An 86,776-nucleotide genomic window follows, 5' to 3' on the forward strand; every position below is an offset into this window, starting at 1 on the left:
GCGGACGTGCCGGACGCGGTGCTGCTGATCGTCGGCGGCGGACCGTACCGGGCCGACCTGGAGAAGCTCGTGGACGCCACCGGTGTGCGCGGGTCGGTGGTGTTCACCGGCGCGGTGCCGTGGGAGGAGCTGCCCGCCCACTACGGCGCGGGCGACGTGTTCGCGATGCCCTGCCGCACCCGCCGCGGCGGACTGGACGTGGAGGGCCTCGGCATCGTCTACCTGGAGGCGTCCGCCACCGGCCTGCCGGTGGTCGCCGGCGACTCCGGCGGTGCGCCGGACGCCGTCCTGGAGGGCGAGACCGGCTTCGTGGTGCCCGGCCGCTCCCACGACGCCACCGCCGAACGGATCGTCCGGCTGCTCCGCGACGAGGCACTGCGCCGCCGGATGGGCGAGGCCGGTCGCCGCTGGGCCCACCGCTCCTGGCGCTGGGACATGCTCGCCGAACGCCTCACCGGCCTGCTCGCGGGCGCCTGACGCACCCTAGGGCAGGTTGGGGACGAGGAACCGGGCCGACTCCCACAGGGGGATTGCCCCTGCGGCGGCCAGGACCAGGGTCCGTACGACGAAGCCGGGAGTGAGAGCCCGGCTGGCCCTGGTCGGACGCTCGGGGTCGTAGCTGAGCTCCACCGGCCGGCCGGTCACGGCCGCGTCCGAGAGGCCCCAGACGGTCACCACCGAGTGGACGTCCTTCATCCGCCGGCCGTCGATGGTGGTGAAGGACATCTTGGAGAACTCCCAGAGGTGCCCGCCCTTGGTCCAGATCTTCACGTAGCCGGTCACCTCGCCGACCACGCCGATGCCCCGGCGGCGCAGCAGCCACATCGAGCGCAGGCGCCGCCCGACGCGCCAGAGCACGATGCCGCCGCCGAGCGCGAGCGGGCCGCCGCTGACCATGTCGTTCTGCGCCGTCGCCGGGTCGAGCGGGCTCACCTTCGCGAGCAGGTAGAGCAGCGTGCCGTACGCCAGCAGCAGGAAGCCGATCACCACCGCCCGCTGGACGAGCGGGTTGGCCTCCGCGGGCGGGAGCGCCTGCTCGCGCTCGACCCGGACCAGGGCGTGCCCGTCCTCCGCCGGCCGGACGCCCGCCAGGGCTGCGGTGAGCCGCTCCAGGAACGCCCGGGCGGCCCGCTCGTTGGCGGCGGCCAGCTCGAACGCCTCGCCCAGCCCGTGGACGGCGCCCGAGAGGTGGCCGGTCAGCTCGACCCGGACGCCCCCGTCCGAGGTGGCCGCTGCCGAGCGGACGGCCTGCACGGGGACCGTCCAGGTGGTGCGGCCGCGGACGATCCGCAGCCGGGAGCCGTCGAACCGGGTGGTCGCCCCCCGGCCGCTGATCACCAGTTCGGGTCTGTTCGTCGTACCGTCGGCCATGCGACGGGATGATATGGCGTCAGCTCCTGCGGCCGGGCCGGAATTTCGGCGCGGAGCGACCGGTGTCAGCGCTGGTAGATGGCCTCGACCTCGGTGGCGAAGTCCTTGAGGACGACGTTGCGCTTGAGCTTGAGCGAGGGCGTCAGGTGGCCGCTGGCCTCGGAGAAGACGGTGTCCAGCAGGCGGAACTTCTTCACCGCCTCGGCGTGCGAGACCGCCTGGTTGCCGTCGTCGACGGCGGACTGCAGGGCGGCCAGCAGGTCCGGGTCCTGGGCGAGCTCGGCGACGGTCGCGGTGGCGGGCTTGCCGTTGAGCTCCTTCCAGTGCGGGAAGAACTCCGGGTCGATGGTGATCAGGCAGCCGATGAACGGGCGGGCGTCGCCGACCACCATGACCTCGCCGACCAGGGCGTGGGCCCGGATCCGGTCCTCGATCACCGCGGGGGCGACGTTCTTGCCGCCTGCGGTGACGATGATCTCCTTCTTGCGGCCGGTGATGGTGAGGTAGCCCTCGTCGTCGAGCGTGCCGATGTCGCCGGTGGCGAACCAGCCGTCGCGCAGCGCCTCGGCGGTGGCGGCCGGGTTGTTCCAGTAGCCGGTGAAGATCTGCGGGCCCTTGAGCAGGACCTCGCCGTCCTCGGCGATTCTGATCGCGGAGCCGGGCACCGGCTGGCCGACGCTGCCGATCTTCGGCTTGTCGTTCGGGTTGAAGGCGGTGGCCGCGCAGGACTCGGTCAGGCCGTAGCCCTCCAGGACCTTGAAGCCGATGCCGCGGTAGAAGTGGCCGAGCCGCTCGCCGAGCGGGGCGCCGCCGGAGATGGCGGCCGAGCAGCGCCCGCCGAGGGCGGCCCGGAGCTTGCCGTAGACCAGCTTGTCGAAGACGGCGTGCTTGATCCGCAGGCCGAGCGGGGCGCCGCCGGCGTCCAGCGCGCGGCTGTAGGCGATCGCGGTGTCCGCGGCCTTGTCGAAGATCTTGCCCTTGCCGTCGGCCTGGGCCTTGGCGCGGGCGGTGTTGAAGACCTTCTCGAAGACCCGCGGCACGCCGAGGATCAGGGTCGGCCGGAAGGAGCCGAGCTCCTCGGTGACGTTCTTGATGTCCGAGACGTGGCCGAGCTTGATCGGCGCGATGGCGGCGGCGATCTCGGCGATCCGGCCGAGCACGTGGGCCAGCGGCAGGAAGAGCAGCACCGAGGACTCGCCGGTGCGGAACAGCTCCGGCATCCGGGCGACCACGTTGCCCAGTTCGGCGATGAAGTTGCCGTGGGTGAGCTGGCAGCCCTTCGGGCGGCCGGTGGTGCCGGAGGTGTAGACGATGGTGGCGAGCGAGTCCTCGGTCGGCACCGAGCGGCGCTCGGTCACGGTGGCGTCCGCGACCCCGGTGCCGGCCTGGATCAGCGCGGCGACGCCGCCGGCCTCGATCTGCCAGGTGTGCTTCAGCTCCGGCAGGTCGGCGCGGACCTCGGCGACCACGGCGGCGTGGGTGTCGGTCTCGGTGATCACGGCCAGCGCGCCGGAGTCGCCGAGGATCCACCGCACCTGCTCGGCGGAGGAGGTCTCGTACACCGGCACGGTGATCGCGCCGGCGCACCAGATCGCGAAGTCCAGCAGCGTCCACTCGTACCGGGTGCGCGACATCACGGCGACCCGGTCGCCCGGCTCGACGCCGGTGGCGATCAGGCCCTTGGCGACGGCGTGCACCTCGGCCAGGAACTGCACCGCGGTGAGGTCCTGCCAGCGGCCGTCGACCTTGCGGCTGAGCACGGCGGTGTCCGGGTGCCGCTCCGCGTTCTGGTGGATCAGGTCGGAGAGGTTACCGCCGCTCGGTACCTGGTAGAGGGCCGGAAGGCTGAACTCGAGCAAGACTGCTCCTCGTCTGCGACGCTGCGGGACGGCAGGACGTTACTGCCCGGTAGGTCGATTCGGCCAGAGGGGTCGGCTCCGGTGTTCTGAGCGTCACACCGCAGGTCAGATCGTGATTGTTCCGACTCGCACCTTACGACAGGGCAAACCTGACCCGCCGGTGGCCGCCCGGGCGGGCGATCTGCCGCCGCTCCGCCCGCGATAGCCTTCCCTGGGCGTACAGCAGAAGAAGACGCGGAGGGCCGCAATGGCGGAGCACACGAGGTCGAGCATCATCATCGACGCCACCCCGGCCGAGGTCATGGCGGTCATCGCCGACTTCGCCGCGTACCCGGAGTGGACCGGCGAGGTCAAGGAGATCGAGGTTCTGGAGACCGCCGACAACGGGCGCGCGGCCGAGGTCCGCCTGCTGCTGGACGCCGGCGCGATCCGCGACGAGCACGTGCTCGCCTACACCTGGGACGGCGACCGCGAGGTCAGCTGGACCCTGGTGAAGAGCCAGATGCTCCGCGCCCTGGACGGCTCCTACAGCCTGGGCGCCCTGAAGAGCGGTGGCACCGAGGTCACCTACCAGCTCGCCGTGGACGTCAAGATCCCGATGCTGGGCATGATCAAGCGCAAGGCCGAGAAGGTCATCATCGACCGGGCGCTGGCCGGGTTGAAGAAGCGCGTCGAGGGCTGACGGGGCCGGTGGTGACACGGACGATCCTGGTCAGCGGCGAAGCCTCGGCGACGGTCGCCGCCGCCACCGCCCTGCACCACGCCGGGCAGGGCCGGCGCACCCTGCTGCTGGCCGCGGACGACCCGCACCGCGCCGTCGACGCCCTGCTCGAGACCCGGCTCACCGCCGCACCCGCGCCCTGCGCCGAGCACCTGCGCGCCGCCCGGATCGACGAGCAGGCCGCCTTCCGGGACGCCCTGGCCGGCTACCGCGACCGGCTCGCGCCCGCCCTCGACCTGATCGGCGCCGAGCCGCTCGACCCCGAGGAGCTCACCCCGCTGCCCGGCACCCGACCGCTCGCCCTGCTGCGAGCCCTGCGCGAGGCCGACGCCGAGGTCCTGGTGGTGGCCGCCCCGCCGCCCGGCGACCTGCTCGCCGCGCTCGCCCTGCCCGAGCAGCTCGGCCGCTACCTCGCCCGGCTGCTGCCCGAGCAGCGCCAGGCCGCCCGGGCCCTGCGCCCGCTGCTGGCCGCGGTGGCCGGCGTCCCGATGCCGGCCGACTGGCTGTACGAGGCCCGGACCGCCGCCACCGCGGCGCTGACCGCCTCCCGCGCCGCCGTCGAGGCCCCCGGCACCACGGTCCGCCTGGTGGTCGACGCGGAGACCCACCGGCCGGACGAGCTGCGCCGGATCCGGGCCGGCCTCGCCCTGTACGGCCACCGCCTGGACGCCGTGGTCGCCCACCAGGCGCTGCCGCCGGCCGCCGCCGACTCGCCCGATCCCTGGCTGGCCGGCCTCGCCGCCCGCCAGCGCGACCGGCTCACCGCCCTGGCCGGCGAACTCGCCGAGGTGCCGCTGCTCACCTGCACCGCACCCGACCTGACCCTGGAGGGGATGGCGGCCGAGCTGTACGCGGCCGGCAGCCCGGCCGTCCCGCCGGCCCCCGAGGCGGTGGTCGAGGACCGGCTGGCCGAGGACGGCCTGCTGGTCTGGCGGCTGCCGCTGCCCGGCGCCGACCGCGGCGAGCTGGAGCTGGTCCGGCGCGGCGACGAACTGGTGGTCGGCGTCGGCGGATACCGCCGGATCCTGCCGCTGCCCTCCGCGCTGCGCCGCTGCACGGTCAGCGGCGCCGGGCTCGCGGACGGCGTGCTCGCGGTCCGCTTCGCGCCCGATCCCGACCTCTGGCCGCGCGCACTCCGGTAGCGTCACGGCTACCCGCGCGGTGTCGGCACGCCCGCCGCCGTGCCGCGGGCCCGGACGCACCCGCACGGCGCAGGCCGTACCACCGGTACCTCTGTACCTCCGTACCTCTGCACCTCTGCACCTCTGTCACCGAAGCCGTCCCGAGCGAGGGAGTCCCATGCCCGAGGAGAAGTCCGACCACCCCTTCGGGTCCGAGCTGGGCCCGCTGGTGGAGGAGGTCCGCAGGTTCGCCGTCGCGGTGGGCGGCAAGGCCCAGGAGATCGGCGGCCGGCTGCGCGAGAGCAACCCCGAGGTGTACGGACATCTCGCCGCCGCGGGCGGTGAACTGCTCGCCGCGTACCGGGCCGCGGTGGTCGGCCACGAGCGTCGCTGGTCCGGCTCCGGACACGCCGATGCCGAGCGCATCGACCTCGACGAGGCCTCCGACAAGTAGTGAACCCGCAGGTCAGCGCAGGTGACCATCAGGTGTGTTCGCGTCACTCAGCGAAGCGACTGATACGACTTCTGAAGGCATCAAACCCTGATCTCCGGGAAATGTCTTCGAATAATGTATGTCTTGGTGTGTACGTGGACCCTGTTGTGCAGGTAGCGTTCCGCTCAGCGGGAACGAGTGAATAGCTGAGGGACACATGGCTCTGACCATCGGCGTCGATGTCGGCGGCACGAAGATCGCGGCTGGCGTGGTCGACGAATCCGGCGAGATCCTGGCCAGGACCCGGGTACCCACCCCGGCCGACCCCCAGTGGGCGGTCGACGCGATCGCGCAGGCCGTACGCGAGCTCAAGGAGCTGTACCCGGACGTGGCCGGTGTGGGCGTGGGCGCCCCCGGGTTCGTCGACCGGGACCGCTCCACGGTGATCTTCGCGCCCAACATCGACTGGGAGAACGAGCCCCTCCAGCAGCGCATCGAGGAGCTCACCGGCCTCGGCACCGTGGTCGAGAACGACGCCAACTGCGCCGCCTGGGCGGAGTTCCGCTTCGGCGCGGCGGCGGACTACGAGGACATGGTGCTGATCACCGTCGGCACCGGCATCGGCGGCGGCATCGTCCTCGACGGCCGCCTGCACCGCGGCCGCTTCGGCGTGGCCGGCGAGATCGGCCACCTCAACATGGTCCCCGACGGCCTGCTGTGCGGCTGCGGCGGCCACGGCTGCTGGGAGCAGTACGGCTCCGGCCGCGCCCTGCGGCGCTACGGCCGCGAGAAGGCCGCACTCGACCCGATCGCCGGCAAGCGGATGCTGGAGCTCAACGACGGCGCCGCCGAGACCATCCGCGGCATCCACATCACCGAGGCCGCGGAGGAGGGTGACCCGCTCGCCCTGGAGTGCTACGCCGAACTCGCCGACTGGCTCGGCCGCGGCATGGCCGACCTGGCCGCGCTCTTCGACCCGGGCGTCTTCGTCCTCGGCGGCGGCGTCTCCGACTCCGGGCGGCTGCTGCTCGACCCCGTCCGCGACTGCTTCGAGAAGTACCTGACCGGCGGTTCGCACCGCCCCCGCGCCGAGGTGGTGCTCGCCTCGATGGGCTCCGCCGCCGGCATCTCCGGCGCGGGCGACCTCGCGCGGACCTGAGCGTCGCAGGCGCGGGGAGCCGTGGGTGCGCGCTCCCCGCGCCTCGACATGTCCGAACGCCCGTGGCTCCAACCCTCGTCGCCGAACAGCGCCTAGCATCGTCCCCGTGACGCTGCCTTCTTCCGGCGCGGAGCCGGACGGTGCCCGGCGGGTGCGGGTGCTCAGCTACAACGTCCGATCGCTGCGCGACGACCGGGACGCCCTGGTCCGGGTGGTCCGGGCCTGCGAGCCGGACCTGGTCTGCGTGCAGGAATCGCCGCGCTACTGGCGGCCGTTCAAGCAGGCGGCGTGGCTCGCCGGCGAGACCGGCACGGTGATCCTGGCCGGTGGCGGGCGGGTCGCCGCCGGTCCGCTGCTGCTCGGCCGACTGGGCGTCACCGTCCTCGAGGTGCGCGACCGGCTGCTGCCCAAGACCCGCGGCCTGCACGCCCGCGGCTTCGCCGGTGCGCTGGTGCGGATCGGCGACGCGGCGCCGTTCTCGGTGACCAGCTGCCACCTGAGCCTCGACCCCGACGAGCGGCTGCGCCAGTTCGCGCTGCTGCCGCAGCAGTTGCGTGCCGGCGAACATGGCGTGATCGCAGGGGACTTCAACGAGCACCCGGACGGCGCCGGCTGGCGGAGGCTGGCCCGCGCCTTCCAGGACGGCCACGCCACCGCGCCCTGGGGCGGCACCTACACCTCCGTGCCGGACAACCCGTACCAGCGGATCGACGCGGTCTTCGCCAGCCCCGGCATCGACGTGCTCGCCTGCGGGGTGCCGCACGGGCTGCCCGGGGTGGAGCCCGCCGACCTGCGGGCCGCCACCGACCACCTGCCCGTCCTCGCCGTGCTGCGGGTGCCCGCCGGATGAGCGGCGAACCGGCCCCGGCGGCGCAGGTCCCGTCGGAGGCGGAGTCGGAGGAGCACCGGGCGGGCTGGTTCGAGCTCTTCTTCGACCTGGTGTTCGTGGTGACGGTCGCCGTCCTCGCCCAGGGGCTGCACGGCAACCCGTCGGCCGCCGACTTCGGCACGTTCCTGGTGCTGTTCTTCCCGGCGTGGTGGGCGTGGGCCAACCTGATGGTCACGGTCAACGTGCTCGGCTCGGGGGTGCCCCGGATCCAGGCCATGCTGCTCGGCGCGATGCCCGGCCTCGGCCTGATGGCCGCCGCCGCACCGGACGGCCTCGGCAACCGGGCGTGGGCCTACGCGCTCGGCGCCGCCTGGGTCCGGCTGGTCTTCTTCGTCATCTGGTGGGGCCAGGTCCGGCGCCCGGACGAGGTGCTGCCGCAGTGGCGTCCGCTGCTGTACGGGCTGGTGCCGGCGCTGCTCTGGGCGGTCTCGGCGGTCGTCCCCGGGCCGGGGCGGTTCGTCCTGTGGGGAGCGGCGATGGCGCTGGAGGTCGCCCTGCTGGCGATCACCAGCGACCCGTCGGCGGTGCTGTACGAACAGCTGTCGGCGGAACACCTGGTGGAGCGGATCAGCCTGTTCGTGGTGATCGTGCTCGGCGAGAGCGTCTTCACCGTGGTCGCCACCCTCGCCGGGCACTTCGTCCGGGCCTCCGCGCTGGCCGCCCTGCTCGGCTTCGTGGTGGTCGCCGAACTGGCCATGGTGTTCTTCCTCTGGGGCACCACCGCCGCCGCCCGGGGCCTGGACCGGGCCCAGGCCGGCCGGGCCAACCGGGCGATCCGGGACACCGTGATGTACCTGCCGTTCGTCCTGATCGCCGGCATCACCGTGCTCTCCGGCGCCCTCGGCACCGCCGTCGCCGAGCCCGTCCACCACCTGCCGCCGGGTGCCCGCTGGGCGCTGTGCGGCGGTGTCCTCGCCTTCTACACCGCCAACGCCGCGATCGCGCTGCGCTACGGCGACCCGGTGCGGTCGGTGTTCGGCTGGTACGGGCCCTGCCTGCTGTTCGTCATCGTCGGCCTGGTCCCGGCCAGTGTGTGGCTGCCCGCCTGGGCGGCGGTGGGTGTCGCCGCCGCCGTCGTGCTGGCGATGGCCAAGCTCGCCAAGTACCGCATCCGCCGGGGCCTGCACTCGCTGCCCTGACGGAGAGTCTGCCTGACGGAGGGTCTGCCTGACGGGGAGGCAATGAACCAGCGAGCTCAGACCACCGCGCCGTCGTCCGGGTCGTGCGGCTCGTCCTCGTCGTTGCCCCGCATCCGGGCGACCAGGGTGGCGAAGCCGCCGAGGAAGGCGGTGACGCCGACCCAGGCCGGCCAGCCGGAGACCTCGCGCCAGACCAGGGCGTCGAACAGCAGCAGCGCCGGGCCGCCGAGCACGGCCAGCCAGGCGAACTTGGCGGTGGTGTCGGCGGGCGGAAGCGGCGGCGGCTCCGGCGGGACGAAGTGGCCCTCGTCCGGGTCCTCGGCGGCCTCGAAGTCGCGCGGGCCGGAGAGTCGCGGCCGCGGCTTGGGCGCGAAGTCGGCGAGGTCGGAGTCGACCGCGGGCCGGGTGCGCTCGTCCTGGGCGCGGACGTTCTCGATCTCCGGCCACTCGGGGTCGGTGAGGTCGACCGGGTCGTCGAACTGGGCGACCAGCGCCGCGAAGATCGCGTCCTGCTCCGCCTGGCTGCCGGCGGCCGGACGCCGCACCGGCGCCTCGGCGTCGCCGTCCGGCTCGCGGCTCGCGGTGTCGTCCCGGGGCAGCTCCTCGTCGCCGCCCGCCCTGCTGGTGTCGTTCAAAGCCGGCCCTTCAGCCCGAGTGGTTCTCGGCATCGACCGCGGCCGCCGGGGCGAGCCGCCGGACGAAGTCGAGGCTCGCCTCGAAGATCAGACCGGCGTCGTGGTCCAGCGTGGCCACGTGGTAGCTGCGCTCCAGGAGCAGCTCCGTCACATCGGTCGAGGATCCGGGCGAGCACCAGTGCCGAGTTGCCCGCCGAGACCACGTGGTCCTGCGGGCTGTGCAACAGCAGAACGGGTTGGACGACCTTCCCCATTCCCGCCTGGACGGTCTTCCACAGCCGGCTCAGCGACCAGGCGGCGTGCAGCGGCACCCGGTCGTAGCCGAGCTCGACCGAGCCCGGCTTCGCGATGTCGTTGGCGATCCCCGGCAGGCTCGGAACGAGGTGGCGCAGCACCGGCAAGAGCACACTCGCGGGGTTGTCCGAGCGGACGGACGGGTTGACGAGTGCCAGTCCGGCGACCAGGTCGCCGTGCTCGGCGGCCAGTCGCAGCGCCAGCGAACCGCCCATCGACAGCGCGAAGACGAAGACCTTCTCGCACTCGGCCGCCAGCTCCAGCAGTGCCCGCTCGGCCTCCGCGTACCAGTCCTCCCAGCGGGTGAGCTGGAGGTCCTGCCAGCGGGTGCCGTGGCCGGGCAGCCGCGGCACCGACACCGTCAGCCCGGCGTCCGCCAGATGCTCCGCCCAGGGGCGCATGGACTGCGGTGATCCGGTGAATCCGTGGACCAGCAGCACTCCGACCGGCCCGCCCCGACGGCGGTACGGCTCGGCACCCGGCAGCAGCGGCATCGGCGAAGCTCCTCGGCTCGGACGGGAGGGGAGCTGAATCGTCCCACGGGCCAGGTGGTCCGTACAGGGTTCGCGGCCCCGCCGGTGCGCAGGCCGGGTGGTGCTGGCATTAGGATCGACCGGTCGCATAACAGGAGGCCCGGGTTGTTCTACCGACTGATGAAGATGATCGTCGCACCGCTGCTTCGGATCTTCTTCCGGCCCTGGATGGAGGGTGAGGAGAACATCCCCGACGAGGGGCCGGCGATCCTCGCCAGCAACCACCTCTCCTTCTCGGACTCCTTCTTCCTCCCCGCGCTGCTCAAGCGCCGGGTCACCTTCATCGCGAAGGCCGAGTACTTCACCACCCCCGGCCTCAAGGGCCGGCTGACCGCGGCCTTCTTCAAGGGCGTCGGCCAGCTGCCGGTGGACCGCTCCGGCGCCCGCGGCGCGGGCGAGGCGGCGATCCGCAGCGGCATCGCGGTGATCGAGCGCGGCGAGCTGTTCGGCGTGTACCCCGAGGGCACCCGCTCGCCCGACGGCAAGCTCTACCGCGGCAAGGTCGGCGGTCTGGCCCGCGTCGCGCTGGCCACCGGCGCGCCGGTCATCCCGATCGCGATGATCGACACCGAGAAGGTGCAGCCGCCCGGCCAGGTGGTCCCCAACTTCGGCATCCGCCCCGGCATCCGGATCGGCCGCCCGCTGGACTTCTCCCGCTACCAGGGCATGGAGAACGACCGCTTCATCCTCCGCTCGGTCACCGACGAGGTGATGTACGAGATCATGCGGCTGTCCGGCCAGGAGTACGTCGACATCTACGCGACCGCCGCCAAGCGCCAGCTCACCGAGGACAAGAAGCGCGCCGACGCCGAGCGCAAGGCCCAGCACAAGGCGGAGAAGGCGGCCGAGAAGGCCGCGGCCGAGCAGCAGGCGGCGGAGCAGAAGGCCGCGGAACAGCAGGCTGCCGAGGAGAAGGCCGCCGAGGACAAGGCCGCTGCGGAGAAGTCCGCCGACGAGCAGGACGGGAAGGGCACCGACCGGTAGCGGCGGGCCGGACGACGGGGGGAGCAGCGATGTCGGTCGAGATGCCGCTCTGGCGCGCGATCTCCTACTTCCGGCTGCTCGCCCTGGCGTACGCGCTGCTCCGCTACTTCAACTCCTACCTGCAGTTCGACCACCCGGTGTCCGGCTGGATCTACTTCGGCGCGCTGGTGATCTGGACGCTGGCCACCACCCGGGCCTTCGCCGACCCCGAGCGGTGCACCTGGCCGGTGCTCGGCGTCGACCTGACCTTCGCCGTCTTCGGCATCGTGATGAGCGGGATCATCGACGACCCGGCGCGGGTGCACGCCGGCGTGCCGACCCTGCCGACGATCTGGGCCGCGGGCAGCGTCCTCGGCTTCGCCGGCAAGGGCGGCTGGAAGCCGGCGGTGTTCGCGGGGGCGGTGGTCGGCGCGGCCAACATCTTCGGGCACGGCGGCATCACCCCCGACAACATCCACAACATCGTGCTGCTGCTGGTGGCCGGCGGAGCCATCGGCCACGTCATCGAACTCGCCCGCGCCAGCGAGGCGGTGCTCACCCGGGCGCTCCAGGTGGAGGCCGCCACCCGGGAGCGCGAGCGGCTCTCCCGGGACATCCACGACGGGGTGCTGCAGGTCCTCGCCCTGGTCCACCGGCAGGAGGGCGACGCCGCCGAACTCGGCCGGCTGGCTGGCGAGCAGGAGCGTGCGCTGCGCGCCCTGATGGCCGGCGGACCCCTCCCGGAGCGGCCCGACGGGCCGACCGACCTGCGCCGGCTGGTCACCCCGCACGCCGACGAGCGGGTCACCGTCTCCGCCCCCGCGACGCCGGTCCTGCTGCCCGCCGGGGCGGCCGGCGAACTGGCGGCGGCGGTGGCAGCGGCCCTCGACAACGTCCGCCGGCACGCCGGGGACGGCGCCCGCGCCTGGATCCTCATCGAGGACGAGCCGGACGCCGTCACCGTCTCGATCCGCGACGACGGCCCGGGCTTCCCGGCCGGCCGCCTCGCCGAGGCGGAACAGGACGGGCGGCTCGGCGTCTCCCAGTCGATCCGCGGCCGGCTGCTCGACCTCGGCGGAACCGCCGAGCTGTACTCGGTGCCCGGCGAGGGCGCCGAGGTGGAACTGCGCGTCCCCCGCCCCAGGAAGGGATCCCATGACTGAGCAGGTGCGGGTGATGGTGGTCGACGACCACCCGATGTGGCGCGAGGGCGTCTCCCGCGACCTCGCCGAGGCCGGCTTCGCCGTGGTGGCCACCGCGGGGGACGGCGAGGAGGCGGTCCGCCGGGCCAACGCCTCGACCCCGCAGGTCGTGGTGCTCGACCTCAACCTGCCCGTGCTGCCCGGCGTGGACGCCTGCCGGCGGATCGTCACGGCCGACCCGACCGTGCGGGTGCTGGTGCTGTCCGCGAGCGGGGAGCACGCGGACGTGCTGGAGGCCGTGAAGTCCGGTGCCACCGGCTACCTGGTCAAGTCGGCCGGCCGCGAGGAGCTGATCGACGCCGTCCGCCGCACCGCCGTCGGCGACCCGGTCTTCACCCCGGGCCTGGCCGGGCTGGTCCTCGGCGAGTTCCGCCGGCTGGCCACCGAGCCGGCCACCCCCGCCGCCCCCGTGGCGCCGCAGCTCACCCCGCGGGAGACCGAGGTGCTGCGGCTGGTCGCCAAGGGCTTGTCGTACCGCCAGATCGCGGACCGGCTGGTGCTCTCGCACCGGACGGTGCAGAACCACGTCCAGAACACGCTGGGCAAGCTGCAACTGCACAACCGGGTCGAACTGGTGCGGTACGCGATCGAGCAGGGGCTCGACGAAGACCTGGGCTGACACCGCCCGGGGCCGCCCGTGCCGGTCGGCGGCCGCCGGGCCCGTATCCGATGAAACGTCACCTCGTTGGACCCATCTGTCGAGGTGACAAGTCGGTAGCGGTGAAGGGACGGCAATGCTTCAGGTGGCCATCGAGGACGTCCGGATCGACCCGGGTGACGTCTACGAGTGGAATCTGGTCTCCCCGGGCATGCGCAGCTCCCCGGGCGGGGGGCCGACGCGCCGGATCGCGGGCTACAACCAGGCCAAGCACTTCACGGTCGCCCAGCACGCCCAGAGCGTGAACGACCCGATCTCCTCCTACGTCGCCGGGACGTTCGAGCTGCCCGGCCCGGTCGACCTGGACGCGCTGGAGGCCGCGCTGCTGCACCTGGTGCGACGGCACGAGGTGCTGCGGGCCGTCTACCGCCCGCTGGTCGGCGACCTCTCCTGCGACGTCCTCGAACCGGACGAGCTGGCGCTCAAGCGGGTCGAGGTGGGGCGGCTCGGGACCGAGAGCGAGGTCCGGGCCCACCTGCACGAGACGTTCACCCGGGTGGACACCCTGTCCTGGCCGCTGATCGTGATGGGCGCCGTGGTGCGGGCGGAGTCGACCACGGTCTTCTTCTCCTGCGACCACCTGGTCACCGACGGCCTCTCCACGCCGATCGCGATCAACGACATCGCCACGGCCTACGAGGCGTTCCGCGCCGGCCGGGAGCCCGAACTGCCGGACACCGGCAGCTACCTGGAGTTCAGCCGCGAGCAGCGCCGGCGGAACCGGGCGATGCACGCCGACGACGAACGGCTGGACCACTGGCGGGAGTTCATCGACCGCAGCGGCAGCTTCTTCCCGCGCTTCCCGTTGGAGCTGGGGGTCGGCTCCGGCGGTCTGCACCCGCCGGTCAACGAGACCGAGGTGCTGCTGACCGACCGGCAGGTGGAGGAGCTGGACGCGGCCTGTCGGGCCGCCGGTGGGCGGCTGTTCATGGGCCTGCTGGCCGCCGTCGCGGTCGCGCTCCGGGACGAGGGCGGGCCGGAGGTGTACCGCGGGCTGATGCCGATCAACGAACGCGGCCGCGGCCCGTACGCCGAGGCCATGGGCTGGTTCATCAACACCATGCCGATCGAGTTCCCGGTGGCCCGGGGCACCGGCTTCGCCGAGCTGCTTGCCGACGTCGGCCGGGCGTACGCGACCGTGCAGGCCCACGTCGACGTGCACTTCGTGAAGGCCTGGCGACTGCTGGCCCCGGTGGAGTACTCGACCATCCGCTACTGGCCGTACGCGGTGAACTTCTTCTCCTACCTCGACTTCCGCCGGACGCCGGGGGCGGCCCACCACGAGGAGTGGCAGCCGCGGATGCACGTGTGGGTGTCACGCTGCAACGGCATCCTCTTCTGGCTGTACCGCAACGACAGCGGGCTGCACGTGAACTCCATCTACGTCGACACCCCCGAGGCCCGGCGGACCAAGGCCGGGCTGGTCGGCCGGCTGGGGCGGACCATGGAGGACTTCCTGCGGAGCGCGTCGGTCTGACCCGGCCGGCCTGACCCGCCGGCCGGGCGCGCGACGGACCCAGCCGCGCGCCCGGCCGGGCGGTCAGTTGCGGACGGGGGAGCGCAGCAGCTCGGCCACGATCTGCACGCCCTCGCGGGTGAGTACGGACTCGGGGTGGAACTGGAGCGTCGCGAAGCCGGGTCCGCGCAGCGCGTGGACGTCCCCGGTCAGCGCGTCGCGGGCGACCTCGACGCCGTCGGCGGTGAGCCGGGCGGCGGCGTCGTCGTCGCAGCGGGCGGTGAAGGTGTTGTAGAAGCCGACCGTCCGCCGGGTGCCGAACAGGTCGACGGTCTCCTGGGCGCCCTGGTACGGGACCGCCTTGCGGGCCAGCGGCAGGCCGAGCTCGGCCGAGACCAGCTGGTGGCTGAGGCAGACGGCGAGCAGCGGGGCGGTCCGGGAGCCGGAGCGGACGGCCGCCAGCGCGTCGGCGACGATCGGCCGCAGGACGGCCATCTTGGCGTCCGCCGGGTCGGCCGGGTCGCCGGGGCCGGGGCCGAGGACCAGCGGGCCGGTGTGGGCGGCGACCCGCTCGCGAAGCCCGGGGGCGTCGAAGCGCTCCACCGTCACCCGGTGGCCGAGCGAGGTCAGCAAGTGGGCCAGCATCGAGGTGAAGGTGTCCTCGCCGTCCACCACCAGGGTGTCCAGGCCGTCCACGGCCGTCGCCGGCTGCTGCATCCGCAGCCAGAACGGGGCGAGGTTGGCGCGGCGGGCGTCCAGGGCGGCCTGGACGCGGTGGTCGTCGGCCAGCCGCGGGCCGCCCTCGCGCGCGGTCCGGGCGGCGGGGGCGGGGCGGGCGCCGATCGCGGCGAGCACACCGGCGGCCTTGGCGTGGGTCTCGGCGACCTCGGAGTGCGGGTCGGAGTGGCGGACCAGGGTGGCGCCGACCCGGACCACCAGGTCGCCGGTGGCGGGGTCGATGTCGGCGGCCCGGATGCAGATCGGGGAGTCCAGCTGCTGGCCGCCGCTGGCGGAGCGGCCGATCAGGGCGAGCGCGCCGGAGTAGTAGCCGCGGCCGGTGCGCTCGTAGCGGCGGATCACCCGGGTGGCGTTCTGCACCGGGCTGCCGGTGACGGTGGCGGCGAACATCGTCTCGCGCAGCACGTCCCGCACGTCCAGCGAGGTGCGGCCGCGCAGCTCGTACTCGGTGTGCGCGAGGTGAGCCATCTCCTTCAGTCGCGGGCCGAGCACCTGGCCGCCGAGGTCGCCGACGGTGCACATCATCTTGAGCTCCTCGTCGACCACCATGGTGAGCTCCTCCAGCTCCTTGGGGTCGTGCAGGAAGTCGAGCAGCGAGTCGACGGTGGGGCCGCCGGCCGGATAGCGGTAGGTGCCGGAGATCGGGTTCATCACCACCGTCCCGCCGGACTGGCGGACGTGCACCTCCGGCGACGCGCCGACCAGCACCCGCTCCCCGGTGTGCACCAGGAAGGTCCAGTACGCGCCGCGCTCCTGGTCGAGCAGGCGCCGGAAGAGCGAGAGCGCGGTGGCGGAGGAGAACCCGTCGAGGGTGGCCCGGAAGTCCCGGCGGATGACGAAGTTGGCGCCCTCGCCGCGGCCGATCTCGTCCTCGATCACCCGGCGGACGATCCCGGCGTACTCCTCGTCGGTGATGTCGAAGGCGCCGCCGCTCAGCTCGACCGGGGCTAGGGGCAGCGCGGCCAGCACCTCGGCCAGCGGCAGCGCGTACTGCTCCTCGACCCGCAGGGCCTGGAGCGGGGTGCCGTCCTGGTGGGCGTCGAAACCGCGCTCGCGGATCTGCGCGTACGGGACCAGGGCGAGCAGGTCGTGCCGGGGACCGTCGGCGGGGACGCCGGAGCGCACCGGCAGGTCCGCCAGCGACGCGTGGGTGGCCACCTCGCCGATCAGCACCTCGACGGTGTCCGGCGCGAGCCGGGGGGCGCGGCGGTGCAGCAGGGCGAAGGCGGGGGCGCCGGGGGCGCTGAGACGCGCGAGCAGGGCGGCGGCGGAGCTGGTCACGGCTGCTGGATGTCCTTCCGGGAGGAGCTGCGGGATACCGCTTCCGGGAGGGCCGTCTTGCTCTCGATACGCCGACGGCCGCCCCGAGGGGCGGCCGGTCGTGTCGTCTAGGGACGCGCGTTCCGTGGGCCACCCATCGGGCTGGCCCACCACCAGGAGAAGGTGTGCGGCGCGTTCACGAGAACGACCATAGCCCATGCCCCGGCCCGGTGACGCCGATCACCCCGAATGTCCACGGGCCGTCTCACCCACCGAGCGGCTGCCGCAATTCGGTTGTCACACCCCGTAGCCTGGAGCCTGTGACCGTGATGAACCACTCCTGGCAGTCCCTGCCCGCGGCGCAGCAGCCTGAATGGCCGGACCAAGAGGCTCTGCGCAAGACCCTTGCGGACCTCGCCTCGTATCCGCCCCTCGTCTTCGCCGGCGAGTGCGACCAGCTGCGCGCCCGGCTCGGCGCCGTGGCCCGGGGTGAGGCCTTCCTGCTCCAGGGCGGCGACTGCGCCGAGGCCTTCGACGCCGTCTCGGCCGACCAGATCCGCAACAAGCTCAAGACCCTGCTCCAGATGGCGGCCGTGCTGACGTACGCCGCCTCGGTGCCGGTGGTCAAGGTGGGCCGGATCGCCGGGCAGTACTCCAAGCCGCGCTCCAAGTCGACCGAGACCCGGGACGGCGTGACGCTTCCGGTGTACCGCGGCGACTCGGTGAACGGCTTCGAGTTCACCCCGGAGTCCCGGATCCCGGACCCGGAGCGCCTGAAGCGGATGTACAACGCCTCCTCCGCGACGCTCAACCTGGTGCGCGCCTTCACCACCGGTGGCTACGCCGACCTGCGCCAGGTGCACGCCTGGAACCAGGACTTCGTGCGCAACTCGCCGGCCGGCCAGCGCTACGAGCAGCTCGCCCGCGAGATCGACCAGGCGCTGGCCTTCATGAACGCCTGCGGGGTGGCCCCGGAGGAGTTCAAGACCGTCGAGTTCTACTCCTCGCACGAGGCGCTGATCCTGGACTACGAGACCGCGCTGACCCGCGTGGACTCGCGCACCGGCGACCTGTACGACGTCTCCGGCCACATGGTCTGGATCGGCGAGCGGACCAGGCAGCTGGACCACGCGCACATCGAGTTCGCGTCGAAGATCCGCAACCCCATCGGGGTGAAGCTCGGCCCGACCACCACGGTCGACGAGGCGCTCACCCTGATCGACCGGCTCGACCCCGACCGCGACCCCGGCCGGCTCACCTTCATCACCCGGATGGGCGCGGGCAAGATCCGTGACCACCTGCCCACCCTGGTGGAGAAGGTCACCGCCTCCGGCGCCCAGGTCGTGTGGATCTGCGACCCGATGCACGGCAACACCTTCGAGGCCGCGTCCGGGCACAAGACCCGCAACTTCGACGACGTGCTCGACGAGGTCAAGGGCTTCTTCGAGGTGCACCGCGCGCTCGGCACCCACCCGGGCGGCATCCACGTGGAGCTGACCGGCGACGACGTCACCGAGTGCGTCGGCGGCGGCGACGAGGTGCTGGTCGACGATCTGCACCAGCGCTACGAGACGGCCTGCGACCCGCGGCTCAACCGCAGCCAGTCGCTGGACCTGGCGTTCCTGGTGGCGGAGATGTACCGCGGCCACTGAAGTGCCATACGGGTGTGACGAAGGCCCCTCCGTCCGATGGCGGAGGGGCCTTTGTGTTGCCCGGGTCGGCCGGTAAGGTAAGGCTCAGTAAACCGCACGACCCCGGGAGTGGCCGCGATGTTCGTCTGCATGTGCCATGCGGTCACCGAGGACCAGGTCAAGCGCGAGATCGACGGCGGGGCCGTCACGCCGCGCCAGATAGCCAAGGGCTGCAAGGCCGGCACCGACTGCGGATCGTGCGTGCGGCGGATCCAGGCACTGCTGGGGGAGCACGGCGCCCGCCCTTGTCCCACGGCTCGGCTGGCCGCCAAACTCGGGCTGGCTGAGCCGGAGACCGAGACGGACGTTCCGAAGGCGGCCTAGCCCTCCGGCTGCTCGATCAGCTGCGCCAGGTAGAGCGCCTCGCCGAGCTTCTCCAGCAGTTCCAGCTGGGTGTCCAGGTAGTCGATGTGGTGTTCCTCGTCGGCCAGGATGGCTTCGAAGATGTTGGCCGAGGTGACGTCGTTCTTGGCGCGCATCACCACGATGCCGCGGCGCAGCCGGTCGATCGCCTCGACCTCGATCTGGCGGTCGGCCTCGAACATCTCCTTGACCGTCTGGCCGATCCGGACGTGGAAGAGCCGCTGGTAGTTGGGCAGGCCGTCGAGGAAGAGGATCCGGTCGGTCAGCGTCTCGGCGTGCTTCATCTCGTCGAAGGACTCGTGCCGGGTGTACTTGGCGAGCTTGGTCCAGCCGTAGTTCTCCTGCATCTTGGCGTGCAGGAAGTACTGGTTGATGGCCGTGAGCTCGGCCGTCAGCTGCTCGTTGAGGAACTCGATGACCTCGGGGTCGCCCTTCATGGTGCGCCTTCCTGCCCGCTGGATCCGGATACGTCGCTTGAGCGAATCGTTGCACCGGTCGGGGCGGTACTTCCAGTAAGTTCACACTTACCCGCATGTGTGGCTGATTGTCCGATTGGCGCCTTGTCGGGGGCTTCGGGGGCGAACGAGGGGCGCGCGCTGCGCAGTGCCCGCCGTCTGTCACCATGGAGCCATGGGTCAGCACGATCGCGAACAGCCTCAGCCGTCTGACCCGAGGCTCCCTCCCGGGCAGCGGCCGCAGCGCGGCTGGCCGGTGCTGCACTACGGTCCGGTGCCCCGCTTCAAGCCGCAGAGCTGGGACTTCCAGGTGTTCGGGGCGACCGCCTCGGCGGAGAAGACCGTCTGGGACTTCCCGGCCTTCCGCGCCCTGCCGCGGGTCACCGTCCGCGGCGACTTCCACTGCGTGACCAAGTTCTCGATGCTCGGCAACGAGTGGGGCGGGGTGGCCGCCAAGACCGTCCTCGACCTGGTGCCGCCGGACCCCGGGGTCACCCACGTGATGGTCTGGGCCGAGTACGGGTACAGCGCCAATCTGCGGCTGGCCGACTTCGCCGACCCGTCCACGGTCTTCGCCACCCACCGCAACGGCGAGCCGCTCACCCTGGAGCACGGCTTCCCGGTCCGCCTGGTGGTGCCGCACCTGTACGCCTGGAAGGGCCCCAAGTGGGTCCGCGCGGTCGAGTACATGCGGGCCGACCGGCGCGGCTTCTGGGAGGAGCGCGGCTACCACAACCTGGCCGACCCGTGGTCGGAGCAGCGCTACTCGTACCAGGAGGAGCCCGGCGACGGGCCGCTGCGCTGATCGCGCCCGGTACGAGTGGCTAGAACAGGCTGAAGGTGATGGTGACGACCGTGCCCTGCGGGCGCGGCTGACCGGCCGCCGGGGCCTGGCCGACGACCTTGCCGGTGCCGAACAGGTTGAGCCCGCCGGTCTGCACCTTGAAGCCGGCGTCGGTGAGCGCCTTGGCCGCCTCGTCCTTGCCCAGCCCCACCACGTCCGGCACCGGGGTCATGCCCTTGCTGACCACCAGCGCGACGGCGGTGGTCGGGCTGACCGGGGTGCCCGGCGCCGGGGAGGTGGAGATCACCGAGCCCTTGGGGACGGTGTCACTGAAGTCCTCGCTGGTCGACCCCGGGGTCAGCCGGGCATCGGTGAGCGCCTTGCGGGCGTCGTCCAGGGTGCGGCCGGCCAGCGCCGGCACCCCGACCCGCTCCGGACCGCGGGAGAGCACGACGCGCACCGGGTCGCTCTTGCGGATCCGTGCGCCCACCCCGGGGTCGCTGGAGATCGCCTGCCCGGGCGGCACCGACTCGCTGAACTGCTGGCTGAAGGCGCCGCGCAGCCCGTGCTTGTCGAGGGTGGTCACCGCCTGCGCCTGGGTCTGGCCCAGCACGCTCGGCACCGTGGTGTACACCGCGCTGGACAGCGCGTAGGTGGCCCCGCCGATCAGCAGCAGCAGGACGGCCACCACCGATCCCCAGATCAGCGGCTTGCGCGAGCGAGGGCGGCGGGCGCGCCGGGGCGGCGGCGGGTCCTGCACCGGGCGGGTCGGCGGCAGCAGGTCCGGCGGGATGTCCAGCACGCTGGTGCGGTCCAGCGGGCGCTCGACCACCGCGGTGACCTCGCCGGTCCCGTACTGCGGGGTCGGCCGGGTGGAGGCGGGCGGCTCGGCGTCCAGCCGGTCCGGGGTGAGCGAGCGGCGGGCCCGCTGCAGGGCGGCCAGCAGCTCGACCGCGTCCCACGGCCGGGCCTGCGGGTCCCGGGCGGTCGCCGCGGCCACTATCGCGTCCAGCTCCGGGCCGACCGCGGGCGCGGTCGCCGACGGCGGCGGGACGTCCTCGTGCAGGTGCCGGTACATCACCTGCGCCGGGTTCTCCCCGGTGTGCGGCTTGGCGCCGGTCAGCATCTCGTACAGCAGGATGCCGGCCGCGTAGACGTCCACCCGCTGGTCGGTGGCGGCGTCCCGGCTGATCTGCTCCGGCGCCAGGTAGGAGACGGTGCCCAGCAGCGGGCCGGTGCTGGTGGTCACCCCGGTGTCGGCGGCGGAGAGCACCCGGACCAGGCCGAAGTCGGCGACCTTCACCATGCCGCCGTCGGTGATCAGCACGTTCTCCGGCTTCACGTCCCGGTGCACCAGGCCCGCCCGGTGGGCGGCGCCCAGCGCGGCCAGCACCGGCTCCAGGATGTCCAGCGCCGCCCGCACCGAGAGCGCGCCGCGGTCGCGGAGCACCTCGCGCAGCGTCCGGCCGGGCACGAACTCCATCGCCATGAAGACCGCGCGGCCGTCCGCGCCCTGGTCGAGCACGTTGACCACGTTCGGGTGGGCGAGGCGGGCCACCGCCTTGGCCTCCCGGATGAACCGCTCGGTGAAGCCCGGGTCGCCGGCCAGTGAAGGGTGCATCACCTTCAGTGCCACCACCCGGTCCAGCCGGGTGTCGGTGCCCCGGTAGACGGTGGACATGCCGCCCACGGCAATGCGCTGCTCCACCCGGTACCGCCCGTCCAGCAGGGCACCGATCAGCGGGTCGTCCAGCGTCATGTCCACCCGAGGAGTGTAGGGCTCAGAAGGCCGGGTGTTCGCGGGTGTCGAGGGCGGCGCGGCCCGCCATGGTGGAGGAGGCCTCCGCGTGGAAGCGGCGGGGGATCCGGCCGGCCCGGTGGGCGAGCCGGCCGGCCTCGACCGCGCGGCGCATCGCGTCGGCCATCAGCACCGGGTCCTGGGCGCGGGTCACGGCGGACGCCAGCATCACGGCGGAGCAGCCGAGTTCCATCGCCAGGGCGACGTCGGAGGCGGTCCCGGCGCCGGCGTCCAGGATCACCGGGACGCCCGCACTCTCCACGATCAGCTGGAAGTTGTGCGGGTTGCGGATGCCCAGGCCGGAGCCGATCGGCGAGCCCAGCGGCATGATCGCCGCGCAGCCGACGTCCTCCAGCTTCCGGGCCAGCACCGGGTCGTCGTTGGTGTACGGGAGGACCACGAAGCCGTCGTCGACCAGGGTCTCGGCGGCGTCCAGCAGCTCGATCGGGTCCGGCAGCAGGGTGCGCTCGTCGGCGATCACCTCCAGCTTGACCCAGTCGGTGCCCAGCGCCTCGCGGGCCAGCCGGGCGGTGAGCACCGCCTCGCCGGCGGTGAAGCAGCCGGCGGTGTTGGGCAGCACCCGGATGCCGTTGCGGGTGAGCACGTCCAGGACCGAGCCCTGGGTCGTGGCGTTCACCCGGCGCATCGCCACCGTGGTCAGCTCCGTGCCGGACAGCCGCAGGGCCTGCTCCAGCACATCCAGGCTGGGGGCGCCGCCGGTGCCCATGATCAGCCGCGAGGTGAAGGTGGTGTCGGCGATGGTGAAGAGGTCGTCGGCCATCGGTTCAGCCTCCCTGGACGGCGGTGAGGATCTCGACCCGGTCGCCGTCGGCGAGCGCGGTGGTCTGCCACGAACCGCGCGGCACCACGGCCTCGTTGAGGGCGGCGGCCACCCCGCCGGTGGCCCGGCTCAGTGCGGCGACCACGTCGGCGAGCGTGGTGGCGGCGGGCAGCTCGCGCGGCTCGCCGTTGACGGTGAGGGAGATCTGGTTCATGCGGAGACCTTGGTGGTGAAGCGGTCGGGGGAGAAGGCGGCGGCCAGGTCCGGCAGCGCACCGGTGGCCAGGTACTCGGCCAGCAGGTCGCCGGTCACCGGGGTGAGCAGCACGCCGTTGCGGTAGTGCCCGGTGGCGGCCACCAGCCCGGGCAGGGCGGTCGGGCCGAGCAGCGGAGCGTTGTCGGGGGAGCCGGGCCGCAGGCCCGCGTTGGTCTCGGCGAGCGGCAACTCGGTGATGCCGGGCACGAGTTCGTGGGCGTCCCGGAGCAGTTCCCAGACCCCGCCGGCGGTCACCGTGGTGTCGTACCCCTGCTCCTCGCTGGTCGCCCCGATCACCAGCTCGCCGTCCGCGCGCGGGACCAGGTAGATGTGCTGACCGCGCACCACCGCCCGGACGTTGCGGGAGAGGAACGGCCGGTACAGCGGCGGGATGTGCAGCCGCAGCACCTGCCCCTTCACCGGGCGGATCGCCGGCAGCACGCCCGCGGGCAGACCGGGCAGCAGATGGCTGCGGCACCCGGCGGCCAGCACCAGCCGCTCGCCCGTGACCGTCCCCCCGCCGTCCAGCCGGACGCCGCTCGCCCGGCCGTCGGTCACCAGCAGTTCGGCCGCCTCGGCCCGGTGGAACGTCACGCCGGTGCGCTCGCACGCCGCCACCAGCGCCGCGGCGAGCCGCCGCCCGTCCACCTGGTGATCGTCCGTCACGTGCAGGCCGCCCCGGACGCCGGGGGCCAGCATCGGCTCCAGCTTCCGGCACTCGCGGCCGCTCAGCCACTGCGAGTCCAGGCCCAGCCGCTGGTGGAAGGCGTGCAGCTCGCGCAGCTCCTCCCGGTCGTCGGCGTCCAGCGCGACCGCCAGCGTGCCGGTCTGCCGGTACCCGGTGTCCAGCCCGGTCAGAGCGGTCAGCTCGGCCGCGAAGTCGGCGTACCGCTCGTTGGACGCCATGCCCAGGCGCAGCAGGGGCTCCTCGCCGTACTGCAGTTCCGTCACCGGTGCCAGCATGCCCGCCGCCACCTGCGCCGCGCCGCCGCCGGGAGCCGGGTCGACCACCGCCACCGCCAACGAGCGCTGCGCGGCCCGCCAGGCGACCGCGAGGCCGATGATGCCGCCGCCGATCACCAGGACGTCCGTGTCGGTCCGTGCCAAGTCTCTTCTGCTCCCTTCGCCGGAATGACCCGGATCAGGTTCGGACGGTCGCAGGCCGCTCCAGCCCGCCTCTCAGCCCGGTGCGCCGGGCTCCCGTGATGTGAGGTGTGCACCCACCATAACGCCGGGTGCCGCCTCGGCCGAAGGCGCGTACGAGGGGTGGACAGCCCTCGATAGGGTGGGCCGCGTGGCTGAGCTGAACGGTACGGACAGGGTGGTCGTGGTCGGCGGCGGCATGGCGGGCGCGCAGGCCGCGCTCGGCCTGCGTCAGGGCGGCTGGCGGGGCGCCGTCACCCTGGTCGGCGACGAGCCGCACAGCCCGTACGACCGGCCGCCGCTCTCCAAGGACGTGCTCCTCGGCAAGTCCGACTCCACCGCCTTCGACATCGACTGGGACCACCTCGGCGTCGAACTCCTCCCCGGCCGCCGGGCCGTCGGCCTCCGCCCCGGTCTGCTGCAGCTCGACGGCTCCACCGAGCTGCCGTACGACGCCCTGGTGATCGCCACCGGCGCCGCGCCGCTCGCCCTGCCCGGCACCGAGGGCGCCCACCTGCTGCGCACCCTCGACGACGCCCTCGCCCTGCGCGCCCTGCTCACCCCCGGCAAGCGCCTCGTCCTGGTCGGCGCCGGCTGGATCGGCGCCGAGACCGCCACCGTCGCCCGGCAGCTCGGCTGCGAGGTCACCGTGGTCGAGGCCGGCCCCGCCCCGCTGCCCGGCGCCCTGCCCGCCGAACTCGGCGCGCTGATGGCCGCCTGGTACGCCGACGCCGGGATCGTCCTGCGCTGCGGCGCCGCCGTCGCGGGCCTCGAACCCGGCGCCGTCCTGCTCGCCGACGGCACCCGCCTCGACGCCGACGAGGTCGTCGTCGGCATCGGCGCCCGCCCCGCCACCGGCTGGCTCGCCGGCAGCGGCATCGACCTCGACCCCGGCGGCGCCGTCCTGGTCGACGAGCGGCTGCGGACCTCGCTCCCCGGCGTCTGGGCCGCCGGCGACTGCACCTCCTACCCCTCCGCCCGCTCCGGCACCCGGCTGACCGTCCAGCACTGGGACCACGCCCTGCAGTCCGGCAGCGCCGTCGCCGCCTCCATGCTCGGCTCCGACGCCCCGTACGACCCGGTGCCGTACTTCTGGTCCGAGCAGTTCGGACGCATGGTCCAGTACGCCGGGCGGCACACCGACGCCGACCGGCTGCTGTGGCGCGGCACCCCCGCGGACGCCGACTGGACCGTGCTGTGGCTGCGCTCCGACGTGCTGGTCGCCGCGCTGTCCGTGGACCGCCCGCGCGACCTCAACCAGGCCCGGCGGCTGATCGACCGCGCCACCCGGCTGGACCCGGCGCGGGCCGCCGACCCCGCCGTCCCGCTGAAGGCCGCCGCCGCGGACTGACCGGCGGAGGGGGCGAGGCCGGGGCGCGCGGACCCGCTCGGGAGGGGGCAATCTCGCGTCGGAGGGGCACGGGATGGCAGGCTGGTGCCGTGAGTGAGATCGATCCCAAGATTGACGCCCTGATTCCCGCCTGGATGTACCTCCCCGACATCTCCGAGCAGTGGGGAGTACTGGTCACCGAGGTCCGCACCATGGTGAAGACCGGCACCCTGCTGGCCGTCCGCCGCGGCGAGAACAAGTCGCTGCAGGTACCCGCCGACTTCATCGACACCGACGGCCCGGTCAAGCACCTGGTCGGCACCCTGACCGTGCTCCGCGACTGCGGCTTCTCCGACCAGGAGATCCTCGAGTGGATGTTCACCGAGGACCCGTCCCTGCCCGGCACCCCCATCCAGGCCCTCCGCGAGAACCGCGCCACCGAGGTCAAGCGCCGCGCCCAGGCCATGGCCCTGTGACCGCCCCCACCGACGGCCCCGACGCCCGCGCCGCACTCGCGGACGCCCGGCTCTACCTGTGCACCGACGCCCGCCGCGAGCAGGGCGACCTCCCCGAGTTCCTGGACGCCGTCCTCGCCGGCGGCGTGGACATCGTCCAGCTCCGCGACAAGAACCTCGAAGCCAAGCAGGAACTCGAATACCTGGAGATCTTCGCCGACGCCGCCCGCCGGCACGGCAAGCTCTTCGCCGTCAACGACCGCGCCGACGTCGCCCACGCCGCCCGGCCCCACGTGCTGCACCTCGGGCAGGACGACCTGCCGGTGCCCGCCGCGAGGGCGATCCTCGGGGACGACGTGATCATCGGCCGCTCCTGCCACGCCGAATCCGAAGTGGACGCCGCCATCGCCGAACCCGGCGTCGACTACTTCTGCACCGGCCCCGTCTGGCCCACCCCCACCAAGCCCGGCCGCCCCGCCCCCGGCCTCGGCCTCGTCACCCACGCCGCCAAGGCCGCCACCGACCGCCCCTGGTTCGCCATCGGCGGCATCGACCTCGACAACCTCGACGACGTCCTCGCCGCCGGGGCCACCCGCGTCGTCGTCGTCCGCGCCATCACCGCCGCCCCCGACCCGGGCGCCGCCGCAACCGCCTTCGCCGAGCGCCTCCGCAACTAGCTCCGCTTCAGGGGCTGGTGCATTGAGGGGCTCGGGGAACTGCGAGGCCGGCCCCGGGGGCGGGTTCGCCTCAATGGTGGGGCCGACCGGGGGTGGGGCTTCTGCCTGCGGAGGGCTCTACCTGAGCTGTCTCCCGTTTCGCGCAGTTCCCCGCGCCCCTGGCCTTGAGGGGCTTCCGGTTCGCGCAGTTCCCCGCGCCCCTGCTTTGAGGGGCTCAGTACTTGCGGACGGTGGCCGCGTCGGCGAGGGCGCGGAGGACGTCGCGGGTGGGCCCGGAGGCGAGGGGGGCGGCGTCGAGGGCGGCGAGGGACTGTCCCATGAGGTGGTCGATCCGCTGCTCGACGAGGTCGGCCGCGCCGCTGCGTTCGACCAGCGTGCGCAGGACGGCGACCTCGTCGGCGCCGAGGTCGGGCGCGCCGAGCCGCTCGTCGAGGTGGCGGGCGTCCGCGGCGGGCAGGCGCCGCATCGCGTGGGCGATCAGCAGCGTCCGCTTCCCCTCCCTCAGGTCGTCGCCGGCGGGCTTCCCGGTGACGGCGGGGTCGCCGAAGACGCCGAGCAGGTCGTCGCGGAGCTGGAACGCCTCGCCGAGCGGCAGGCCGAAGGCCGCGTACGCCTCGACGAGGTCGGGCCCGCCGCCGGCGAGCAGCGCGCCGACCTGGAGCGGCCGTTCGATGGTGTACTTCGCGGACTTGTAGTGCAGGACGGTCTGCGCCCGTTCCAGCGCGCCGTCGTCGGTGGAGTCGCCGGCCACCGGTTCGAGGACGTCGAGGTACTGACCGAGCATCACTTCGGTCCGCATCAGGTCGAACGCGGGCTTCGCGGCGCGCACGGCGGCGTCGTCGAGGCCGCTGGCCTGGAAGAGTTCGTCGCACCAGATGAGCAGCAGGTCGCCGAGCAGGACGGCGGCGGAGGCCCCGTACTGTTCGCGGTCGCCGCGCCAGCCGTTGCTCCGGTGGAGTGTTTCGAAGCGGCGGTGGACGGAGGGCAGGCCGCGGCGGGTGTCGCTGCGGTCCATCAGGTCGTCGTGGACGAGCGCGCTGGCCTGGAGGAGTTCGAGGGCGGCGGCGGCCCGTTCGATGCCGGGGCTGTCGGCGGCGCCGCCGGCGCCGCGCCAGCCCCAGTAGCAGAAGGCGGGCCGCAGGCGCTTGCCGCCGTCGAGCAGGAAGTCGCGCAGGGCGTCGGCGACCGGCCCGAGCTGGGGCGAGATGCCGGAGAGCAGTGCCTGCCGGCCGTCCATGAACGCGGCGAGCGCGGCGTTGATCCGCTCGCGGACGGCCTCCGCGTCGACGGGGTTGGCGGTGAGGCTACGGGGCGAGGGCACGGCGGACTCCGGATCGATCGGCTGACAGTCAGACTAACGAAGGACCACCCGTGGGCCGGAATCGCACTGGCGGGGACACCACCCGACCGGCCCATCACCGTCTCGTTCGGTGTCTCACTTGGTGGAACGGGTTTGTTTGCGGCCCTTCACCGACGGCTAACCTGCCACCATGGCACTCGGCATTCCCTCCACCAGAAGCGACCGCGCACAGACCGTGCGTGATCTGCTGGCGGCAGGCGACCGTTCGTTCTCCTTCGAGTTCATGCCTCCGCGCAGCGAGGAGGCCGAGCGCAAGCTCTGGGACGCGATCCGCCGGGTCGAGGCCCTGGACCCGAACTTCGTCTGCATGACGTACGGCGCCGGCGGCTCCTCGCGCGGCCGCACCGTCAACCTGGTCGGCCGGATCGCCACCGAGACCACGCTGACGCCGGTCGCCCACCTGACGGCCGTCGACCACTCGATCGCCGAGCTGCGCAACATCATCGGGCAGTACGCGGACGAGGGCGTGCGCAACGTCCTCGCGGTGCGGGGCGACCCGCCCGGCGACCCGATGGGGGAGTGGGTGCGCCACCCGCAGGGCGTCACCTACGCGTACGAGCTGGTCGAGCTGATCAAGAGCATCGGCGACTTCTGCGTGGGTGTCGCGGCGTTCCCGCAGATGCACCCGCGCTCGGAGAACTGGGACGACGACATCCGGCACTTCGTCCGGAAGTGCCGGGCGGGCGCCGACTACGCCATCACCCAGATGTTCTTCGAGGTCGAGGACTACCTGCGGCTGCGCGACCGGGTCGAGGCGGCGGGCTGTGCCACGCCGATCATCCCGGAGATCATGCCGGTCACCAACATCCGGCAGCTGGTCCGCTTCCCGCAGCTGTCCGGCTCCGAGTTCCCCGCGGACCTGCAGCGGCGCTTCGAGGCGGTCGCGGACGATCCGGCGGCGGTCCGGGCGATCGGCATCGAGCACGCCACCGCGATGGCCGAGCGGCTGCTCGCCGAGGGCGCGCCGGGCCTGCACTTCATCACGCTGAACCACTCCACGTCGACGCTGGAGATCTACCAGAACCTGGGCCTGCACAAGCGCTGACCCCACCCGGTTCCGCGCTGCGTGCCGCTGCGCGGAATGCGGTGCTGTTCGCCTGGAGGCGGTACAGTCGCCCGCAACCGTGCGGCGTGCTTCTGGAGGTAGCGGGATGGGCATCGGATACCTGCTCCTCTATGCCGCATTGGCGCTCGTCGCGCTCTGGCTGGTCGCCGAGCTGCTGCTGCAGAGCCGCGCCCCGCTGCACTGGCGGGCGGTCGCGCTCGGCGGATTCCTCTGCGTGGTCGCCGGGATGCAGCTGCAGTCGGTGATCGTGATCGGCCTCGGCGCGGCCGCGTTCGCCGTCGGCCAGGTCTTCGTCACCCTGTCGGTCAAGCGCGGGCAGCCCGTCGGCTGGTCGCTGCGCCGCCCCGACGGCAGCCTGCCGGGACCGCTCGCCCGCGTTCCGCTGCTGGCCGCCGCCACCGGCGGAGTGGCGGCCGCGACCGCGGTCGCGGCCGTTCCGCAGGTCGGCGAGGTCGGCCCGATCGAGGACGAGCAGCCGGCCGCCCCCTTCGCGTACGAGCAGCTCCAGGAGATCGGCGACGACGGCGTCTACGCCGAGGAGCCGTCCGCCCAGACCTACTACCAGCAGCCCGAGCAGCAGCAACAACAGGGCTACTACCAGCAGGGCTACGAGCAGCAGCAGTGGCAGCAGCAGCCCGTGTACGGCTACGACGCCTACGGCCAGCCGGTGTACCAGGACCCGTACGCGCAGCAGCAGTACCAGCAGCAGTACCAGGCCGCCGGCTGGACCGACCCGCAGGCCGCCCAGCAGCAGCAGTCGTGGGAGTACCAGCAGCAGTACCAGCAGGCGTACGGCTACCAGCAGCCGCAGACGTGGGACTACCAGCAGCAGTCCTGAGCCCCGCGGGGTGCAGGCCGTCAGGCCGGGCCGATCAGGCCGGCGGTGATGCACGCGGACATGCCGACGCGGGCGAGTCCGCCGCCGGGGTGGGCGTGGCCGCCGATCAGGTAGAGGCCCGGAGTGGGGGACTCGTTGGCCGGAGCGAGCGGTCCGCCGGCCAGTGACGGCGCGGGGACGTACGGCGTATGCCGGGTCTCGTGCCAGAGCAGCCGCTCCCGCAGGTCGACACCGTTCGCGGCGAGGTGCTCCAGCAGGTGCTCGGCGAAGCCGGCCGGGTCGACCGCGCCCGGGACGGTGACGGTCAGGGTCGCCGACTCGTGGTCCGCGTCCGGCACCAGCGCCGCATCGTCCGGCCGGAGCAGCTGGACGGTGGGCCGCTCGGGCAGGGCCCCGCGCCGCAGGGCGTCGAGCTCCCGCTCCCCGTCGGCCGCGTGCACCACGGTGCGGTGGACGGTCCCCTCCGGCCGAGCGCCGCGCAGCGCCAGCAGCACGGTGATACGGCCACCCGCCGGGGTGCCGGTCGGGCCTGCCTCGGGGGCCGCCCCGGGGTCCGCCGAGCTGAGCACGAGGTCCGCCGCGATCCGCTCCCCGCCCACCTCCACACCGCACACCCGGCCGTCCTCCACCACCGGCACCGCCGCGGCGCCGAAGCGGAACTCCACCCCGCGCAGCTCGCACCGCCGGTACACCGCGTCGGCGAGCGCCCGCAGGCCGCCCCGGACGTACCAGACGCCGAACGACTGCTCCATGTAGGGCAGGACGGTCGCGGCGGCGGGCGCGGCGGCCGGATCGAGGCTGTGCCGCAGCGCGTACTCGGTGAGCAGCGCGGTCAGCCCGGGGTGGCCGCCGAGTTCCCGGCGGGCGACGTCGGCCAGGGTGTGGCGGCCGGACGGCAGCCAGCGGGCCAGGCCGCGGCGGGCCGGGACGGGGTACGGGTCGGCCACCGGCTCGGCCGGACGCGGCTCCTCCAGCAGGGGCCTGCGGGTGGCCTCCCACACGGTGCGGCCCCGGTTGACGACCGCGCCCCAGCGCTCGCCGGCGCCGGCCCCGAACGCGGCGTCCAGGGCCCGGCCGACGCCGCCCCGGGAGGCGTTGGCCAGCACCACGTCGCTGCCGTCGGGGAACAGGTGGCGGCTCTCCGGATCGACCGGGGCGAGCTCGACCAGCTGCTCCAACGGCTCACGGCCGGTCTTCAGGGCGAGGTCGCGGTAGACCGCGGGCAGGGCCAGCAGGCCGGGGCCGGTGTCGAAGGCGAAGCCCTCGCGCTCGTACCGGCCGACCATGCCGCCGTAGGTGCCGGACGCCTCGCAGACCGTCACCCGGTGCCCGAGGGTGGCCAGCCGCGAGGCCGCGGCGAGCCCGCCCATTCCCGCGCCGATGATGACGATCCGTGCCATGGGCACCGATCCTAGGACCCGCTCAGCGCCGGTCCGTACCCGGCCTTGGTGGCGCGGCGCTCGCGGCGGCGCTGGAGGAAGCGGCGGATCCGGGAGAACGCGAACCAGACCAGCAGGACGCCGAGGGCGAGCAGGACGCCGGCGATCGAGGCGGCCACCCAGGGGTGGAAGATCGCCAGGGTGACCAGGCCGGCCACCGAGAGGTCCTCCAGCAGGCTGACCACGATGTTGGAGGCGGGCTCCGGCGAGGTGTTGACGGCCATCCGCAGGGACGCCTTGATGCCGTGGCTGACCAGGGCCGAGACGCCGCCGACCGCGCCGGCGGCGACCTCGCCGAGCGAGCCCGGGTCGTGGGCGGCCATCAGCGCGCCGACGGTGGCGCCGGCGATCGGGCGGATCACGGTGTGGATCACGTCCCAGACCGTGTCCACGTACGGGATCTTGTCGAACACCGCCTCGCAGAGGAACAGCACCCCGGCCGCGATCAGCACGTCGGTCCGCTCCAGCACCGGCGGCACCGTCTCGGCTCCGCCGAACCGGCCGAACAGGCCCAGCAGCAGCACCACGGCATAGGCGTTGATACCGCTGGCCCAGCCGCTGGTGAAGATCAGCGGGATGGCGTTCACCCCTGGCTCCCCTCCGCGAAGGCCGCCCGACTGCCGGACGGCCGCCGGCCTACGCTACCGCCCGCCGGGCACCGCCCCGGGCCCGGTGCGGACGGCCGCCGGACGGCGGAGCGGTCCGGGTACGGATGGTCCGGGTACGGGGTGATCCGAGCACGGGACGGACTGAGTACGGGTACTCAGACCGAGGATTGAGTACCCGAGCGGATAGCCCCCGGACCGCGGGGAGGGCACAGTGGTGGCCACGGACCGGCGAGTCGGAAGCCCGTCGGACCGGGACGCGCCCCGCGTCGGCCGGAGCCCGTGGGGGATCGACGGCCGCCAGCGGCGGCCGGGGCGCGGTCACCACGGTCGGAGGAGCAGCCTCCGCACCGCCGGCACGGGGCGGCGGAGCAGGGCTGCGGGGGACCGACCGGACCGGGGGGAGACCGGTTGCGCCGCGTGCGAGGGCGCCACCGGTGGACGTGGGGGCGACACCGCGCGACGGGGCCACGGGGGTACGTGGCCCGCCCGTCGCCGCGGTGTCGCCCGCCCCGTTTCCGGGGCCGGCGTCGGCACGGAGACCGGATTGTCAGTGGTGCCGTTCACGATGGTGGGGCACGGACCATCCGGGTCCGCGCACCCGCCTCGGAACGGGGGAGATCATGACGGCAGTCCGCCCTGAACAGCTCCCAGTGCCCGTACCAGTGCCCGTGCCCACGACCGTACCCGTGCCCGCCGCGCGCGACCGCGGCGCCGACGTCCACCCGGTGCTGCGCCGGGCCTCCGCCCCGCCGGCCGCGATCGACCTGCTCCGGCAGGCGCAGCGCACCCTGATCCAGGCCCGCGGCCTGGAGGATCCGCTGGAGCGGTACGCCACCGCGCACCTCGCCGCGCTGCGGACCACCGCAGCGGTGCTGGCCGTCCGCGGCCGGCCGGAGCGCAATCCGCGCCGTCGCCATGCCATCCGCAGTGCCTGGGAGCTGCTGCCGGAGGTCGCTCCCGAGCTCGTGGAGTGGGCGACGTACTTCGCCGCCGGCGCCCGCCGGCGGGCCGCCGCGGAGGCCGGGATCGCCGGCTCGGCCACCGCGCGGGACGCCGACGACCTGATCCGCAACACGGCCCTGTACCTGCGGATCGTGGAGCGGTTACTGGCGGTGCCGGGGCGCAGGTAGCGGCGGCGCAGCGGCGGCGCAGCGCCTGCGCGGTGCCTGCGCGGTGCCTGCTCTCAGCGGCTCGCCGATGCCCGTAAGGTGGACTCCGTTCGGCCGACACCCCTGTGCTGAGGAGTTCCGCCTTGTACCCGACGCGTCCCCGCAGTGCCCTGCGTACCGCTGTGGTGTGGGAGGTGGTGAAGGCGGCGCTGGAGCGGCGGTCCACCGAGGTGGGCCGTCCGGTGCTGGACGTGCTCGACACCGGCGGCGGCACCGGCAACTTCGCCGTGCCCGTGGCTCGGCTCGGCCACCGGGTGACCGTGGTCGACCCGAGCCCGGACGCGCTGTTCGCGCTGGAGCGCCGCGCCGCCGAGGCGGGCGTCACCGACCTGGTCAGGGCCGTCCAGGGCGACACCCAGACGCTGCCCGAGGTGGTCGAGGCCGCCTCGGTGGACGCCGTGCTCTGCCACGGGGTGCTGGAGGTCGTCGACGACCCGGCCGAGGCGCTGGCCAGCCTGACCGGCACGCTGCGCAAGGGCGGGCTGGTCAGCCTGCTCGCCGCCAACCGCAACGGCGCGGTGCTGGCCAGGGCGCTGTCCGGCCACTTCGCCGAGGCCCGCACCGTGCTGGACGCGCCGGACGGCCGTTGGGGAGCCGGCGACCCGATGCCGCGCCGCTTCACCGGCGAGGAGCTGACCGAGCTGGCCTCCGCGGCCGGTCTGCGGGTGACCTCGGTGCACGGCGTCCGGGTCTTCGCCGACCTGGTCCCCGGCGTGCTGGTGGACACCGAGCCCGGTGCCGTGGAGGCCCTGCTGAAGCTGGAGCTGGCCGCCGCCGAGCAGCCCGCTTTCCACGCCGTCGCCACCCAGCTCCACCTGCTGGCGGAACTCGACTGATCCGGCGGGTGCTTTCGGGCACTTGTGCCGCCGCTGCGGCGTTGGGAACCGTGCGGGCCGCGAGTGGAAGTGGCCCGAGCCACGCTGGATTGACCACGCCGAAGTCGGCCCTCGAACCGTATGATCTGGGTAAAGCCGGTAAGCATGACACCCAGACCCATGGGGCATATGGACCACACAGGGCCGAGCCAGGGGTGGTGGACCGGTCGCCCCGCGACCGACGAGTAGGAGGACTCCGTGCCGCTCTCGGAGCACGAGCAGCGACTGCTCGAGCAGATGGAGCGAGCGCTGTACGCCGAAGATCCCAAGTTCGCGTCGGCGCTCGAGGGAACCGGCCTGCGCACCTACACCCGTCGGAGGGTCTACCTGGCCGTCGCGGGGTTCGTGGCGGGCGTCGCTCTCCTGATGGGCGGCATGGTCGCCCAGCAGATCTGGGTGAGCGTGGTGGGGTTCGTGGTGATGCTGGGTTGCGCGGTCCTCGCCGTGACGGCGTGGAGGCGCGGTCCGGCAGGTCACGGATCGGGTCCGAGGCCAGCCTCGGCACCGCACCGCAAGACTGGAGTGATGGACCGCATGGAGCAGCGCTGGCAGCGCCGCCGGGACGAGCAGCAGGGCCTGTAAGCGGGTCCGACCGGAACGGAAGAGGGCGGGCAGTCGAACCGACTGCCCGCCCTCTGCGTTGCCCGGAACCTACCGGCCGTCGCGGCGCAGCCGTCGCAGGACCGTCTCGCGGGCCTTCGCCAGCCCGTCGGCCACCCGCTCCCTGGCCGCCATGGTGCGGTCGGCGATCCGCCACCACACCTGGACGGTGGAGGCCGGCAGCAGCACCGCGCGGATCCGCCCGAGCCGTCCCGCGTGGGCCCGCAGGCCGACCCGGGCGGTGCGGACGTCCGCCGCCAGCCGGGCCGGCGCGTCGGTGGTGCGGGCGTACAGCACTCGCTCGGTGGCCAGCGCGACCCGGCCGGCGGCCGCCTCGGACTCGGCGTCCAGCTCGGCGGCCTCGGCGAGGCGCCGGACGGTGTGCCGCGGGGTGCGGGCGTCGTCCGGCGGGATGCCGAGGTCCCAGGCGGAGTCGATCAGCTCCGCCCAGGCGGCCAGCACCTGGGCATCGCTGAGCTCGGCCCGCTCCGCACCGTCGGCGGCCTTCGCCGCGCCGGGCAGGTGCCGGCCGGGCCCGAGCCGCCGGCGGCGCAGCCGCGCCCGCCACAGCATCGGCGTGGTGAGCAGCAGCAGGACCAGCCCGATCAGCGACAGCACCGCCAGCACCTGCCAGTTCTCCCACCAGGCGTTGCCGGCGGCGGCGTGCTGGACGGCCAGCGAGTCGTCCGCGCAGTCGCCGATCTTGCGCTGCTGCGCGGTGCAGTGGGTGTCACCGCTCGCCGACGGCGAGGCGTTGTCACTGGCGCCCGCGCTCGGCTGCTGGCTGGAGGCGGCCGGCGACGGGGCGGTCTGGCTGCGGGTGTACGCGGGGACGACGCCCCGGCCCGGGGTCGGCTCGAACCGCAGCCAGCCCACGCCCTGGAAGTACAGCTCCGGCCAGGCGTGGAAGTTGGAGCTGCGGACGATCCGCGCCTTGCTGTCACCGGTGCCCGGGGTGAAGCCGATGGCCACCCGGGACGGGATGTGCAGCGAGCGGGCCATCGCCGCCATGGTGGCGGCGAAGTGCACGCAGAAGCCGTCCTTGTCCTGGAGGAACTTGGCGATGGCGTCCGGACCGGTGCGCGGTTCGACCTTGGTGCTGTACGTGAAGGCGCCGCTGGTGAAGTAGTCCTGCAGGGCCACGGCCTGCTCGTACTTGCTCTTCTTGCCCTTGGTCACGTCGGTCGCGGTCTGGGCGACCACCGGCGGCAGGTTCTCGGGCAGCTCCAGGTAGCGGTTGCTGACCGTGGCCGGGACGGCCGAGGCCGCGACCAGCTGGTCGAAGGTCGGCTGGACGGTGGCCGAGCCGACCGTGTACTGCAGGTTGTTGAGCTTCTGGCCCTGCGCGGAGAGCGTGCGGGCGGCCTTGTCGAAGCGCCAGTTGGTCAGCGGACCGACCTCGACCCAGTTGGCCGGGTAGGGCATCGGCAGCCAGGAGGTGGACAGCTTGTCGGAGAGCTTGACCGTGGTGCGCTCCGAGCCGGTGGCGACGGTCGGGGACAGGCCCTCGGGGAGCGGCAGCGGCGTCGGGACGGCGTCCAGCGACTGGTCGCCGATCGTCCACTCCTGACCGTTGAAGTCGCTCAGCGCGGCGACCCGCAGGTACTCCTCGCTGGCCTCGCCGGACTCGGTGGTGAAGCGCAACAGCTCGGTGTCGTCGTTGTTGCGCAGGTTGGCGGTGAGCGCCACCACCAGGTTGAGCGAGCGCTCGCCGCCGCCCGTCCCGCCGATGCCGGTGCCCGTCCCGCTGCCGCCGCCGAACCCGCCCACCAGGCCCAGCCCGGCGTGCGGCAGGAACGCGGGCAGCACCAGCGCGAACAGCAGCGCGATCACGCCGACCCGCTGGCCGCCGTGGGCCATCCCGGTGGAGGCCCGCCCGGTGCCGTGGAACACCCGGCCCCAGCGGGAGAGCCGGTCCTGGCCCTCGGTGTACAGCAGCCCCAGGTAGCCGACCGCGGCGAACAGGAACCACAGCCAGCTCCCGCCGGCCCCGCCGGACAGCCCGGTGCCCACCGAGTAGAGGGCGAGCAGCGGCAGGCCGGCCGCGGCCGCCCGCTTGTACGTCACGGCCAGCGCGTCCGCCAGCACGGCGACCACGGCGACCGCACTGATCACGATCAGCCGCAGGCCCGGAGTGCCGGGCGCCGGGATGGAGTACTGGCGGATGTCCTCGCCGCCGGTGCGCAGCAGTTCGCCGGCCGCCGCCAGCGCCCGGCCGCCCGGGAGCAGGCCGTACGCCATCGAGCCCTGCACCGACGTCAGCAGCAGCACGTACGCCACCGCGAGCAGTTGCAGCGGCACCACGAGGCCGCGCGGCAGCGGCAGCACCCGCAGGCCCGCGCCGATGCCGGCGGCCGCCGCGATCATCAGCAGCCCGTGCGGGATCAGCTGCATGGAGTCGTGGAACAGCGGCATCAGGCACAGCGCCGTCAGCGCGGTGGCCAGCGCCGCGCTCAGGGTCAACTTGGCCCTGGTGGTCACGGACCCACCTCGTCTCGGTAGGCGGCGGAGTTGTGAGTGGCGTCGGCGAGGCGCCACAGGGCGGGCAGCGCGTCGCCGACGCGGACCGGCAGCACCGTCCAGCCGGCCTCGCGCAGCCGCCGGACGTTCTGCTCCAGGACGGGGTCGGCCGACTCCGACATGATCCGCAGGCCCGCCCAGCCGGCGGTGTCCAGCAGCAGGGCGACGGCCCCGCCGGTACGGCGGCGCAGCCGGCCCAGGCGGACCGCCTGCTCCTCGTCCAGTGTGCCGAGGACGGCCACCAGCAGGCCCTCGCCGCCGAGCCGCAGCGCCTCCTCGGCGCGGGCCAGGCCGCCGCCGTCGGAGTGCTCGACCACGGCCAGGGTGTCCAGCAGCAGCCCGGCCGACTCGGCGACCGTGGAGGTGCCGGTGCCGGCCTCGGGGACGCTCACCCCGGTGTCGGTGAGCAGCCGGGTCTGGTACCCGCGCTCGATCAGGTGGACGCCGACCGAGGCGGCGCAGCTGACCGCCCACTCGAAGGAGGAGGCCGGGCCGCTGCCGCGGTGCGCGGTCTCGCGGGTGTCCAGCAGCACCGTGGCGCGGGCCTTCAGCGGCTGCTCCTCGCGGCGCACCATCAGCTCGCCGTAGCGGGCGGTGGACTTCCAGTGCACCCGGCGCAGGTCGTCGCCGTGCCGGTACTCGCGCGGGATCACGTCGTCGTCGCCGGCCAGCGCCAGCGTGTGCATGTTGGAATCGCCCTGGCCCGCCCACTCGCCCGGCAGCTTCACCGGGGGCAGGCTCTGGGTCTGCGGCACCACTGTGAGCAGGTCCGAGGCGGAGAACGAGCGGGTCAGCTCGCACATCCCGAACGGGTCGGAGAGCCGCAGCTGGAGCGGCCCCAGCTGGTAGCGGCCGCGCAGGTCCGAGCGGACCCGGTAGGAGACCTCCCGGAAGCCGCGCGGCTCGATCCGGTCCAGCACGAAGCGCGGGCGCGGCCCGAGCACGTACGGGACCCGGTCCTCGAGCAGCAGCAGACCGGTGGGCACCCGCGAGACGTTGTCCAGCCGCAGGTGGACCCGGGCCTCCTGGCCGGCCGCCGCCCGGTGCGGGGTGAGCCGGCGCCCACCCGCCACCCGGTAGCGGGTGCGCATCAGGAGCAGCGCGGAGGCCAGCGGCAGGGCCGCCAGCAGCACGCCGACCTGGAACAGCGCGTCCTGGCCGAAGACGTAGGCGCAGCCCGCCGCGGTCAGTCCCGCGGCCAGGAAGGAGCGGCCCCGGGTGGTCAGCCCGCGCAACCCTGCCCGGAGGCCGATGGGGCTGTCGGAGCGGGCCATCTCAGCGACCCTGCGGACGCGGGATCGGCAGCCGGGCCACCAGGTCGAGCACCACCTGCTCGGCGGTGCGGCGGCTCAGCTGGGTCTCCGAGGTGGGCAGCAGGCGGTGGGCCAGCACCGGGACGGCCAGCGACTGGATGTCGTCCGGCAGCACGTAGTCGCGGCCGTCCAGCGCGGCGTGCGCGCGGGCCGCACGGACCAGGTGCAGGGTGGCGCGCGGCGAGGCGCCCAGGCGCAGCTCCGGCGAGGTACGGGTGGAGGCCACCAGCTGCACCGCGTAGCGGCGCACCGGGTCCGACACGAACACCGTCTTCACCAGATCGATCAGCTTCAGCAGGTCGTGCGCGTGCGCCACCGGCTGCAGGTCGTCCAGCGGGTTGGCCGCGGAGTGCAGGTCGAGCATGGCGAACTCGGCCTCGGCGCTGGGGTAGCCGATCGACACCCGGGCCATGAAACGGTCCCGCTGCGCCTCCGGCAGGGCGTACGTGCCCTCCATCTCCACCGGGTTCTGGGTGGCGACCACCATGAACGGCGACGGCAGCTCGTAGCTGGTGCCGTCGATGGTGACCTGGCGCTCCTCCATCGACTCCAGCAGCGCCGACTGGGTCTTCGGCGACGCCCGGTTGATCTCGTCGCCGACCACGATCTGCGCGAAGATCGCGCCCGGGCGGAACTCGAAGTCGCGCCGGTGCTGGTCGAAGACGTTGGTGCCGGTCACGTCGGACGGCAGCAGGTCCGGGGTGAACTGGATCCGGCGGACGGTGCAGTCGACGGACCGGGCCAGCGCCTTGGCCAGCATGGTCTTGCCGACGCCCGGCACGTCCTCCAGCAGCAGATGGCCCTCGGCCAGCAGTACGGTCAGCGCGATCCGGACCGCCTCGGGCTTGCCCTCGATGACGCTCTCGACCGATGCCCGGACCCGGTCCACGATCGCCGCCAGCTCCGTGAGACCGACCGGCTCCCGCTGCGAGGCCCCCGCTGCCGCGCCCTGTCCGTTGTAGCTCGTCACCCTGTCCGCTCCCAAGTGCCTGTTCCCCGAACAATCAGGCGCATTCTTCCTTGTCGGAGGGCCGGAAGTCACTCGGCTGGGCGACACGCCCCACTTTGACGGTATCCCGGGTATCCGGGGACCACCCGCCTCGCGGCGCCCACCGGCGCCCCGGGATCCCGTCTTCCAGCTTCCAGGCTAAGTCGCTCAGGCGATCTCGCGGAGGAGGCCGGTGTGGACGTCGAAGACGAAGCCGCGGACGTCGTCGGTGTGCGGGAGGAAGGGGGAGGTGCGCACGCGCTGCATCGACTGGCGGACGTCGCCGTCCAGGTCGACGAAGGACTCGACGGCCCACTGCGGGCGCTGGCCGACCTCGAGTTCGAGCTCGCGGCGGAAGTCCTCGGTGAGGCCGAGCAGGCCGCAGCCGGTGTGGTGGATGAGCACCACCGAGCGGGTGCCGAGGGCGCGCTGGCTGATGGTGAGCGAGCGGATGGTGTCGTCGGTGACGACGCCGCCGGCGTTGCGGATGATGTGTGCGTCGCCGAGGTCCAGGCCGAGCGCGGCGAAGAGGTCGAGGCGGGCGTCCATGCAGGCCACGACGGTGACCTTCTGGACGGGGCGGGCGTCCATGCCGCCGTCCCGGAAGGTCTTGGCGTAGGTCCGGTTCGCCTCGACGAAGCGGTCGGTGATGGACGGCGGGGTGGTGGCAGCGGCAGTCGGCGTGGGCCGGTCAGGGGTCACTGTCATGGGGACGACGGTAATAGGATTTCCGCCGCCGCGGCACGGGCCCCGGAACCTTGATCGGCCGCTGTGACCGACGGCATAGCGGGGCCCCGCGGGGGCATCCGGCCGGATGGTGCGGGTTTGCCCCGGTCTGCCCGGCGCGGACGGTCGGCCGCACACCGCCGCCCCCGGGCCCCCGTCACCGGCCCGACCTGCGCAAACCCGTACCTCCGCCCGGGTGGTGCCCCGTCGCGGAGCGTTGACTGGCCGGAACCGGGCGATAGGCTGGCGGCGCAGTGGGGCGCGGTCCGCACGCACCCCGCGGCCTCCACCCGCTCCGTGGCCACCTGGCGCACCTTCCCCGGTGCCGGGCGGTCACTCCTTCCCCAGGCGAGCGGGCGGGGACCACGGGTGGCGTACGGACCGCCCGGCGCGGTGGAGGACAATGGGTCCTCGCCAACCGCACCGAGGAAGGGCCACGACCCGATGAGTACCGCAAGTCCGGCCCCTGCCCCGAAGCACGTCCCGGTGATGCTGCAGCGCTGTATGGACGCGCTGGCCCCGGCGATCTCCGCCCCCGGCGCGGTCGTGGTGGACGCGACCCTCGGCCTCGGCGGTCACAGCGAGGCCCTGCTCACCCAGTTCCCCGAGGTCCGGCTGGTCGCGGTGGACCGCGACCCGGCCGCCCTGAAGCTCTCCGGCGAGCGGCTGGCCCGCTTCGGCGAGCGCGCCACCCTGGTGCACGCCGTCTACGACGAGATCCCCCAGGTGCTGGACGACCTGGGCATCGCGCGGGTCCAGGGCGTGCTGTTCGACCTCGGCGTCTCCTCCATGCAGCTGGACGAGGCCGAACGCGGCTTCGCGTACGCCCAGGACGCGCCGCTGGACATGCGGATGGACCAGACCCGCGGCCTGAGCGCGGCCGAGGTGCTCAACACCTACAGCCACGGCGACCTGGCGCGGATCCTCAAGGTGTACGGCGAGGAGCGGTTCGCCGGGAAGATCGCCTCGGTGATCGTCCGCGAACGCGAGAAGGAACCGTTCACCACCAGCGCGCGTCTTGTCGAGCTGGTACGCAACGCCATCCCGGCCGCCACCCGGCGCACCGGCGGCAACCCGGCCAAGCGCACCTTCCAGGCCCTGCGGATCGAGGTCAACGGCGAGCTGGAGGTGCTGGACCGGGCCGTCCCGGGCGCGCTTTCGCGGCTCGCCGTGGGCGGGCGGATCGTGGTGATGTCCTACCAGTCCCTGGAGGACCGTCTGGTCAAGCAGTACCTTCAGGCCGGCGCCACCTCCACCGCCCCGCCCGGGCTGCCGTTCGTACCCGAGGAACTCCAGCCCTGGCTGAAGCTGCACACCCGCGGGGCCGAGCTGGCGACCGAGGCGGAGATCGAGGAGAACCGGCGCGCCGCGCCCGTGCGGCTGCGTGTGGCGGAGAGGATCAGGGAGACCCGGGGCTAGGTGAGGTCTACGGGGGAGGAAGAGGCGAGGGAGACTGCGGTGCCGGTGGCCGGCGAGAGGGCTCGGGGGGTTCTCCCCGGGCAGGGGGGAAAGGCCCGACTGAACACCCGGTTGGGGTCCGTACGGCCGCGGGGGCGTTCGGTTCGCGGGCGGACGCCGTTCGCGGTGCTGGTGGTGGTGCTGCTCTCGGCCGGCCTGCTCGGGCTGCTGATGCTCAACACCGCGCTCAACCAGGGCTCGATCAAGCTCGCCCGGCTGCAGAAGCAGACCACCGAGGCGACCGACCAGCAGCAGACCCTGCAGCACCAGATCGACCAGCAGTCCGCGCCGGACGCACTGGAGCGCCGGGCCCGCGAGCTCGGCATGGTGCCCGGCGGCGACCCGGCCTTCCTCGGCGACGACGGCAAGGTGCTCGGCACGCCGAAGGAGGCCCAGGACAGCCCGCCGGTCAAGCGCTCCGGCAACGAGCCCTGGCAGTCCCCGTCCGGCGGTCAGCCCTCGCCGGCCGCCTCGCCCACCGACCCCGGGGTGGAGCTGGCCCCGCTGCCGCCGGCCGGCGCGAGCCCGGCCGCGTCGGCCCCCGCGTCGGCCCCCGCGTCGGCTGGGGGCGGGCGATGAGCGAGCCCCGCAAACCCTCCCGGCCCGCCCGGCCGCAGCCCGCCAGGCCCGCCCGGCCGCGCGGCGAGCAGTCCCGCGGCGAGCAGTCCCGCTCCGACAGGCCCCGTACCGAGAAGTCCCGCAACGAGCAGCCGCGCCCCCGTACCCCGCGCCCGCGCACCCCGGAACCGCGCCGGGCCGGCGCCGCCGGGCCCGCGGCCCGCCGTCCGCAGCGGCCGCCGACCCGCCCGCAGGCGCGGTCGATCAAGCTGGCCGACCCGCGCCGCCGCCTGCGGCTGGTCTCGGTCTCGCTGGCCGCGGTCTTCGCGGTGTTCGCCGGCCGGCTGGTCCAGCTCCAGCTGCTGGACTCCGACGCGCTGGCCGCCGCGGCCGGCGCCAACAAGTACGTCCGGGCCACCCTGCCGGCCGAGCGCGGATCGATAACGGCCGCCAACGGCACCGTGCTCGCCACCAGCGTGGACGCGTACGACATCACCGCCGACCCGACCATGCTCACCCCCGAGGCGATGCACCTGGCGGACGCGCCCGAGCAGGCGGCCGCCCTGCTCGCGCCGATCCTCGGGCAGCCCAAGGAGAAGCTGGCCGCCGCCCTGCACCCCAACCCCAAGAACCCGAAGAGCCAGTACGCGCTGCTCTCGCCCCGGCAGAGCCCGGAGACCAAGGGCCGGATCGCCGACCTCAAGGCCTCGCTGGCCAAGCAGACCGACACCGCGGCCTGCCGCGCCCAGCGGGTGCAGCTCGGCGTGGCCGCCGACAAGGGCGGCCGGCAGTTCCTGGACGTCTCCTGCACCAACCCGCTGGCCGGGGTGTTCTGGGACGAGTCCACCCGGCGCAGCTACCCGGCCGGCGGGCTGGCCGCCAACCTGGTCGGCTTCGTCAACGCCGACGGGGTCGGCACCGGCGGGCTGGAACTGCAGTACCAGAAGGAGCTGGCGGGCGTGGCCGGCCGCTCCACCTACGCCTCGGCCGGCGGCCGGCGGGTGCCCACCGCGGGCGGCAGCCGGCAGGACCCGGTGCCCGGCTCCGACGTGCGGCTGACCATCGACCCGGACATCCAGTGGGCGGCCCAGCGGGCGATCACCGACCAGGTCGCCAACGCCGGTGCGGAGAAGGGCTACGTGATCGTCCAGGACGTGAAGACCGGTCAGGTCCTGGCCATGGCGACCTCGCCCGGCTTCGACCCCAACGACCTGTCCTCGGCCAAGCCCGAGCAGCTCGGCAACGCGGCCCTCCAGGACGCGTACGAGCCGGGCTCCACGGCCAAGCTGATGACCATGGCGGCGGTGCTGGACACCGGATCGGCCACCTGGGACACCCATGTGACCGTGCCCAACACCCTGCAGCGCTCCGACCGGGTCTTCCACGACGACGTCGACCACGAGACCTGGTACCTGACGCTGGCCGGCGTGCTCGCCAAGTCCTCCAACATCGGCACCATCGAGGCCGCCGAGCACCTGGGCGCGACCCAGGCCGACGCCAACAAGGTGCTGGGCGGCTACCTGCAGAAGTTCGGCATCGGCCAGCCGACCGGACTCGGCTTCCCCGGCGAGACCCGGGGCATCCTGGCCAAGCCGGAGGACTGGAAGGGCTCGCAGCAGTACACCATCCCGTTCGGCCAGGGCCTGTCGGTCAACGCGCTGCAGGCCACCTCGGTCTTCTCCACCATCGCCAACGGCGGCGTGCGGGTCGCCCCCGCGCTGGTGGCCGGCACCACCGGACCGGACGGGAAGTACACCCCGGCGCCGGCCGGCGCGCAGACCCGGGTGGTGACGGAACAGACCGCCAAGACGCTGACCGAGATGCTGGAGTCCGTCGTCACCGACGAGCAGGGCACCGGCAACAAGGCGCAGATCCCGGGCTACCGGGTGGCCGGAAAGACCGGCACCGCCAACCGGGTGGACCCGAAGACCGGCAAGTACTCCGGGTACACCGCCTCCTTCATCGGCTTCGCCCCGGCGGACCAGCCCCGGGTGACGGTCTCCTGCGTCATCCAGGACCCGGTCAACGGGCACTTCGGCGGCCAGCTGTGCGGCCCCGTGTTCAAGCAGGTGATGGAGTTCGCCCTCAAGACCCTGCAGGTCCCGCCGAGCGGCAGCGAGGCGCCGAACCTGCCCGTCGACTGGAAGCCCTGAGATGAGCACGACCCCCGAGAACGGCAAGGACGCGGCGGCACCCGATGTGAGCAGCGTCACGTCACGGAGGGGGCCGTTTGGCCCTGGGGGGGCTTCGGCCGATAGCCTTCCGGCCGTGCCGAAACCCGATCAAATCTCCGCGAGCCCGCCCCGCCCCGAGCGGGCCCCGGCGCTGCCGTTCGCCGAGGTCGTCCGCCTGCTGGGGCTGCCCGACGCCGAGGGCCCGCAGGTCACCGGCATCACCCACGACTCCCGGGCAGTGCGCCCTGGTGACGTGTACGTCGCCTTCCCCGGCGCCAATGTGCACGGCGCGAAGTTCGCCCCCGGCGCGGTCGCCGCGGGCGCGGTCGCGGTGCTCACCGACGCGGCCGGCGCCGAACTGGCCGCCGACTGCGGGGCCCCGCTGCTGGTGGTGGAGAGCCCGCGTGCGGTGATGGGCCAGCTGGCCGCCGCCGTGTACGGCGCGCCCAGCGAGCGGCTGCTGATGATCGGCCTGACCGGCACCAACGGCAAGACCACCACCTCGTACCTGGTCGAGGGCGGCCTGCGCGGCGCCGACCTGGTGCCCGGGGTGATCGGCACGGTCGAGATGCGGGTCGGCGACGAGCGGATCAAGAGCGAGCGCACCACGCCCGAGTCGACCGACCTGCACGCCGTCCTCGCGGTGATGCGCGAGCGCGGCGCGGACGCGGTGGCCATGGAGGTCTCCAGCCACGCCCTGGTCTACGGCCGGGTCGACGGGGTGCTGTACGACGTGGCGCTGTTCAACAACCTGACGCCCGAGCATCTCGACTTCCACCCGGACATGGAGGACTACTACCGGGCCAAGGCCCGGCTCTTCCAGCCCGACAAGGCCCGCCGCGGCGTGGCCAACCTGGACGACGCGTACGGCCGCCGGCTGGCCGGCGAGGCGCCCGTCCCGATGACCACCTTCTCCGCGAGCGGCCGGGCCGAGGCCGACTGGCGCGCCGTGGACGTGCAGCTCGGGCCGGCCGGCTCCACCTTCCGCGTGGTCGGCCCGGACGGCGCCGAGGCCGACGCCTCCGTGCCGCTGCCCGGCCCGTTCAACGTCTCCAACGCGCTCGGCGCGATCACCGCGCTGGTCACCGCCGGGGTCGCGCTGGAGGCCGCGGTGGCCGGCGTCGCCTCGGTGCCGGGCGTGCCCGGCCGCCTCGAGAAGGTCGACGCCGGGCAGCCGTACGTCGCCGTGGTCGACTACGCCCACAAGCCCGACGCGCTGGCCGCCGTGCTGGAGTCGCTCCGCGAGGTCACCAAGGGCCGGCTGCACGTGGTGGTCGGCTGCGGCGGCGACCGGGACCCGTACAAGCGCGGGCCGATGGGTGCGATCGCCGCCCGGCTCGCCGACACGGCGCTGCTGACCAGCGACAACCCGCGCTCGGAGGACCCGCTGGCGATCCTCGCCACCATGCTGACCGGCGCCGCCGGGGTGCCCGAGGAGGAGCGCGGCGAGGTGCTGGCCGTGCCCGACCGGGCCGAGGCGATCGCCCTCGCGGTGCGCCGCGCGCACGCGGGCGACACCGTCCTGGTGGCCGGCAAGGGCCACGAACTGGGCCAGTACGTGAAGGGCGAGGTCCGCCCGTTCGACGACCGCGAGGTGCTGCGCGAGGCCATCGCGCAGGCGCCTACGAGCCGCCCCGAGTCGAAGGGCGCGCCGGTGTCGAGAGTGACGAGCGACAAGCGAGATGGGGGCACCGCCCAGCCGTCAAGGCTGGGGGAGAGCGCCGGAGCGAGGAGCGTCGGCGCCGGGTCAGGAGCGGCCGGAGACGAGCGGGCGAGTAGCGGAGAGGTGGAGCAGCAGTGATCGCACTGACCCTGGGCGAGGCCGCGGCCGCCGTCGGCGGCACCCTGGACGGGGCCGCGGCGGACGCCGTGATCACCGGAGCGGTCGTCACCGACAACCGCCGGATCGAGCCCGGCGGCCTGTTCGTCTGCGTGCTCGGCGAGCGGGTGGACGGCCACGACTTCGCCGCCAAGGCTGTCGAGGACGGTGCGGTGGCGGTGCTGGCCACCCGCCCGGTCGGCGTGCCCGCCGTGATCGTGGACGACGTGGTGATCGCCCTCGGCCGGCTCGCCCGCGCCGTGGTGGAGAAGGCCGAGAAGGTCGAGATCGTGGCGCTCACCGGCTCGGCCGGCAAGACGTCCACCAAGGACCTGATCGCCCAGCTGCTGCAGCGTCGCGGCGAGACCGTCTTCCCGGCCGGCTCGCACAACAACGAGATCGGCCACCCGCTGACCGCGCTGAAGGTCACCCCGAGCACCCGCCACCTGGTGATGGAGATGGGCGCCCGGCACAAGGGCGACATCGAGTACCTGACCGGCATCACCCCGCCCACCGTCGGCCTGGTGCTCAACATCGGCACCGCGCACGTCGGCGAGTTCGGCTCCAAGGAGGCCATCGCGGTGGCCAAGGGCGAGCTGGTCGAGGCGCTGCCGGAGAGCGGGATCGCGGTGCTCAACGCCGACGACCCGCTGGTGCGCGCGATGGCCTCGCGGACCCGGGCCCGGGTGGTGCTGTTCGGCGAGAGCCCGGACGCACACGTACGGGCCACCGGAGTTCGCCTGGACGACACCGGACGGCCATCGTTCACGCTCACCACCCCAGCCGGTTCCGCGCCCGTACAGCTGCGCCTGTACGGTGAGCACCACGTCTCGAACGCCCTCGCCGCCGCCGCGGTGGCGGTGGAGCTCGGGATGCCCGTCGACGACGTCGCCGAAGCCCTCGGCGAGGCGGGTGCGCTGTCCCGCTGGCGCATGGAGGTCGTCGAACGGGCCGACGGTGTCACCGTCGTGAACGACGCCTACAACGCGAACCCGGACTCGATGCGGGCCGCGCTGCGGGCCCTCGCCACGATGGCCGGCCGCGGCCCGGAGCGCCGCCGCACCTGGGCGGTGCTCGGAGAGATGCGGGAGCTCGGCGAGGACAGCCTCGACGAGCACGACGCCATCGGGCGGCTCGCCGTCCGGCTCGACGTCACCAAGCTGGTGGCGGTCGGCGGACGCGAGGCGGCCCGGATGGAACTGGGTGCGAGGAACGAAGGTTCGTGGGGTGAGGAGTCGGTGCTGGTGTCCGACGCGGACGCGGCGATCGAGCTGCTGCGCAGTCAGGTGCGGCCGGGGGACGTGGTCCTGGTGAAGGCCTCCCGTTCGGTCGGTCTCGAAAGGGTCGCCGAGGCCCTGCTCGCGGACGGTGCTGCCGAGTGAAGCAGATCCTTTTCGCCGGCATGATCGGCCTGGTGCTCTCGCTGCTGGGCACGCCGGCCCTGATCAAGGTGCTCGCCCGGCACGGCTACGGCCAGTACATCCGCGACGACGGCCCCAAGGCGCACCACAGCAAGAAGGGCACGCCCACCATGGGCGGCATCGCCTTCATCCTGGCGACCCTGATCGCCTACTTCACGACCAAGGCGATAGTGGGCGAGTCGCCCACGATCTCCGGTCTGCTGGTGCTGTTCCTGACCGCGGGCCTGGGCCTGGTCGGCTTCCTGGACGACTACATCAAGGTGGTCAAGCGCCGCTCGCTGGGCCTGCGGGCCAAGGCCAAGCTGCTCGGCCAGTCCTTCGTGGCGCTCGCGTTCGCCGTGCTGGCCCTGCAGTTCGAGGACAGCCGCGGGCTCACGCCGGCGTCCACCAGCCTGTCGTTCGTGCGCGACTTCCAGTGGGCGGTCGGCCCGGTGCTGTTCGTCCTCTTCGCGTACTTCATGATCGCCGCGATGTCGAACGGCGTGAACCTGACGGACGGTCTGGACGGCCTCGCCACCGGCGCCTCGGTGATGGTCTTCGGCGCCTACACCTTCATCGGCGTGTGGGAGTACGGCCAGTCCTGCGCCTACGCGCTGAAGGCCACCTCCAGCTGCTACGACGTCCGCGACCCGCTGGACCTGGCCGTGGTGGCCGCCGCCCTGATGGGCTCCTGCTTCGGCTTCCTGTGGTGGAACACCTCGCCCGCCAAGATCTTCATGGGTGACACCGGCTCGCTCGCCCTCGGCGGCGCCCTGGCCGGCCTCGCCATCTGCTCCCGCACCGAACTCCTGCTGGCCCTGCTCGGCGGCCTGTTCGTGATCATCACCCTTTCGGTGATCATCCAGGTCGGCTCGTTCCGGATGACCGGCAAGCGCGTTTTCAAGATGGCGCCCCTCCAGCACCACTTCGAGCTCAAGGGCTGGAGCGAAGTCCTGATCGTGGTCCGCTTCTGGATCATCCAGGGTCTGTGCGTCGCCGTCGGACTCGGACTCTTCTACGCGGGATGGGTGACCGGATGACCCAGAACCCCGACTGGAGCGGCCTGCCGGTCGTGGTGGCCGGCCTCGGCCTGTCGGGAATCAGCGCCGCTCGCGTGCTGCACGGCCTCGGCGCCAGCGTCACCGTGGTGGACGGCGGCGACGGCGCCGGCCTGCGGGCCAGGGCCGCCGAGCTGGAGGCGCTCGGCGTGGCCGTCCGCCTCGGCGACGGCGCGACCCTGCCGGAGTCCACCCGGCTGATCGTCACCTCCCCGGGCTGGGCCCCGGACAGCCCGCTGTTCACCGCCGCCGAGCAGGCCGGCGTACCGGTCTGGGGCGACGTCGAACTCGCCTGGCGCCTGCGCCGCCCGCACCCGGAGACCGGCGAGCCCGCCCCCTGGCTGGCCGTCACCGGCACCAACGGCAAGACCACCACCGTCCAGATGCTCGCCTCGATCCTCACCGCCGCCGGCCGGCGCACCGCCGCCGTCGGCAACGTGGGCGTCTCGGTGCTGGACGCGGTGCTCGCCGAGGAGCCGTACGACGTGCTCGCGGTCGAACTCTCCAGCTACCAGCTGCACTGGGCGCCCTCGCTGCGCCCGCACTCGGCCGTGGTGCTCAACCTCGCCCCGGACCACCTCGACTGGCACGGCTCGATGGAGGCGTACGCCGCCGACAAGGGCCGGATCTACCAGGGCAACCAGGTCGCCTGCGTGTACAACCTGGCCGACCCGGCCACCGAGGCGCTGGTCCGCGAGGCCGACGTCGAGGAGGGCTGCCGGGCGATCGGCTTCGGCCTGGGCGCGCCCGCCGTCTCCAACTTCGGCGTGGTGGACGGGCTCCTGGTCGACCGGGCGTTCGTCGAGGACCGGGCCAAGAACGCCGCCGAGATCGGCGCCGTCTCCGACATCAACCCGCCCGCACCGCACAACGTCACCAACGCCCTGGCCGCCGCCGCGCTGGCCCGCGCGTACGGGGTGGACGCCAAGGCGGTGCGCGACGGGCTGCGCGCCTTCCGGCCGGACGCCCACCGGATCGCCGAGGTCGCCGTGGTCGGCGACGTCGCCTGGGTGGACGACTCCAAGGCCACCAACACCCACGCCGCCGCCGCCTCGCTGGCCGCCTACGAGCCGGTGGTGTGGATCGCCGGCGGGCTCGCCAAGGGCGCGACCTTCGACGAACTGGTGGCGGGCGCCGCCGACCGGCTGCGGGGCGCGGTGCTGATCGGCCAGGACCGCGATCTGATCCGCGCGGCGCTGGTGCGACACGCACCGGATGTCCCGGTGATCGAGGCCGCCGCGGGCCAGACTGGCGCCGAGGCGATGGCCGAGGTGGTCCGCGCGGCCGCCTCGCTCGCCCGACCCGGTGACACCGTCCTGCTGGCGCCGGCCTGCGCCTCGATGGACATGTTCACCAACTACGGCGAGCGCGGGGACATGTTCGCCGAGGCCGTACGACGACTTGTGAACTAGGGCATCCCGGGGGCGCGGGCAGCCGCGCGCGGCGGAAGGGCGCACACCGCGGCCGCCTCGCGTGGCTGCCCGCGCCCCTCGGGTTCACGCAACGAGGGGGAGCAGGGTGGCGGGAGAGGGTAAGGCGGGTACGGCCGCGCGGCCCGAGGAGCTGCAGCTGATCTCCGCGACCACCACCACCTTCAAGTCGGCCGGGCCGGTGGCGCGGGCGCGGGCGTTCCGGGAGCGGTTCGCCGACCTGCTGGGGCGGCCCCTGACGCCGTACTACCTGATCCTGGGCTCCACCCTGCTGCTGGTGGTGCTGGGCCTGGTGATGGTGTTCTCCGCGTCGCAGAACGTCGTGGTCGAGTACGGCCTGCCGATCACGTTCTTCTTCCGCAAGCAGCTGGTCGCCGCCATGCTCGGCGCCGCGCTGGCGGTGGTGCTGGCCAAGATGCCGGTCCGCCTGCACCGGACGATCGTCTACCCGCTGCTGTTCGGCGTGGTGGCGGCGCTGGTGCTGGTCGCCATCCCGGGCATCGGCACCAAGGTCAACGGCAACCGGAACTGGATCAGCCTCGGCTTCTTCCAGATCCAGCCCTCGGAGTTCGCCAAGCTGGCGCTGCTGCTGTGGGGCGCCGACCTGCTCGCCCGCAAGCAGCGGACCCACATGCTCGACCAGTGGAAGCACCTGCTGGTGCCGCTGGTGCCGGGCACCGTGGTGCTGATGATGCTGATCATGATCGGCGGCGACATGGGCACCACCATGGTGCTGGTCGCCATGCTGTTCGGGCTGCTGTGGATGGTCGGCGCGCCGCTGCGGCTGTTCGGCGCGACCCTGGGCATCGCGGTGGTGGCGTGCACCGCCCTGATCATCACGGTGCCGCACCGGCTCGACCGGCTGGGCTGCGTCGGGGTCACCAAGCCCGACCCCAACCTGAACTGCTTCCAGGCCCTGCACGGCCTCTACGCCTTCGCGGCCGGCGGCCCGTTCGGCTCCGGACTGGGCGCCGGCGTGGAGAAGTGGGGCCAGCTGCCCGAGGCGCAGACCGACTTCATCTTCGCCGCCACCGGCGAGGAGCTCGGTCTGGTGGGGACGCTGTCGGTGCTCGCCCTCTTCGCGGCACTAGGCTACGCGGGTATCCGAGTGGCCCTCGGCACGAAGGATCCCTTCGTCAGGTACGCGGCGGGCGCCGCCACCACGTGGATCATGGCTCAGGCCGTGGTCAACCTGGGATCGGCGCTCGGGCTCCTCCCCATCGCGGGAGTGCCCCTGCCGCTGTTCTCCTACGGCGGGTCCGCCATGCTGTCGGCCATGTGCGCCATCGGGGTACTGCTGTGCTTCGCCCGCAGCACCCCGGCGGCCAAGGCAGCCCTGGCTGCCCGGCCCCGTCGACTGCGGAGAGGGGCCAACGCCCGGCTCAGGCCCGTCCTGGCCCGGGTGCTGCCACGACGTAAAACCACAGTGCGCAGGGCCGGCGGGCCCAAGCGCAGGGAGCGGTGAATTTCGGTGCATGTCGTACTCGCCGGCGGCGGTACCGCCGGTCACATCGAGCCGGCCATGGCCCTCGCGGACGCGCTCCGCAGGCACGACCCGACCATCGGGATCACCGCCCTGGGCACCGAACGCGGCCTGGAGACCCGGCTGGTGCCGGAGCGCGGCTACGAGCTGGCACTGATCCCGGCCGTCCCGCTGCCGCGCAAGCCCACCCCCGAGCTGATCACCGTCCCGGGCCGGCTGCGCGGCACCGTGCGGGCCGCCCAGGACATCATCGAGCGGGTCAACGCCGACGCGGTGGTCGGCTTCGGCGGCTACGTCGCGATGCCCGCCTACCTGGCCGCCAAGCGCGCCGGGGTGCCGATCGTGGTCCACGAGGCCAACGCCCGGCCCGGCCTGGCCAACAAGATCGGCGCCCGGTACACCGACTTCGTCGCGGTCTCCACGCCCGACTCCAAGCTGCGCGACTCGCAGTACATCGGCATCCCGCTGCGCCGCACCATCGCCACCCTGGACCGCAACGCGGTCCGCCCGGAGGCCCGGCACTACTTCGGCCTCGACCAGCGGCTGCCCACCCTGCTGGTCTCCGGCGGCTCGCAGGGCGCCCGCCGGCTGAACGAGACGGTCCAGGCCATCGCGCCCCGGCTGCAGCAGTACGGGGTGCAGATCCTGCACGCGGTCGGCCCGAAGAACGAGCTGCCGCAGATCGACGACATCCCCGGGATGCCGCCGTACCGCGTGCTGCCGTACCTGGACCGGATGGACCTGGCCTACGCGGCGGCCGACATGATGCTCTGCCGGGCCGGCGCGATGACCGTCGCCGAGCTGGCCGCGGTCGGCCTGCCGGCCGCCTTCGTGCCGCTGCCGATCGGCAACGGTGAGCAGCGGCTGAACGCCCAGCCGATGGTGAAGGCGGGCGGCGGCCTGCTGGTGGACGACGCCGAGCTGACCCCGGACTGGGTGCTGCGCAACGTGCTGCCGGTGCTGACCGACCCGGGCCGGCTGTGGGACATGAGCCGGGCCGCCGCCGAGTTCGGCCGCCGGGACGCCGACGACCTGCTGGTGCGGATGGTCTACCAGGCCATCGAGGCAGCCCGCGGCGGCCGCCGGCGTGGCTGACCGCCCCGGGGACCGGGACCCGCTGGAGGAGTACGGGGAGGAGCAGCGCCCTCCCCGGCTCCGCCTGTCCCGGCGCGGCATGGCGGTGGTGACCGGCTTCGTCGCGCTGGTGGTGGGCACGCTCGGCTGGCTGGTGTTCTTCTCCTCGGCGCTGGAGGTGCGCGGGGTCGCCGTCCAGGGCCTGGACAGCGGGCGGCTCAGCCAGGACGAGGTGGCCGGCGCGCTCGGCCCGCTGAAGCACGGTCCGCTGGCCCGGGTCGACCTGGCCGAGGCGGAGCACCGGGTGTCCGCCGTGCCGCGGGTGGCCAAGGTCGAGGTGTGGCGCGGCTGGCCGCACACGCTGCGGGTGAAGGTGACCGAGCGCAGGCCGGTCGCCGCGATCCACACCGACGACGGGAAGTTCGTCCAGGTCGACGCGGGCGGTGTCGAATTCGCCACCGAGGAAAAGCCGCCGGACGGCGTGCCGGTGGTGGAGCTTCAGCTCGGTCAGCCTGCGAACGACGCGCTGCCGGTGTTCGACCGCGCCCTGTTGGTGCGGTCCGCGGTGACGGTGGCGGCGGGTCTGCCGCCGGACGTCGCCAAGCAGGCGGGTTCGCTCAAGGTGCTGAGTTACGACGACATCCGGCTGCAACTGGCGAACGGCGCGACCATTCGCTGGGGGAGTGCCGAGCGGACCGATCGCAAGGCGCGGGTGCTGACCGCGTTGCTCGGCCGGAAGGCCGCGAATTATGACGTGAGTGCGCCGGATGCACCGGCTGTGTCGGGATGATCCGGTAAGTTCTGTGTGGTCGTCACCCCGATGTGCTCGTCACCCCGGTGTCAGTGCGGGGGCGATGATCACATAGGCTCAAAAGAAAAAAGGGAAGCGCGGCGTTGTTCATTGAACGCGCGCCGATTGCGACCTACTGTCCTGTGTCACCAGGCTGTGTCCCACAGTGATGTGACAGAGGTACAGCCCCAACCCTAAAGGTCAAGTTTAGGGTTCGGGTTTTCCGGAAATCCGAGGCGAGAGGCCTTCGACGTGGCAGCACCCCAGAACTACCTCGCGGTCATCAAGGTCGTCGGCATCGGCGGCGGTGGTGTCAACGCCATCAACCGGATGATCGAGGTCGGGCTCAAGGGCGTCGAGTTCATCGCGATCAACACCGATGCGCAGGCGCTGCTGATGAGCGACGCCGACGTGAAGCTGGACGTGGGCCGCGAGCTCACCCGCGGCCTCGGTGCCGGAGCCAACCCGGAGGTCGGCCGCAAGGCCGCCGAGGACCACCGCGAGGAGATCGAGGAGGTCCTCAAGGGGGCCGACATGGTCTTCGTCACCGCCGGCGAGGGCGGCGGCACCGGCACCGGCGGCGCGCCGGTGGTGGCCAACATCGCCCGCTCGCTCGGCGCCCTGACCATCGGCGTGGTCACCCGCCCGTTCACCTTCGAGGGCCGCCGCCGCGCCAACCAGGCCGAGGACGGCATCGCCTCGCTGCGCGAGCAGGTCGACACCCTGATCGTCATCCCCAACGACCGCCTGCTGTCCATCTCGGACCGCCAGGTGTCGGTGCTGGACGCGTTCCGCTCCGCCGACCAGGTGCTGCTCTCCGGTGTCCAGGGCATCACCGACCTGATCACCACCCCGGGCCTGATCAACCTGGACTTCGCCGACGTCAAGTCGGTCATGTCGGACGCCGGTTCCGCCCTGATGGGCATCGGCTCCGCCCGCGGCGAGGACCGTGCCAAGGCGGCCGCCGTGATGGCGATCTCCTCGCCGCTGCTGGAGGCCTCCATCGACGGCGCCCGCGGCGTGCTGCTCTCCATCTCCGGCGGTTCCGACCTCGGCCTCTTCGAGATCAACGAGGCGGCCCAGCTGGTCAGCGAGGCGGCCCACCCCGAGGCGAACATCATCTTCGGTGCCGTCATCGACGACGCGCTCGGCGACGAGGTGCGGGTCACCGTCATCGCCGCGGGCTTCGACGGCGGCCAGCCGCCGGCGATCGTCCGCGAGCCGGTGGTCAAGGCCAACACCGCCCCGGCGACCACCCCGGAGCGTCCGGCCGGCCGCCCCTCCTACGGTGCGATCGGCTCGGTGACCTCCCGTCCGGAGGAGTCGGCCCGCACGTCGGAGTCCCCGGCCCCGGTCACCACCGCCTCGCCGGTGCCGCCGCAGGTCCAGCCGGTGCGTCAGCCGTTCGTGGAGAGCCCCGCCGAGGAGCTCGACGTCCCCGATTTCCTCAAGTGATCCGTCACGACGTGCACGGTGCTCACTTCGCCTTCACCGATCGGTGGGGCGGGGTGAGCACCGTGCCGTACGGGGAGCTCAACCTCGGTGGCGCGGTGGGCGACGACCCCGGAGCCGTCCGGAAGAACCGTTTCCTCGCCGCCCGGGAGCTCGGGCTCGACCCCGCCGACGTGGTCTGGATGAACCAGGTGCACGGCGCGGAGGTGGCCGTGGTGACGGAGCGGCAGCGCGACGGCGAGGCCCCGACCGTGGACGCCGTGGTCACCGACCGCCCGCTGGCCCTGGCCGTGCTGACCGCCGACTGCACCCCGGTGCTGCTGGCCGACCCGGTCGCCGGGATCGCCGGCGCCGCCCACGCGGGCCGGCCCGGCCTGGCCGCCGGAGTGGTCCCGGCCGTGGTCGCGGCCATGCGGGAACTCGGCGCGGCCCCCGAGCGGATCACCGCCGCCACCGGCCCCGCCGTCTGCGGCCGCTGCTACGAGGTGCCCGCCGCCCTGCGCGCCGAGGTCGCCGCCGCGGTGCCCGCCGCCTGGAGCGAGACCTCCTGGGGCACCCCGGCGCTGGACGTGGCCGCGGGCGTGGCCGCGCAGCTCGCCGAGGCGGGCGTGACCACCGTGCTGCGCTCCCCCGTCTGCACCCTCGAATCCGCCGACCACTTCTCCTACCGCCGCGAGCAGCGGACCGGGCGGCTCGCGAGCTACGTCTGGTTGGGCCCCGATCACTCATGACGAACGACATCTACGGTCCGTTCCCGGGCAGCCGGGACTGGCTCGCCGCACTGACGGAGGGCCAGCGGGCCCGGTACGAGGAGCTCGGCACCAACCTGGAGGTGGTGCAGCGGCGGATCGCCGACGCCTGCGCCGCCGCCGGCCGCGCCCGGGACGAGGTGACCCTGGTCGTGGTCACCAAGACCTACCCGGCCGAGGACACCGCCCTGCTGGCCGGACTCGGCGTCACCGACGTCGCGGAGAACCGCGACCAGGACGCCGCCCCCAAGGCGGAGACCTGCGTTGACCTGCCCTTGACCTGGCACTTCGTCGGTCAACTCCAGACCAACAAGGTGCGGTCGGTGATCCGCTACGCGGACCGGGTCCACTCGGTGGACCGGGCCCGGCTGGTGGAGTCGCTGGCCGCCGCGGTGGAGCGGGCCGAACGCGCCCCGCTCGGCTGCCTGGTGCAGGTCGCCCTCGACAAGGAGCCCGGCGAGGGCTCGCACCGCGCCGGAGTGGCGCCCGGGGAGGTCGCCGCACTGGCCGACCTGATCGCCGACACGCCCGGGCTGCGCCTGGACGGTGTGATGACGGTCGCTCCGCTGGCCGGCCCGCTGGCCGGGGATCCGGCGGCCGCCTTCGACCGCTTCGCGGAAATCGCAAGCACCCTGCGCGGGGCCCATCCGACTGCCACGATGGTTTCGGCGGGCATGAGCGGCGACCTGGAGCAGGCGATCGCCGCGGGAGCGACACATGTACGCGTCGGTACGGCGGTGCTCGGAGTGCGGTCACCGCTCCGGTAACGTCACCAGGTAGTAGATCACACTGCAAGACAAAATAGGACAGAACCTAGCAGCTCATCGGCTCGCTGGGAACCGTGGATCGCATCTCCGCACCGACCTCCCCGACCTGACGGCCCATCGGCCCGAGCGGACGTGAGGGGCGCGCGGAATCCGCAGACGCCAAGGCCGTCGTCGGAGCCGATCCACCACGAATCGAGCGGAGGAGACGGGAGCATGGCCGGCGCAATGCGCAAGATGGCGGTCTACCTCGGCCTCGTGGAGGACGAGACCTACGACGGCCAGGGGTACGACCCCGACGACGACTACGACGCCGACCCGGAGCCGATCCGCACCGGGCGGACCGAGGACCTGCGCGGCGCGTCCGCGGCGGCGGCGGCGCCCGCCGCCGTGCCGGCGCCCGCCGTCCAGATCGCGCCCCAGCCGGTGCCGGCCGCGGTGCCGATCCGGCAGGAGTCCCCGCGGATGGCACCAGTGTCGTCCATCACACCCGACCGCCGCCAGAACGTGGAGAAGAGCGCCCCGGTGATCATGCCCAAGGTAGTGAACGAACGAGAGCCCTACCGCATCACCACGCTGCACCCCCGGACCTACAACGAGGCCCGTACCATCGGGGAACAGTTCCGCGACGGGACCCCCGTGATCATGAATTTGACCGAGATGGACGACACGGACGCCAAGCGGCTCGTAGACTTCGCGGCTGGACTCGTCTTCGGCCTGCACGGCAGTATCGAGCGAGTGACGCAGAAGGTGTTCCTGCTGTCGCCTGCTAACGTCGATGTCACGGCGGAGGACAAGGCTCGGATCGCCGAGGGTGGGTTCTTCAACCAGAGCTGACCCGGCCACGACGTTACGTGTGGATCGAGCGACGGTGTGTCATGACGGGACGTCGGCCAGGGAGAGGGAGACGCGATGGGGATCGTCGGATCGGTGCTCTACTGGGTGCTGACCGTGTTCCTGCTGATCCTGCTCTTCAGGCTCGTCATGGACTGGGTCTTCCAGTTCGCCCGCTCGTGGCGTCCCGGCAAGGCCATGGTCGTGGTGCTGGAGGCCACGTACACTGTCACGGATCCACCGCTCAAGCTTCTTCGGCGCTTCATCCCGCCGTTGCGTCTCGGGGGCGTGGCACTCGACCTGTCCTTCTTCGTACTGATGATCATTGTGTATGTCCTGATCTCGCTCGTGCGGTCCCTGTCGTTCTGAGCGATACGGCAGGATTCCGGAGTGCCGACGATCACGTTGAGGTGAAGAGATGCCATTGACCCCCGAGGACGTTCGGAACAAGCAGTTCACGACCGTCCGGCTTCGCGAAGGCTATGACGAGGACGAGGTCGATGCCTTCCTCGACGAGGTCGAAGCCGAGCTGACCCGCCTGCTGCGCGAGAACGAGGACCTGCGCGCCAAGCTGGCCGCCGCCACGCGTGCCGCCGCGCAGAACCAGGCCAACATGCGCAAGGAGCAGGCGCAGCAGGACGCCCGCCCCGGCGCCCCGGTGCCCGCCGCCATATCCGGCCCGCCGGTGCCCGGCCAGCAGCAGGGCCCCGGTCCCCAGCAGATGGGTGGCCCGCAGCAGATGGGCGGCCCGCAGCAGGGCATGGGCAACCAGCCGCTCGGCCTGCCGTCCGGCGCCCCGCAGCTCCCGCCCGGCCCGGGCGCGCAGATGCCCCAGCAGATGGGTCAGCCGCAGCAGATGGGCCAGACCATGGGCGGCCAGCAGCAGCTGGTCCAGCCGATGGGCGGCCAGATGCTGCAGCCGATGGGCGGCCCGATGGGCCAGCCGCAGATGGGTCAGCCGCAGATGGGCCAGACCATGGGCGGCCAGCAGCAGCTCGCCCCGATGGGCGGCCCCATGCAGCAGATGGGCGGCCCGATGGGCGGTCCCATGGGCGGCCCGCAGCAGGGCCCCGGTGGCGACAGCGCCGCCCGAGTCCTCGCGCTCGCGCAGCAGACCGCCGACCAGGCGATCTCCGAGGCCCGTTCCGAGGCCAACAAGATCGTCGGCGAGGCCCGCAGCCGCGCCGAGGGCCTGGAGCGGGACGCCCGGTCCAAGGCCGACGCCCTGGAGCGGGACGCGCAGGAGAAGCACCGCGTGGCGATGGGCTCCCTGGAGTCCGCCCGCGCGACGCTGGAGCGCAAGGTCGAGGACCTGCGCGCCTTCGAGCGCGAGTACCGCACCCGCCTGAAGTCGTACCTGGAGACCCAGCTGCGCCAGCTGGAGTCGCAGGCCGACGACTCGCTCGCCCCGCCGCGGATCCCCGCCACCGCCTCGCTGCCGCCGGCGTCCTCGTCGGCGATGGCTCCGGCCGGCGCCTCCACGATGAGTTCCGCCCCGAGCTTCGGCGGTCAGAGCTCCTTCGGCGGCGGCAACCCGAGCTTCGGCGGCCAGAGCTCCTTCGGCTCCACCCCGAGCTTCGGCCAGCCGGGCGGCAGCAACGGCGCCCCGCAGATGGCTCCCGCCGGGATGACCCAGCCGATGGCCGCGGTCCGTCCGCAGCCGCCGCAGCCGATGCAGCAGGCTCCCGCGCCGATGCGGGGCTTCCTCATCGACGAGGACGGCGACAACTAAGCAGGACCTTCGAGGGCGCCCCCGCCAGTGACATCCGTCACAGCGGGGGCGCCCTCGTCTTTTCACCAGGGGCTCGGGGAACCGCGACGCCGACCCCGGGGCTGGGTTCCTGGCGGGGGTTGGCCAACCACGAGAAGAGGGGCGCGGGGAACTGCGGCGTCGAGCCTGCCTCAAGCAGAGTGCGTGGCTGGTCGCGCAGTTCCTCGCGCCCCTCAAGAGCTGCTCAGGCCTTGCGGAGCTGGAAGGTGAAGCCGAGGCCCTCGTCGGTGAAGCTCTCGGACTCCCAGTCGGCGGCGCCGGCGGCGAAGTCGGTGGCGAGGACCTCGTCGGCGACCAGCGGGCCGTGCTCGGCGATGGCTTCGGCGGTCTCCTCGTTGGCGGCCCGCCAGCGCAGGACGATCCGGTCGGCGACGTCGAGGCCGGAGTTCTTCCGGGCCTCCTGGATCTGGCGGATGGCGTCGCGGGCGATGCCGAGCCGCTTGAGCTCCGGGGTGATGGCGAGGTCGAGGGCGACGGTGGCGCCGGCCTCGTTGGCGACGGCCCAGCCCTCGCGCGGGGTCTCGGTGATGATCACCTCGTCCGGCGACAGCTCGACCCGCTCGCCGTTCAGCTCGACCCCGGTGGTGCCGGTGGCCCGCAGCTCGGCGGCGAGGACGGCGGCGTCCGCGGCGGCGACCGCCTTGGCGACGTCCTGGACGCCCTTGCCGAACCGCTTGCCGAGGGCGCGGAAGTTGGCCTTGGCGGAGGTGTCGACGAGCGAGGCGCCGACGCCGGCCAGCGACTCCAGGGTGGTGACGTTGAGCTCCTCGGCGATCTGCGCGCGCAGGTCGGCGGGCAGCTCGTCCCAGCCCTGGGCGGCGATCAGGGCCCGGGAGAGCGGCTGACGGGTCTTCACCCCGGACTCGGCGCGGGTGGCGCGGCCGAGTTCGACCAGGCGGCGGACCAGGGCCATGTTCCGGGACAGCGCGGGGTCGACGAGGGTCTCGTCGGCGACCGGCCAGGTGGCGAGGTGGACCGAGACCGGGGCGTCGGGGGCGACCGGGACGACCAGGTCCTGCCAGACCCGCTCGGTGATGAACGGGGTGAGCGGGGCCATCAGCCGGGTGACGGTCTCCAGCGCCTCGTGCAGGGTGGCGAGCGCGGCGGCGTCGCCCTGCCAGAAGCGCCGGCGGCCGCGGCGGACGTACCAGTTGGAGAGGTCGTCGACGAAGGCGGACAGCAGCTTGCCGGCCCGCTGGGTGTCGTACGCCTCCAGGGCGGCGTCCACCTCGCGGACCAGGGTGTTCAGCTCGGAGAGCACCCAGCGGTCCAGCTGCGGGCGGTCCGCCGGCGCCGGGTCGGCGGCGGACGGCGCCCAGCCGGCGGTGCGGGCGTACAGGGCCTGGAAGGCGACGGTGTTCCAGTAGGTCAGCAGCGTCTTGCGGACGACCTCCTGGATGGTGCCGTGGCCGACCCGGCGGGCGGACCAGGGCGAGCCGCCGGCGGCCATGAACCACCGGACGGCGTCGGCGCCGTGCTGGTCCATCAGCGGGATCGGCTGCAGGATGTTGCCCAGGTGCTTGGACATCTTGCGGCCGTCCTCGGCGAGGATGTGGCCGAGGCAGACCACGTTCTCGTAGGAGGACTTGTCGAAGACCAGGGTGCCGACGGCCATCAGGGTGTAGAACCAGCCGCGGGTCTGGTCGATCGCCTCGGAGATGAACTGCGCCGGGTAGCGCTTCTCGAACAGCTCCTTGTTGCGGTACGGGTAGCCGTACTGGGCGAACGGCATGGAGCCCGAGTCGTACCAGGCGTCGATCACCTCGGGGACGCGCACGGCGGTGCCGGAGCACTGCGGGCACCCGAAGGTCACGTCGTCGATGAACGGCCGGTGCGGGTCCAGGCCGGACTGGTCGGTGCCGGTCAGCTCGGAGAGCTCGGCCAGCGAGCCGACGCAGGTCAGGTGGTCGTCCTCGCAGCGCCAGATCGGCAGCGGGGTGCCCCAGTAGCGGTTGCGGCTGAGCGCCCAGTCGATGTTGTTGTTCAGCCAGTCGCCGAAGCGGCCGTGCTTGACGTTCTCCGGGTACCAGTTGGTGGCTTCGTTCTCCCGGATCAGGGCGTCCTTGACCGCGGTGGTGCGGATGTACCAGGACGGCTGCGCGTAGTAGAGCAGCGCGGTGTGGCAGCGCCAGCAGTGCGGGTAGCTGTGCTCGTACGGCAGGTGGCGGAAGAGCAGGCCGCGGTCCTTGAGGTCGGCGACCAGGGCCTCGTCGGCCTTCTTGAAGAAGATGCCGCCGACCAGCGGGACCTCCTCCTCGAAGGTGCCGTCGGCGCGGACCGGGTTGACCACCGGCAGGCCGTACTTGCGGCAGGTGGCGAGGTCGTCGGCGCCGAAGGCGGGCGACTGGTGGACGATGCCGGTGCCGTCCTCGGTGGTGACGTACTCGGCGTTGAGGACGTAGTGGGCGTCCTCGATCTCGACCAGGTCGAACGGCCGGCGGTAGGCCCAGCGCTCCATCTCGGCGCCGGTGAACGACTCGCCGGTGGTCTCCCAGCCCTCGCCGAGCGCCTTGCCGACCAGCGGCTCGGCGACGACCAGCTGCTCGGTGCCGTCGGTGGCCACCACGTAGGTGACGTCCGGGTGCACGGCGGCGGCGGTGTTGGAGACCAGGGTCCACGGGGTGGTCGTCCACACCAGCAGCGCGGCGCGGCCGGCCAGCGGGCCGGAGGTGAGCGGGAAGCGGACGTAGACCGAGGGGTCGACCACGGTCTCGTAGCCCTGGGCCAGCTCGTGGTCGGACAGGCCGGTGCCGCAGCGCGGGCACCAGGGGGAGACCCGGTGGTCCTGGACCAGCAGGCCCTTGTCGAAGATCTGCTTGAGGGACCACCAGACCGACTCGATGTAGTCGGGGTCCATGGTGCGGTACGCCTGGTCGAGGTCGACCCAGTAGCCCATCCGCTCGGTGAGCTTGACGAACTCGTCGGTGTGCCGGGTGACCGACTCGCGGCACTTGGCGTTGAACTCGGCGATGCCGAACGCCTCGATGTCCTGCTTGCCGGAGAAGCCCAGCTCCTTCTCCACGGCCAGCTCGACCGGCAGGCCGTGGCAGTCCCAGCCGGCCTTGCGGGCGACGTGGTAGCCCTTCATGGTCCGGAAACGGGGGAAGACGTCCTTGAAGACGCGGGCCTCGATGTGGTGGGCGCCGGGCATGCCGTTGGCGGTCGGCGGGCCCTCGTAGAACACCCACTCGGGGCGGCCCTCGGACTGCTCCAGGCTGCGCCGGAACACCTTGTTGTCCTGCCAGAAGCTCAGGATCTGGTGCTCCAGGGCAGGCAGGTCGACCTGCGCGGGAACGGGGTTGTAGGTGCTCATCGCGGGCGTCTACCTCCGACGGATGCGTGGACTGGCTCCGACGGAGGGACGAGACGGCAGGCCGCCCCGCGGTACCACCCTCCTTGGCCGCGGTACTGCTTGCGACCCTCTTGTTTGGGGGTTGCAGCCGGTTCTAACGGGCCCGGGAAGGGCCTTTCTTCCGGCGGCTCCGGGGTGATCTTCCCGCCGCGCACACCCCCGGGCTCACACCGTCCCCGGGTCGCTCATGGCTGCGTACGTCGGTACTCGTCCCATCTGCGCCTTGCAGGTGCCAGTGTATCGGGCTTTGCAACCCGGATTAGTCGATGACGATCTGGGCACAACTTGGGCAGCACTCGTGCAACGGCGGCTGCGCGGGTGGGATGGACGAGCCGTTTCGGTATGTCCCGTTGTGACCGGATTCGCTGGGGATTATCGTTCCGGCACCGGAAGATCGTCGGGAACCGACGGTTCGAATGATTCGTAGATGAGGTCGAAAGCCATGGCTGAGAAGGCGACAGGGACCGCGACCAAGAGGTCGCGCAAGGCTGTGGCGGGCGACTCAGGGGAGGGGACCGTGAGCACTGCACGGCGTAAGACCAGCACCGGAACCGGCCACACGGCGGCCACCAGCCGCACGCACCTGTCCGCGGGCACCGGTGCCCGGGGCGGCGCCGAGTCGGTCGACCCGGCCGAGCTGCCGGTCCGCCCCGGCGAGGACCCGTGGACGTCCGTCGAGGTGGCCGAGCTGCACGCCGAGCTGGAGACCGACCTGCAGCGGCTGCGCGCCGAGATCGAGGCCGCCGAGGCCGCGATCGCCGGCCTGATGCGGGACTCCAACGACGGCGCGGGCGACGACCAGGTCGACGCCGGTACCAAGAACATCAACCGGGAGAGCGAGCTCGCGCTGGCCAACAACGCCCGCGACAGCCTGGCCCAGACCGAGCGGGCGCTGGCCCGGCTGGAGGGCGTCGGCTTCGGCATCTGCGAGTCCTGCGGCCAGCCGATCGGCAAGGCCCGGGTGCAGGCCTTCCCGCGGGCGACGCTCTGCGTCACCTGCAAGGCCAAGCAGGAACGCCGGTAGGGCAGGCCGTCCACCGGGCTCTCGCCCGGTCGCAGGCCATGGGGGCGGGCGTTGCCGTACGCTCGTCCCCATAACCCCGACCACCATGCACACGGCAGCGGAGCGGATCATCAGCACTCCAGGTTCCCCCCAGACCCAGGGCGACGCCGTCCCCACCGCCCGCACCCCGCAGGACGAGCCGGAGGCAGCGACGGACGAGAGCACCGCGCCCGCCGGGGCCACCGCCGCGAGCGGCGCCCGGGCGCTGGTCCGCCGCCGCCGGGTCGGCGTGCTGCTGACCGTCGCCCTGCTGGCGTACCTGATCGACCTCGGCTCCAAGCTGCTGGTCGTCGCCCGGCTGGAGGGCCACTCGCCGATCCAGGTGATCGGCGACGTGATGACCTTCCAGGTGATCCGCAACCCCGGCGCCGCCTTCGGCATGGGCCAGGCGATGACCGTGGTCTTCACCGCCATCGCCGCCGCCGTGATCGTGGTGATCTGGCGGATCGCCCGCAAGCTGTACAGCCTGCCCTGGGCCATCGCGCTCGGCCTGCTGCTCGGTGGCGCCTTCGGCAACCTCACCGACCGGCTGTTCCGCTCGCCCGGGATCTTCCGCGGGCACGTGGTGGACTTCATCTCCGTCCAGCACTTCGCCGTCTTCAACCTCGCCGACTCGGCGATCGTCTGCGGCGGCATCCTGGTGGTGCTGCTCTCCTTCCGCGGCTCCAACCCGGACGGCACCGTCCACCACAGCGCCAAGAAGCAGTAGCTTGCCCCTCCCGGGCGGGCGCCCCACCGAGGCGTAAGGGGCGCGGCCCGGGATCCGGCATACTCGTACGGGTGAGTACCGCAGCGCAGACCCGCAGCCTCCCCGTTCCCGACGGCCTGGAGGGCGAGCGACTCGACGCCGCCCTGGCCCGGATGTTCGGTTTCTCCCGGACGAAGGCCGCCGAGCTGGCCGCCGAGGGCAAGGTGACGCTGGACGGCGCCGTCGCCGGCAAGTCCGACCGGGTCACCGCCGGCGCCTGGCTGGAGGTCGAGATCCCGGCCCCGGCCGCCCCGGTGCAGATCGTCGCCGAGCCGGTCGACGGGATGCGGATCATCCACGACGACGACCACGTCGTGGTCATCGACAAGCCCGTCGGCGTCGCCGCCCACCCCAGCCCCGGCTGGACCGGCCCGACCGTCATCGGCGGCCTCGCCGCGGCCGGCTACCGGATCTCCACCTCCGGCGCCGCCGAGCGCCAGGGCGTGGTCCACCGCCTCGACGTCGGCACCTCCGGGATCATGGTGGTCGCCAAGTCCGAGCGCGCCTACACCGACCTCAAGCGCCAGTTCCACGACCGGATCACCGCCAAGCGCTACAACGCGCTGGTCCAGGGCCACCCGGACCCGCTGTCCGGCACCGTCGACGCGCCGATCGGCCGCCACCCCAGCAGCGACTGGAAGTGGGCGGTCACCCGCGACGGCAAGCCCTCGATCACCCACTACGACCTGATCGAGGCCTACCGGGCCGCCTCGCTGCTCGACATCAAGCTGGAGACCGGCCGCACCCACCAGATCCGGGTGCACATGTCCGCGCTGCGCCACCCCTGCGTCGGCGACCTCACCTACGGCGCCGACCCGACCCTCGCCAAGCGCCTCGGCCTGACCCGCCAGTGGCTGCACGCCGTCTCGCTCGGCTTCGAGCACCCCGAGGACGGGCAGTGGGTCGAGTTCACCAGCGAGTACCCCGCCGACCTGCAGCAGGCGCTCGACGTGATCGCCGCGGAGAGCTGAGATGACCGAGACGATCCTGGTCGCCGCCTCCGAGGCCGAACTGGCCCAGGTGCGGTCGATCCGCCGTGAGGTGTTCGTCGAGGAGCAGAACGTCCCCGAGGAACTGGAGTACGACACGTACGACGCCACCTCGGTGCACGTCCTCGCCCTCGGCGCGGACGGCACCCCGCTGGGCACCGGCCGGCTGATCCACGGCGCCCAGGCGCTGGAGCTCACCGGCGGCAAGCAGGGCCGGGTGCTGCTCGGCCGGCTCGCCGTGGTCAAGGCCGCCCGGGGCACCGGCCTCGGCGCCCGCCTGGTCCGAGCGCTCGAGCAGGCCGGCCGCGAGCACGGCGGCACCGAGCTGGAACTGCACGCCCAGGTCCAGGCGCTCGGCTTCTACGAGCGGCTCGGCTACGCCGCCGAGGGCGCCGTCTACCAGGACGCCGGCATCCCGCACCGCACCATGACCAGGGCTCTCTAGCACTTCCGTCGCGCTACAGCTTCTCCGACCCCGCGTCCGGGCCGGCCTCGCCGGTGCGGACGCGGGGGAGGGCGTACGGGTGGTGGTCGCGCAGGTGGGCGACCAGCTGCTCGCGGATGTCGAAGCGCAGCGCCGCCGCCTCGTCCGGCCCCGCGGCTGTCATGCCGGCCCGGACCACCAGGGTGTTCGGGGTGGTGTCGGTGACCTGCAGCGCCCACTCCCGGCCGTCCCACAGCGGATGCGCCCGCAGCCGCTCGTGCAGCACCGCCCGCAGCTCGGCCACCGGGGTGGTGTGGTCCAGGTGCAGCACCACCGTGGCGAGCAGGCCCGGGTCGCGGCGGGTCCAGTTCTCGAACGGCTTGGAGACGAAGTAGGAGACCGGCACCACCAGCCGCCGGTGGTCCCACAGCCGCAGCACCAGGTAGGAGAGGGTGATCTCCTCCACGGTGCCCTGCTGGCCGTCCACCACCACGGTGTCCCCGATCCGGACGGTGTCGCTGAAGGCCATCTGCAGCCCGGCGAAGAAGTTGCCCAGGGTCGACTGGGCGGCGATGCCGGCCACGATGCCGATGATGCCCGCCGACGCCAGCAGGCTCGCCCCGACCGTGCGCATCGCCTCGAAGGTCAGCAGCGCCGCCCCGATCGTCACCACCCAGATCAGCGCCTCGGCGACCCGGCGCAGCAGGGACAGCTGGGTGCGCACCCGCTGCACCCGGGACGCGTCCTCGGTCACCGTCTCGTACCGGCTGAGCACCGCCTCCAGCACCGCCGTCGTGACCCGGGCGGCCAGCCAGCCGCAGCAGACGATCAGGGCGATCAGCAGGCCGTGCCGTACGTCCGTGTCCTCCGACCCGCCGAAGAGCCGCTTCAGCGGATGGCCGAGCAGCAGCAGCGCCAGCAGCACCACCAGCTGCAAGGGCACCCGGCAGCGGCGCAGCAGCTCCCACAGCGGCGCCTCCGGGTGCCGGGCGGCGACCCGCTGGAGCGCCCGGTCGACGATCCAGCCGATCAGGAGGGTCGCGACCACGGCGGCGAGCAGGCTGACGAGCGGCCAGAGCACGGGACACCTCACGGAATCCGGGGTGCTTCGCACCATACCGCGCCGATTCGTCCCCCTCCGCGGTGCCGGCGGCCGACGGTGTGTCAGCCCGTCCGCCCGTACGGCCTATGATCGGGAGGTCGGTACGGCAGGATCCAGCGGGGTGGGGAAGATGGCGTCGGAGTACGAGATCAGCGACGACGAGCTGATGGAGGTCGCCGACAACCCGGCGCAGGCCGCCGAGCTGCACAAGGCGCTCCGTACGCTCGCGTCCAACCCGAAGGTCGGCGGTGAGCTGCAGGCGCTCGCCCGCGAGGCGCTGTCCGGCCGGATCGGCATCGCCGAGATGATCCAGTCCCCGCGCTACCTCGACGCCGTCGGCGTGAAGCTGGAGGAGATGCGCCGCGCCGCCGACGACATGTCGCCGGAGGAGCGCAAGGCCTCCGACGAGCGCGCCCGCAAGATGCGCGACGAGCAGCAGCGGGACTGAGACCCCCACCGGGGTGCCCTTACGGCTCGCCTACACGCCGCCTGACTACGATCGGTGGCCATGAGCTTCGGTGGGGCATGGCGCAGGCGGCTGACGGGTCGCAGAGTGCTGGTCGCACTCCTGGCCGCCGTCCTGCTGGCGGGGTTCGGCGCGGTCTCCGCGGCCGGCTCGCAGCCGGCGGCGGTCCGTCAGGAGGACCGCTTCCTGGACCTGCCGGAGACCCCCGGCAGCAGCGCCACGGTGCGGATCGACACCTCGTTCTTCACCACCGGTACCGCTCCGCGGCCGGCGATCCTGCTGGCCCACGGCTTCGGCGGCTCCAAGGAGGGCGAGCGCGACCGGGCCCGGCAGCTCGCCCGGGCCGGCTACGCCGTGCTCACCTGGTCCGCCCGCGGCTTCGGCCACTCCGGCGGCCGGATCGGCCTGGACTCGCCAGACCGGGAGATCCAGGACGTCAAGCACCTGGTCGACTGGCTCGCCCAGCGCCCCGAGGTCCAGCTGGACGGCCCCGGCGACCCCCGGGTGGGCATCACCGGCGCCTCGTACGGCGGCGGCGCGGCCCTGCTCGGCGCCGCCTACGACCCGCGGATCGACGCCGTCGCCAGCCAGATCACCTGGTGGAACCTGGCCGACGCGCTGTTCCCGCAGGCGGTGCAGGGCGGCGGCGCGACCGACGGCGTGTTCAAGAAGCTGTGGGCCGGCATCTTCTTCACCACCGGGTCGGCCGGCGGCCTCGGCGGCGGCCCCGGCAACGGGCCGGACGGCGCCGGGGCGGGACGCGGCGGTGAGCCGGCGGGTCCGGTCGGCTGCGGGCGGTTCCTGGACGAGCTGTGCGCCATGTACAACCGGGTCGCCACCGCGGGCCGGGCCGACGCCGATGCCGTCGCCCTGCTGGATCGCTCCAGCCCGTCCTCGGTCGGCGACCGGATCAAGGTGCCCACCCTGGTCGTCCAGGGCCAGCAGGACTCGCTCTTCCCGCTCGACCAGGGCGACCGGATCGCCAGGGCGGTCGCCGCGGGCGGCGCGCCGGTAGCGGTGGACTGGTTCGCCGGCGGCCACGACGGCGGCACCGAGGGCAGCGCCCGGGTGGACGACCGGGTCACCGCCTGGTTCGACCACTACCTGCGCGGCCGCGCCACCGACACCGGCCCCGCGTTCCGCCTCACCCGCACCGGCGGCCTCGACTCCACCGGCTTCCAGGCCGTGCTGCGCGGCGCCGACGCCGACCGCTACCCGGGCCTGGACGGCACCGGCCGGCGCACCGTGGAGCTGGCCGGCCGCGAGCAGAGCATCGCCAACCCGCCCGGCGGCGCCCCGCCGAACATCTCCACCCTGCCCGGCATCGGCGCGCTCTCCCAGCTCGCCTCGGCCGGTGCCGGGCTCTCACTGGACTTCCCCGGCCAGTACGCCGGCTTCGACTCCGCCCCGCTGGACTCCGCGCTGCACCTGACCGGTGCGCCCACCGTCCAGCTGCACGTCCAGGCCGACCGGCCGGACGCGGTGCTGTTCGCCAAGCTCTACGACCTCGGCCCGGACGGCAAGCAGAGCCTGCCCGAGCAGCTCGCCGCCCCGCTGCGGGTCACCGGCGCCGACGCGCCCGGCGGCCGTACCGTCACCGTCGCGCTGCCCGCCGTCGACCACACCTTCCAGGCCGGGCACCGGCTGCGGCTGGTCCTCGCCTCCACCGACCTCGCGTACAGCTCGCCCACCGAACCCGCCACCTACCGGGTCGCGGTCGCCGGACCGGTCGCCGTGCCGACCGTGGCCGAACTGCACACCGAGGCCGCCCCGCTGCCCGCCCGCACCTGGCTGCTGCCGCTGGTCGCGGCGGCCGTCGCGGCGCTGCTGCTCGCCGTCCCGCTCCGCCGCCGCTCCGCCCGCCGACGCGCGGCCGCCGCGCCCGACCCGGCGCTCGCCGAGGTGCCGCTGCGGATCACCGGCCTGTCCAAGCGCTACCGGGGCACGGTCGACCGGTACGCCGTCCGCGACCTCGGCTTCACCGTCGAGCAGGGCCAGGTGCTCGGCCTGCTCGGGCCGAACGGCGCCGGCAAGACCACCACGCTGCGGATGCTGATGGGCCTGATCAGCCCCGACGAGGGCGAGATCAGGATCTTCGGCCACCAGGTGCGGCCCGGCGCCCCGGTGCTCTCCCGGGTCGGCGCCTTCGTCGAGGGGGCCGGCTTCCTGCCGCACCTGACCGGCCGCGCCAACCTGGAGCTCTACTGGCGCGCCACCGGCCGGCCCGCCGAGGACGCCCACCTCGCCGAGGCACTGGCGATCGCCGACCTCGGCGAGGCACTGGAGCGGGCCGTGCGCACCTACTCCCAGGGCATGCGCCAGCGCCTGGCCATCGCCCAGGCCATGCTCGGCCTGCCCGACCTGCTGATCCTCGACGAGCCCACCAACGGGCTCGACCCGCCGCAGATCCGCGAGATGCGCGAGGTAATGATCCGGTACGCGGCCGCCGGGCGCACCGTCATCGTCTCCAGCCACCTGCTCGCCGAGGTCGAGCAGAGCTGCACCCACCTGGTGGTGATGGACCGCGGCCGACTGGTCACCGCCGGGCCGGTCGGCGAGATCGTCGGCGCGGGGGAGCAGCTGCTGGTCGCGGTGGCGGCGGAGTACGGCGCCGAGGAGCGGGCGGCGGTCGCCGACAAGCTCGCCGCGCTGCCCGGCGTGGCCGCGGCCGACCCGGTCGACGGCGGCCTGCTGGTGCGGCTCGACGGGCTGCCGGCCAGCCGGCTGACCGCCGAACTGGTCCGCCTCGGCGTGCCGGTCGAGGGCATCGGGCCGCACCGCCGGCTGGAGGACGCCTTCCTGTCCCTGATCGGAGGATCGGCATGAGTGCCACCGGCACCGCCGCCCCGGGCTACCGGCCCGGGCGCACCCTGCCCCTGCGGGTGGAGGCCGTCCGCCAGCTGCGCCGGCGCCGGACCATGGTGGTCGGCGGGGTGCTGGCCGCCATGCCGTTGATCGTGCTCGGGGCGATCTGGATCGGCGGTGCCCCCGGCCGGGAGGACCGCACCAGCTTCATCGAGCTGGCCACCTCCTCCGGGCTCAACTTCGCCACCACCATGCTCTTCATGGGCACCGGCTTCCTGCTGGTCATCCCGGTCGCGCTGTTCTGCGGGGACACGGTGGCCTCGGAGGCGAGCTGGTCCTCGCTGCGCTACCTGCTGGCCGCCCCGGTGCCCCGGGCCCGGCTGCTGGTGCGCAAGCTCACCGTGGCGCTGGCCTTCTCGGCGGCGGCCGTGGTGCTGCTGCCGCTGGTCGGGCTGGCCGTGGGCACCGCCGCGTACGGCTGGGGCGATCTCAAGCTGCCGACCGGCGCCACCCTGCCGGCCGCCGAGGCGCTGCCCCGGCTAGCGCTGGCGGTGGCGTTCGTCTTCCTCAGCGAACTGGTCGTCGGCGCGCTGGCGTTCTGGCTCTCCACCGCCACCGACGCGCCGCTCGGCGCGGTCGGCGGCGCGGTGTTCGCCTCGATCGTCACCGGCGTGCTGGACGCGGTGACCGCGCTCGGCTCGCTGCGCGAGTGGCTGCCGGCGCACTGGCAGTACGCCTGGGCGGACGCGCTGCAGCCCCAACTCGAGTGGGGCGGCATGGTGCAGGGCGTCTCGCTGTCGCTCTCGTACGCGCTGATTCTGCTGGCGCTGGCCTTCCGCGGCTTCGCCCGCAAGGACGTCGTGTCATAGGCGCAGGTCAGCTACGGTCCTTATGGAGAAACGCCATCGCCGTGTGATTGCTGCCACATGATCGAATGTCAGGTGGGTCGGTCGGCGGGAATGCATCGGACAGAAACGCCAGGTCGGTGCGGTGTTCAACCGCTTTACCAGGCAATGCAGAAGTTAAGACATTCGACCTGTTGATTAAACAGAATTGTCATGCATTGACCTGCACATGCATGCACGGCCACGCTGCGTCGTCATGAAGCGACCCTTTCTGACGGGCTCGCTGACCCTGGCAGTCAGCACCCTCGTGATAGCCGGCGCGGGCGTCACCGCGTTCGCCGCCCCCACCGTTCCCGCCGCCGCCCAGCCGAAGGTCTCGGGCAGTCAGGCGATGCAGGACGCCGCCGCCCAGGTCTCCACCCACCCCCAGGTGGTCCAGGCCGGCCCGAACGACGCGTTCCAGGCCCGCGGCGTCCAGGTCGACGTCGACGGCTCGCGCCACGTCCACTTCGACCGCACCTACCAGGGCCTGCCGGTCCTCGGTGGTGACGTGATCGTCCACTCCGCGCCCGGCGGCCAGCTCGACACCGCCACCCTCAGCCTGCAGGCCCCGCTCTCCCTTTCGGTGACCCCCTCAGTCACCGACCGGCAGGCGATCGCCGCGGCGTCCCGGCTGTTCACCGGCAAGCAGGCCCGGAGCGCGGCCACCCTCAAGGTCGACGCGCTCGGTGCCACCCCCAAGCTGGTCTGGGAGGTCGTCATCGACGGCACCGGGCCGGACAAGGCCCCGACCCACCTGCACGTCCTGATCGACGCCCGCACCGGGGCGACCGGCACCAGCTGGGACACCTTCTCCGCCTTCCTCCCCGACGGCGTGAAGGCCCAGGGCACCAAGGCCGCCACCGCGGGTGCGGGCACCGCCGCCGCGGCCACGGTCGCCGCCTCCGGCACCGGCAACGGCTACATGGTCGGCCAGGTCACCCTGTCCACCAGCGGCTCGGGCAGCAGCTACTCCCTCACCGACGCCAACCGCGGCAACGGCGAGACCCGCGACGCCCAGAACCAGACCGCGACCAACGACTCCCCGCCGGCCGGCTGGGGCAAGGCGTTCTCCGACACCGACAACGTCTGGGGCAACGGCGCGCTGAGCGACCGCGCCACCGTCGCCGTCGACGCCCACTACGGCATCCAGGCCACCTGGGACTTCTACAAGAACGTGCTTGGCCGCAACGGCATCCGCAACGACGGTGTCGGCGCCCGCTCGTTCGTCCACTACGGCACCAACTACGGCAACGCCGGCTGGGACGACGACAGCTTCTCGATGATCTACGGCGACGGCGACACCGGCGCCAACCCGTTCACCGAGATCGACGTGGCCGGCCACGAGATGTCCCACGGCGTCACCGCCGCCACCGCCGGCCTGGTCTACACCGGCGACGCGGGCGGCCTCAACGAGGCCACCTCGGACATCATGGGCACCATGGTGGAGTTCAACGCCAACAGCCCGGCCGACGCTCCCGACTACCTCATCGGCGAGAAGATCGACATCAACGGCAACGGCACCCCGCTGCGGTGGATGGACGACCCGAGCAAGGACGGCAAGTCGGCCAAGTGCTGGTCCAGCTCCGTCAAGAACCTGAACCCGCACTACTCCTCGGGCGTCGGCAACCACTTCTTCTACCTGCTCGCGGTCGGCTCCGGCCAGTCGCAGTGGGGCAACAGCCCGACCTGCGACGGCTCCTCCGTTGCCGGCCAGGGCAACGACGCGGCCACCAAGATCTGGTACCGCGCGCTGTCGACGTACATGACCTCCAACACCGACTACCCGGGCGCCCGCACCGCGACCATCAAGGCCGCGAAGGACCTGTACGGCGCGTCCAGCACCCAGTGCGCCGCGGTCGAGAAGGCCTGGAGCGCGGTCAGCGTCGCCCCCACCGCCACCACCTGCGGCGCCACCCCGACGCCCACCCCGACCCCGACCCCGACCCCGACGCCCACCCAGGGCGGCAACCTGCTGGCCAACCCCGGCTTCGAGTCCGGTGCCACCTCGTGGACCGCCAGCTCCGGCGTGATCACCAACGACACCGGCGCTGCGCCGCACGGCGGTTCGTACTACGCCTGGCTGGACGGCTACGGCAGCGCGCACACCGACACGCTGTCCCAGTCGGTGACCGTCCCGGTCGGCGCCGCCGCCCCGAAGCTCACCTTCTGGAACCGGATCTCCACCTCGGAGACCGGCACCACGGCGTACGACACCCTCAAGGTCCAGGTCGTCGACGGCACCACCACGACCACCCTGGCCACCTACTCGAACGCCAACGCCACCACCGGCTACGTCCAGCGCACGCTCGACCTGTCGGCGTTCAAGGGCAAGACCGTCACGATCAAGTTCACCGGTACCGAGGACTCCTCCCTCAAGACCAGCTTCCTGATCGACGACGTCGCCGTCACCACGAGCTGACACCCTTGCCGCTCGCCGGCGGACCGGGCCACACGGCCCGGTCCGCCGGTTTTTGTGTATGTATCCTTCCGCATCCGCTGGTAGCGTGGGGAGCGATAGGGAAGGTGAGGGTCGTATGGCTCCGCAGTACTACTCCGTGGAGCAGGTCGCCACGCTGCTCGGCCTGCACGTGCGGACGGTGCGCGGCTACATCCGCGACGAGCAGCTGAAGGCCACCCGGATCGGCAAGCAGTACCGGATCGCCCGCGAGGACCTGGCCGCCTTCACCGGTGGCGAGGCCGGACCGGCGGCGGTCGACCGGCACCGGGAGGCGTCCACCATCGTGCGGATCGACGGCATCGGGGCGGCCGCCGCCGACCGGATCTCCACCGCCCTGCTGGCCGCCACCGGCAGCCGGCCGCCGAGCGGCGGGCAGCTGCGGGTGCAGACGGTGCACGACGCGGACCGCGCCACCCTCCAGGTGGTGGTGCTCGGCGGACTCCCGGAGACGGCCGAACTGCTGCGGATCGTGGACGCGTTGGCCGAGGAGCCGGAATGACAGCCGAGGGGAACAGCCCGATGACCGAAGTCCTGCACAGGTTCGCCGACGTCCCCGTGCTGGTGTGCGCCACCGAGGGCGCGCCCATCGCGAGCGAGGGCGACGCCACCGATCTGATCGGCGCCGCGTTCGGCCACGGCGCCCACTGGGTCGCCGTCCCGGCCGAGCGGTTCGGCGCGGACTTCTTCCGGCTGCGCACCCGGCTGGCCGGCGCGATCGTCCAGAAGTTCGCCACGTACCGGGTGGGGCTCGCGGTGGTGGGCGACATCTCGCACCACACCGCCGAGGGCACGGCGCTGGCCGACTTCGTCCGGGAGAGCAACCGCGGGTCCCAACTGTGGTTCGTCCCGGACGTCGAGGCGCTGCGCGAGCGCCTCGACGCCACGAGCTGAGCCGAGCGGCCGACGGGTCAGCGGACGGGGGACCAGACCCGCTCGACCTGCTGGGTGCCGGTACGGCTGCGGTAGGAGCGCGCCCACTGGGTGGTGGCGTCCTGGCGGGTGCGGTCGGACAGCACGTAGTAGTCCATCTGCACCTGGTCGGGCGTGACGTCGAGGACGCCGTAGCCGTGCGAGTCCAGGTCGACCCACTTGATGTGCGGGTTGGCGGCCTCGATGGCGCCGACCGCGAGCAGCGAGAGGGTGTGCGGGGCGACCTTCAGGAAGTCGTCCACGTTGTCGGAGGTCACCGAGGTGACGGTGAACTCGACCGCGGCGCTGCCCGATCCGGGGTAGGTGGCGGCCTCGTACGGCACGTCGGACGCCCATGCGGAGTGGATGTCGCCGGTCAGGAACACCGTGTTGCCGATGGCGTTCGCCTTGAGGTGGCCGAGCAGTTCGCGCCGGTCGTGGGTGTAGCCGTCCCACTGGTCGGGGTTGACGGCCAGGCCCTCGGAGGGCAGGCCGAGCAGCTGGGCGAGCGGGCGCAGCAGGTAGTCGGGCAGGGAGAGGAAGGCGACGGGGGAGATCATCACCTCGTTGCCGATCAGCCGCCAGGTGGTGTCCGAGGCGGCGAGGCCGGACTTGAGCCAGTCGAGCTGGGCGCGGCCGGTCATGGTCCGGTCGGCGGAGTCGATGTCGCCGCTGCCCACCTTGGCCTGCTGGGACCGGTAGGAGCGCAGGTCGAGCAGGTGCAGGTCGGCAAGCTTGCCGTAGCGCAGGCGGCGGTAGGTGGTGCCGGCGATGGACGGGCGGACCGGCATCCACTCGAAGTAGGCCTGCTTGGCGGCGGCGACGCGGTCCGTCCAGTTGCCCTCGGTGCCGGGGGTGTGGTTCTGCGCGCCGCCGGACCAGGCGTCGTTGGCGAACTCGTGGTCGTCCCAGATGGCGATGGTGGGGACGGCGGCGTGCAGCGCCTGAAGGTCCGGGTCGGTCTTGTAACGGCCGTGCCGGGTGCGGTAGTCGGCGAGGTCCAGGATCTCGTGGGCGGGCGCGTGCGGGCGCACCACGGTGCCGCGGGCGCAGAACTCGCCGGTCTTGTACTCGTAGATGTAGTCGCCGAGGAAGAGGAAGGCGTCCAGGTCGCCGCGGGCGGCCAGGTGGCGGTAGGCGGAGAAGTAGCCGGCCTCCCAGTTGGCGCAGGAGGCGACGCCCAGGCGCAGGTGGGGGACGTGGGCGTCGGCGGGCGGGGCGGTGCGGGTGCGCCCGACCGGGGAGGTGGCGCCGCCGGCGGTGAACCGGTACCAGTACGCGGTGTCGGCGCGCAGGCCGCGGACGTCGGCCTTGACGGTGTGGTCGGAGGCGGCCGAGGCGGTCACCGTGCCGGAGGCGGCGATGGTGGTGAAGTTCCGGTCGGTCGCGAGTTCCCAGCGCACGTCGGTGTCCGGACCGGCGCCGGAGCCGGGGACGGCCTCGGGGGCCGGGGTCACTCTGGTCCAGAGCAGGATGCCGTCCGGCAGCGGGTCGCCGGAGGCGACGCCGTGCAGGAACTGCGGCGCGGGCGCGGCGGTGGCCGTGCCGCCCGCGGCGGTCAGCGGGAGGGCGACGGCGCCGGCGGTGAGGGCGGCGGCCTGGATGACCCGGCGGCGGCGCGGCCGGGCAAGGGGCGTGGAGTCGGTGGGTTCAGTCACATCTTCTGAGACTTACTGATCGGTAATGTCCTGTCCAGGGTTCTGTCTGACTGTTTGTCGACTCTTCACCGCGCCGTTCGGTTGATCAACTGCGCGACACCTGGGCCGAGTTGGCGGGTGCCGACCCCTTCCCATCGCCATGTGACGTATGCAATTGTACATGTCACACCTGGCGCACCCCCACACTTACGCCCGGAGGCCCCTTCACCATGCGCTCCTTTCGCCTACCCCCAGCCCTGCTCTCCCTGCTCCTGGCCGGCGGTCTGACCGTCGGCGTCTTCGCCGCCCCCGGCCAGGCCGCCCCTACGGCCCCCGCCCTTACGGCCCAAGCCCGGGGCGGCAGTTCGGCCGCGGCCCACCCCGACCGGCCGGCCCCGCAGGCCGCCGCCGCGGCCCGAAGCCCCGAACTCGCCCGCTCCACCGGTACCAGCGACCTCGCCGACCGCGCCCCGCGCGACCCGGCCACCGCCCGCGCCGACCAGGCCCGCCCCCAGGCGGCCCCGACGGCCACCCCGCACGCACTGGCCGCCGCAGCGGCGAGCTGCACCCCCGGCGACTTCTCCGGACGCACCGGCAGCGCCCTCGTCCAGCAGATCAAGTCCTCGACCGTGGACTGCGTCAACTCGCTCTTCCCGCTCACCGGCACCGACGCCTACGGCGCCTTCCGCGAGGCCCAGATGGTCACGGTGGCCAACGCCCTGCGCGACGTCTCCGCGAACTACCCCGGCGACGACTCCACCTCAGCCACCCAACTGGTGCTCTACCTGCGGGCCGGCTACTTCGTGCAGTGGTACCACCCCGCCGACGTCGGCACGTACGGCACCGCCCTGCAGAGCGCCATCCGCGGTGCGCTGGACGCCTTCTGGGCCGCCCCGCACTCCGGCGACGTCACCGAGGCCAACGGCCAGACCCTCGCCGAGGCGGTCACCCTGATCGACAGCGCCGGCGAGAACGCCCGCTACCTGTACGTCGTCAAGCGCCTGCTCACCGGCTACACCACCGCCTGGAACAGCACCTGGTCGATGCCGGTCGCCGTCAACAACACGTACACCGTGCTCTGGCGCGGCCACCAGTCGCCCGACTTCGTCACCGCCGTGCAGAGCGACCCGAGCGTGCTCAACACCCTCGACACCTTCGCCACCGTCAACTCCGGGCTGCTCGGCGGCGACCACGGCTACCTGGTCTCCAACGCCGGCCGCGAACTCGGCCGCTTCCTCCAGCACGCCCCCCTGCAGCCGACCGTCCGACCGCTGGTCAAGCACCTGCTCGGCCTCGGCACCATGACCGGACCCACCGCACCGCTGTGGGTCGGCCTCGCCGAGATGACCGACACCTACGACCAGTCCAACTGCGCCTCGTACGGCACCTGCGACCTCGCCAACCGGCTCAAGTCGGCCGTCCTTGCCACCAGTTACACCTGCAGCACGAGCATCCGCATCCTCGCCCAGCAGATGAGCGCCGCCGAACTCGCCGCCACCTGCACCAGCCTGCGCAACCAGGACGCCTACGTGCACGGCGTCGTCCGCGACAACGGCCCCGTCGCGGGCGACAACAACACCACCATCGAAGTCGACGTCTTCGACTCCAGCACCGACTACCAGACCTACGCCGGCGCCATCTTCGGCATCGACACCAACAACGGTGGCATGTACCTGGAGGGCGACCCCGCCGCGGCCGGCAACCAGCCGCGCTTCGTCGCCTACGAGGCGGAGTGGCAGCGCCCCGACTTCCAGATCTGGAACCTCAACCACGAGTACACCCACTACCTCGACGGCCGGTTCGACATGTACGGCGACTTCAACGCCGCGCAGGGCCTCCCGGCGGTCTGGTGGATCGAGGGCTTCGCCGAGTACGTCTCCTACTCCTACCGGGGCGTCACCTACACCGACGCCCTCACCGAGGCGGGCAAGCACACCTACGCGCTGTCCACCCTCTTCGACACCACCTACGACAACGCCGACCAGACCCGCATCTACAACTGGGGCTACCTGGCCGTCCGCTACATGCTCCAGTCGCACCGGGCCGACGTCGACGCGATCCTCGCCAAGTACCGCACCGGCGACTGGACCGGCGCCCGCACCTACCTGAAGACCACCATCGGCACCCGCTACGACGCCGACTTCAACACCTGGCTCACCGCCTGCAACGCCGGCCACTGCGACACCACCCCGCCGGCCCCCGAGTGCACCGGCGCCGACTCCCGGCAGCTCGACAAGAACTGCCGCCGCTCCAACCTCGCCGCCACCACCGGGAACTACGCCTACCTGTACCTGTACGTCCCGGCCAGCACCGCGAAGCTCACCATCACCAGCGCCGGCGGCACCGGCAACGCCGACCTGTACTACAACGGCGCGGGCTGGGCCACCACCGGCTCGTACCAGGCCAAGTCCACCGCGAGCGGCAACAACGAGACGCTGACCGTCACCAACCCGCCCGCCGGCTACAGCTACATCAGCCTCTACGCGCAGCAGGGCTTCAGCGGGGCGTCGGTGACGACCTCCTACTGAGCCGGTCACGCCACAGGCTCCGGGCCCGGTCCACGGTTGGGGTGGACCGGGCTCCGGCCTTCCCGCAGCTCCGGCCTTCCCCCGGCTCGGGTCCGACCATTCGTGGGCCGGATGAGGGATCATGGACCACGGCACCGCCCGCAAGCGAAGGAAACCCCGTGGCCCAGATCGTCCTCTTCCACTCCGCGTACGGCCTGCGCCCCGCCGTCCACGCCGCCGCCGACCGGCTGCGCGCCGAGGGCCACCAGGTCCACACCCCCGACCTCTACGACGGGCGCACCTTCGACACCGTCGAGGAGGGCATGGACCACCGCGACGAGATCACCAACGACGAACTGCTGCGCCGCGCCGTCACCGCCGTCGCCCCGCTGCTCGCCGACCCCGCGGCCCCCGGCCTGGTCTACGCCGGGTTCTCCCTCGGCGCCGCCCTCGCCCAGAACCTCGCCCTCGCCGACGAGCGCGCCCGCGGCCTGCTGCTCCTGCACGGCACCTCCGACATCCGCGAGGACGCCACCACCGGCATCCCGGTCCAGCTCCACCTCGCCGACCCCGACCCGTTCGAGCCCGAGGACTGGCTGAACGCCTGGTACCTCAACCTCACCCGGGCCGGCGCCGACGTCGAGGTCCACCGCTACCGCGGCGCCGGCCACCTCTACACCGACGCCGAACTCCCCGACTTCGACGCCGACGCCGCCGAGCAGACCTGGCGGATCGCGCTTGCCTTCCTCTCCGAACTCGACGCCGCCGAATCCTGATGGCCGGCTACTCGGGGACGCCGCTGCACCGCAAGCTCGGCATCAAGCCGGGCCACGACCTGTTGCTCCTCGGCGCCCCCGAGGGCTTCGCCGTCCCCGACCTCCCGGACGACGTCCGCCCCGCCGACGGCCCCTTCGACGTCGCACTCTGGTTCCCTGCCGACCGCGCCGAACTCACCGACCGGCTGGCCGATCTGCGCGCCGCCATGCGCCCGGCCGCCGGCCTGTGGGTCGCCTGGCCCAAGAAGGCCTCCCGCGTCCCCACCGACCTCACCGAGGACGTGATCCGCGCGGTCGCCCTGCCCACCGGCCTGGTCGACAACAAGGTCTGCGCCGTCGACGCGACCTACTCCGCCCTCCGCCTGGTCATCCGCCGCGAACTGCGGACCAGCGCCACATGATCGCAGTGGCCCCACCGAAGGAGATCGGTGGGGCCACTGTGAGGGCGCGAAGGGCGTCAGGTCAGGAGGTTGTCCTCCGGAACCAGGTCACCTCAGGATCCCTGGGTGTTGTCGGACTCACCCTCCTCCTCGTACCGACGCGTCCCGCGACGGACCTTGACGTTCTTGCAGACGACGTATCCATCGCTTCCTCCGTCCGAGACCACGACGTTCAGATATCCGCGGTCGTAGCGCTCGGGATTCCGCAGGAACTCGTCCATCTCGCTGCTGTCAGTGGCGAGGTGGACGGAGAGCCGCTCGTAGCCGGATGCGATCTTCATGCCCAGGACAGAGCTGAAGACGATGTCGACGTACTCGCGGTGGCCCTTGCCCGGGTAACCGCGCAGGACGAGTGTTCGGTGGGACTTGCTGTACGACCACGCCTCGAAGGAGTGCTCGAAGTGCAGCGGAAGCTGCTGGTCCTCTGACATCTCATGCAGACCTGTTCGCTCTACTTCCCGGCTTCCGGGAATGGATTGTCGCCGTTGACCCAGACAACCCGAGCCCGCGCGGACGCGGGGGCGTCCCGGATCATCGCCAGTTCCCAGGCTGTCAGGTCCGAGGCGTAGGGGTTGCTCGTCCTCGCCGTCTTGGCCCATTCGGCAGGCTCGGTGATGCCGTCGAGGTTGAAGTAGATCGTCGTCTTGCTGTCCTCCTTGAGGGCACTCCTGACCACGGCCTCGAAGTCGTCCCAGTGCTCGAAGTACTGGGCGCCGTGCGTGTCGGCAAAGTCCTGCAGCGCGTCCCTGTTGTTGCCGACCTTGGACAGACCCAGGGCGATCTTTGTCGGACAGTCGCCGATGTTGTGGACCAGGACCGTGGTCGACCCGAGTGCCACATAGTACGTGTGGAGCTGGTCGACGGTCAGGTTGTACATGTCGGCGGTGCCCGGCACAACGGCCGTGCCGAGGACGGACACCTGCGTGTTCGCTGCGGTCTTCAGCGTGTCGCCGGCGGCGAGCTCTCCGGCAGGGATCCACGCCTTGCGGCTGTCGTCCCAGAACGGGTGCTTCGACGTCGTGTGGATGACGCCGGACTTGCCGTCGGGCGTGCCGATCGTGAGATCGATCAGGTCGTCGTCGTGGTTGACGTGCAGCGCAGTGACCTCGCGGCCGCCGACGTGCTCGCCGGTCGTGGGATCGGCCGCCTCCACGCGGTCGCCGACTGTGATGTCGCCGATCGGCTTCGTCTCACCGTTGTCGAGCAGGACCGGCGTCTCGGGTGAGAAGCTGCAGCCGCCGACCAGGCTCGCGCCGGGTTCCGCGCCGGGCTCGCCGCCGGGCTTCCCGCCGAGCTTGCCACCGAGATAGCCGGTGGCGGCGCCGGCCACGGTGCTCAGGAGGAGTGCCTGCTTGTCCTTGCAGTTGTCCACGCACGCCGAGACGAATCCGGACAGTGCTCCCACGGCCACCGCGCAGCCGATTCCCGCGGACTCCGGGCACAGCGCCGCGCCCACGAGCCCGGCCAGGAGGCCTGCGACCTGCCCCTTGGTTCCCTTCCAGAGGTCCTGGAGGGTGAGGTTGCCGTAGAGCGCGTTCTTGGCGTACCGCATCACGGCGTTGTAGGCGGGAGTGCCTTCGACGTTCCAGGTGTCCGGCGACTCCTTCATGATCATTTGAAGCTCGTCGTGGAACTTCTTCAGCCGATCTGTCGGGACGCTCTGCAGGACCGAGACCGCGACGTTGCTGGACTTGCCGCTGCCGCTGCTACCGGTGTGGATGGTGCCCAGGCTGCTGTTGTCGATCTTGTAGTCGATCGAGCCGTCCCGGTTGTAGCAGGCCTCCGTGGTGCAGCCGATTCCGCCGAAGTTCGGGCTGGTCGGGTTCCAGACCGAGTCCGGGTTGTTGGCGCTGCAGCCGTCGCAGAACAGGCCGCTCGGGTCGCTGCCGTTGACCGGGTTGTTGTCGCTGTACGCGTAGCCGTTCCACTGCTGCGGGTCACCCGCGCCCAGGATCGGGTCAGGACTGATGAACCGGCCGTGGACGGCGTCGTACTCGCGGGCGCCGAGATGGGTCAGCCCGGTGGCGTCGTCGGCGCTGCCGCCGACGAATCCCTTGCTGCCGGCCCAGGTTCCGCTGCCCGGCTGGGTGCCGCGCGCGTTGCCGAACGGGTCGGTCGGCCGCCGCGTGACGGTCTGCGCGGCGTCGGTGTCGATCTGGACGCCGTTGGTGCCGTGCGGATCGGCCGAGTGGTACACCAGCTTGCCGCCGCCGGTCGGGGCGGTGACCCGGGTGATGCTGATCCCGCCGCCGCCCGGGTAGGTGCGGACGTCGGTCATCGACCCGGAGGCGGTGTCCAGCGTCAGCTCGTCCATGCCGAGGTTGAGCGTGGTCTTCCCGGGGTTGCGGCGGAGCAGCTGGTTGCCGTCCGCGTCGTAGAGGTAGGTGGTGCCGGGGTTCTGGCCGGGCTTGGCGAGGGTGCTGAGCTTGTCCTCGCCGTTCCAGGTCAGGTTGGTGCTGCCACTCGGGTCGGTGACCTTGGTGGTGTTGCCGAGCGCGTCGTACTGGAACGACGTGACGGCCGTTCCGCTCGCCGACCTGGTCGACGTCGACTGCAGGGCGTGCGGGCCGCCCTTGCCGTCACCCGAGTTGACCGACTTCGCAGGGTTGAAGGTCTGGGTGGTGGTGACGTCGTTGAGGACGGCGCCGTTGACGTCGTGCTGCACCAGGGAGGTGCGGTTGCCGGTGGCGTCGTAGCCGTACGTCTGCCAGTACGGGGACGGGCCGCCGACGGTGGGCTTGCCGTTGACCACGGCGGGGCTGCTCGCGTTGGTGCAGCCGCCGATACCCGGGACTGACGGGGCCGCGGCGGTGGTGGTGCCCGCGGTGTCCGTCCAGACGTTGGTCAGCCGGCTCAGGTAGTCGTACGTGAAGCACTGGAGGTCGGTCGCGGTGCCGCTCTGGACGTCCTTGATCGAGGTGATCCGGCCGGACGGGGTGTACGTGTAGCCGACCTGGTCCAGCGAGGTGGTGCCGGTCTGCCGGTCGAGGAATGAGTTCACCACCCGTCCGGTGGCCCAGTCGTAACTCTGGGTGGATACGACCTGGGTGCCCCAGTCGCCGACGGTGGTGCGGGTGGGTCGGCCGAGGGCGTCGTACTGGACGTCCGTGACCAGGGTGGAGTTGCCGCCCGAGGCAATCAGCAGGCCGGTGTTGGAGTAGAGGTAGTCCACCTCCTCCGCCGGAAGACCGCCCATGGCGGGCAGGTTGGTGTGGTCCAGCGAGCCCAGCACCGGGGTGTAGGTGTTGCTGGTGGTGTACGTGCCGGCGAGCGCCCCCTCCTTGGCGGGGATGGTCACGGTGGAGCCGAGAGGGCGGCCCGCAGCGTCGTAGCCGGTGATGGTCGATGTGTAGGCGTCACCAGGGGCTCCGCCGACATAGCGGGTGGACGAGGCCGGCAGCCCCTTGGCGCCCGGCACGGTGTCGTAGGTCCAGCTCGCGAGCTGGTTCGCCGGTGCCACGCTGCCGTTGAACATGCCGGTCCTGCGGCCGAGGACGTCGTATGCGAAGGCGAGAACGTTGCCCTTGGCGTCCCGGGTCGTGGCCAGGCGCGAGTTCACGTCGTACGTGCTCGTGGTCGCCCCCGTGTCCGGATCGGACACAGCGGTCTGGCGTCCCCGGAGGTCGTACGTGTAGTTCCAGGTGTTGCCGGAGGAGTCGGTGCGGGACTTCGGCTGACCGGAGGCGGTGTAGCCGTAGCTTGTGATGTCGGCGTCCGCCGGGTTGCCCGTGGCCGTGTTGCCCCGGTACTGCCACAGCTGGACCGTGTTGCCGTGGGCGTCGCTGACGGCGCTGGTCGGGACTCCGCCCTGGGGCGGGGTCGAGTCGGTGCGGTCGGCGCCCGGGTAGGCAGTGGTGGTGACCCACTGCTGCTGGGCATAGGACATGAAGGCGTCGGTCACCTTGCGGCCCATGCCGTCGTAGGTGATCCAGTCCTGTGCCGGGACCTGGGAGTCCTGCGGGGCGTAGAGCGTGCCGTTGGGCTGATTCACCGACTCGTAGTACGGCGCGGACGTCTTCACGACCCAGCCGTGCGAGTCGAAGGCCTGATCAGTGATCAGGCGACCCGCACCGCCGGTGAGCGGAGTGGTCTGCGTCTGGCGGAGCCGGCCGAGGCCGTCGTACAGCTCGTTCTTGGTGGCGTACGTGCCGTCCTCGGTGATCGACTGCGAGGTCACCACCGTCGGAGCGGTGACGCCGTTGATCGCGTACGAGAACTTGACGTTCGGGCTGAGGTTGGTCGCCCGGTCCGGCTTCCACGCGGCAGTCAGACGGCCGAGGCCGTCGTACTGCATGGTGGTGGTGTGACCGTTCTGGTCGGTCGCCACCAGCGGCTGGCTGCGGCCTGGGTCGAAGGTCTGGGACTTGGCCCAGGAGGCACCCATCGGGCCGGTCATGGTCACCTGGGTGGGAACCGCCCCGGTGGCCGGGGTGAAGGCCATCTGCGCCGTGACACCGTCCGGGCCGACGGTCGAGGTGGCCCGGCCGTAGCTGTCGAACGAGGCGGTGGCCGTCTGGCCGTAGACCGGCTGGCCGCTGCCGTCGTACGAGTCGAGCGAGCGCGTGCCGGTCGGGTCGCCGGTGGCGTCGGCCTGGCCGAACGGCTTGCCGTCGTAGAAGGTCTGGCTGCCCTTGATCGTGTTGGCCGCATTCGGCGTGGTGCCGCACGCGCCGGTGATTGCCCGCTCCTCGGAGACCAGGGTGCGGATCAGCGGGTTGGTGCTGGTCGCGTAGGTCTTGGTGGTGCAGGTCTCCGGGGCCGCGGCGGTGCCGTCGCCCTTGTCGTCGACCTGGAGCGGACGGTTGCCGTTGGCCGGGTCCGAGGTGGCCACCGCGTTGGTGGTGCGCCAGGAGCCGTCGGCCAGCTTCGCCCACGAGGTCGAGGTGATGGTGGTGCTCTGGTACCGGGCCACCAGGTCCGGCATGCCGTTCAGCTGCTTGTGCGTCGCCGTCACCACGTCACCGGAGGCGACGGTGGCGGAGGCGTTCTGCACCGAGCCGCCGGCCTTGTCGAAGGTCTGGCCGCCGAGCACGGTGGAGGCCTGCCACTTCTCGTCCGGCACGGTGACCGCGCTCGCACCCGGGTAGGGGGTGAAGGAGGCGGAGACGCTGCGGGTCGAGCCGTCGGCCTTGACGTCGCCGTTCATACCGCGCAGATAGGTGGTGACCTTCTGCGTCTTGGGCGCCTCACCGCTGTTGCCACTACCGGTGGTCACGGTGACGGTCTGGTAGCCGCGGAACTCGTCCCAGGTGCGGACCTTGGGGTCGGTGAACTCGCCGTCGTTGCGGTGCCAGGCGGCTCCGCCGCCGTAGCTGTAGTTGGTCGACTTGGTCAGCGTGGTACCGGTGACCGCGTCCTGCTCGGTGACCGCGGTGACCAGGTACTTGTTGAACCAGTCGTTCACCGGGTCGGGCGAGGAGGAGCCGGGCAGGTACCAGTGGACGGGCATGCAGGCCATCGAGTTGTTGTCCTCGGAGGACGGCATGTGGCCGCCGGTCCGGGAGCACTCGGGGTCGGCGTAGACGACGTTGATCTGGCCGCCGGTCTCGGTGGTGATCTGCTGGATGCGCGGCCGGTAGAACGCCGGCTGGGCCGGGGTCAGGCCGTCCACACGGTTCGGCAACTCGCGCGCGGTGAACGAGACCGCCGGCAGCGTCACGGCAGTCTGGCCGTTGCTGCCGGTGCGCTGGATCGAGGACAGCCAGAGCGAGGGCTTGGTGCCGTCACCCGGGTCCGGGAAGGTGTGCTTCAGCTCCCACGAGTCCACCGAGCGGTAGGCGGAGCCAACCAGGACCTGGGTCTCGATCTTCGACAGCATCAGCGGTGACCAGAAGGTCGGCGAATAGTTGGTGCAGGCGCCGCTGGAGGCGCAGTTCTGGTCGAGCGGGGTGTCCGGCCAGTTCGCCTGGTTTGCCTTGGTGCGCTGGGCGGTGGTGCAGGTGACCGAGCCGGAGGCGGTGCAGCGCTCACCGGTGGTGAACAGCACCTTGGCGGCCGGCTTCACGGAGCCGTTCGCGGCGAGCTGCTCGGAGAGGCGCTGGCCATAGGCGATCTGGGTGACCTCGGCGGAGCGGACATAGGAAGTCAGCGTGCCATTGCCGCCGTTCTGGCCTCCGCCCCGGCTGTAGTAGTTGAGGTCCTGCTGGTAGCTGTAGGTGACCAGGTTCTGGTGCGGGTCCACGACGTAGTCGAGATTCCAGCGCCAACCTTCCTGGCACCAGGAGGCGTTGCCCTTGGCGGAGTCGTAGCAGTCGTCGCCGCTCTTCGGCGAGTAGACCGGCATGTAGTCGACCGAGTTGGTGGCGGGGTCACTGTGGTTGCCGCCGGGCAGGTGGTTCTGACCGAAGTAGTACTGGACACCGTCGGAGGTGGTGACGCGCCAGAACTCGCCGCCCCGCGCCTCGTTCGCCGCGCCGGTGAGCTGCTCGACCTTCGAACCGTCGTCACCCTGGAGGTGCCAGGTCCCGGTGGCATCGTCGCGCACCAGGGTGCCGGAGTGGCCGCCGAGGCTGAGGCTGGCGTTCTGCCCAGCCCAGCACTGGTCGGCGGAGTAGGTGATGCCGTCCTTGTCGCAGCCGCGGTAGGAACGCTCGATGAAGCCCGGCTCATAGCTCCAGCCCTCACCGATCCAGGAGGCCTGGGCGTTCTGAGCCGAGGTCTTGCCGTCCGCGCTCGACGAGTCGTACGACAGGGTCACCGACGGGCCGGAGCCGCCGATCGAGGCCGGGGCCTGGATCGGGTACGAGTAGGTGAAGTTGCCGACGTTGGAACCGGCTCCCCACGCCATCGACGGCGACAGCGGAGAGGCGGAGTAACTGCCCATCGCGCCGCCCGAGGAGGTGTCCGCGGCCAGCACGGTCGCCGAGGCGGCGGCAGCGGCCTGGACGAAGCCGGCCTGCACCGCCTTGCCGCCGCTGCCGTCCGGCAGCGAGCTCTTGGTCGCCGTCCTGTCGGATGCGGCGGGAAGCGTGACCTGCGCGGTCAGCACACCCGTCTTCGGATCCACGCTGGAGGCGACCGGCTTCTGGGTCTGGCACTCGGCCTTCTCCGGCGTGGTCAGCGCACACGCGGGAAGCTCCACCAGCCGTGCGCGGTCCGCCCAGCCCGCGCCCTGGAGCGCCTTGAGGTCCAGCGCCACCTTGACGCTGTGGTCCTCGGTCGAGGCGTCGGTGTCCGTCAGCGTGACGACCGGACCGGCCACACCCGCGGCCTTGCCCTTGTCACCGCCCGCGACCTCGACCTTCACCGAACGGGCCGACTTCTGCTCGCCCTTGGCGACCTTCACCGGCAGCTTGCCGGCCTGGACCGGAGCGGCGTCCGGCAGGGCGACGGTGGCCGAGCCGGTCGGTACCGCGGCCGGGGCGGCGGGCTTCCACTCGCCCGGCACCGGGAATTTCGGTGCCTCCAACTTGCCCGGCTTGAGGTCCTTGCCCTTCACCGACTTCTGCGACGCCAGCGGCGTCTTCGGCGGGGCCCAGACCTTCCCGTGCGGCCGCGCGGCGGCGAGTGCTTCCGCCGACGGGGCTGCCAGCATAGTCATCGTCAAAGCTGCAACGCTGACCACGGAGAGCCACTGGCCCCTCCGTCTCAGCGGTGAGTTGACCGGCGTGTTTGTACGCCAATCCCCCACGATCATCTCCCCCAGAGATATGTCGACATGTGCAGTCGCACAGTCATGGCGACCGCTGGGGGAGACCCTACGCGGGCATGATCAACTCAGTTCGGGACATAAAC

72 protein-coding genes, 1 pseudogene and 1 riboswitch (1 of these 74 only partly in view) are annotated in these 86,776 nt (G+C 72.6%); of the genes and pseudogenes, 51 read left to right on the plus strand and 22 right to left on the minus strand.

Going from position 1 to position 86,776, the window contains the following annotated elements; all coding sequences use genetic code 11:
* Positions 1-477: the end of a glycosyltransferase family 4 protein gene (locus tag FHR36_RS19675; RefSeq protein WP_253799071.1), read on the plus strand. 663 nt of this gene lie to the left of the window's left edge; the window shows 477 of its 1,140 coding nt (coding positions 664-1,140); its start codon lies off the left edge, out of view; its stop codon occupies positions 475-477.
* Positions 478-483: 6 nt separating this feature from the next.
* Here the strand turns inward: FHR36_RS19675 and FHR36_RS19680 are convergent, their stop codons facing one another.
* Together FHR36_RS19680 and FHR36_RS19685 are read right to left on the minus strand one after the other, a co-directional pair.
* On the minus strand, positions 484-1,371 hold the full coding sequence (locus tag FHR36_RS19680) for a hypothetical protein (RefSeq protein ID WP_253799074.1): 888 nt from the start codon (positions 1,369-1,371) through the stop codon (positions 484-486).
* A 65-nt stretch (positions 1,372-1,436) separates the two neighbouring features.
* Positions 1,437-3,230, minus strand: a complete 1,794-nt coding sequence (locus FHR36_RS19685; RefSeq protein WP_253799077.1) for an AMP-dependent synthetase/ligase — start codon at positions 3,228-3,230, stop codon at positions 1,437-1,439.
* Positions 3,231-3,477: 247 nt separating this feature from the next.
* Here FHR36_RS19685 and FHR36_RS19690 point away from each other — a divergent pair, with 247 nt between their 5' ends.
* From FHR36_RS19690 to FHR36_RS19715, 6 genes are all read left to right on the plus strand, one after another.
* Positions 3,478-3,912: an SRPBCC family protein gene (locus FHR36_RS19690; RefSeq protein WP_253799080.1), complete on the plus strand. Its 435-nt coding sequence runs from the start codon at positions 3,478-3,480 to the stop codon at positions 3,910-3,912.
* Between the two features lie 11 nt (positions 3,913-3,923).
* Positions 3,924-5,093 (plus strand): ArsA family ATPase, encoded by a 1,170-nt coding sequence (locus tag FHR36_RS19695; RefSeq protein WP_253799085.1) that lies wholly within the window; start codon positions 3,924-3,926, stop codon positions 5,091-5,093.
* A gap of 157 nt (positions 5,094-5,250) precedes the next feature.
* Positions 5,251-5,526 carry a DUF5304 family protein gene (locus tag FHR36_RS40330; RefSeq protein WP_346141162.1) on the plus strand — a complete coding sequence of 92 codons (276 nt, stop codon included), beginning with the start codon at positions 5,251-5,253 and terminating at the stop codon, positions 5,524-5,526.
* Between the two features lie 196 nt (positions 5,527-5,722).
* On the plus strand, positions 5,723-6,664 hold the full coding sequence (locus tag FHR36_RS19705; RefSeq protein WP_253799088.1) for an ROK family glucokinase: 942 nt from the start codon (positions 5,723-5,725) through the stop codon (positions 6,662-6,664).
* Between the two features lie 97 nt (positions 6,665-6,761).
* Positions 6,762-7,514, plus strand: a complete 753-nt coding sequence (locus FHR36_RS19710) for an endonuclease/exonuclease/phosphatase family protein (RefSeq protein WP_253799452.1) — start codon at positions 6,762-6,764, stop codon at positions 7,512-7,514.
* Complete coding sequence (locus tag FHR36_RS19715; protein WP_253799091.1) at positions 7,511-8,692, plus strand: low temperature requirement protein A; 1,182 nt, start codon at positions 7,511-7,513, stop codon at positions 8,690-8,692. Before FHR36_RS19710 ends, FHR36_RS19715 begins: the two co-directional genes overlap by 4 nt.
* Positions 8,693-8,748: 56 nt before the next feature.
* Here the strand turns inward: FHR36_RS19715 and FHR36_RS19720 are convergent, their stop codons facing one another.
* A complete protein-coding gene (locus FHR36_RS19720; protein ID WP_253799093.1) occupies positions 8,749-9,327 on the minus strand; it encodes a hypothetical protein in 579 nt (192 codons plus the stop codon).
* Positions 9,328-9,337: 10 nt separating this feature from the next.
* Positions 9,338-10,115, minus strand: a pseudogene (locus tag FHR36_RS19725) (alpha/beta hydrolase).
* A 159-nt stretch (positions 10,116-10,274) separates the two neighbouring features.
* Here FHR36_RS19725 and FHR36_RS19730 point away from each other — a divergent pair.
* The 4 genes from FHR36_RS19730 (at position 10,275) to FHR36_RS19745 (ending at position 14,454) form a co-directional block, all read left to right on the plus strand.
* The gene (locus tag FHR36_RS19730; protein ID WP_253799454.1) at positions 10,275-11,138 is read left to right on the plus strand and encodes a lysophospholipid acyltransferase family protein; all 864 of its coding nucleotides are present in this window, start codon (positions 10,275-10,277) and stop codon (positions 11,136-11,138) included.
* 29 nt (positions 11,139-11,167) lie between these two features.
* Complete coding sequence (gene macS, locus FHR36_RS19735; RefSeq protein ID WP_253799095.1) at positions 11,168-12,280, plus strand: MacS family sensor histidine kinase; 1,113 nt, start codon at positions 11,168-11,170, stop codon at positions 12,278-12,280.
* On the plus strand, positions 12,273-12,938 hold the full coding sequence (locus FHR36_RS19740; protein ID WP_253799097.1) for a response regulator: 666 nt from the start codon (positions 12,273-12,275) through the stop codon (positions 12,936-12,938). The genes macS and FHR36_RS19740 overlap by 8 nt, the downstream gene beginning before the upstream one ends.
* 115 nt (positions 12,939-13,053) lie before the next feature.
* Positions 13,054-14,454 (plus strand): condensation domain-containing protein, encoded by a 1,401-nt coding sequence (locus tag FHR36_RS19745; RefSeq protein ID WP_253799100.1) that lies wholly within the window; start codon positions 13,054-13,056, stop codon positions 14,452-14,454.
* A 63-nt stretch (positions 14,455-14,517) separates the two neighbouring features.
* On the opposite strand, the gene FHR36_RS19750 is transcribed toward FHR36_RS19745, so the two are convergent.
* Positions 14,518-16,452, minus strand: coding sequence for an anthranilate synthase family protein (locus FHR36_RS19750; RefSeq protein WP_253799103.1), 1,935 nt, complete (start codon positions 16,450-16,452; stop codon positions 14,518-14,520).
* Positions 16,453-16,760: 308 nt separating this feature from the next.
* Between FHR36_RS19750 and FHR36_RS19755 the strand changes: the two genes are divergently transcribed.
* Positions 16,761-18,083: a class II 3-deoxy-7-phosphoheptulonate synthase gene (locus FHR36_RS19755; protein ID WP_253799456.1), complete on the plus strand. Its 1,323-nt coding sequence runs from the start codon at positions 16,761-16,763 to the stop codon at positions 18,081-18,083.
* Between the two features lie 117 nt (positions 18,084-18,200).
* On the plus strand, positions 18,201-18,446 hold the full coding sequence (locus FHR36_RS19760; protein WP_253799458.1) for a (2Fe-2S)-binding protein: 246 nt from the start codon (positions 18,201-18,203) through the stop codon (positions 18,444-18,446).
* Here the strand turns inward: FHR36_RS19760 and bfr are convergent.
* Positions 18,443-18,922, minus strand: coding sequence for a bacterioferritin (gene bfr, locus FHR36_RS19765; protein ID WP_253799106.1), 480 nt, complete (start codon positions 18,920-18,922; stop codon positions 18,443-18,445). The two genes, FHR36_RS19760 and bfr, sit on opposite strands and share 4 nt — an antisense overlap.
* 193 nt (positions 18,923-19,115) lie before the next feature.
* Between bfr and FHR36_RS19770 the strand changes: the two genes are divergently transcribed.
* Positions 19,116-19,745, plus strand: coding sequence for a sulfite oxidase-like oxidoreductase (locus tag FHR36_RS19770; RefSeq protein WP_253799109.1), 630 nt, complete (start codon positions 19,116-19,118; stop codon positions 19,743-19,745).
* Positions 19,746-19,764: 19 nt separating this feature from the next.
* On the opposite strand, the gene pknB is transcribed toward FHR36_RS19770, so the two are convergent.
* The 4 genes from pknB to thiO form a co-directional block, all read right to left on the minus strand.
* Positions 19,765-21,483: a Stk1 family PASTA domain-containing Ser/Thr kinase gene (pknB, locus tag FHR36_RS19775; protein WP_253799460.1), complete on the minus strand. Its 1,719-nt coding sequence runs from the start codon at positions 21,481-21,483 to the stop codon at positions 19,765-19,767.
* 22 nt (positions 21,484-21,505) lie between these two features.
* Positions 21,506-22,303, minus strand: a complete 798-nt coding sequence (locus FHR36_RS19780) for a thiazole synthase (protein WP_253799112.1) — start codon at positions 22,301-22,303, stop codon at positions 21,506-21,508.
* Between the two features lie 4 nt (positions 22,304-22,307).
* Complete coding sequence (gene thiS, locus FHR36_RS19785) at positions 22,308-22,517, minus strand: sulfur carrier protein ThiS (RefSeq protein ID WP_253799115.1); 210 nt, start codon at positions 22,515-22,517, stop codon at positions 22,308-22,310.
* Positions 22,514-23,665, minus strand: a complete 1,152-nt coding sequence (gene thiO, locus FHR36_RS19790) for a glycine oxidase ThiO (RefSeq protein WP_253799118.1) — start codon at positions 23,663-23,665, stop codon at positions 22,514-22,516. Before thiO ends, thiS begins: the two co-directional genes overlap by 4 nt.
* Positions 23,660-23,772: riboswitch (TPP riboswitch) on the minus strand. (Overlaps the previous gene by 6 nt.)
* 71 nt (positions 23,773-23,843) lie before the next feature.
* On the opposite strand from thiO, the gene FHR36_RS19795 reads away from it, so the two are divergent.
* The 3 genes from FHR36_RS19795 (at position 23,844) to thiE (ending at position 26,163) form a co-directional block, all read left to right on the plus strand.
* Complete coding sequence (locus FHR36_RS19795; protein WP_308199560.1) at positions 23,844-25,052, plus strand: NAD(P)/FAD-dependent oxidoreductase; 1,209 nt, start codon at positions 23,844-23,846, stop codon at positions 25,050-25,052.
* 89 nt (positions 25,053-25,141) lie between these two features.
* Positions 25,142-25,507 (plus strand): Rv2175c family DNA-binding protein, encoded by a 366-nt coding sequence (locus tag FHR36_RS19800; RefSeq protein ID WP_253799121.1) that lies wholly within the window; start codon positions 25,142-25,144, stop codon positions 25,505-25,507.
* Positions 25,504-26,163, plus strand: a complete 660-nt coding sequence (gene thiE, locus FHR36_RS19805) for a thiamine phosphate synthase (RefSeq protein WP_253799124.1) — start codon at positions 25,504-25,506, stop codon at positions 26,161-26,163. The genes FHR36_RS19800 and thiE overlap by 4 nt, the downstream gene beginning before the upstream one ends.
* A gap of 214 nt (positions 26,164-26,377) precedes the next feature.
* Here the strand turns inward: thiE and FHR36_RS19810 are convergent, their stop codons facing one another.
* On the minus strand, positions 26,378-27,484 hold the full coding sequence (locus FHR36_RS19810; RefSeq protein ID WP_253799127.1) for a polyprenyl synthetase family protein: 1,107 nt from the start codon (positions 27,482-27,484) through the stop codon (positions 26,378-26,380).
* A gap of 169 nt (positions 27,485-27,653) precedes the next feature.
* Between FHR36_RS19810 and metF the strand changes: the two genes are divergently transcribed.
* Positions 27,654-28,568: a methylenetetrahydrofolate reductase [NAD(P)H] gene (gene metF, locus FHR36_RS19815; protein WP_253799130.1), complete on the plus strand. Its 915-nt coding sequence runs from the start codon at positions 27,654-27,656 to the stop codon at positions 28,566-28,568.
* Positions 28,569-28,674: 106 nt separating this feature from the next.
* Entirely contained in the window at positions 28,675-29,427 is a 753-nt protein-coding gene (locus tag FHR36_RS19820; protein ID WP_253799132.1) for a hypothetical protein, read from the plus strand.
* A 20-nt stretch (positions 29,428-29,447) separates the two neighbouring features.
* Here the strand turns inward: FHR36_RS19820 and FHR36_RS19825 are convergent, their stop codons facing one another.
* Both FHR36_RS19825 and FHR36_RS19830 read right to left on the minus strand, forming a co-directional pair.
* Complete coding sequence (locus FHR36_RS19825; RefSeq protein ID WP_253799134.1) at positions 29,448-30,827, minus strand: phytoene desaturase family protein; 1,380 nt, start codon at positions 30,825-30,827, stop codon at positions 29,448-29,450.
* 11 nt (positions 30,828-30,838) lie between these two features.
* A complete protein-coding gene (locus FHR36_RS19830; protein ID WP_253799136.1) occupies positions 30,839-31,453 on the minus strand; it encodes a DUF4126 domain-containing protein in 615 nt (204 codons plus the stop codon).
* Between the two features lie 641 nt (positions 31,454-32,094).
* On the opposite strand from FHR36_RS19830, the gene FHR36_RS19835 reads away from it, so the two are divergent.
* The 3 genes from FHR36_RS19835 to FHR36_RS19845 all read left to right on the plus strand — a co-directional run bounded on the left by FHR36_RS19835 (position 32,095) and on the right by FHR36_RS19845 (position 34,100).
* Positions 32,095-32,604: an SAV_6107 family HEPN domain-containing protein gene (locus FHR36_RS19835; protein ID WP_253799138.1), complete on the plus strand. Its 510-nt coding sequence runs from the start codon at positions 32,095-32,097 to the stop codon at positions 32,602-32,604.
* Positions 32,605-32,726: 122 nt separating this feature from the next.
* The gene (locus FHR36_RS19840) at positions 32,727-33,479 is read left to right on the plus strand and encodes a methyltransferase domain-containing protein (RefSeq protein WP_253799140.1); all 753 of its coding nucleotides are present in this window, start codon (positions 32,727-32,729) and stop codon (positions 33,477-33,479) included.
* Positions 33,480-33,716: 237 nt separating this feature from the next.
* Positions 33,717-34,100, plus strand: coding sequence for an SCO2097 family morphological protein (locus FHR36_RS19845; protein WP_253799142.1), 384 nt, complete (start codon positions 33,717-33,719; stop codon positions 34,098-34,100).
* A gap of 69 nt (positions 34,101-34,169) precedes the next feature.
* Here the strand turns inward: FHR36_RS19845 and FHR36_RS19850 are convergent, their stop codons facing one another.
* From FHR36_RS19850 to FHR36_RS19865, 4 genes are all read right to left on the minus strand, one after another.
* A complete protein-coding gene (locus FHR36_RS19850) occupies positions 34,170-36,599 on the minus strand; it encodes a transglutaminase TgpA family protein (protein ID WP_253799146.1) in 2,430 nt (809 codons plus the stop codon).
* Positions 36,596-37,912: a DUF58 domain-containing protein gene (locus tag FHR36_RS19855; RefSeq protein WP_253799148.1), complete on the minus strand. Its 1,317-nt coding sequence runs from the start codon at positions 37,910-37,912 to the stop codon at positions 36,596-36,598. Before FHR36_RS19855 ends, FHR36_RS19850 begins: the two co-directional genes overlap by 4 nt.
* A 1-nt stretch (position 37,913) precedes the next feature.
* Complete coding sequence (locus FHR36_RS19860) at positions 37,914-38,921, minus strand: AAA family ATPase (protein ID WP_253799150.1); 1,008 nt, start codon at positions 38,919-38,921, stop codon at positions 37,914-37,916.
* A gap of 186 nt (positions 38,922-39,107) precedes the next feature.
* The gene (locus FHR36_RS19865; RefSeq protein ID WP_253799151.1) at positions 39,108-39,647 is read right to left on the minus strand and encodes a beta-class carbonic anhydrase; all 540 of its coding nucleotides are present in this window, start codon (positions 39,645-39,647) and stop codon (positions 39,108-39,110) included.
* A gap of 462 nt (positions 39,648-40,109) precedes the next feature.
* Between FHR36_RS19865 and rsmH the strand changes: the two genes are divergently transcribed.
* From rsmH to FHR36_RS19945, 16 genes are all read left to right on the plus strand, one after another.
* A complete protein-coding gene (gene rsmH, locus FHR36_RS19870) occupies positions 40,110-41,084 on the plus strand; it encodes a 16S rRNA (cytosine(1402)-N(4))-methyltransferase RsmH (protein ID WP_253799152.1) in 975 nt (324 codons plus the stop codon).
* A 165-nt stretch (positions 41,085-41,249) separates the two neighbouring features.
* A complete protein-coding gene (locus FHR36_RS19875; protein WP_253799154.1) occupies positions 41,250-41,702 on the plus strand; it encodes a cell division protein FtsL in 453 nt (150 codons plus the stop codon).
* Positions 41,699-43,834 (plus strand): peptidoglycan D,D-transpeptidase FtsI family protein, encoded by a 2,136-nt coding sequence (locus FHR36_RS19880; protein WP_253799156.1) that lies wholly within the window; start codon positions 41,699-41,701, stop codon positions 43,832-43,834. Before FHR36_RS19875 ends, FHR36_RS19880 begins: the two co-directional genes overlap by 4 nt.
* A 1-nt stretch (position 43,835) precedes the next feature.
* Positions 43,836-45,656, plus strand: a complete 1,821-nt coding sequence (locus FHR36_RS19885; RefSeq protein WP_253799159.1) for a UDP-N-acetylmuramoyl-L-alanyl-D-glutamate--2,6-diaminopimelate ligase — start codon at positions 43,836-43,838, stop codon at positions 45,654-45,656.
* On the plus strand, positions 45,653-47,056 hold the full coding sequence (locus FHR36_RS19890) for a UDP-N-acetylmuramoyl-tripeptide--D-alanyl-D-alanine ligase (protein ID WP_253799162.1): 1,404 nt from the start codon (positions 45,653-45,655) through the stop codon (positions 47,054-47,056). The genes FHR36_RS19885 and FHR36_RS19890 overlap by 4 nt, the downstream gene beginning before the upstream one ends.
* Entirely contained in the window at positions 47,053-48,114 is a 1,062-nt protein-coding gene (gene mraY, locus FHR36_RS19895) for a phospho-N-acetylmuramoyl-pentapeptide-transferase (protein WP_253799164.1), read from the plus strand. Before FHR36_RS19890 ends, mraY begins: the two co-directional genes overlap by 4 nt.
* Positions 48,111-49,544, plus strand: a complete 1,434-nt coding sequence (gene murD, locus FHR36_RS19900; RefSeq protein ID WP_253799167.1) for a UDP-N-acetylmuramoyl-L-alanine--D-glutamate ligase — start codon at positions 48,111-48,113, stop codon at positions 49,542-49,544. Before mraY ends, murD begins: the two co-directional genes overlap by 4 nt.
* A gap of 199 nt (positions 49,545-49,743) precedes the next feature.
* A complete protein-coding gene (ftsW, locus tag FHR36_RS19905; RefSeq protein WP_253799464.1) occupies positions 49,744-51,027 on the plus strand; it encodes a putative lipid II flippase FtsW in 1,284 nt (427 codons plus the stop codon).
* A 6-nt stretch (positions 51,028-51,033) separates the two neighbouring features.
* A complete protein-coding gene (gene murG / locus FHR36_RS19910; RefSeq protein WP_253799169.1) occupies positions 51,034-52,140 on the plus strand; it encodes an undecaprenyldiphospho-muramoylpentapeptide beta-N-acetylglucosaminyltransferase in 1,107 nt (368 codons plus the stop codon).
* Positions 52,133-52,909, plus strand: a complete 777-nt coding sequence (locus FHR36_RS19915) for a cell division protein FtsQ/DivIB (RefSeq protein ID WP_253799171.1) — start codon at positions 52,133-52,135, stop codon at positions 52,907-52,909. Before murG ends, FHR36_RS19915 begins: the two co-directional genes overlap by 8 nt.
* Positions 52,910-53,161: 252 nt before the next feature.
* The gene (gene ftsZ, locus FHR36_RS19920) at positions 53,162-54,364 is read left to right on the plus strand and encodes a cell division protein FtsZ (protein ID WP_253799173.1); all 1,203 of its coding nucleotides are present in this window, start codon (positions 53,162-53,164) and stop codon (positions 54,362-54,364) included.
* 11 nt (positions 54,365-54,375) lie between these two features.
* Positions 54,376-55,092: a peptidoglycan editing factor PgeF gene (gene pgeF, locus FHR36_RS19925; protein WP_253799175.1), complete on the plus strand. Its 717-nt coding sequence runs from the start codon at positions 54,376-54,378 to the stop codon at positions 55,090-55,092.
* Positions 55,089-55,877 carry a YggS family pyridoxal phosphate-dependent enzyme gene (locus tag FHR36_RS19930; RefSeq protein WP_253799177.1) on the plus strand — a complete coding sequence of 263 codons (789 nt, stop codon included), beginning with the start codon at positions 55,089-55,091 and terminating at the stop codon, positions 55,875-55,877. Before pgeF ends, FHR36_RS19930 begins: the two co-directional genes overlap by 4 nt.
* Positions 55,878-56,090: 213 nt before the next feature.
* Complete coding sequence (locus FHR36_RS19935; RefSeq protein ID WP_253799180.1) at positions 56,091-56,711, plus strand: cell division protein SepF; 621 nt, start codon at positions 56,091-56,093, stop codon at positions 56,709-56,711.
* A 75-nt stretch (positions 56,712-56,786) separates the two neighbouring features.
* Positions 56,787-57,077, plus strand: a complete 291-nt coding sequence (locus tag FHR36_RS19940) for a YggT family protein (protein ID WP_253799182.1) — start codon at positions 56,787-56,789, stop codon at positions 57,075-57,077.
* Positions 57,078-57,126: 49 nt separating this feature from the next.
* Complete coding sequence (locus FHR36_RS19945; RefSeq protein ID WP_253799185.1) at positions 57,127-58,440, plus strand: DivIVA domain-containing protein; 1,314 nt, start codon at positions 57,127-57,129, stop codon at positions 58,438-58,440.
* Positions 58,441-58,663: 223 nt separating this feature from the next.
* Here FHR36_RS19945 and ileS read toward each other — a convergent pair whose 3' ends face one another.
* Positions 58,664-61,792, minus strand: coding sequence for an isoleucine--tRNA ligase (ileS, locus tag FHR36_RS19950; RefSeq protein WP_253799188.1), 3,129 nt, complete (start codon positions 61,790-61,792; stop codon positions 58,664-58,666).
* A 556-nt stretch (positions 61,793-62,348) separates the two neighbouring features.
* On the opposite strand from ileS, the gene FHR36_RS19955 reads away from it, so the two are divergent.
* From FHR36_RS19955 to FHR36_RS19970, 4 genes are all read left to right on the plus strand, one after another.
* A complete protein-coding gene (locus FHR36_RS19955; RefSeq protein WP_253799191.1) occupies positions 62,349-62,855 on the plus strand; it encodes a TraR/DksA family transcriptional regulator in 507 nt (168 codons plus the stop codon).
* Positions 62,856-62,940: 85 nt separating this feature from the next.
* A complete protein-coding gene (lspA, locus tag FHR36_RS19960; protein ID WP_253799195.1) occupies positions 62,941-63,603 on the plus strand; it encodes a signal peptidase II in 663 nt (220 codons plus the stop codon).
* A gap of 71 nt (positions 63,604-63,674) precedes the next feature.
* Positions 63,675-64,613, plus strand: coding sequence for an RluA family pseudouridine synthase (locus tag FHR36_RS19965; protein ID WP_253799198.1), 939 nt, complete (start codon positions 63,675-63,677; stop codon positions 64,611-64,613).
* Position 64,614: 1 nt separating this feature from the next.
* Positions 64,615-65,076, plus strand: a complete 462-nt coding sequence (locus FHR36_RS19970; protein WP_253799200.1) for a GNAT family N-acetyltransferase — start codon at positions 64,615-64,617, stop codon at positions 65,074-65,076.
* A 13-nt stretch (positions 65,077-65,089) separates the two neighbouring features.
* Here the strand turns inward: FHR36_RS19970 and FHR36_RS19975 are convergent, their stop codons facing one another.
* Positions 65,090-66,136, minus strand: a complete 1,047-nt coding sequence (locus FHR36_RS19975) for a mechanosensitive ion channel family protein (RefSeq protein WP_253799202.1) — start codon at positions 66,134-66,136, stop codon at positions 65,090-65,092.
* Positions 66,137-66,287: 151 nt separating this feature from the next.
* Between FHR36_RS19975 and FHR36_RS19980 the strand changes: the two genes are divergently transcribed.
* From FHR36_RS19980 to FHR36_RS20005, 6 genes are all read left to right on the plus strand, one after another.
* Positions 66,288-66,605: a hypothetical protein gene (locus FHR36_RS19980; protein WP_253799203.1), complete on the plus strand. Its 318-nt coding sequence runs from the start codon at positions 66,288-66,290 to the stop codon at positions 66,603-66,605.
* Between the two features lie 60 nt (positions 66,606-66,665).
* Positions 66,666-69,449 carry an alpha/beta fold hydrolase gene (locus FHR36_RS19985; RefSeq protein WP_253799204.1) on the plus strand — a complete coding sequence of 928 codons (2,784 nt, stop codon included), beginning with the start codon at positions 66,666-66,668 and terminating at the stop codon, positions 69,447-69,449.
* Complete coding sequence (locus tag FHR36_RS19990) at positions 69,446-70,297, plus strand: ABC transporter permease (protein WP_253799206.1); 852 nt, start codon at positions 69,446-69,448, stop codon at positions 70,295-70,297. The genes FHR36_RS19985 and FHR36_RS19990 overlap by 4 nt, the downstream gene beginning before the upstream one ends.
* A gap of 232 nt (positions 70,298-70,529) precedes the next feature.
* A complete protein-coding gene (locus tag FHR36_RS19995) occupies positions 70,530-72,734 on the plus strand; it encodes a M4 family metallopeptidase (protein ID WP_253799208.1) in 2,205 nt (734 codons plus the stop codon).
* A gap of 115 nt (positions 72,735-72,849) precedes the next feature.
* Positions 72,850-73,272 carry a helix-turn-helix domain-containing protein gene (locus tag FHR36_RS20000; RefSeq protein ID WP_253799209.1) on the plus strand — a complete coding sequence of 141 codons (423 nt, stop codon included), beginning with the start codon at positions 72,850-72,852 and terminating at the stop codon, positions 73,270-73,272.
* Positions 73,269-73,664, plus strand: a complete 396-nt coding sequence (locus tag FHR36_RS20005; RefSeq protein WP_253799211.1) for a DUF4180 domain-containing protein — start codon at positions 73,269-73,271, stop codon at positions 73,662-73,664. Before FHR36_RS20000 ends, FHR36_RS20005 begins: the two co-directional genes overlap by 4 nt.
* A 17-nt stretch (positions 73,665-73,681) precedes the next feature.
* Here the strand turns inward: FHR36_RS20005 and FHR36_RS20010 are convergent, their stop codons facing one another.
* Positions 73,682-75,340: an alkaline phosphatase D family protein gene (locus FHR36_RS20010; RefSeq protein WP_253799213.1), complete on the minus strand. Its 1,659-nt coding sequence runs from the start codon at positions 75,338-75,340 to the stop codon at positions 73,682-73,684.
* A 209-nt stretch (positions 75,341-75,549) separates the two neighbouring features.
* Here FHR36_RS20010 and FHR36_RS20015 point away from each other — a divergent pair, with 209 nt between their 5' ends.
* The 3 genes from FHR36_RS20015 (at position 75,550) to FHR36_RS20025 (ending at position 79,003) form a co-directional block, all read left to right on the plus strand.
* Entirely contained in the window at positions 75,550-77,847 is a 2,298-nt protein-coding gene (locus FHR36_RS20015; protein ID WP_253799215.1) for a M9 family metallopeptidase, read from the plus strand.
* Positions 77,848-78,005: 158 nt separating this feature from the next.
* The gene (locus FHR36_RS20020; protein ID WP_253799217.1) at positions 78,006-78,602 is read left to right on the plus strand and encodes a dienelactone hydrolase family protein; all 597 of its coding nucleotides are present in this window, start codon (positions 78,006-78,008) and stop codon (positions 78,600-78,602) included.
* The gene (locus FHR36_RS20025; RefSeq protein WP_253799219.1) at positions 78,602-79,003 is read left to right on the plus strand and encodes a DUF3052 family protein; all 402 of its coding nucleotides are present in this window, start codon (positions 78,602-78,604) and stop codon (positions 79,001-79,003) included. Before FHR36_RS20020 ends, FHR36_RS20025 begins: the two co-directional genes overlap by 1 nt.
* Before the next feature lie 92 nt (positions 79,004-79,095).
* Here FHR36_RS20025 and FHR36_RS20030 read toward each other — a convergent pair whose 3' ends face one another.
* Positions 79,096-79,473: a hypothetical protein gene (locus FHR36_RS20030; protein ID WP_253799222.1), complete on the minus strand. Its 378-nt coding sequence runs from the start codon at positions 79,471-79,473 to the stop codon at positions 79,096-79,098.
* 20 nt (positions 79,474-79,493) lie between these two features.
* The gene (locus FHR36_RS20035; protein WP_253799225.1) at positions 79,494-86,582 is read right to left on the minus strand and encodes a polymorphic toxin-type HINT domain-containing protein; all 7,089 of its coding nucleotides are present in this window, start codon (positions 86,580-86,582) and stop codon (positions 79,494-79,496) included.
* Positions 86,583-86,776 lie beyond the last annotated feature (194 nt).

This window comes from Kitasatospora cinereorecta (genome assembly GCF_024172095.1).
Classification (GTDB): domain Bacteria; phylum Actinomycetota; class Actinomycetes; order Streptomycetales; family Streptomycetaceae; genus Kitasatospora; species Kitasatospora cinereorecta.

Excerpts from the sequence above, each read along its gene's own strand:
- FHR36_RS19865 (WP_253799151.1), bottom strand. The coding sequence starts at position 39,647 with ATGACAGTGACCCCTGACCGGCCCACGCCGACTGCCGCTGCCACCACC.
- FHR36_RS19825 (WP_253799134.1), bottom strand. The coding sequence starts at position 30,827 with ATGGCACGGATCGTCATCATCGGCGCGGGAATGGGCGGGCTCGCCGCG.
- FHR36_RS19690 (WP_253799080.1), top strand. The coding sequence starts at position 3,478 with ATGGCGGAGCACACGAGGTCGAGCATCATCATCGACGCCACCCCGGCC.
- FHR36_RS19985 (WP_253799204.1), top strand. The coding sequence starts at position 66,666 with ATGAGCTTCGGTGGGGCATGGCGCAGGCGGCTGACGGGTCGCAGAGTG.
- macS (WP_253799095.1), top strand. The coding sequence starts at position 11,168 with ATGTCGGTCGAGATGCCGCTCTGGCGCGCGATCTCCTACTTCCGGCTG.
- FHR36_RS19940 (WP_253799182.1), top strand. The coding sequence starts at position 56,787 with ATGGGGATCGTCGGATCGGTGCTCTACTGGGTGCTGACCGTGTTCCTG.
- murD (WP_253799167.1), top strand. The coding sequence starts at position 48,111 with ATGACCCAGAACCCCGACTGGAGCGGCCTGCCGGTCGTGGTGGCCGGC.
- FHR36_RS19990 (WP_253799206.1), top strand. The coding sequence starts at position 69,446 with ATGAGTGCCACCGGCACCGCCGCCCCGGGCTACCGGCCCGGGCGCACC.
- FHR36_RS19885 (WP_253799159.1), top strand. The coding sequence starts at position 43,836 with ATGAGCACGACCCCCGAGAACGGCAAGGACGCGGCGGCACCCGATGTG.
- FHR36_RS19995 (WP_253799208.1), top strand. The coding sequence starts at position 70,530 with ATGAAGCGACCCTTTCTGACGGGCTCGCTGACCCTGGCAGTCAGCACC.
- FHR36_RS19705 (WP_253799088.1), top strand. The coding sequence starts at position 5,723 with ATGGCTCTGACCATCGGCGTCGATGTCGGCGGCACGAAGATCGCGGCT.
- lspA (WP_253799195.1), top strand. The coding sequence starts at position 62,941 with ATGCACACGGCAGCGGAGCGGATCATCAGCACTCCAGGTTCCCCCCAG.
- FHR36_RS20015 (WP_253799215.1), top strand. The coding sequence starts at position 75,550 with ATGCGCTCCTTTCGCCTACCCCCAGCCCTGCTCTCCCTGCTCCTGGCC.
- FHR36_RS19755 (WP_253799456.1), top strand. The coding sequence starts at position 16,761 with ATGAACCACTCCTGGCAGTCCCTGCCCGCGGCGCAGCAGCCTGAATGG.
- FHR36_RS19970 (WP_253799200.1), top strand. The coding sequence starts at position 64,615 with ATGACCGAGACGATCCTGGTCGCCGCCTCCGAGGCCGAACTGGCCCAG.
- FHR36_RS20025 (WP_253799219.1), top strand. The coding sequence starts at position 78,602 with ATGGCCGGCTACTCGGGGACGCCGCTGCACCGCAAGCTCGGCATCAAG.
- FHR36_RS20030 (WP_253799222.1), bottom strand. The coding sequence starts at position 79,473 with ATGTCAGAGGACCAGCAGCTTCCGCTGCACTTCGAGCACTCCTTCGAG.
- FHR36_RS19740 (WP_253799097.1), top strand. The coding sequence starts at position 12,273 with ATGACTGAGCAGGTGCGGGTGATGGTGGTCGACGACCACCCGATGTGG.
- FHR36_RS19880 (WP_253799156.1), top strand. The coding sequence starts at position 41,699 with ATGAGCGAGCCCCGCAAACCCTCCCGGCCCGCCCGGCCGCAGCCCGCC.
- FHR36_RS19745 (WP_253799100.1), top strand. The coding sequence starts at position 13,054 with ATGCTTCAGGTGGCCATCGAGGACGTCCGGATCGACCCGGGTGACGTC.
- thiS (WP_253799115.1), bottom strand. The coding sequence starts at position 22,517 with ATGAACCAGATCTCCCTCACCGTCAACGGCGAGCCGCGCGAGCTGCCC.
- FHR36_RS19935 (WP_253799180.1), top strand. The coding sequence starts at position 56,091 with ATGGCCGGCGCAATGCGCAAGATGGCGGTCTACCTCGGCCTCGTGGAG.
- FHR36_RS19820 (WP_253799132.1), top strand. The coding sequence starts at position 28,675 with ATGGGCATCGGATACCTGCTCCTCTATGCCGCATTGGCGCTCGTCGCG.
- bfr (WP_253799106.1), bottom strand. The coding sequence starts at position 18,922 with ATGAAGGGCGACCCCGAGGTCATCGAGTTCCTCAACGAGCAGCTGACG.
- FHR36_RS19945 (WP_253799185.1), top strand. The coding sequence starts at position 57,127 with ATGCCATTGACCCCCGAGGACGTTCGGAACAAGCAGTTCACGACCGTC.
- pknB (WP_253799460.1), bottom strand. The coding sequence starts at position 21,483 with ATGACGCTGGACGACCCGCTGATCGGTGCCCTGCTGGACGGGCGGTAC.
- FHR36_RS19715 (WP_253799091.1), top strand. The coding sequence starts at position 7,511 with ATGAGCGGCGAACCGGCCCCGGCGGCGCAGGTCCCGTCGGAGGCGGAG.
- FHR36_RS19980 (WP_253799203.1), top strand. The coding sequence starts at position 66,288 with ATGGCGTCGGAGTACGAGATCAGCGACGACGAGCTGATGGAGGTCGCC.
- FHR36_RS20035 (WP_253799225.1), bottom strand. The coding sequence starts at position 86,582 with ATGACTATGCTGGCAGCCCCGTCGGCGGAAGCACTCGCCGCCGCGCGG.
- FHR36_RS20000 (WP_253799209.1), top strand. The coding sequence starts at position 72,850 with ATGGCTCCGCAGTACTACTCCGTGGAGCAGGTCGCCACGCTGCTCGGC.
- metF (WP_253799130.1), top strand. The coding sequence starts at position 27,654 with ATGGCACTCGGCATTCCCTCCACCAGAAGCGACCGCGCACAGACCGTG.
- FHR36_RS40330 (WP_346141162.1), top strand. The coding sequence starts at position 5,251 with ATGCCCGAGGAGAAGTCCGACCACCCCTTCGGGTCCGAGCTGGGCCCG.
- FHR36_RS19780 (WP_253799112.1), bottom strand. The coding sequence starts at position 22,303 with ATGGCCGACGACCTCTTCACCATCGCCGACACCACCTTCACCTCGCGG.
- FHR36_RS19835 (WP_253799138.1), top strand. The coding sequence starts at position 32,095 with ATGACGGCAGTCCGCCCTGAACAGCTCCCAGTGCCCGTACCAGTGCCC.
- ileS (WP_253799188.1), bottom strand. The coding sequence starts at position 61,792 with ATGAGCACCTACAACCCCGTTCCCGCGCAGGTCGACCTGCCTGCCCTG.
- FHR36_RS20005 (WP_253799211.1), top strand. The coding sequence starts at position 73,269 with ATGACAGCCGAGGGGAACAGCCCGATGACCGAAGTCCTGCACAGGTTC.
- FHR36_RS19855 (WP_253799148.1), bottom strand. The coding sequence starts at position 37,912 with ATGGCCCGCTCCGACAGCCCCATCGGCCTCCGGGCAGGGTTGCGCGGG.
- FHR36_RS19770 (WP_253799109.1), top strand. The coding sequence starts at position 19,116 with ATGGGTCAGCACGATCGCGAACAGCCTCAGCCGTCTGACCCGAGGCTC.
- FHR36_RS19680 (WP_253799074.1), bottom strand. The coding sequence starts at position 1,371 with ATGGCCGACGGTACGACGAACAGACCCGAACTGGTGATCAGCGGCCGG.
- rsmH (WP_253799152.1), top strand. The coding sequence starts at position 40,110 with ATGAGTACCGCAAGTCCGGCCCCTGCCCCGAAGCACGTCCCGGTGATG.
- FHR36_RS19730 (WP_253799454.1), top strand. The coding sequence starts at position 10,275 with ATGAAGATGATCGTCGCACCGCTGCTTCGGATCTTCTTCCGGCCCTGG.
- FHR36_RS19760 (WP_253799458.1), top strand. The coding sequence starts at position 18,201 with ATGTTCGTCTGCATGTGCCATGCGGTCACCGAGGACCAGGTCAAGCGC.
- FHR36_RS19930 (WP_253799177.1), top strand. The coding sequence starts at position 55,089 with ATGACGAACGACATCTACGGTCCGTTCCCGGGCAGCCGGGACTGGCTC.